The 99,836-nt window shown below is 66.5% G+C and carries 81 protein-coding genes and 1 tRNA gene (1 of these 82 only partly in view); 38 read left to right on the forward strand and 44 right to left on the reverse strand.

Translation table 11 applies throughout. The features are described from left to right. Positions 1–1,151, reverse strand: partial view of a M20/M25/M40 family metallo-hydrolase gene (locus ACUJB0_RS27150; protein WP_444847960.1) — the 5' portion only. It extends 250 nt beyond the left edge of the window; only the first 1,151 of its 1,401 coding nucleotides appear in the window; its start codon is at positions 1,149–1,151; the stop codon falls past the left edge of the window. Positions 1,152–1,272: 121 nt separating this feature from the next. Between ACUJB0_RS27150 and ACUJB0_RS27155 the strand changes: the two genes are divergently transcribed. Both ACUJB0_RS27155 and ACUJB0_RS27160 read left to right on the forward strand, forming a co-directional pair. Continuing rightward, positions 1,273–1,348, forward strand: a tRNA-Phe gene (locus ACUJB0_RS27155). A 114-nt stretch (positions 1,349–1,462) separates the two neighbouring features. Beyond that, the gene (locus tag ACUJB0_RS27160) at positions 1,463–3,202 is read left to right on the forward strand and encodes a ClcB-like voltage-gated chloride channel protein (RefSeq protein WP_444847961.1); all 1,740 of its coding nucleotides are present in this window, start codon (positions 1,463–1,465) and stop codon (positions 3,200–3,202) included. Positions 3,203–3,285: 83 nt separating this feature from the next. Here ACUJB0_RS27160 and ACUJB0_RS27165 read toward each other — a convergent pair whose 3' ends face one another. Further along, positions 3,286–4,173, reverse strand: a complete 888-nt coding sequence (locus tag ACUJB0_RS27165; RefSeq protein WP_444847962.1) for an AraC family transcriptional regulator — start codon at positions 4,171–4,173, stop codon at positions 3,286–3,288. A gap of 102 nt (positions 4,174–4,275) precedes the next feature. Here ACUJB0_RS27165 and ACUJB0_RS27170 point away from each other — a divergent pair, with 102 nt between their 5' ends. The 3 genes from ACUJB0_RS27170 (at position 4,276) to ACUJB0_RS27180 (ending at position 6,361) form a co-directional block, all read left to right on the forward strand. Further along, on the forward strand, positions 4,276–5,010 hold the full coding sequence (locus ACUJB0_RS27170; RefSeq protein WP_444847963.1) for an SDR family oxidoreductase: 735 nt from the start codon (positions 4,276–4,278) through the stop codon (positions 5,008–5,010). A gap of 98 nt (positions 5,011–5,108) precedes the next feature. Continuing rightward, on the forward strand, positions 5,109–5,462 hold the full coding sequence (locus tag ACUJB0_RS27175) for a nuclear transport factor 2 family protein (RefSeq protein WP_444847964.1): 354 nt from the start codon (positions 5,109–5,111) through the stop codon (positions 5,460–5,462). Between the two features lie 29 nt (positions 5,463–5,491). Then, complete coding sequence (locus ACUJB0_RS27180) at positions 5,492–6,361, forward strand: helix-turn-helix domain-containing protein (RefSeq protein WP_444847965.1); 870 nt, start codon at positions 5,492–5,494, stop codon at positions 6,359–6,361. Here the strand turns inward: ACUJB0_RS27180 and ACUJB0_RS27185 are convergent. Beyond that, positions 6,358–7,314, reverse strand: coding sequence for an MYG1 family protein (locus tag ACUJB0_RS27185; RefSeq protein ID WP_444847966.1), 957 nt, complete (start codon positions 7,312–7,314; stop codon positions 6,358–6,360). The two genes, ACUJB0_RS27180 and ACUJB0_RS27185, sit on opposite strands and share 4 nt — an antisense overlap. Before the next feature lie 115 nt (positions 7,315–7,429). Here ACUJB0_RS27185 and ACUJB0_RS27190 point away from each other — a divergent pair, with 115 nt between their 5' ends. Together ACUJB0_RS27190 and ACUJB0_RS27195 are read left to right on the forward strand one after the other, a co-directional pair. Next, on the forward strand, positions 7,430–8,527 hold the full coding sequence (locus ACUJB0_RS27190) for a serine hydrolase domain-containing protein (RefSeq protein WP_444847967.1): 1,098 nt from the start codon (positions 7,430–7,432) through the stop codon (positions 8,525–8,527). 11 nt (positions 8,528–8,538) lie between these two features. Further along, a complete protein-coding gene (locus ACUJB0_RS27195) occupies positions 8,539–9,633 on the forward strand; it encodes an endo-1,4-beta-xylanase (RefSeq protein WP_444847968.1) in 1,095 nt (364 codons plus the stop codon). 28 nt (positions 9,634–9,661) lie between these two features. Here the strand turns inward: ACUJB0_RS27195 and ACUJB0_RS27200 are convergent, their stop codons facing one another. Beyond that, positions 9,662–10,414 (reverse strand): carbonic anhydrase, encoded by a 753-nt coding sequence (locus ACUJB0_RS27200; protein ID WP_444847969.1) that lies wholly within the window; start codon positions 10,412–10,414, stop codon positions 9,662–9,664. Between the two features lie 86 nt (positions 10,415–10,500). Then, a complete protein-coding gene (locus ACUJB0_RS27205; protein WP_444847970.1) occupies positions 10,501–11,430 on the reverse strand; it encodes a LysR family transcriptional regulator in 930 nt (309 codons plus the stop codon). Between the two features lie 113 nt (positions 11,431–11,543). Between ACUJB0_RS27205 and ACUJB0_RS27210 the strand changes: the two genes are divergently transcribed. After that, on the forward strand, positions 11,544–12,149 hold the full coding sequence (locus ACUJB0_RS27210; protein WP_444847971.1) for a LysE family translocator: 606 nt from the start codon (positions 11,544–11,546) through the stop codon (positions 12,147–12,149). On the opposite strand, the gene ACUJB0_RS27215 is transcribed toward ACUJB0_RS27210, so the two are convergent. Continuing rightward, positions 12,124–13,740: a sensor domain-containing diguanylate cyclase gene (locus ACUJB0_RS27215; RefSeq protein ID WP_444847972.1), complete on the reverse strand. Its 1,617-nt coding sequence runs from the start codon at positions 13,738–13,740 to the stop codon at positions 12,124–12,126. The two genes, ACUJB0_RS27210 and ACUJB0_RS27215, sit on opposite strands and share 26 nt — an antisense overlap. Before the next feature lie 170 nt (positions 13,741–13,910). Between ACUJB0_RS27215 and ACUJB0_RS27220 the strand changes: the two genes are divergently transcribed. Beyond that, complete coding sequence (locus ACUJB0_RS27220) at positions 13,911–14,534, forward strand: LysE family translocator (protein WP_444847973.1); 624 nt, start codon at positions 13,911–13,913, stop codon at positions 14,532–14,534. Here the strand turns inward: ACUJB0_RS27220 and ACUJB0_RS27225 are convergent. Beyond that, on the reverse strand, positions 14,491–15,306 hold the full coding sequence (locus tag ACUJB0_RS27225; RefSeq protein WP_444847974.1) for an AraC family transcriptional regulator: 816 nt from the start codon (positions 15,304–15,306) through the stop codon (positions 14,491–14,493). The genes ACUJB0_RS27220 and ACUJB0_RS27225 overlap by 44 nt on opposite strands. A gap of 102 nt (positions 15,307–15,408) precedes the next feature. Between ACUJB0_RS27225 and ACUJB0_RS27230 the strand changes: the two genes are divergently transcribed. The 4 genes from ACUJB0_RS27230 (at position 15,409) to ACUJB0_RS27245 (ending at position 19,721) form a co-directional block, all read left to right on the forward strand. Next, positions 15,409–17,046, forward strand: coding sequence for a serine hydrolase domain-containing protein (locus ACUJB0_RS27230; RefSeq protein ID WP_444847975.1), 1,638 nt, complete (start codon positions 15,409–15,411; stop codon positions 17,044–17,046). Positions 17,047–17,154: 108 nt separating this feature from the next. Next, entirely contained in the window at positions 17,155–17,751 is a 597-nt protein-coding gene (locus ACUJB0_RS27235; protein ID WP_444847976.1) for a TetR/AcrR family transcriptional regulator, read from the forward strand. 107 nt (positions 17,752–17,858) lie between these two features. Then, the gene (locus ACUJB0_RS27240; protein ID WP_444847977.1) at positions 17,859–19,016 is read left to right on the forward strand and encodes an iron-containing alcohol dehydrogenase; all 1,158 of its coding nucleotides are present in this window, start codon (positions 17,859–17,861) and stop codon (positions 19,014–19,016) included. Positions 19,017–19,043: 27 nt separating this feature from the next. After that, positions 19,044–19,721 carry a type 1 glutamine amidotransferase domain-containing protein gene (locus ACUJB0_RS27245; RefSeq protein WP_444847978.1) on the forward strand — a complete coding sequence of 226 codons (678 nt, stop codon included), beginning with the start codon at positions 19,044–19,046 and terminating at the stop codon, positions 19,719–19,721. On the opposite strand, the gene ACUJB0_RS27250 is transcribed toward ACUJB0_RS27245, so the two are convergent. The 3 genes from ACUJB0_RS27250 to ACUJB0_RS27260 all read right to left on the reverse strand — a co-directional run bounded on the left by ACUJB0_RS27250 (position 19,722) and on the right by ACUJB0_RS27260 (position 24,208). Further along, positions 19,722–20,261, reverse strand: coding sequence for a DUF2058 domain-containing protein (locus tag ACUJB0_RS27250; RefSeq protein WP_117014280.1), 540 nt, complete (start codon positions 20,259–20,261; stop codon positions 19,722–19,724). 74 nt (positions 20,262–20,335) lie between these two features. Next, positions 20,336–22,921 carry a TonB-dependent receptor plug domain-containing protein gene (locus ACUJB0_RS27255; RefSeq protein WP_444847979.1) on the reverse strand — a complete coding sequence of 862 codons (2,586 nt, stop codon included), beginning with the start codon at positions 22,919–22,921 and terminating at the stop codon, positions 20,336–20,338. Positions 22,922–23,164: 243 nt separating this feature from the next. After that, entirely contained in the window at positions 23,165–24,208 is a 1,044-nt protein-coding gene (locus ACUJB0_RS27260; RefSeq protein ID WP_444847980.1) for a LacI family DNA-binding transcriptional regulator, read from the reverse strand. Between the two features lie 237 nt (positions 24,209–24,445). Between ACUJB0_RS27260 and ACUJB0_RS27265 the strand changes: the two genes are divergently transcribed. From ACUJB0_RS27265 to ACUJB0_RS27285, 5 genes are all read left to right on the forward strand, one after another. Next, entirely contained in the window at positions 24,446–27,394 is a 2,949-nt protein-coding gene (locus ACUJB0_RS27265; RefSeq protein ID WP_444847981.1) for a TonB-dependent receptor, read from the forward strand. A 90-nt stretch (positions 27,395–27,484) separates the two neighbouring features. Next, entirely contained in the window at positions 27,485–29,008 is a 1,524-nt protein-coding gene (locus tag ACUJB0_RS27270) for a tryptophan halogenase family protein (protein WP_444847982.1), read from the forward strand. Positions 29,009–29,023: 15 nt separating this feature from the next. After that, on the forward strand, positions 29,024–29,725 hold the full coding sequence (locus ACUJB0_RS27275; protein ID WP_444847983.1) for a SapC family protein: 702 nt from the start codon (positions 29,024–29,026) through the stop codon (positions 29,723–29,725). Continuing rightward, complete coding sequence (locus tag ACUJB0_RS27280) at positions 29,718–30,722, forward strand: cupin-like domain-containing protein (RefSeq protein WP_444847984.1); 1,005 nt, start codon at positions 29,718–29,720, stop codon at positions 30,720–30,722. The genes ACUJB0_RS27275 and ACUJB0_RS27280 overlap by 8 nt, the downstream gene beginning before the upstream one ends. A 22-nt stretch (positions 30,723–30,744) precedes the next feature. Beyond that, the gene (locus tag ACUJB0_RS27285; RefSeq protein WP_444847985.1) at positions 30,745–32,271 is read left to right on the forward strand and encodes a tryptophan halogenase family protein; all 1,527 of its coding nucleotides are present in this window, start codon (positions 30,745–30,747) and stop codon (positions 32,269–32,271) included. Here ACUJB0_RS27285 and ACUJB0_RS27290 read toward each other — a convergent pair. Then, a complete protein-coding gene (locus ACUJB0_RS27290; protein ID WP_444847986.1) occupies positions 32,235–33,044 on the reverse strand; it encodes a glycine betaine ABC transporter substrate-binding protein in 810 nt (269 codons plus the stop codon). The genes ACUJB0_RS27285 and ACUJB0_RS27290 overlap by 37 nt on opposite strands. A gap of 223 nt (positions 33,045–33,267) precedes the next feature. Here ACUJB0_RS27290 and ACUJB0_RS27295 point away from each other — a divergent pair, with 223 nt between their 5' ends. Both ACUJB0_RS27295 and ACUJB0_RS27300 read left to right on the forward strand, forming a co-directional pair. Next, on the forward strand, positions 33,268–36,378 hold the full coding sequence (locus ACUJB0_RS27295; RefSeq protein WP_444847987.1) for an alpha-1,6-glucosidase domain-containing protein: 3,111 nt from the start codon (positions 33,268–33,270) through the stop codon (positions 36,376–36,378). Between the two features lie 484 nt (positions 36,379–36,862). After that, on the forward strand, positions 36,863–37,150 hold the full coding sequence (locus tag ACUJB0_RS27300) for a PsiF family protein (protein WP_161087694.1): 288 nt from the start codon (positions 36,863–36,865) through the stop codon (positions 37,148–37,150). Positions 37,151–37,194: 44 nt separating this feature from the next. Here the strand turns inward: ACUJB0_RS27300 and ACUJB0_RS27305 are convergent, their stop codons facing one another. Continuing rightward, positions 37,195–38,499, reverse strand: a complete 1,305-nt coding sequence (locus ACUJB0_RS27305; protein WP_444847988.1) for an MFS transporter — start codon at positions 38,497–38,499, stop codon at positions 37,195–37,197. 232 nt (positions 38,500–38,731) lie between these two features. Between ACUJB0_RS27305 and ACUJB0_RS27310 the strand changes: the two genes are divergently transcribed. From ACUJB0_RS27310 to ACUJB0_RS27320, 3 genes are all read left to right on the forward strand, one after another. Beyond that, a complete protein-coding gene (locus ACUJB0_RS27310; RefSeq protein WP_444847989.1) occupies positions 38,732–39,367 on the forward strand; it encodes a GIN domain-containing protein in 636 nt (211 codons plus the stop codon). A gap of 79 nt (positions 39,368–39,446) precedes the next feature. Then, the gene (locus ACUJB0_RS27315) at positions 39,447–41,729 is read left to right on the forward strand and encodes a putative bifunctional diguanylate cyclase/phosphodiesterase (RefSeq protein ID WP_444847990.1); all 2,283 of its coding nucleotides are present in this window, start codon (positions 39,447–39,449) and stop codon (positions 41,727–41,729) included. A gap of 27 nt (positions 41,730–41,756) precedes the next feature. Next, the gene (locus ACUJB0_RS27320; RefSeq protein WP_444847991.1) at positions 41,757–43,256 is read left to right on the forward strand and encodes a methyl-accepting chemotaxis protein; all 1,500 of its coding nucleotides are present in this window, start codon (positions 41,757–41,759) and stop codon (positions 43,254–43,256) included. Positions 43,257–43,295: 39 nt separating this feature from the next. On the opposite strand, the gene ACUJB0_RS27325 is transcribed toward ACUJB0_RS27320, so the two are convergent. Further along, complete coding sequence (locus tag ACUJB0_RS27325) at positions 43,296–44,177, reverse strand: head GIN domain-containing protein (RefSeq protein ID WP_444847992.1); 882 nt, start codon at positions 44,175–44,177, stop codon at positions 43,296–43,298. Between the two features lie 146 nt (positions 44,178–44,323). Continuing rightward, positions 44,324–46,189, reverse strand: a complete 1,866-nt coding sequence (locus ACUJB0_RS27330) for a hypothetical protein (RefSeq protein ID WP_444847993.1) — start codon at positions 46,187–46,189, stop codon at positions 44,324–44,326. Positions 46,190–46,281: 92 nt separating this feature from the next. Between ACUJB0_RS27330 and ACUJB0_RS27335 the strand changes: the two genes are divergently transcribed. Next, positions 46,282–46,656, forward strand: a complete 375-nt coding sequence (locus ACUJB0_RS27335; RefSeq protein ID WP_444847994.1) for a nucleotide pyrophosphohydrolase — start codon at positions 46,282–46,284, stop codon at positions 46,654–46,656. Here the strand turns inward: ACUJB0_RS27335 and ACUJB0_RS27340 are convergent. The 15 genes from ACUJB0_RS27340 to ACUJB0_RS27410 all read right to left on the reverse strand — a co-directional run bounded on the left by ACUJB0_RS27340 (position 46,653) and on the right by ACUJB0_RS27410 (position 62,940). After that, a complete protein-coding gene (locus ACUJB0_RS27340) occupies positions 46,653–47,333 on the reverse strand; it encodes a Vgb family protein (protein WP_444847995.1) in 681 nt (226 codons plus the stop codon). The genes ACUJB0_RS27335 and ACUJB0_RS27340 overlap by 4 nt on opposite strands. A gap of 49 nt (positions 47,334–47,382) precedes the next feature. Further along, on the reverse strand, positions 47,383–48,603 hold the full coding sequence (locus ACUJB0_RS27345; protein ID WP_444847996.1) for a helix-turn-helix domain-containing protein: 1,221 nt from the start codon (positions 48,601–48,603) through the stop codon (positions 47,383–47,385). Between the two features lie 43 nt (positions 48,604–48,646). After that, complete coding sequence (locus tag ACUJB0_RS27350) at positions 48,647–49,480, reverse strand: alpha/beta hydrolase (protein WP_444847997.1); 834 nt, start codon at positions 49,478–49,480, stop codon at positions 48,647–48,649. A 145-nt stretch (positions 49,481–49,625) separates the two neighbouring features. Then, on the reverse strand, positions 49,626–52,094 hold the full coding sequence (locus tag ACUJB0_RS27355; RefSeq protein ID WP_444847998.1) for a TonB-dependent receptor plug domain-containing protein: 2,469 nt from the start codon (positions 52,092–52,094) through the stop codon (positions 49,626–49,628). A 46-nt stretch (positions 52,095–52,140) separates the two neighbouring features. After that, the gene (locus ACUJB0_RS27360; RefSeq protein ID WP_444847999.1) at positions 52,141–52,656 is read right to left on the reverse strand and encodes a RidA family protein; all 516 of its coding nucleotides are present in this window, start codon (positions 52,654–52,656) and stop codon (positions 52,141–52,143) included. A gap of 11 nt (positions 52,657–52,667) precedes the next feature. Further along, positions 52,668–53,081 carry a c-type cytochrome gene (locus ACUJB0_RS27365; RefSeq protein WP_444848000.1) on the reverse strand — a complete coding sequence of 138 codons (414 nt, stop codon included), beginning with the start codon at positions 53,079–53,081 and terminating at the stop codon, positions 52,668–52,670. Further along, entirely contained in the window at positions 53,078–54,685 is a 1,608-nt protein-coding gene (locus ACUJB0_RS27370; protein WP_444848001.1) for a flavin monoamine oxidase family protein, read from the reverse strand. The genes ACUJB0_RS27365 and ACUJB0_RS27370 overlap by 4 nt, the downstream gene beginning before the upstream one ends. Before the next feature lie 313 nt (positions 54,686–54,998). Then, entirely contained in the window at positions 54,999–56,945 is a 1,947-nt protein-coding gene (locus ACUJB0_RS27375; RefSeq protein ID WP_444848002.1) for a TnsB C-terminal domain-containing protein, read from the reverse strand. Positions 56,946–57,190: 245 nt separating this feature from the next. Next, a complete protein-coding gene (locus ACUJB0_RS27380) occupies positions 57,191–59,440 on the reverse strand; it encodes a DEAD/DEAH box helicase (RefSeq protein WP_444848003.1) in 2,250 nt (749 codons plus the stop codon). 229 nt (positions 59,441–59,669) lie between these two features. Next, positions 59,670–59,933: a hypothetical protein gene (locus tag ACUJB0_RS27385; RefSeq protein WP_444848004.1), complete on the reverse strand. Its 264-nt coding sequence runs from the start codon at positions 59,931–59,933 to the stop codon at positions 59,670–59,672. A 39-nt stretch (positions 59,934–59,972) separates the two neighbouring features. After that, positions 59,973–60,269 (reverse strand): hypothetical protein, encoded by a 297-nt coding sequence (locus ACUJB0_RS27390; protein WP_444848005.1) that lies wholly within the window; start codon positions 60,267–60,269, stop codon positions 59,973–59,975. Positions 60,270–60,390: 121 nt separating this feature from the next. Then, on the reverse strand, positions 60,391–61,032 hold the full coding sequence (locus tag ACUJB0_RS27395) for a hypothetical protein (RefSeq protein ID WP_444848006.1): 642 nt from the start codon (positions 61,030–61,032) through the stop codon (positions 60,391–60,393). A 356-nt stretch (positions 61,033–61,388) separates the two neighbouring features. Continuing rightward, positions 61,389–61,652, reverse strand: a complete 264-nt coding sequence (locus ACUJB0_RS27400) for a hypothetical protein (RefSeq protein ID WP_444848007.1) — start codon at positions 61,650–61,652, stop codon at positions 61,389–61,391. Positions 61,653–61,693: 41 nt separating this feature from the next. After that, on the reverse strand, positions 61,694–61,990 hold the full coding sequence (locus ACUJB0_RS27405; protein WP_444848008.1) for a hypothetical protein: 297 nt from the start codon (positions 61,988–61,990) through the stop codon (positions 61,694–61,696). Between the two features lie 143 nt (positions 61,991–62,133). Next, positions 62,134–62,940 carry an SDR family oxidoreductase gene (locus ACUJB0_RS27410; protein WP_444848009.1) on the reverse strand — a complete coding sequence of 269 codons (807 nt, stop codon included), beginning with the start codon at positions 62,938–62,940 and terminating at the stop codon, positions 62,134–62,136. A gap of 73 nt (positions 62,941–63,013) precedes the next feature. Between ACUJB0_RS27410 and ACUJB0_RS27415 the strand changes: the two genes are divergently transcribed. From ACUJB0_RS27415 to ACUJB0_RS27425, 3 genes are all read left to right on the forward strand, one after another. Next, on the forward strand, positions 63,014–64,642 hold the full coding sequence (locus ACUJB0_RS27415) for a M28 family peptidase (RefSeq protein ID WP_444848010.1): 1,629 nt from the start codon (positions 63,014–63,016) through the stop codon (positions 64,640–64,642). An 82-nt stretch (positions 64,643–64,724) separates the two neighbouring features. Next, positions 64,725–65,423, forward strand: coding sequence for a dienelactone hydrolase family protein (locus ACUJB0_RS27420; protein WP_444848011.1), 699 nt, complete (start codon positions 64,725–64,727; stop codon positions 65,421–65,423). Then, positions 65,423–65,866: a thioesterase family protein gene (locus ACUJB0_RS27425; RefSeq protein ID WP_444848012.1), complete on the forward strand. Its 444-nt coding sequence runs from the start codon at positions 65,423–65,425 to the stop codon at positions 65,864–65,866. Before ACUJB0_RS27420 ends, ACUJB0_RS27425 begins: the two co-directional genes overlap by 1 nt. A 9-nt stretch (positions 65,867–65,875) precedes the next feature. Here ACUJB0_RS27425 and ACUJB0_RS27430 read toward each other — a convergent pair whose 3' ends face one another. Beyond that, positions 65,876–66,367 carry a DUF3016 domain-containing protein gene (locus tag ACUJB0_RS27430; RefSeq protein WP_444848013.1) on the reverse strand — a complete coding sequence of 164 codons (492 nt, stop codon included), beginning with the start codon at positions 66,365–66,367 and terminating at the stop codon, positions 65,876–65,878. A gap of 217 nt (positions 66,368–66,584) precedes the next feature. Here ACUJB0_RS27430 and ACUJB0_RS27435 point away from each other — a divergent pair, with 217 nt between their 5' ends. Continuing rightward, positions 66,585–68,507, forward strand: coding sequence for a PhoX family protein (locus ACUJB0_RS27435; RefSeq protein WP_444848014.1), 1,923 nt, complete (start codon positions 66,585–66,587; stop codon positions 68,505–68,507). Positions 68,508–68,539: 32 nt separating this feature from the next. On the opposite strand, the gene ACUJB0_RS27440 is transcribed toward ACUJB0_RS27435, so the two are convergent. After that, positions 68,540–69,226 (reverse strand): DUF1016 N-terminal domain-containing protein, encoded by a 687-nt coding sequence (locus ACUJB0_RS27440; RefSeq protein WP_444848015.1) that lies wholly within the window; start codon positions 69,224–69,226, stop codon positions 68,540–68,542. 360 nt (positions 69,227–69,586) lie between these two features. Here ACUJB0_RS27440 and ACUJB0_RS27445 point away from each other — a divergent pair, with 360 nt between their 5' ends. Continuing rightward, entirely contained in the window at positions 69,587–71,092 is a 1,506-nt protein-coding gene (locus ACUJB0_RS27445; protein ID WP_117014315.1) for a response regulator, read from the forward strand. A gap of 142 nt (positions 71,093–71,234) precedes the next feature. Here ACUJB0_RS27445 and ACUJB0_RS27450 read toward each other — a convergent pair whose 3' ends face one another. The 3 genes from ACUJB0_RS27450 to ACUJB0_RS27460 all read right to left on the reverse strand — a co-directional run bounded on the left by ACUJB0_RS27450 (position 71,235) and on the right by ACUJB0_RS27460 (position 74,486). Continuing rightward, positions 71,235–73,178, reverse strand: a complete 1,944-nt coding sequence (locus tag ACUJB0_RS27450) for a GAF domain-containing sensor histidine kinase (protein WP_444848016.1) — start codon at positions 73,176–73,178, stop codon at positions 71,235–71,237. 126 nt (positions 73,179–73,304) lie between these two features. Then, positions 73,305–73,847 carry an FxDxF family PEP-CTERM protein gene (locus ACUJB0_RS27455; protein ID WP_444848017.1) on the reverse strand — a complete coding sequence of 181 codons (543 nt, stop codon included), beginning with the start codon at positions 73,845–73,847 and terminating at the stop codon, positions 73,305–73,307. Between the two features lie 138 nt (positions 73,848–73,985). Further along, the gene (locus ACUJB0_RS27460) at positions 73,986–74,486 is read right to left on the reverse strand and encodes a hypothetical protein (protein WP_444848018.1); all 501 of its coding nucleotides are present in this window, start codon (positions 74,484–74,486) and stop codon (positions 73,986–73,988) included. Positions 74,487–74,715: 229 nt separating this feature from the next. Between ACUJB0_RS27460 and ACUJB0_RS27465 the strand changes: the two genes are divergently transcribed. Both ACUJB0_RS27465 and ACUJB0_RS27470 read left to right on the forward strand, forming a co-directional pair. Then, positions 74,716–75,366: an Npun_F0296 family exosortase-dependent surface protein gene (locus ACUJB0_RS27465; protein WP_444848019.1), complete on the forward strand. Its 651-nt coding sequence runs from the start codon at positions 74,716–74,718 to the stop codon at positions 75,364–75,366. 9 nt (positions 75,367–75,375) lie between these two features. Then, positions 75,376–75,927, forward strand: coding sequence for a PEPxxWA-CTERM sorting domain-containing protein (locus ACUJB0_RS27470; protein ID WP_444848020.1), 552 nt, complete (start codon positions 75,376–75,378; stop codon positions 75,925–75,927). A 77-nt stretch (positions 75,928–76,004) separates the two neighbouring features. Here the strand turns inward: ACUJB0_RS27470 and ACUJB0_RS27475 are convergent, their stop codons facing one another. After that, a complete protein-coding gene (locus ACUJB0_RS27475) occupies positions 76,005–76,250 on the reverse strand; it encodes a hypothetical protein (protein ID WP_161092562.1) in 246 nt (81 codons plus the stop codon). 214 nt (positions 76,251–76,464) lie between these two features. On the opposite strand from ACUJB0_RS27475, the gene ACUJB0_RS27480 reads away from it, so the two are divergent. Next, entirely contained in the window at positions 76,465–76,857 is a 393-nt protein-coding gene (locus ACUJB0_RS27480; RefSeq protein ID WP_444848021.1) for a hypothetical protein, read from the forward strand. Positions 76,858–76,872: 15 nt separating this feature from the next. On the opposite strand, the gene ACUJB0_RS27485 is transcribed toward ACUJB0_RS27480, so the two are convergent. Together ACUJB0_RS27485 and queC are read right to left on the reverse strand one after the other, a co-directional pair. Then, positions 76,873–79,920, reverse strand: coding sequence for a sensor domain-containing diguanylate cyclase (locus ACUJB0_RS27485; protein ID WP_444848022.1), 3,048 nt, complete (start codon positions 79,918–79,920; stop codon positions 76,873–76,875). Continuing rightward, positions 79,921–80,628 (reverse strand): 7-cyano-7-deazaguanine synthase QueC, encoded by a 708-nt coding sequence (gene queC / locus ACUJB0_RS27490; RefSeq protein WP_444848023.1) that lies wholly within the window; start codon positions 80,626–80,628, stop codon positions 79,921–79,923. A 133-nt stretch (positions 80,629–80,761) separates the two neighbouring features. Between queC and ACUJB0_RS27495 the strand changes: the two genes are divergently transcribed. Next, complete coding sequence (locus tag ACUJB0_RS27495; RefSeq protein WP_444848024.1) at positions 80,762–82,597, forward strand: autotransporter assembly complex protein TamA; 1,836 nt, start codon at positions 80,762–80,764, stop codon at positions 82,595–82,597. Further along, positions 82,597–87,327: a translocation/assembly module TamB domain-containing protein gene (locus tag ACUJB0_RS27500; RefSeq protein WP_444848025.1), complete on the forward strand. Its 4,731-nt coding sequence runs from the start codon at positions 82,597–82,599 to the stop codon at positions 87,325–87,327. The genes ACUJB0_RS27495 and ACUJB0_RS27500 overlap by 1 nt, the downstream gene beginning before the upstream one ends. 155 nt (positions 87,328–87,482) lie before the next feature. On the opposite strand, the gene ACUJB0_RS27505 is transcribed toward ACUJB0_RS27500, so the two are convergent. Further along, entirely contained in the window at positions 87,483–89,942 is a 2,460-nt protein-coding gene (locus ACUJB0_RS27505) for an alpha/beta hydrolase family protein (protein WP_444848026.1), read from the reverse strand. Positions 89,943–90,107: 165 nt separating this feature from the next. On the opposite strand from ACUJB0_RS27505, the gene ACUJB0_RS27510 reads away from it, so the two are divergent. Next, the gene (locus ACUJB0_RS27510; RefSeq protein ID WP_444848027.1) at positions 90,108–90,641 is read left to right on the forward strand and encodes a CcdC protein domain-containing protein; all 534 of its coding nucleotides are present in this window, start codon (positions 90,108–90,110) and stop codon (positions 90,639–90,641) included. Between the two features lies 1 nt (position 90,642). On the opposite strand, the gene ACUJB0_RS27515 is transcribed toward ACUJB0_RS27510, so the two are convergent. Next, entirely contained in the window at positions 90,643–91,482 is an 840-nt protein-coding gene (locus ACUJB0_RS27515) for an alpha/beta hydrolase (RefSeq protein ID WP_444848028.1), read from the reverse strand. Between the two features lie 80 nt (positions 91,483–91,562). Here ACUJB0_RS27515 and ACUJB0_RS27520 point away from each other — a divergent pair, with 80 nt between their 5' ends. The 3 genes from ACUJB0_RS27520 (at position 91,563) to ACUJB0_RS27530 (ending at position 93,175) form a co-directional block, all read left to right on the forward strand. After that, positions 91,563–92,084, forward strand: coding sequence for a DUF2975 domain-containing protein (locus ACUJB0_RS27520; protein ID WP_444848029.1), 522 nt, complete (start codon positions 91,563–91,565; stop codon positions 92,082–92,084). Then, on the forward strand, positions 92,084–92,326 hold the full coding sequence (locus ACUJB0_RS27525; protein WP_444848030.1) for a helix-turn-helix domain-containing protein: 243 nt from the start codon (positions 92,084–92,086) through the stop codon (positions 92,324–92,326). Before ACUJB0_RS27520 ends, ACUJB0_RS27525 begins: the two co-directional genes overlap by 1 nt. Positions 92,327–92,632: 306 nt before the next feature. Next, the gene (locus tag ACUJB0_RS27530) at positions 92,633–93,175 is read left to right on the forward strand and encodes a hypothetical protein (protein WP_444848031.1); all 543 of its coding nucleotides are present in this window, start codon (positions 92,633–92,635) and stop codon (positions 93,173–93,175) included. Positions 93,176–93,189: 14 nt separating this feature from the next. Here the strand turns inward: ACUJB0_RS27530 and ACUJB0_RS27535 are convergent, their stop codons facing one another. From ACUJB0_RS27535 to ACUJB0_RS27555, 5 genes are all read right to left on the reverse strand, one after another. Further along, positions 93,190–96,021: an ATP-binding protein gene (locus ACUJB0_RS27535; RefSeq protein ID WP_444848032.1), complete on the reverse strand. Its 2,832-nt coding sequence runs from the start codon at positions 96,019–96,021 to the stop codon at positions 93,190–93,192. Between the two features lie 3 nt (positions 96,022–96,024). Continuing rightward, positions 96,025–96,834: a hypothetical protein gene (locus ACUJB0_RS27540; RefSeq protein ID WP_444848033.1), complete on the reverse strand. Its 810-nt coding sequence runs from the start codon at positions 96,832–96,834 to the stop codon at positions 96,025–96,027. Further along, positions 96,827–98,182 carry a hypothetical protein gene (locus ACUJB0_RS27545; RefSeq protein WP_444848034.1) on the reverse strand — a complete coding sequence of 452 codons (1,356 nt, stop codon included), beginning with the start codon at positions 98,180–98,182 and terminating at the stop codon, positions 96,827–96,829. The genes ACUJB0_RS27540 and ACUJB0_RS27545 overlap by 8 nt, the downstream gene beginning before the upstream one ends. A gap of 61 nt (positions 98,183–98,243) precedes the next feature. Then, positions 98,244–99,008 (reverse strand): DUF3108 domain-containing protein, encoded by a 765-nt coding sequence (locus ACUJB0_RS27550; protein WP_444848035.1) that lies wholly within the window; start codon positions 99,006–99,008, stop codon positions 98,244–98,246. Position 99,009: 1 nt separating this feature from the next. Next, on the reverse strand, positions 99,010–99,836 hold an 827-nt coding region (locus ACUJB0_RS27555), incomplete at its 5' end, for a DUF3108 domain-containing protein (protein WP_444848036.1).

The following is a 99,836-nucleotide window of genomic DNA, read 5'->3' on the forward strand; positions in this document are numbered from 1 at the left end:
AGCGTCGGCGTCAATGGCGGCATCGGCGCGCTCAGGCCCTCGCCGATGCGGGTGATCTTGATCTGGTCATCGGCCAGCACGCGCTGCAGCGTGGCCTGCACGTCGTCCACCTTCTCGTCCGGCAGGATGCGGCAGTTGACGGTGGCGCGGGCGCGCTGCGGCAGCGCGTTGTCGGCATGGCCGGCATCGACCCTGGTCGCCACGCAGGTGGTGCGCACGGTTGAGTTGTGCACCGGGCTCACCGCGTACAGGCGCTCCAGCGCGGCGGGGTCGGGCGTATCGCTGAGGATGGCCTTCATGTCGGCGGCCACCTGGCCCTGCTCCACGTTGGACATGCGCTCGTAGTAGGAGCGCGTCACGTCCGACAGCTTGAACGGGAAAGCGAAGCGGCCCAGGCGCGACAAGCCTTCCGCCAGATGGTAGATGGCGTTGTCGCGGTACGGGGCGGAGCTGTGGCCGCCGGGATTGGTCACCTCCAGCTGGAAGCTCTGGTAGATTTTTTCGCCGGCCTGGATGCCGTGGCGTACCGGCTTGCCCTGCTTGTCCAGCAGTCCGCCGCCACCTTCGTTGAGCGCGATCTCGGCGTCGATCAGCGAGCGGTGGTGGTTGAACAGGTACTCGGCGCCGTCGAATTTACTGGGCACCATCTCCTCGTCGCAGGTCAACGCCATGACGATATCGCGCTTGGGCGCCAGCTTTTCCTTCTTGTAGCGGATCATATTGGCGACAAAGGACGCGGCCATGGCCTTGTCGTCGGAGGCGCCGCGCGCGTAGAACATGCCGTCCTCCTCGACCAGCTTGAACGGATCGCGCACCCAGTCGGCGCGGTTGGCTTCGACCACGTCGATGTGGGCCAACAGCAGCAGCGGCTTCTTGCTGCCGTCGCCCTTGATGCGCGCCACCAGGTTGCCCTTGGTGGGGCCGCCGGGCGGCACGATCAGGTGCAGGTCGGCGTCCTTGTAGCCGGCCGTCTTCAGGCGCTTGGCCATCTTGTTGGCCGCGACCGTGCAGGAACCGGTGGAATTGGTGGTATTGGTTTCCACCAGTTCCTGGTAAATCTCGCGCATCTGCTTCTGCACCGGCGACAGATCGGCGCCATGCGCCGCACCCGCCACCACCAATCCCGCCGCCAACCAGGTCGCCCGCTTCATAGTGCTCCTTATCGATGTCATGCAAAGTAACTAACTTATACCCCGAAATTATTACTGTCAATAAAAGTGCGGAGAGGCCCTTGCCAAACCCCTGGGGGCGTCTGCTATAATTGCGGCCCTTGGCCTGGTAGCTCAGTTGGTAGAGCAGAGGATTGAAAATCCTTGTGTCGGTGGTTCGATTCCGCCCCGGGCCACCAAGAACATGCCTCAAGAAGCGCCCGCCCATGCAGCGGGCGTTGTCGTTTCCGGACTTCGCACCATGGACCGCAGCGCATCTTGGTCCCATAGTCCAAATATGGGATGATGCATTCATGACCTTCCAGCTGACAGGCTTTTCCACGCTCGTGAAGCGGCTGCCCCGCTTTGCCGGCGCCCCGGCAATGATGCTGTGGGCCGGCTTGGTCGGCATGGCGGGTGCGCTGGCGACAATCGCCTTTCGCGAAGGCCTGGCCGGCATGCAGTGGCTGCTCGTCGGGCACAGCGGATCGTTCGTCGAAATGGCCGCAGCCCTGCCCTGGCAGATGCGCGTGCTGCTTCCCGCCGCCGGTGGCGTTGTCGCCGGTTTCTTCCTCGTCTTTGCAAAACGATATGCCGCCAACGCGCCGGCCGATTATATGGAAGCCGTCGCACTGGGCGACGGGCGCATTTCCGTACGCCAGACTTTGCTCAACAGCGCATCCTCGCTCTGCACAATCGCCTCCGGCGGCTCGATCGGCCGCGAGGGTTCGATGGTGCAATTGGCGGCCATGTGCGCCTCTTCGATCGGCCGCTTGAGACGCTTCGATGCGCCGCGACTGCGTTTGCTGGTTGCCTGCGGCGCGGCGGCCGGCATCACGGCCGCCTACAATGCACCGATTGCCAGCGCCTTCTTTGTCACGGAAATCGTATTGGGCACCATGGTCATGGACAGCCTCGGGCCGATCATGATTGCCTCGGTGATGGCAAATATTACGATGCGCCGCTTCCCCAACTACCGGCCGACCTATGAAATGCCGGCACTGACGGATGTGCCCAACGGTGCGGTGCCGCTTTTTATAGCACTGGGCATCATCGCGGGCCTGATCGCGCCGCAATTCCTGCGCTTGCTGGCGCTGTCCAAGCGTACATTCGAAACCGCGGTGCTCCCCTTGCCAGCACGATTGGGCGTTGGGGGACTGCTGGTCGGCATCGTCTCGGTCTGGGTGCCACAAGTGTGGGGCAACGGCTACAGCGTCGTCAATTCGATGCTTCATTCTCCATGGCTGTGGTCGTCCGTGCTGACTGTCTTGATTTGCAAGGTCATCGCAACGATGTTTACCACCGGCTCAGGCGCCATCGGCGGTATCTTCACGCCTACCCTGTTTCTTGGCGCCGCCATAGGCCAGTTGTTCGGGCAGGCCGTGATCGCGCTGTGGCCGGCGGTGGCGCCGACGCCGGCGATCTTCGTCATCGTTGGCATGGGGGCGGTCTTGGCCGCCGCCACCGGTGCGCCGCTGATGGCCATCCTGATGATCTTCGAAATGACGCTCAGCTATCACATCATGCTGCCGCTGATGCTGGCCTGCGTGCTCGCCTATTTCCTGGCCCGTGGCATCGGTAGTCCGTCGATGTACGCCATCACAAGCATACGCAGCCGCGATGAGCGCGAGCGACTGCGTTTGCTGAGCACGCAAATGCGCGAACTCATCCGCCCCGCCGAAACCGTCATCACGTTGGGGGCAACCCTGGACGACATCACGGCGATGTTTCGTGTCCATCCGGTGAAATATGTCTATGTTGTGGACGATGCCCAGCTCTTCCAGGGCGTGGTGGCCCTGAGCGAAGTTGCAGCGGCCGTCGCCGACGGCACATTCCACCGCAGCCTGCTGGCCGCAGACCTCTTGCGCCGCGATTTCCTGGCCATCATCACGCCAGAAATGTCGCTCGATGAGGCGTTCGAACAGTTCAATCGCCATCATGGCGAACGCTTGCCGGCCGTGGAGAGCAGGGCCAAGCCTGTGCTACTTGGCGCAGTCTACAAGACGGACCTGCTCGACGCCTATGTGCGCCTGAATCGCAGCGCCGCGCCCTGACTCGCATGACCTTCCCATCCGGCGCCCCATGCTGACCGGCGTTTTTGTCCCAGCGCTGGAAATCCTCGCCCTGTCCTGCTCATTCATTCCCGTGCATAGTGGACCGGCGCCATTCCGACATGGCGTGAGAACGCGACGCTGAAGGCGCTTGCCGAGCTGTAGCCGACGCGTTCGGCTACGTCCGCGATCCGGCAGTCGTTTCGTAACAGGTTCTTTGCAAGCGCCATGCGCCAGGTGAGCAGGTATTTCATCGGCGCGATTCCCATGGCATCGGTGAACCGCGCAAAGAATGCCGACCGGGAAAGGGCCGCCTCCTGCGCCAACAGTGCGACGGTCCAGGACTGATCAGGAGCTCGATGCATTCCTCGTAACGCCGCCGCCAAGCGCTCGTCGGCGAGCCCGCGCAACAAACCCTTCGACTCTGGTTTTACTTCGTGGCTGCGGATGGCTTCGATCAGAAGAACCTCCAGCATTTTCTGCAAAACGATATCGCGCGCAGGTCGCTGCTCGCGGGACTCTTCGCGCACCAGTTCGACAAGCGATGCCAACCTGCGCGCTCCGTGCACGTGAATCAGCTCGGGCAGCAGCGAAACGAGCAAAGCCGCATCCGGCGAACCGAAAACGCAGTGGCCGACGATCAGGCGAACGTCATGCGGACCATGCGCAATCCCCAGCCTGAACTCGCCAGGCCCGAGTTCGAGCGGGGGCGTATCCAGCTCCTGATCGGCCGGCACGATGCTCGACATCGCAAAATCATGCGCGGCAGGGATCAGGATGAAGTCACCTTCCCCGAGTGTGATGGGCGTGCGCCGGTCCAATGTCAAAACACAGCTGCCCTCGAGGACGGCGCAGTAAAAAGGCTGCCCCATTTCCGAGCGCCGCACCCGCCACGCGCCAGCTCCGGCAACGATTTTCGAGAGCGGTGCCCCAGGCTGCAACAACGCTACCACTTCTGCGAATGGATCGATCAATTCAGGACTCTTGCGAATGAAATGTGGACTTTTGATTGTAGCAAATCCTGCGACCTTGAACTATCGTTCTCACCTCGTTCACCCACTCAAAGGATATGCATTATGAAAACCGTTCTGGTTACCGGAGCCTCTTCCGGATTCGGTCTTGAAACCGTCCGCTACTTTCTGGAGCGAGATTGGAAGGTCATCGCCACGATGCGAACACCGCAGCAGATTCTTCCGCATTCGGAACACCTGCACGTGATGGCACTCGACGTGACCGACCCGCACAGCATCAGCCAGGCGATCGAAGCCGCCGGCCCTATCGACGTCCTGGTCAACAATGCGGGTATCGGCGTGATGGGCGTGCTGGAAGGAACTTCGATGGAAACCGCACGTGCAATTTTCGAGACCAACACCATTGGAACGATGGCCGTAACGCAGGCCGTGCTGCCCCAGTTCCGGGCACGGCGCGCGGGCGTCATCGTCAACGTGACGTCGATAGTGACAGCCGCGCCCTTCCCTCTGATTTCTGTCTATTCGGCCAGCAAGGCGGCGGTCGATGCGTTCAGCGTATCGCTGGCGCTGGAACTGGAACAGTTCGATGTCCGCGTACGTCTGGTGCAGCCCGGCCGCGCACCCGGCACACGTTTCGGAGAGCACGCGAAAGCCCTGATGACAAGCGACAGCATCCCGGCGCCCTACGCATCCTTCGCGCAAGGCGTCTTTGAAGGCATGGCGAGTTCGTCTGCCGTCACCAAAGCGGAGGACGTTGCGGAGGCAGTCTGGCGCGCGGCAACCGACCCGTCGTGCCCGATTCGGATTGCCGCGGGCGAGGACGCGCTTGCGCTGCTGTAGCCCTGGCTCCGGTTCCGCGTGGCGGCAGCACAAAATATCAAAACTGATGCGCCGCCCTGCCGCATCATGGCTGCCTTGCCAATCAACCGGGAACCACCATGCAAATCGATCACCAACAGGTCTGGGAAACCTACACGTCCGCCTGGAAGGCAGAAAGTGCCGACGACAAGCGCGCATTGTTCGAAGCCAGCCTGGCCAGGGAGTGCGCGTACCAGGATCCGCTGACCAAGGTCAACGGCTGGGACAACCTGATGGCCTACATGTCGAACTTCCACCAGCAAATCCCCGGCGGCCATTTTGTCACGCGCCGCTTCCGCTACCACCAGGGGCAGAGCGTCGCGCAGTGGGACATGCTGGACCGGCTGGGCAATGTCATTGGTGACGGCGCCAGCGTGGGCCATTACAATGAAGCGGGCCGGCTTGTGGCAATCGCCGGTTTCTTCGACATCTGAACATCTCCCGGCGTTGCAATGGAGTCCGCGTGAATTACCTGAATCAAATCCAGCAAGGCATCGACTTCATTGAAACCTATCTGGACGAGGACATCGCGCTGACCACGGTGGCGCGCGAAGCAGGCTTGAGCCAATGGCACTATCAGCGCATTTTCAAGGCGCTGACCAAGGAAACGCTCAAGACCTATATTCGCTCGCGCCGCCTCGCCCACGCGCTGGATAAATTGCTGGAGACGCGCCTGGGCATCCTCGACATCGCCATCCTGGCGGGCTACAACAGCCAGGAAGCGTTCACGCGGGCCTTCAAGGAACACTACGCGCTCACGCCGAACGAATTCCGCCAACGCGGGCGGCGCAATCTCATCGTGCGCAAGTTGAAAATGGATGAGGACTATCTCCGTCATGTCCACCAGAACGTGGAGCACGTTCCGGAGCTGCACGCGCGCCCGTCGATGCTGCTGGTCGGCATGCACACACGTTTTTACGGCAGCGAATCGGAGAAGAACAATTTAGGCGAGAAGCTGCCTCCCCTTTGGGAGCGCTTCATCGCGCGGCTCAAGGAAGTGGAGCACACGGTACCTGGGTGCTGCTATGGCGTGGTGCTGCCGGTGGCGGGCGACTCCGATGAACTGGAGTACTACGCCGCCATCGAAGTGCGACAAGCCGGCTCACTGCCCGAGGGCATGCACACGATCGAGGTCCCGGCCGCGACGTACGCGACTTTTGTGCACCACGGCGTGGGCAAGCTGGTCGACCGCACGGTGGACTTCATTTATTCGAGCTGGTTATGCCAGTCCGCCTACCGCCACAACGGCGGCCCCGATTTGGAAATCTACGACGCCAGCTTCGATCCGCTTTCCGAGCGATCGCAAATGCGCTACGCCATCCCGATCGCTTAGCCCGCGCCGCATTCGTCGATATCCTGCAACGCCAGCGCCGCCATCGTGCGTATGCCCTCGTACGATTTGGCCGACGCGATAAACCTGCCGTTGTGGCAGAAGCCCGCGTCCGCCACACCGGTCACCGCCGCCAGCTCGGCGTCGCGCAGGCCCGCCCATGCTTCGGGCAGGTCGGCGCGCGCATCGAAGCTCTCGGCGCTGACCGATACGGTGTGCAGCATGTGGCGCTGCTCGGCGACGTTGTGGCTGATGACGAACAGCACCTTCGGCATTTCCTTGCGTACCACCTGGCTCCACGGCAGCGCGCCGTTTTTCAGGAACAGGACTTTGCCGTCTTCGAGCACCTCGCCCTGCCGGACCTGCTCCAGCGCGAGCAATGCGCCAACCCGGTAGCGCACGGCATTGAGCATGACGTCGGTCAGCATGGCCATCGCGCGGCGGAACTGTTCCATGCGGTAGACGTCCACCGCCTCGCCGTAGCCCAGCCTTTGCTCGTCCAGCCAGTTGGTGTTGTAGCCAGAAACCACCGCCGACAATCCATACCCGCCCGGCGCGCTTTTCGCGGCGCCCACATCCGACAAATCGAGATACTGCACCACGTCCGCGTCGATGCCGTAGGCGATTTCCCGCGCCTTGTCGTCCGCCAGTTGATGCCCGCAATCCGCCAGCGACAGCGCCGCGACGCAGCGCGCGCCGTACTCGCGCCAGACCAGGCCAGCGCTGGCATACGGCACGCCGCTCTGCCGCGCGCCGTCGAAGCCTTTTTGATGGTGGTCGAAACGGCCGGTGGCCGGGTCCCAGATGCCGCCGACATCGACGGCGAAGTCGGCCGCGTCAATGGCCGCCGCATCGCGCGTGCGGATAATGTCCGCGTCGGGGAATAATACCTTCAGTACGGCGACCGCCCACGCGTCGTCCGCGTGAAACTTGCCGCTGTGAGTCGCTATGATCATACCTGGTCCTATCGTTGAAACGACCGCCATGATATACCCTCACGGCCGCGGCAACGATTCCCGGCGCGGGGAATCGACTGATACAATTGCCGGCTCTATAACATCGACTGACCACGTGACGACACTCTTGCCTCCCCGCCTGGCGCGCGCCGCCCTCCTGCTCCTGCTGGTGAGCGTCAATGGCGGAAGGCTGGTCGCCGCCGAGCCTTCCCCGGAACTGGCGCGATCGATCGACTCGATGCTGTCACGCTACCTCAAGCCTGGCGCTCCGGGCGCGGCCGTCATCGTGACCGACCACGGCCAGCCATTGTTCCGCAAAGCGTACGGCATGGCCAACGTGGCCGACAACGTCGCCCTCGATCCTTCAATGAGCCTGCGCGTCGGCTCCGTCACCAAGCAATTTACGGCGGCGGCGATCATGCTGCTGGCGGAACAGGGCAAGCTCGCGCTGTCCGACCGGATCGACAAATACCTGCCAGGCTACCCCATGCCGGACACGCCGGTCACCATCGAGCATCTGCTCACGCATACCTCGGGCATCCGGAACTACACGGCCCTGCCCCGCTTTGGCGAGGTGATGACGGCCGACACCAGCGTGGACGACGGCATCGTCTTCTTCAAGGACGCCACGCCGGAATTCAAGCCGGGCGACCGTTTCGCCTACAGCAATTCCAATTACTTCCTGCTGGGCGCGATTATCGAGCGCGTGTCGGGCATGCCGTATGCGGACTTCATGGCCCAGCATATTTTCGCGCCGCTCCAGTTGACGCATACCGTGATCGAAACCCGCCCCGCCGCCGGCCCCGTCATCGGCTATACGCAAGAGCGCCGCAACGTGGTCGCGTCGCCGAACTACAGCATGCGCTGGCCCTACGCCGCCGGTGCCTTGCGCACCAGCGTCGACGACCTCGCGCTGTGGGACCAGGCCATCGCACAAGGCAAGCTGTTGAAGCCCGAGTCCTGGAACCGGATGTCCACCAGCTACCTGTTGCACGGCAAGCGCGCCACGGGCTACGGCTACGGCTTCTTCATCCGCACCATGCGCGGCAAGGCCGCCATCGAACATGGTGGCGACATCGGCGGTTTCAGCGCCGATACCCTGCGCTTTCCGCAAGAGGGCATCTTCATCGCGGTGCTGGGGAACAGCGATTCGGCCAATCCCGCTCCGGACACGCTGGCCGAAAAAATCGCCGCACTCGTCCTGCAACGTTGAACGGATCCTTCATGCATCCTGCCCGCACCATCCTGCGCTGTGCAGCGCTCGCCGCCGCGCTCGCGGCCACGCTGCCAGGCTGCGCCACGACAGACCAGCCGCCAGCGGCCGCAACGCCGTCCCTGGCGCAAGCGTATCAGGGCAAGTTCCGGATCGGCGCGGCGGTCGAGCCATCCCAGCTGGATACGCCCGAGGGACGTTTGCTGGCTACACAATTCAACAGCGTGGTGGCGGAAAATGTGATGAAGCCGTCACGCATCCAGCCCCGCGAGGGTGAGTTCGATTTCGCGCCGGCCGATGCGATCGTGGATTTCGCGCGCCAGCACGGGATGGCGGTCAGGGGCCACACGCTGCTGTGGTACAAGCGCACCCCCGACTGGTTCTGGACCGGCAAGGACGGCAAGCCGGCCTCGCGCGAGCTGGTGCTGTCGCGCCTGCAGCGGCACATCGACGCCGTCATGGGCCGCTACCGGAAAAGCGTGCACGTGTGGGATGTGGTCAACGAAGTGATCGACGCGGCCGAACCCGATTGTCTGCGCCAGGGTCCGTGGTTGCAGATCGTCGGCCCCGACTATATCGACTGGGCCTTCCGCTACGCGCACGCGGCCGATCCCGAGGCGCGCCTGATCATCAACGACTACTCCACCACCCAGCCGGCCAAGCGCGAATGCCTGCGCCGCGTGGTGCAGGGCATGCTCGACCGCGGGGTTCCCGTGCATGGCGTGGGACACCAGATGCATATCTCGATCTTCGAGCCATCGGCGGCGGAGGTGGATGAAACGCTGTCCATGTTCGCGCGCCTGGGTCTGGAAAACCAGATCACCGAAATGGACCTGAGCCTGTATCGGCGCCACGCGTATGTGCTGTCCGAACCCGCCGAGCGACTGCTGGCCATGCAAGGCCAGCGCTACGAATCGCTGATGACCGTTTTCCTGGCCCACCCGGAATTGACCTCCGTCACCTGGTGGGGCATCTCGGATTTCCACACGGCCCGCAACAGCGGCTGGGACTGGTGGCGCAGCGACCAGCCGCTGCTCTTCGATCATCGGCAAGGCGCCAAGCCGGCCTATTGGGGCGCTTTGAAGGCCGCCGGCCAGGCGAAATAATCGCCGGCGCGGCGGCGGCCAACACACGCTATTCGCTGACCTGGACCACGCGGCCGTTCAATGGCTGCACGGGACGCGCATTCATTTTGTAGAACTTGTGGAATTCAGCCAGCTGTCTCTTCGACAGCTCGACCGGTGTGCGCAGCACTTGCCAGCGCACGCCGTCGCTGCACGGCGGCGTCGTCAACGAACCCATGAACTTGAAGTAGGCGTGGTTGGCGGGCAGTACGTCGACCGGATTGAAGCTGGCCAGCTGCACCGGCTTGCCCTCGGCCGGCAACGCGTCGAACAACGGCGCCAGCGTCTTGTTCTCGGCGCCTTCCTTGAACAGCACGGCGACCACCGACAGCTTGCCGTCCGCGCTCTTGTGGACGAAGTGCGCCACCATCGGATAATTGACGCCGTTGATCTTTTCCTCGCTCGGCGTGTGGAAGTGGAACTGCAGCAGGTTGGCACTATCGTCGCCCGCCTTCAGCACGCTGCCGGGCGGCAGGTTGATCTGCACCGTGTGGCCGTTGTTGATCATCTCGGCGGGGCCGGCCGCGTAATTGAAAGCCAGCGGGGCCAACGGCGCCTTCTTGACGTTGCGCTCTTCAATATCGATCGGCGACTGTTCCTTGCTCAGTTTGCAGGCGGTGTTCGCCGCCTCCAGGTCGGCCCAGTGCGCCGGGTCGCCCTTGCCCTCGTAACCCCAGTGCGAATGCTCGGCATGGTCCTGTGCGTAGGCGGCGCATGACAAGGCCAGCATCGCGCCCATGGCGAGGATATTCGTTTTTTTCATGTGTTCTCCCTTTCAGTTCAACAGTTATATGTCACTTCATCCGATCTGTTTCAGCATTCGATACTATGCTGGTCGAAAATTATTGGCTAGGAAAATCCTGCTTGATGCGCCTGAAAAGAGACGCCGCTTTCATTCTCCTGGCGCCCGGCTTCCTTCAGCCACTCGGTGAATATCGCCACGCGCGCGGATGCCTGCCGGCGGCCGATCGCATACGAATAGCTGCCGCTGTCCACCGGCCCTGAAAGACATCGCAGCGCATCGATGCCGAGCGTGGCGCGCACAAACGCCTCGGGCACCACCAGCGCGCCCAGGCCCTGGACGGCGGCCTGGATCGCCAGCACCGTGTTATCCAGCTCCAGCGTCGGCTCCAGCGCGCCGGCATCCAGGCCGTGCGCGCGGCACCAGCCCGGCCACAGGTCGGTCCGGGAGCGGGTGCCGATGCGCGGCGCCTTGCCCAGCCAGCGCAGCAGGTCCGTCTTGCGCGCGGCCACGCCCGGCATGAAGACGGGACTTGCAACCAGCACGGAACGCTCCCGCATGAATGTGTGGAACGGCAGGCCGCGCAATTCCGCCACGTCGCGCCGCAGGAACACGTCGGCCGGCGAGGCGGGGTTGATGTCGCCATCCACGGTGCGGATCTGCACGTTCAGCTGCGGGTGGCGCTCGCGGAAGGCCGGCAACTGCGGGATCAGCCAGTGCATCGCCAGCGTCACGCTGGTGTCGACCAGGATGGACGCCTGGCGCCGCGCGCGCCCGCCGGTATCGAGCACCTCCTTGACCGCGGCCATCTTCGTGCCCACGCTGTCGTGCAGCTTGCGTCCGGCCGGTGTCAGCGTCGCCGGGGCGCCGGCGTTGCGGTCGAACAGCACCTGCCGCAGGTGGGCTTCCAACGACTGGACCTGCCGGCTGACCGCGCCCGGCGTGAGATGCAGCGCCTGCGCGGCCTGGCGGAAGCCGCCCTCCTGCACGACGACGCAAAAGACATGCAGGGCATTGAGTGGCGGTTGTAGTGACATGGCGCTCCGCTAGTGTTGAGAAATACTCAACGCATGATACCAAAAACTCGTTTGCCCGCCGGCGGGCGCCAACGCATCATTGCGGCCACAGCGCACAACAGGGAGGACAGGCGATGGGCGAGGCATATTGGTTGTTTGTGGTCATGGTTGTGTTCACCGTCTCCAGCCCCGGTCCCGGCGTGCTGATGACGCTCGATAACGCGGTCGCCGTCGGCTGGCGCGCGGCGATGCAAGGCGTGCTGGGACTGGCGCTTGGCGCGGCGGTGATGGCGGGCCTGTCGTCGGCCGGCATCGGCTTGCTGATCCGTTCCTCGCCGCCGCTGTTCCAGCTGCTCAAATACGCGGGCGTCGCCTACCTGTTCCACCTGTCGTTCAAGACCTGGCGGCGCGATCCGAAGACGCAAGCGCCCCGCCGCGACACCGCTCCCGCCGCCGGCGCGGCCCGCAAGCGCTTGCTGGAAGGCGCGCTGCTCCAGACCAGCAATCCCAAGTCGCTGTTCTTCTTCCTGTCCGTGCTGCCGCAGGTCGCGCACGGCGCCGCCGGCCCGGCGGTCGCCACCTATTGCATCGTGCTGGTCCTGATCCACGGGCTGTATGCCGGCCTGGCCGCCAGGGCCAGCGTCTGGCTGAGCCGGCCCGGCAGCGCGCGGCTGCTGTCGCGCCTGAGCGCGCTCATGTTTTTCGCGTTCGGCGTCACGATGCTGACGCTGAAGATTTAGCCTCCGTCGATTCCCGTCCCGGCCCGACGATGTTGGAGGCAACGCGGTTGCGGCCCTGCGACTTGGCCCGGTACAGCGCCTGGTCGGCGGCCTCGATCAGGTCGACCGGCTCGGACTCGAAGCGCACCGGCGCGAACGACTCGACCCCGGCGCTGAGCGTCACGTGGCCGGTGGGGTTGCCGGGGTGTTTCAGTTGCAGCGCCTCGATGGCGGCCAGGATTTTCCCGGCCACGGCGACCGCGCCCGCCACATCGGTCCCCGGCAGCAGCACCGCCAGCTCCTCGCCGCCATAGCGCGCGGCCACATCGCCCGGCCGGTGCTTGCCGGCCTCGACCACCTTGCCGATCGCCTTCAGGCACTCGTCGCCGGCGGCGTGGCCGTACAGATCGTTGTACTGCTTGAAGCAGTCGACATCGAGCATGATCAGCGCCAGCGGGCTGCCGCTGCGCATGGCCCGGCTGAATTCGTTTTGCAGCGCGGTGTCGAAATGGCGGCGGTTGCTCAAGCCGGTCAGGCCGTCCTGCATGGCCAGCCGTTCCAGCTCGTGGTTCAGCGCCTCCAGTCCGTTGCGGGCCTGGACCAGTTCGTCCTCCGCCTGGATCCGCCAGCGGATCAGGCGCACCAGCCGCACGCCCAGCAGGCCGACCACCAGCACCAGCAGCACGATGCCGCCGCTGTCCACATACACGTCGCCGCGCCACTGCGCCAGCGCCTCGTCCCTGGACAGCGCCGCCGAGACCACCAGCGGATATTGATCCAGGCGCCGGTAGCTGTTAATCCGCGTCACGCCGTCCTGGGCCGACGGGAAGGTGACGGTGCCGGCGGCGGCCTTCGGCAGGTAGTAGCTAAAGAGCGGCAACTTCGAGATGTCCCGCCCCAGCGATTTTTCGTTGTAGGGCCGGCGCACCAACAGGATGCCGTCCTCCAGCGCCAGCTGGATGGCGCCCTCCTGTCCGATATTGAAGCGCTGGAAGTACTTCTGGAAGTACTCCATGTTGATGGTGGCCAGCACCACTCCGCCGAAGCCGCCGTCCGGCCGGTTGAAGCGGCGCGACACCGTCACGATCCAGTCGCCGGTCGATTTGCTGCGCACCGGCGGGCCGATGTGGATGCCCCGGTCCGCATGCTCGCGGTGGTGGATGAAGTATTCGCGGTCCGAGTTGTTCTGCCCGCGCAGCAGCACCGGTTGCGAGTTGACCAGCCAGCGGCCATCGTCGCCGTAGACGAAGAGCCCGTGCAGCTGCGGCAGTTCCGCGACGCGATGCACCAGCAGGTCGTGGACGCGGCCGTAGTCCGCTCCCGCCGGATCCTGGTGCTCGATGCGCTCCACCAGTCCGACCAGCACGGTGTCGGCTTCCTTGATGGTGTCGTAGGCATGCTGCGCCACCGCCTCTGCCAGGTTGGCGGCCGCCATTTCCGATTCCTTCAACTGGATCGTCCGGGCGCGCACGCTGAGCCAGGCCTGCACGCCGATCAGCGACACGCACACCAGCACCACGAGGGAGATGGCCAGGAACATGATGGGCCGCCGGTTCCGGCCCTGGGCGGCGGGCTGGCCGGGCGGGTGTTCCGGCGTGTTGCTGGACATCATAGGCGGCACCTCGAAGTGTCATCGACCAGGCAAAGAACCAGTATGTGCGATTTACGGGGATAAAAACTCTCAAATTATCACAGCGGACGGGGTCATTTCCTTCAATACGGCGGCGGCCGCGCCGCGTATCGTCCGCCCCGGTACTGTCAATTCTTATCGGAGACCCCCACATGACCATCCTGATTTCCATGGCCGCCTTCGCGCTGGCCTCATCGATCACCCCCGGCCCGGTCAACATCGTCGCCCTGAGCAGCGGCGCGCGGCACGGCCTGCGCGCCAGCCTGCGCCACGTGACCGGGGCCACCGTCGGCTTCGCCGCCCTGCTGCTGCTGACCGGCCTGGGACTGCACGAACTGCTGGCCCGCGCGCCGGCGCTGGCGCGGTCGATCCAGCTGGCCGGCGTGGCCTTCCTGCTGTTCATGGCCTGGAAGCTGGCGCGCGACGACGGCGCGCTCGCGCCCGGCGGCCATGGCAAGCGGCCGTCGCTGGCGATGGGCGCGGCCATGCAGTGGCTCAATCCCAAAGCCTGGGTGGCGGCGGTGGCCGGCATGGGCGCGTTCGTGGCCGACGGCGATCCCGCGCTGGTGTGGCGGTTCGCCGCGCTGTACTTCGTGATCTGCTATGGCTCGATCGCCTGCTGGGCCTACGCCGGCGCCTTCCTGGGCCGGCGCCTGGCCGATCCGGCCGCCATGCGCCGCTTCAACCGCGCCATGGCGCTGCTGCTGGCGGCCAGCGCGCTCTACCTGCTGCTCAGCGCAGGTACTGCCCCGGCGTCGCCGCCAGCAGCAGCTTGAAGGTGCGCTGGAAATGCGCCTGGTCGGCGAAGCCCGTCGCCAGCGCGACCTCGGCGATCGCCGCGCCGCCCTTGAGCAGGCCGCGCGCCAGCTGGATGCGGCGGTTCAGCAGGTAGGCGTGCGGCGTCATGCCGTAGCGCTTGCGGAAGGCGCGGATCAGGTAGGACGGCGACAGCCCGGCCGCGCCGCAGATGTCCTCCAGCTTCAGCGCGGCCGCGCAGTTGTCGCGGATGTAGTCGGCCGCGCGGTCGAGCTTGCGGTTGGCCTCGCGCTCGACGATGGCCGCCGGGCCCAGGCTGGACTGCACCTGGCCGAAGAAGTCCACCGCCGCGCACTGCCGCTGCAGGTGGTCGGCGCCGTCGGCCGTCAGCACGTCGTAGAAGCGGTTGAAGCCCGCGTACAGCGCCGGCGCCGTGCTCATGGCCGCCGCGAACGGGCGGAAATCGTGACAGCCCCATTCGCGCTGCACGCCGGCCAGCCAGGCGCGGTCCACATACAGCATGCGGTAGGACCAGGTCTCGTCGGCGATTGGATTGCAGGCGTGGACGTCGCCGGGATTCATCAGCACCACGGTGCCCGGCCCCACCTGCCGGCGCGCGGACTGGTTCAGGTAATCGGTGTGGCCGCTGCGGATCACGCCGATCGAGAACGTCTCGTGCGCGTGCCTGCCGTAGCAAAGCTTGCGGCCGTCGCCGACCGTGCGCGCCTCGATGAAGGGCAGGCTGGCGTCGCGCCAGAAACGGGATCCGGGTTGGGGGTTCGGCTGTGGCATCCCGCCAGCATACCGCATCCGCCAAAAATAATTGCTTTTCCATGTTGACTCTTTTGACAATACTAGTGTTATACTTCACTACAACACCACAAAGGAGATGCCATGAACAAGCCCAGCCGTCTGACCCTGCTGTTATCCGCCCTGATCCTGAGCCACGCCGCCGGCGCCGCCACGCCGGACGAGCAAGCCGCCGCCCTGTTCGCGCCATACGCCAAGGCCGGCGCGCCCGGTTGCGCGGTCGCCGCCTGGCGCGACGGCAAGCCGCTGTTCGAACAGGGCTACGGCGCCGCCAGCCTCGAACACGAAGTCGCCATCGACGCGCGCCGGACCGTGTTCGACCTCGCCTCGACGTCCAAGCAGTTCACGGCGGCCGCCATTTTGCTGCTGGTGCAGGACGGCAAGCTCAAGCTGGACGACGACATCCGCCGCTACCTGCCGCAACTGCCAGACTACGGCACGCCGATCACGGTCGACCACCTGCTGCACCACACCAGCGGCCTGCGCGACTACATTGCGCTGCTGAACCTGAGCGGCGTCGACGACGGCGATGTCAGCACCAGCGCCGACGCGCTGGCCGCCGTCGCGCGCCAGCGGGGCCTGAACTTCCAGCCCGGCAGCGCCTACACCTACAGCAACACCGGCTACTTCCTGCTGGCCCAGATCGTCGAGAAGGTCAGCGGCAAGAGCCTGGCCGAATTCTCCAAGGCGCGCATTTTCGAGCCGCTGGGCATGGCCGACACCAGCATCCTCGACGATCACGCCAAAGTGGTGCCGCACCGCGCCACCGCCTACCGTCCGAACGGCCCCGCCGGCTTCGCGCTGCTGATGTCGAACTGGGAGCAGACCGGCGACGGCGCGGTCCAGTCCACCGTGGCCGACCTGGCCAAGTGGGACGCCAATTTCTACCAGCCCAAGGTGGGCGGCGCCTGGCTGGTCGAGCAGTTGCAGACGGTGGGCAAGCTCAACGACGGCACCCCGCTGCACTACGCGCGCGGCCTGATGGTGGAGCAGTACCGCGGCCTGGACATCGTCTCCCATGGCGGCGCCTTCGCCGGCTACCGGTCTGAACTGATCCGCCTGCCGAAACTGAAACTGGGCGTGGCCGTGTTGTGCAACCGTCCCGACGTGGCCCCGGCCAGGCTGGCGCGCCAGATGGCCGACATCTACGCGGCCGGCGAATTCCCGGCCGCGGCCGCGGCGGCCGAGCCGGTGGCGGTGGCCCTGCCCGATCCGGCCCGCTACGCCGGCGTGTACTGGAACGCGCGCGAGGGCATGCTGCGCCGGGTGGATGCGCAGGACGGCAAGCTGTGGTACAACGCGCCGGGCATGAAGCAGGAGCTGCTGCCGGTGGCGGAAGGCCGCTTCGTGCGCGATCCCAAGCGCATGGCCCAGCCCGCCGTCTTCACCGAACGCACGCTGGTGGTGGAGCGTCCGGGCGAACCGCCGGCCCGCTTCGAACGGGTGGCCGCCGGCGCCATGACGCCCAAGCAGCTGGCCGGCGTGGCGGGCAGCTACCACAGCGACGAGCTCAACGCGACCTTCACGCTGAGGCTCAAGGACGGCAAGCTGTGGATGACGGTGCCGCGCTTCGGCGAGCAGCCGCTCGACAATGTGTTCACCGACGCCTTCGGTGCCGCCGGCATCGTGCTGCGGCTGGAGCGCGACCGCGCCGGCAAGGTCACCGGCATGGTGGCCTACCTCGGCCGCGCCAACGGCATGAAGCTGGTGCGCCGCGGCTGAGTCCGCCCTCTGCGCGCAACGCCCGGCATGGCCGGGCGTTGCCGTCGGATTTCGCCCGACGGAGAAAACACTAGACGACTGGTCTAATTGTGTTATGATGTGTCCACCATGACGACAGAACACCAAAACGTCCGCCAGCACATCCTGGACACGGGCAAGACCATCATCACCGGCAAAGGCTTTGCCGGCGTGGGCTTGAACGAGATCCTGACGGCGGCCGGCGTGCCCAAGGGCTCCTTCTACCACTACTTCAAGTCCAAGGAGCTGTTTGGCGAGGCGCTGCTGGAAGACTATATCGAGCGCTACCTGGCGCAGATGGACGTCACGCTGAACCAGCCCGGCCAAAGCGCCGCGCGTTCGCTGATGGACTACTGGGCCAGCTGGGACGACCTCGACGCGGACAGTTGCGATTGCCGCTGCCTGGTGGTCAAGCTCAGCGGCGAAGTGGCAGACATGTCGGAAGCCATGCGCACCACCCTGCTGGACGGCACCAACCGCATCGTCGGCCGGCTGGCCGGCAGCATCGAGCGGGCGCTGGCGGACGGCTCGCTGCGCGACGTCAGCGATGCCCAGCACACGGCGCTGGCACTGTACCAACTGTGGCTGGGCGCGGCGCTGCTGACCAAGCTGCGGCGCGAGCCCAGCGCGCTGCGCGCCGCCTGGCAAGCCACGCTGTCCATCCTCAACCTCGGGGGTCAAGTCTGACATTCGGACACGAGCCCTTCAGTAGCAGCTCGTTACTGTAGAGCTCGTGTCCGAATGTCAGACTTGACCCCATTTTCTAGACGACCAGTCTAATATCAGGAGCTAGCATGAAGAATTTTGAATTTCATAACCCTACCAAGATCGTCTTCGGGGCCGAGACTGTCGCTCAACTGTCCCGGCTGGTGCCGGAATCGGCCCGCGTGCTGATCCTGTACGGCGGCGCCAGCGCCGAGAAGACCGGTACCCTGGCCGAGGTGCGCCAGGCGCTCGGCGCCCGCGTCAGCCGCGAGTTCGGCGGCATCGAACCCAATCCCAGCTATGAGACCCTGATGAAAGCCGTCGAACAGGTGCGCCGCGACGAGATCGACTTCCTGCTGGCGGTCGGCGGCGGCTCGGTCATCGACGGCACCAAGTTTGTCGCCGCCGCCGCGCTGTACGACGGCGAGCCGTGGGAGATCGCACAGAGCGGCGGCGCCAAGGTGCGCCGCGCCCTGCCCTTCGGCGCCGTGCTGACCCTGCCCGCCACCGGCTCGGAGATGAACAACGGCGCCGTGGTCACCCACAAGGCCACCCACACCAAGCTGCCGTTCCGCAGCCCGCTGCTGTTCCCGCAGTTCTCGGTGCTCGATCCGGCCAAGACCTTCACGCTGCCAACCAAGCAGGTCGCCAACGGCCTGGTCGACGCCTTCGTCCACACGGTCGAGCAATACCTGACCTATCCGGTGCAGGCGCTGGCGCAGGACCGCTTCGCCGAGGGCCTGCTGCAGACGCTGGTCGAGATCGCGCCGCAAGCGCTGGCCGCGCCGGACGACTACGCCACCCGCGCCAACCTGATGTGGACCGCCGCCCTGGCGCTCAACGGCCTGATCGGCGCCGGCGTGCCGCAGGACTGGGCCACCCACATGATCGGCCACGAGCTCACCGCGCTGTACGACATCGACCACGCGCGCACGCTGGCGCTGGTGCTGCCGTCGCTGCTGGACGTACAGCGCGACAGCAAACACGCGAAGCTGTTGCAATACGGCGAGCGCGTCTGGGGCATCCGCGACGGCAGCGATGAGCAGCGCATCGATGCCGCCATCGCCCGCACCCGCGCGTTCTTCGAAGGCCTGGGCATCCCGACCCGCCTGTCGGCCTACCAGTTGGGCCAGGAAGCGGTGGAAGCCGTGCTGGCGCAACTGCAGGCGCACGGCATGACCAGCCTGGGCGAACACCGCGACATCGACCTGGCCCGCAGCCGCCGCATTCTCGAAGCCGCACTGTAACTCCACCTCACACACAAAGGACACGACATGAACATCCTGATGGTACTCACCTCGCACGACCAACTGGGCAACACCGGCCACAAGACCGGCTTCTGGCTGGAGGAATTCGCCGCACCGTACTACGCGCTGAAGGAAGCCGGCGCCAAGCTGACGCTGGTCTCGCCGCTGGGCGGCCAGCCGCCGCTGGACCCGAAGAGCGACGCGCCCGAATCGCAGACCCCGGCCACCATCCGCTTCAAGGCCGACCCCGAGGCGCAGGCCGCGCTGGCCCATACCGGCAAGCTGGCCGAGGTCTCCGCGGCTGATTTCGACGCTGTGTTTTATCCGGGCGGCCACGGCCCGCTGTGGGACCTGGCCGAGGACCGCGCCTCGATCGCGCTGATCGAAGCCATGCTGGCGGCCGGCAAGCCGGTGGCGGCGGTGTGCCACGCGCCCGGCGTGCTGCGCCACGTGAAGGCGGCCGACGGCAGCCCGCTGGTGCGCGGCAAGCAGGTGACCGGCTTCACCAACACCGAGGAGGAAGCGGTCGGCCTGACCAAGGTCGTGCCCTTCCTGGTCGAGGACATGCTGAAGGAAAACGGCGGCATCTACTCCAAGCTCGGCGACTGGCAAGCCTACGCGGTCACCGACGGCCTGCTGGTGACCGGCCAGAACCCGGCCTCGTCGGAAGCGGCCGCCGCCGCGCTGCTCAAGCTGCTGGCCTGATCACCACATCAGGTCGTCGGGGATCTGGAAGGCGGCGTACGGATCGTCTTCCTCCACCGCGGTGGTGCTCTTGTTGACGCGCACCACCAGCGCCGGATCGCGCTCGGCGATCTTGTCGGCGATCACGCGCGGCACCAGTTCGGCCACGCCGTTCAGCACCACGATCACCAGCCGCCCCGCGACCAGGTGCTCGCGCACCGCCGCCGTCACGAACATGCGCTCGATCTTGCTGCCGTGCGTGTAGTTGTAGGCGATGTCGCCGTTGTGGCCCTTGCTCTGGCGGTTCTGCTGCACCATCTGCGCGATCTGCGCCAGGATGGCTTTCTGCTGCGCGGCGGCGTCGCGCTGCGCGTTCAGTTCGCGGTTGCGCTCGGCCAGCTTGCGCTGCGCCTCCTGCGCGGCCAGCTTGGCTTCGTCGACGCTCTGCGTGCCGGTGCGGCGCTCTTCCTTCTTCTGCTTGCTCTTTTCCTGATTGGCGACCTTGACCTTGTTCTTGGCCACCAGGCCGGCCTTCAGCAATTGATCTTGTAACGAAACCATGTGTACCACTCCATAAAAAAAGGTCCGCCACTCCTTGCGGAGCGGCGGACCCCATTATAGCTGCGGCGTCGCGCTTAGAAGCGATAGTTCAGCGAGGCCGCGAAGGTGCGGCCCAACTGGCTGAACTGCGAACCGTCGTAGGTCACCATAGAGTAGCGGCCGTCGAAGGTGATGGAGTTGTACTGCACCTCGGACGGGGTCATGCCGGTGGCCGGGTCCTTGGTCTTGCTGTCCAACAGCGCCTGGCCCGCCGAGTTGAGCGCCTTCATGTTCCACTTCGGCGTGACGTTCAGGATGTTGTTGACGTTGAACGACAAGGTCACGTTCTTGGCCACGTTGTAGTTGAACGCGAAGTCGGTGACCACCTTGGTCTTGAACTCCACTTCCAGGTTGTTGTCCAGGCCGGCGTTGCGGAAACGGGTCGGGCCAAACAGCGTGTTATTCAGCGAGAAGTTGTAGTCCTTGTAGTCGAGGTCCGCGCCAAAGATGGTCTTGTATTTCGGACGCGACGTGAACATCAGCGCTTCCTGGGTCGGGTCGAGCACGGACTGGTTCGCCGCCGCCACCGTCGATGGATTGTGGACGCTGCCCTCACGCTCGTTTTTCAGCGACAGGTTGCCCGACAGGTTCAGCGTCACCTTGCTTTCGCCCAGCGACAGGTTCTTCCGCGACAGCACATAGTCGAGGCCCGAGGTGCGGCTGGTCAGCGCGTTGGCGAAGAAGCTCACCGACACGATGCCGTTGGCGTTCAACACCTGGTCGAGCGGGCTGGCCGCGACGCAGGCGGCTTGCTTCACAGGATCGGTCTCGGTACAGGCCGGTACAATCTCCTTGCCCAGCACAATGCGGTTCTTCACCTTGATGTTGTAGTAGTCGACCGTGATGCTGGTGTTGTTGTCGGGCTTGAGGCCCAGGCCCAGCGTGATGTTGTTCGACTTCTCGGCCTGCAGCTTCGGCACGCCCAACGCCGCCGCTTCCTTGGACACGTTGTTGACCAGGCCGGACACCTGGATGCCCTTGCCCGGCACGAAGGCGTACTGCGCCTTCTGCGTGTAGATCTGCGCCAGCGACGGCGCGCGGAAGCCGGTCGATGCCGACGCGCGCAGGGTCAGCTGCTCGTTCACTTTCAGGCGCGACGAAAGCTTCCACACGAAGGCGCTGCCGAAGTCGCTGTATTTTTCGTAGCGGCCGGTGCCGTCGACCAGCAGGTTGTCGCTGATGTCCCAGGTGGCGCCGCCGTAGGCGCCGTAGTTCGAGCGCGAAGTCGGGAAGGAATTGCGCGGATCGTTGCCGGCAAACGAGTCGGCGCCGGTGCCGATGTACGACGCTTCCTCGCCGGCGATGGTCTTGAATTTCTCGTGGCGGATTTCAGTGCCGGCATACGCGCTGACGGTCGGCGCGACCTGCTTGGAGAGGTCGCCGTTGAACACGAAGTGTTCGAACTTCACGCCGCCGGCGTTGAAGTGCGTCGGCGATGCGGCGCCCAGGCTGCGGTTGACCGAATTGCCGACCTCGTAGCTTTGCTCGTTGCCGCCGTAGGTCAGGCTCAGGTCCGTGGCCCAGCCGCCCAGCGGGAACTTCACGCCGCCGGTGGCGTTGTAGTCGTCCAGCTTGCCGACAAAGGTCGGCACGTAGCCGAGGTAGGGAGTGCCGGCCGCGTGCAGCAAGCCGTAGTCGGTCGGACGCCAGTACGGCGTGCGGTAGTTGGCGTAGCTGTCGACCTTCTTGTGCACATACGCGGCGTTGCCGTAGACCGAGACGTCGTCGTTCACGTCATAGCGGCTGTTGACCAGCGCCTTTTGCGCGGACGTGGCGGGCGAGCCGTTGATATTGCCCGCATCGGGCTTGATCGCCAGGAAGGCTTGCGCGTCGGCCAGGGTGCCGCCCAGCGTATCGGGCTCGGCCCGGGCATCGACCAGGCCGGGGCGGTTGGACAGGCCCACGTGCGAGACGTCGAGCGTGTAGTTGACAAAGCCCCGGTCGCCCAGCGCCACGCCCTGGTTCAGGCTCAGGCCGCCCATCTTGCCGTCGCTCTCGTGGGTGATGCCGGCGCGCGCGGTGACCGAGCCGCCTTCGGCGTTGTCCTTGAGGATGATGTTGACCACGCCGGCGATGGCGTCGGAACCGTACTGGGCCGAGGCGCCGTCGCGCAGCACTTCGATGCGCTTGATCGCGTCCTGCGGAATGGCGGAAATGTCGGAGCCGCTTTCGCCGCGGCCCGGCGAGGTTTGCGTGTAGACCAGCGAGCTGGCGTTCTTGCGCTTGCCGTTAATCAGGATCAGCACGCGGCTCGGTCCCATGTTACGGATTTCGTACGGATCCAACAGCGACGTCGCATCGTTGACCGGAGTCTGCACGGTGTTGAAGGATGGAACGCGGAACTGCAGCGCCTTGTCGAGCGAGGCCTGGCCGGTCTTGCCGAGCTCGCGCGAGCCGATGATATCGACCGGCACCGGCGTATCGACCATGGTGCGCTGGGCGCCACGGCTGCCGGTGGAAACAATCACCACTTTCTGGATATCGTCCGGGGTGGCATCGGCCGCGGCGGCCGGCTGCACGGCGGCGGTCTGCGCGACGGCGGCTGCTTCAGCCTGGGCCTGGGCCAGGACGTATGGACTGGCGGACAACAACAACGCTGCGAATGGAAAATTCTTTTTCATTGTTCGATCTCTTTATTTTCGTGATGTCAGGTGTCGATTGGTTGCAACATGGATGCCACGTGATGATTGTTGCTAGGCTGAATGTATAGACATCACCGTGGAGCGTCTATTGTTTCCACCAATCTTGGCCGTGAAACCAGATTCATGCGGCAAATTAACAACTACCGGCTGAAGCTAACTTGGCATTGCGACATTGTTGCCGAGGGAGGAGCCGGCGCCGGGCGGCGCTGGCGGAGGGGGATCTCAGGCCGGCTTGCGGCGGCGGGCCGGCTTGGCGGCGTCGGCGTGGGAGGCCAGCGAGGCGCGCAAGGTCATCGTCACCGGATAGCCGCGCGTGACGGGGCGTTGCAGGTCGTAGCAGCTGTTGAGCAAGGCGTTGATGCCGTTCTGCGTCATCTCGCGCCACGGCATGTGCACCGTGGTCAGGCGCGGCGCCGAGAACTCCGCGCTGGGCGTGTCGTCGTAGCCGATCACCGACAGCTCGTGCGGCACGCGGATGCCGGCCTCCTGGAAGTAGGACAGCGCGCCCACCGCCATCTCGTCATTGGCGCAGAACAGCGCGCTGCACGGATGCTTCGAGTCCATCAACTCCTTGGCCGCCGACCAGCCGCCGGCCGGCGAGAAGTCGCGCTCGGTCACCCACAGCCTGGCGGTGTCGACGCCGTTGGCCCGCAGCTCGTCGAGGAAGGCGTTGACCCGCACCACGTTGTCCGGCAGGCTGGACGGCCCGGCCACCACGGCGATCTCGCGGTGCCCGTGGTCGAGCAGGGTGCGCGCCGCCATCCGCCCGCCCAGCATGTGGTCGACCGTGAAGCACTGCCCGGCCAGGCTGTCGAAGCTGTGGTTGAGCACCACCATGCGCTTGTGCTGGAAGCGCAGCGCGGCGATGTCCTCCTCCTGCAGCACGTTGGTCATCAGGATCAGGCCGTCGCAGCCGCGCTCGATCAGGAAGGCGATGCCCTCGATCGCCTGCTGGCGCGCGCCGCCCAGGCCGGCGCCGAAGGCCACCACCATGTGCAGGCCGGCCGCGCGCAGTTCGTTGTCGATGATTTGCAGGATGGGCGTGTAGAAGGTGCCGCTGAGCACGGGGATGTACACGCCGATCATCTGGCTGGAACCGGACAGCAGCGTGCGCGCCGCGTGCGAGGGCCGGAAGTCCAGTTCCTCGATGGCCGCCCTGACCCGCGCCAGCGTTGCCGGCGATACCGAACCCTTGCCGCTGACCACGCGCGAGGCGGTGCCCAGTCCAACACCCGCCAGGCGGGCTACGTCTTTGATGGTGGCCATGGCGACCGCCTTTCCGATGGGGTGTGCATGCAAAGTGTCTCTTTTTGGAAACGTTCCCAGCCATGTTGCACGGCTTGCTTTCCTCTGTCAACGAAAACCCGGCCCCACTTATGCGGCATCGCAAATTGACTTTGAAATTCGTTCGGTGCTATATTTGCCACATGAATTGGAAACCTTTCCAACTCTGAGAAGCGGGCAGTTGGCAGCGGGCAGTTCAAAAAAAACACAGGAGATGACATGCATTATCCAAAGACACGACAAAAATTAATGAGCCTGGCGGTGGCCGGCGCCTGCGCGGCGGCGGCCGCCCAGGTGCTGGCGCAGGAAGCGCCCGCCAAGGCTGCCGAACCGGAAGTCCAGAGCGTGGTGGTGACCGGTATTCGCCAGAGCTTGCTTTCGTCGATGAACCTCAAGCGCAATTCCGACGGTATCGTCGACGGCATCGTGGCCGAGGACATCGGCAAGTTCCCCGATACCAACCTGGCCGAATCGCTGCAGCGCATTTCGGGCGTGTCGATCGACCGTTCGATCGGCGAGGGTTCCAAGATCACCGTGCGCGGCGTCGGCCCCGACTTCAACCTGGTGCTGCTGAACGGCCGCCAGATGCCGACCTCCAACCTGGGCGACCTGAACGGCCGCGCCTTCGACTTCGCCAACCTGGCGTCGGAAGCGATCGCGCAGCTGCAGGTGTACAAGACCAGCCGCGCCGAAACGCCGACCGGCGGCATCGGCGCCACCGTCAACGTGATGACGGCGCGCCCGTTCGACCGTCCCGGCATGCATTCGAGCGTGGGCGTCAAGGGCGTGTACGACAGCACCAACGGCAACCTGCCGGGCGACATCAAGGCCAGCCGCTCGACCACGCCGGAACTGTCCGGCCTGTACTCGAACACCTTCGACAACAACAAGTTCGGCGTGGCGCTGACCGGCAGCTACCAGGAACGCAACCTGGGCTACAACACCGCGGCCGTCTCCAACGGCTGGAAGGGCCCGTTCCGCGGCGACGACAACAGCTGGGGCACCATCCCCAAGGGCAGCGCCACCAATCCTCCCGCCGCGAGCGACCTGTACTCGGTGCCGCAAAACCTGAACTACAACTTCAACGGCGTCAAGCGCCAGCGCACCAACGCCCAGCTGACCTTGCAGTACAAGCCGGTCGACAAGCTGGTCACCACGCTGGACTACACCTACTCCGAAAACAAGATCCAGACCAAGCGCAACGACATCTCGGCCTGGTTCAACTTCGGTGCGTCGAACAGCTCGTGGACCGGCGGCCCGGTCCAGAGCCCGCTGATCTACAAGGAAATCCTCGACGGCACCTCTGACATCGCCATGGGCGGCGCCGACTTCGCCACCAAGACGCAGAACAAATCGCTGGGCTTTAACGCCGTGTGGAAGCCGACCAACGACCTGCGCTTCGAGCTCGACACCCACCACTCGACCGCCGAGTCGCGCGCCGACAGCCCCTTCGGTTCGAGCAACACCCTCGGCACCGCCAGCTTCAGCCGCGGCGACACCACGGCCGACTTCAGCCACGACTTCCCGGTGCTGAGCATCGCCGGCGCCGACTTCACCAAGGCGCCGCAGCAGGTCACCGGCTCGGTGTTCACCAACGGCTACATGAAGGGCGAGGTCGACCAGACCCAGGTCAAGGGCGCGTGGAAAGTGCTGGAAGCGTCCGAGCTGAAGTTCGGCGCCACCGTGTCCGAGGTGAAGAACCGCTCGGCCTTCTCCAACCAGCAGCGCGACACCTGGGGCGGCGCCACCAAGCCGTCCGACTATCCAAGCAGCGTGTGGCATCCGGAGTCGGTGCGCCAGTACTTCGACCACATCGACGGCAGCGGCAGCCCCAGCCTGTTCAACCAGTTCTACACCTTCAACTTCGCCCAGGTGCGCCAGCTGGCCGCGGCCGCCTCCGGCCAGCCGGCGCTGTACCTGCCGAAGACCACCTTCGACCACGACGCCCGCACCACCGAGAAGTCGAACTCGGCCTTCGTCCAGTTCAACACCGACTGGGATACCAAGCTGCCGATCCGCACCTCGGTCGGCCTGCGCTACGAGACCACCGACGTCAACTCGACCGCGCTGGTGCCGGCCGCCACGGGCATCAGCTGGGTGTCGCAGAACGAGTTGCCGATCACCTTCGGCGACCCGACCTTCACCACGCTGTCCGGCAAGTACCACAACCTGCTGCCGAGCTTTGACTCGGACATCGAGCTCACGCCGAACCAGAAGGTGCGCCTGAGCCTGGGCGAGACCATCGGCCGTCCGCGCTACGACCAGATCCAGGGCGGCACCACGCTGGACTCGATCACCCGCGCCAACGGCGGCACCGGCAGCCAAGGCAACCCGGCGCTGAAGCCGGTCAAGTCCAAGAACCTGGACCTGTCCTACGAGTGGTACTACGGCAAGCAGAACTTCTTCTCGCTGGGCTACTTCCGCAAGAACCTGGAAAACTACGCCGGCCAGTCGCAGTTCGACGCCACGCCGTTCAACCTGCACACGCCGGTGGGCGGCAAGTTCTGGAACGAGGCGCTGGCCAGCGGCTGCTCCAATGCCGACACCACCTGCATCCGCGACTACATTTTCCGCAACCACGACGGCGCGCCGGGCGTGACGCGCGGCCCCGATACCGGAACCGGCAACGACAAGCACGCCACCGGCACCATCGTCGGCCAGCCAAGCGATCCGATCGCCAACTTCAAGATCAACTCCTTCTCCAACCAGAAGGCGGCCAGCCTGAACGGCCTGGAGGTGAACTTGCAGCACATGTTCGGCAACAGCGGCTTCGGCGTGTCGACCAACTACACGTATGTGCACTCGGGCCTCAAGTACGACAACGCCAAGATCGGCGAGCAGTTCGCGCTGGTCGGCCTGTCGAACTCGTCGAACGTGGTCGGCATCTACGAGGACAAGAACTTCACCGCCCGCCTGGCCTACAACTGGCGCGGCGAGTTCCTGTCGTCGACCTTCGACGGCTCCGGCCCGAACCCGCAGTACGTGGAAGCCTACGGCCAGGTCGACATCAGCATCGGCTACAACTTCAACGAGAAGCTGAGCTTCCAGTTCGAGGGCATCAACGTGGGCAACTCGATCCAGCGCGTGCATAGCCGCACCAAGCAGCAGCTGGAGTCGGTCACGCAGCAGGGCCCGCGCTACATGATCGGCGCCCGCTACAAGTTCTAACCGGTAGTTGATCGTTCCGGGGCCGCTGACTGTCAGCGGCCCTTTTCGGTTAGACTTCAGCAATCTCATCCTTAAACCAAGGCGAGCAATATGGTCCGACGCATCGTGATTGTGGGAGGCGGTTCCGCCGGCTGGCTGACGGCCGGCCTGATCGCGGCCGACCACCAGGGCTCGTCCCTGCGGATCACCCTGATCGAATCGCCCGACATCGCGCCCATCGGCGTGGGCGAAGGCACCTGGCCCAGCATGCGCGACACGCTGCGCCGCATCGGCGTGTCCGAATCCGATTTCTTCCGCGAATGCGACGCCTCGTTCAAGCAGGGCTCGCGCTTCAACCGCTGGGTGAACGGTGCGGACAACGACTACTATTTCCATCCCTTCGTGCTGCCGCAAGGCCATGGCGAAGTGAACCTGCCGGAGCAATGGCAGGCGCAGCATCCCGGCATCCCGTTCGCCGACCTGGTCAGCTACCAGCCGCACCTGTGCGTCAACGGCCGCGCGCCCAAGCAGGTGGTGACGCCCGAGTTCTCGTCGGTGGCCAACTACGGCTACCATCTCGACGCCGGCAAGTTCGGCGTCTTCCTGCGCAAGCACTGCCTGGAAAAGCTGGGCGTGCATTACGTGCCGGACAATGTGGTCGGCATCGCCAGCCACGACAACGGCGACATCGCCGCGCTGCACACGCAGGCGCACGGCGCGCTGGAAGGCGACCTGTTCATCGACTGCACCGGCATGCAATCGCTGCTGCTGGGCAAACACTACGCCGTGCCCTTCCTGTCGCAGAAACACGTGCTGTACAACGACACGGCGCTGGCGGTGCAGATCCCCTACCCCGACGACGATTACCCGATCGCCTCGCAGACCTCGTCCACCGCGCAAAGCGCCGGCTGGATCTGGGACATCGGCCTGCCGACCCGGCGCGGCGTCGGCCACGTGTACTCCAGCGCCCACATCGGCGACGAGCAGGCCGAGGCCGAGCTGCGCCGCTACATCATCGACACCGGCGGCCCGCGGGACATCCCGCCACCGCGCAAGCTCAGCTTCAACCCCGGCTACCGCGAACGCTTCTGGCACCGCAACTGCGTGGCCATCGGCCTGTCGGCCGGCTTCATCGAGCCGCTGGAAGCGTCGGCCCTGGCGCTGGCGGAAATGTCGGCCGCCATGGTCAGCGACGAACTGCCGGCCACGCGCGCGGCGATGGACATCGTCGCCAACCGTTTCAACGAAGCCTTCACCTACCGCTGGGAACGGGTGATCGACTTCCTCAAGCTGCACTACGTGCTGAGCCAGCGCCGCGACAGCGACTACTGGCGCGACAACACCGCCGCCATCCCCGACCGGCTGAACGATTTGCTGACCCTGTGGCGCCACCGCGCGCCATCGCGCAACGACTTCAACCGCATCGAGGAAGTATTCCCGTGGGCCAGCTACCAGTACGTGTTGTACGGCATGGGCTTCCGCAGCGAATTCATGAATCCCCAGCCGCGCCAGGCCGCGCTGGCCGACGGCTATTTCCGCCAGGCCGCCGAGCTGACCCACAAGATGCTGGGCGGACTGCCGGACAACCGCACCCTGATCAATCACATCAAGCGCCACGGCTTGCAGAAAATCTAAATCACGAGAGACCACATGCCGAACATCGTATTGCTCAACAATGTAGACCACAAGGACCTGCGCGTCATCACCCGCCACGGCGCGCAATTCGGCGACCGCCAGATGTGGGCCACCACCTTCCCGGCCGAGTTCCGCGACGTGCAGGCCTGCTACCCCATCGTGTTCCGCAAGACCACGGACGGCCTGGGCTTCGAACCGGTCGCGCTGTTCGGCTTCCAGGAAGAGGAAAACCTGTTCCTCGACGGCCAGCGCTGGGACGCGCCCTACGTGCCGCTGATGATCGAGCGCCAGCCCTTCCTGATCGGCGTCAACGGCACCGAGCTGATGGTGCACATCGACACCGACAGCCCGCGCGTCAGCCGCGACGAGGGCGAGCCGGTGTTCCTGCCGCTCGGCGGCAACAGCGAATTCCTGGAGCGCGCCAGCTCGATGCTGCTGACCATTCACCAGGGCCTGCAGGCCACGCCGGCCTTGCTGTCGGCGCTGCTGCAGCACGAGCTGCTGGAAAGCTTCGTGCTCGACGTCGAGCTGAACGACGGCTCGCAGAACCGCCTGGTCGGCTTCTACACCATCAACGAGGACAAGCTGGCGGCGCTGGACGCGGACGCGGTGGCCGCGCTGCACCGCGCCGGCCACCTGCACAGCATCTACATGGTGCTGGCCTCGCTGTCGAACTTCCGCATGCTGATCGACCGCAAGAACGCCGCCCATGCCTGAAGCCTTGCGCGAAATCAGCAGCCTGGGCGTTAACGACCTGGGCGACGACATCCTCACCGCCACCGAGCCGCTGGTGCTGCGCGGCCTGGCCGCCAGCTGGCCGATGGTGCGCGCCACGCTGGCGGACGAGCGCGGCGGCGACGCCTACCTGCGCAGCCACTACCGCGACGCCACGGTCGGCGCGATGCTGGGCCCGCCGGAAGCGGGCGGCCGCTTCTTCTACAACGCCGACATGAGCGGCTTCAACTTCTATCCCGTGCACGCCAAGCTGACCGCCGTGCTGGACGAGATCGAAGCCAAGCGCCACCAGGCCAATCCCGCCACCGTCTACGTCGGCTCGACCACGGTGGAAACCTGCCTGCCCGGCTTCCGCGAACACAACGACATCAACCTGGGTGGGCGCGACGCGCTGGCCAGCATCTGGATCGGCAACCGCACGCGCATCGCCGCCCACTACGACGTGCCGGACAACCTGGCCGTGGTGGCGGCGGGCCGCCGCCGCTTCACGCTGTTCCCGCCGTCGCAGCTGAAGAACCTGTACATCGGCCCGCTGGACTTCACGCCGGCCGGCCAGGCCGTCAGCCTGGTGGACCTGCTGAACCCGGACTTCGACAAATATCCGAAATTCGCCGAGGCGCTAGCGCACGCGCGCACCGCCGAGCTGGGACCGGGCGACGCCATCTTCATCCCCAGCATGTGGTGGCACCACATCGAATCGCTGGACCCGTTCAACGTGCTGGTCAACTACTGGTGGCGCCAGTCGCCGGACTACATGGACACGCCGACCAGCGCGCTGATGCTGGCCTTCCTCACCATGCGCGACCTGCCGGCGGCGCAGCGCAAGGCGTGGCAGGAGATCTTCCGCCACTACATTTTCGAGGCCGACGAGACCACGGCCGCACACATACCCGAGCACGCCCGCCATGTGCTGGCGCCGCTCAACGACGAGGCCGCGCGCGTGCTGCGCGCCCAGGCACTGAAAAAAATACACCGATAAATACACCAATCAGGAGACATCGATGAACCCAGGCACCCGAGATCCGAACACCCGCCGGCCAGTGCGCCGCGTCGTCATCGCCGGCGGCGGCACCGCCGGCTGGATGGCGGCCGCCGGCATCGCCAAGGTGCTGGGCAAGCGGCTCGACATCACGCTGGTCGAGTCCGACGAGATCGGCACGGTGGGCGTGGGCGAGGCCACCATTCCAACACTGATCAATTTCCACAACCTGCTGGAGATCAACGAGCAGGAATTCATGGCCGAGACCCAGGCCACGTTCAAGCTGGGCATCAGCTTCGAGAGCTGGCGCAACGTCAAGGAAGACTACATCCACTCCTTCGGCATGACCGGCACCGACCACTGGACCGCAGGCTTCCAGCACTTCTGGCACAAGGGCGTCGAGCGCGGCCTGGCCGGCGACTACGGCGACTACTGCCTGGAGCTGAAGGCTTCGCTGGAAAACCGCTTCGCCCACCTGCCGGACAACGGCATGAACTACGCCTACCACCTGGACGCCAGCCGCTACGCCAAATACCTGCGCCGCCTGAGCGAGCCGCGCGGCGTCAAGCGCGTCGAAGGCAAGATCGTGCGCTACACCCAGCACGCCGACAACGGCGACGTGCGCTCGCTGGTGCTGGAGTCGGGCCAGGAGATCGAAGGCGACCTGTTCATCGACTGCACCGGCTTCCGAGGCCTGCTGATCGGCGAGGCCATGCAGGAGCCGATGGAGGACTGGTCGCAATGGCTGTTCTGCGACCGCGCCATCGCGGTGCAGACCGAGTCGGTGGGCGACGCCGTGCCGCTGACGCGCTCGATGGCGCACCAGGCCGGCTGGCAGTGGCGCATCCCGTTGCAGCACCGCGTCGGCAACGGCATCGTGTATTCGAGCCGCCACCTGGACGACGACGCGGCGATGCGGCAGCTGCTGGGCAATGTCGAAGGCAAGACGCTGGTCACGCCGCGCGTGATCAAGTTCAAGCCTTGCCAGCGCAAGCAGACGTGGAAAGGCAATGTCGTGGCCATGGGCCTGGCCAGCGGCTTCCTGGAGCCGATCGAATCGACCAGCATCCACCTGATCCAGCGCGCCGTGGTGCGCCTGATGCAGACCTTCCCCACCGACGGCATCAGCCAGGCCGACATCGACGAGTACAACCAGCAGTGCAACACCGAGATCGAGCACATCCGCGATTTCATCATCCTGCACTACCACGTCAACAACCGCACCGACTCGCCGTTCTGGACCGAGGCGCGCGAGATGAGCATCCCGGCCTCGCTGCGGCACCGCATCGATTTGTTCCGCGAGACGGGCCGCGTGTTCCGCGTGCCGAACGAGCTGTTCGCGGAGAATTCGTGGATCCAGGTGATGCTGGGCCAGGGCATCATGCCGCGCTCACACCACCAGACCGCCGACCTGATGGGCGACGAGGAACTCAAGCACTTCCTGGGCGGCATCAAGTCGCGGGTGGACCGCATCGTGGTGCAGCTGCCGACGCACCAGGCGTACGTCGAGCGCTACTGCGGCCGCTCGGAGGGAGCCAGGGCCGCCTGAGCGGACTGCCGCGCCAGCCAGGCGTCGGCCGCCGCCAACGGCGACAGGCCTTGGCGGCAAATCATGTAGTCCAATTCGCTGACGGCGCGGTTGCCCAGGCTGAGCTTGTCCAACTGCGCCAACACCTCGGGCGCCATGCGGGCGGCGCATGCCTCGCGCACGATCAGCGTCGCCTCATCGTGCCCGCCCAGCAAGCCCAGCGGTTCGGCCAGCGCGCGGATGCGCAAGCCATGGTGCAAAAACTGCGGATGCCACAGCGGCACGACCAGCCATTCGCCCCGGCGCACGGCATCCTCATAACGGCGGAAGCAATCGTCTTCGCTGCCGTTTTCGAAGCGGTAGCCCAGCTCTTCCAGGCCGTACGCCGCCATCATGCGGCGGGAAAAGCGGCTGATGCCGGCGCCCGGATTGATGCCCTGTAAAAGCTTGCTCATGCGCGCGGCCACCTCCGGCCTGGCGAGATCCTCGACCGAAGCGACCGCCTCCTCCGGCACATAGTCGGGCACACCCCAGATGCAATACGGCTGGTACAGCACGCCAAGCTTGCGCGTCTGCGCCAGGTACGGCGCCAGGTAGGCGCCATGGCTGGACGACAGCCATGCCGAGGCCAGCATGTCGACGTCACCCTCGCCGTAACGGCGGAACATTTCTTCATGCGGCGAAGCCGAACTCAGCACCTCATAGCCGTGGCCTTCAAGGATGCGCTGCACGATGGCCGCGCTGGCGGCGTGAAAGCTCAGGTCGATATGGCCCAGCCGGATGATCTGTTTCATTTGGAATGCCTTTGAAAGTTGAATGCCAGGCGCATGGTAGGCGCGCGGCCGCCTTCCAAACAGACCGGAATCCAGGAATGACTTTCAAACGAAACGCGAAAGTGCCGGGACAACAACACTCCATTGAAATATTTATCCTCTCGTATTTTTAAGTAGTAATATTACAGACCCATCCAGTCCACAGACGATTGGAGGCAAAAAACCATAAAACACGGAGACAAACATGAAACTTCATTGTAGTTTAGTTTCACAACTGAAACGGATCACGGCCACAGGCGTGCTTGCCCTGCTGTCCGCCTGCGGCGGCAGCGACAGCGCCAGCACCGCCGCCCCGGCCAACAAGCTGTTGGCCGGCATGATGGTCGCGGCCGCGCCGCCGGCCCCGGCCAACATCCGCATGCACTTCCACCGCGCGGCAGGCGACGCCAGCCAGTGGGGCGTGTACTCATGGGACGGCCCGGTCAATCCCAGCGCCGGCTGGATCACCGGCCGCTTCATGATGACCCAGGGCGACGACTTCGGCGGCTACGTCGACATCCCCGTCAACACCGCCAAATCCGCGATCTGGTTCCTGGTCACCGACGGCAGCGGCAACAAGAATTGCGGCAGCGACCAGTCCGCCAACTTCACGCCCGACATCGCCAGCAAGGGCCAGGAAGTCTGGATGCTGGAAGGCGACTGCACCGTCTACGGCGCGCCGCCCACCATCAGCTACGGCAACCTCAACAACGCCAGCGCGCACTGGCTGTCTGCCGCCACGCTGGCCTGGCCGGGCGCGCCTGCCGGCGGCAGCTACAAGCTGTACTACGCGGCCAACGGCGGCCTGGGCTCGGACGCCGGCGGCGTCACCGGCGCCGACGGCAGCATCGCGCTGACCACCGGCGCACTGCCGGCCGCCCTGCAGCAAAAATATCCGCACCTGGCCGGCGCCACCGCGCTGACCATGGCCGACGCCGACGCGGCCAGCATCGCGGCCAAGGCCAGCGGCCAGTTCGCCGTGGCCCAGTTCGACGCCGGCGGCAAGCTGCTGCAAGTGACCTCGCTGCAGATGAGCGGCATGCTCGACAGCGTGTTCGCCCCGGCCGCGGCCAACGCCACGCTGGGCCTGAGCTACGATCGCGCCGGGGTGCCGACCTTCCGCGTGTGGGCGCCGACCGCCAAGTCGGTCAGCCTGCAGCTGTACCCGGATGCCACCAGCGCCAGCACGCAGACCCGCGCCATGACTCGCGACGCCGCCAGTGGTATCTGGAGCTACACCGCGCCGGACGCCAGCTGGGTCAACCGCTACTACTACACCTACCAGGTGCGCGTGCTGTCGCGCTGGGCCGCCAACACGGTGGTCGACAACAGCGTGACCGATCCCTACTCCTTCAGCCTGAACGCCAACAGCCAGCGCAGCTTCGTCGCCAACCTGGACAGCGCCGCGCTCAAGCCGGACGGCTGGGACCACCATCCCGTGCCGCGCCTCGACAGCCCGACCGACATCGCCCTGTACGAACTGCACATCCGCGACTTCAGCGCCAGCGACGCCAGCGTGCCGCCCGCGCACCGCGGCAAATACCTGGCCTTCACCGACCACGACTCGGACGGCATGCGCCACCTGCGCCTGATGCAGCAATCCGGCCTGACCCACATCCACCTGCTGCCGTCGTTCGACTACGCCAGCGTCAACGAGGCCGGCTGCACCACGCCTGCGATTCCGAACGCGGCAGCCAATTCCAGCGACCAGCAGGCGGCGGTGGAAGCCACGCGCGGCGGCGACTGCTTCAACTGGGGCTACGATCCGGTGCACTACACGGCGCCGGAAGGCAGCTATTCCACCAACGCCAACGACGGCGCGGTGCGCGTGCGCGAGTTCCGCGCCATGGTGCAGGGCCTGCACAAGCAGGGACTGCGGGTGACGATGGACGTGGTCTACAACCACACCAGCGCTTCGCAGCAGGGACCGTTGTCGGTGCTGGACAAGATCGTGCCGACCTACTACTACCGCCTGAACGCCGGCGGCGGCATCACCAACGACAGCTGCTGCGCCGACACCGCTTCCGAGAACACCATGATGGCCAAGCTGATGATCGATTCGGTCAGCACCTGGGCGCGCGACTACAAGGTCGACAGCTTCCGCTTCGACATCATGGGCTTCACGCCGCTGGCGGTGATGCAGCGGTTGCAGGCCGCCGTCAACAGCGCGGCCGGGCGCGACATCTACCTGTACGGAGAGGCGTGGAACTTCGGCACGGTCGGCAACGACGCCCGCTTCGTGCAGGCGCGCCAGGCCAATATGTACGGCAGCGGCATCGGCTCGTTCAACGACCGTATCCGCGACACCGTGCGCGGCGGCGGCTGCTGCGACAGCGGCTCCAGCCTGATCAGCCAGCAAGGCTTCATCAACGGCGCCTACCTCGATCCGAACGCGCAATCGACGCAGACCAAGGACGACTTGCTGCGCCTGGGCGACCTGGTCAAGGTGAGCCTGTCCGGCACCTTGCGCGACTACAGCTTCACCGACCGCACCGGCGCCGTGCGCAAGAACTCGGAGATCGATTACTTCGGCCAGCAGGCCGGCTTCGCGGCCCAACCTTCGGAGACCATCAACTACGTCGAGGCGCACGACAACCAGACCTTGTACGACCTGAACGTCTACAAGCTGCCGCTGGCCACCAGCATGGCCGAGCGCGTGCGGGTGCAGAGCCTGGGCGCGGCCATCAACATCCTGGCGCAGGGCGTGCCCTTCCTGCACGCCGGCCAGGAGATGCTGCGCTCGAAATCGATGGACCGCGACAGCTACGACGCCGGCGACTGGTTCAACAAGCTCGACTACAGCTACCAGTCGAACAACTTCGGCGTCGGCCTGCCGATGGCCGGCGTGAACAAGGACAACTGGCCGCTGATGTCGCCACTGCTGGCCAATCCGCTGCTCAAGCCGGACAGCACGGCCATCGTCAGCGCGCGCAACGCCGTCAACGCCTTCCTGGCGATCCGCCAGGACAGCAGCCTGTTCCGCCTGCGCACGGCACGGGACGTGTCCGAGCGGCTGCGCTTCTACAACACCGGGCCGCAGCAGGTGCCGGGGCTGATCGTCATGAGCATCGACGGCCAGCAGCCGCGCCGCTACGAGGGCGCCCGCTACAAGATGGTGGTGGCGGTGTTCAATGTGGACAAGGTCGGCAAGAGCATCGCCGTGCCGGAGCTGGCCGGCCGCAAGCTGGCGGTGCACCGCATCCTGCTCAACGCCAACGGCGGCCGCAGCGCGCGGGTGGGCAACTACAGCCCGGTGGACGGCAAGTTCACCGTGGCCGCGCGCAGCGCCGTGGTGTTCGTGGAGGAGGCGCAATAGAAATGGCCGGCACTTGCCGGCCGCGCCGAGCTGCTGGCTCGGTGTGAATTCAGCAGCCAGATGTCGCTGACAAATGGCTGCTGCCTAACTTATTTCGATCTCATCAACGCCGCAACCAATGAAATCACGTTGAAGAACAACAAACAACCGAGTAGCGAGGTAGGACCCGAGCTCTGATATTGCGACATATGCCATGCCACCAACGCCCCGCCCGTCCCGCACACCAACCCTTTGATAACACTCATGGGAAATCTCCAGTCAGTTAAGGTAGCTTCCGGCTGTTTAGATAAACATCCATCCTGAAATCATTGTGGGTATGTTGATAATTTTCACTTTGATAAAAACCAAGACCAAGATACGGCGCCGTGACGCTTGTGGAGCAGCCCCAAGAGAGATGGCCGGCGCTAGCCAACTCGGTTATAGTGACCATGTGGCAAGCAATCACGCCGCGCCCACCGTCATTCGACTTTCGAGGAATTGAAAAATGAAAAAACTGTTCGTTGCCAGTCTGATCCTGTCCCTGAGCGGCGCCGTGTTCGCGGCCGAGCCGACGGCCCAGCAAAGCAAGATGAAAACCTGTAACGCCGATGCGGCCGGCAAGAAAGGCGATGAGCGCAAGGCCTTCATGAAGGAGTGCCTGAGCGCCAAGGCCGAAGCGCCGGCGCCGAAGATGACGCAGCAGGACAAGATGAAGGCCTGTAACGCCGACGCCGCCGGCAAGAAGGGCGACGAGCGCAAGACCTTCATGAAGGGCTGCCTGAGCGCCAAGTAAACCCCGTATGCCCTAAGTGGCTGGCGAGCGCCGCCACTTAGGGGTCAGACCGTTGCACCGACCGCGTGCCGCTGCTGCCGCTCCTGGCGGCGGTACAGGATCAGCGTGGCGCACAGGCCGCACACGGCGGCAAACGTCATCCACCAACCCGGTGCGCTCTTGTCGCCGGTGTATTCGATCAGGCCGGTCGCGATGGCCGGCGTGAAGCCGCCGAACACCGCCGTCGCCAGGCTGTAGGCCAGCGAGAAGCCCACCGTACGCACCTCGACCGGCATCACCTCGGTCAACGCCACCACCATCGCGCCGTTGTAGCTGGCGTACAGGAAGGACAGCCACAACTCCACGCCCAGCATGCGGCCGAAGCTCGGCGCCTGCACCAGCCAGTGCAGCGCCGGATACGCGGTGCAGATCGCCAGCACGGTGAAGCAGATCAGCAGCGGACGGCGGCCGACGCGGTCCGACAGCGAACCCATCACCGGCAGCCAGCAGAAGTTCGACAGGCCGACAAACAAGGTCACCATCAGCGCGTCGGTGGTGGACAGGTGCAGCACGTTCTTGCCGAAGGTCGGCGTGTAGACGGTGATCAGGTAGAACGACACGGTGGTCATGGCCACCAGCATCATGCCGGCGATGACCAGCGCCCAGTTGTTGAGCATGGAGCGGAAGATTTCCTTCAGTTCCGGACGGTGCTTGCGCGCCTTGAATTCCTCGGTCTCCTGCAGCGAGCGGCGGATCACGAACAGCACCGGCACGATCAGGCAGCCGACAAAGAACGGAATGCGCCAGCCCCACTCGCCCACCTCGGCCGGCGTGAGCGCCTGGTTGAGCGCGTAGCCCAGCGCGGCGGCGGCCACCACCGCCACCTGCTGGCTGGCCGACTGCCAGCTCACATAGAAGCCCTTGCGGCCGGGCGTGGCCATTTCCGACAGGTAGACCGACACCCCGCCCAGTTCGACGCCGGCCGAGAAGCCCTGCAGCAGGCGGCCGATCAGCACCAGCGCCGGCGCCAGGTAGCCGATGGTGGCGAAACCCGGCACGCAGGCGATCAGCAAGGTGCCCAGCGCCATCAGCGCCAGCGTGACGATCAGGCCCTGGCGGCGGCCGACGCGGTCGACGTAGGAACCCAGGATGATGGCGCCGAGCGGACGCATCAGGAAGCCGGCGCCGAAGGTCATGAAGGTCATCATCAGCGACGCCACTTCGTCGCCGCTGGGGAAGAAGGCCTTGGCGATGGCGTTGGCGTAAAAGCCGAACAGGAAGAAGTCGAACATTTCCATGAAGTTGCCGCTGACGACGCGGAACACCGTGCTGAAATGCGACTGCCGGGCGGGGGAAGAAGAGGAGGTCATGGATGTCTCGCTGCTGTGTGAATCGGGTCGGACTGGGTCCGCCGGAATTTTCCCGATCATACGCCTGATTTCTTTCATTTTCCCTTCAATGGCCCGCCGCCTTCCGCCATTGAACGTGTCCATAATGCAACACATGCCGGGATTTCTACCGTTTATCGCAAACTTGTCGGCAGCGGCGGCCAGCTTAAGTAAAATTCACTTTGTTCAAATTGACAATCACCGAGGAATTACCATGCGCCGTACCGTTGCCGCCGTCCTGATCCCCGCCCTGTTTGCCGTGAGCGCCGCCGCCACGGCCGCCGAGTCGACCCGCCAGTTGCCATCCTTTGTCGCCATCAACGCCAAGGGCGCCTTCGCCATGACGGTGGAGGTGGGCAAGGCGCAGTCGGTGGTGGTCAGCGGCGGCGAACGGTTCGTCTCCTCGCTCAAGACCGAGGTGGTGGCCAACGAGCTGACCATTACCATGCCGGACAAGAGCTTCAAGTCCGGCAAGGGCGAGGAGGCGCGCATCACCATCACCGTGCCCTCGCTGAGCCGGGTCAAGGTCGAGGGCGCGGGCGAGACCATCCTCAACAAGGTCAGCGGCGATCGCCTCGACATCGGCTACCTGGGCGCCGGCCACGTGGCGGCCAACGGCAAGATCAAATACCTGCGGGTCAACGCCAAGGGCGTGGGCGAGATCGACGCCAAGTCGCTGGTGGCCGAGCGGGTCGACGTCAACTTCGAGGGCGTGGGCCACGTCAGCGTGCACGCCACCGACCTGCTCAACGCGGTCGCCAAGGGCATGGGCGAGCTGGACTACTACGGCCATCCGAAGACCGTCAACAAGTCCATCGCCGGCATCGGCAGCTTTAATGCCAAGGATTAACTTGCCCTACTGACACGCCGGGCGATTGCGGTTACTATCAAAGACACAATAACCGCAACGCACCTCGGAGGTGGACCCGGTGGCTGTGCCGAACGACATCGCGCACTGGCGCGCGCAAATTTTTGCGAAGCTGCTGCTGGTTGTGTTCGTCCTGGGCGCGGCCACGGCCGTGCCCAGCGTGCTGCTGGCCGCCAGCGAGGGCATCTGGTCCATTGTCGTCATCGACCTGGTCGCGCTGGCCTGGCTGGCGCTGATCTGGCGCTGGCGCCGCCTGCCGTACACGCTGCGGGTGCTCAACTTCCTCTGCATCGCCCTGATGGTCGGGATCGGCCTGCTGCTCAAGGTCGGGCCGGTCAGCCAGATCTACCTGATGGCCGTGCCGGTGCTGGCGGCCCTGCTGCTGGGCCTGCGCCCGGCGCTGTGGACGCTGGGCATCGCCGGGCTGGCGGTGCTGGTGGTCGGCTTCGACCAGAACGCCCAGCTGCAGCTGGCCGGCGTGCCCGACTACGGCCTGCTCAAGTCGGCCATCATCACCTTCAACTTCCTATTCATGACGGCGGTGCTGACGCTGTCGTGCGCGGTGCTGCTGCAGCACCTGGCGCGCTCCTTCGACGAGCTGCAGCACCACCAGCAGGAACTGTCCGCGCTCAACGCCGAGCTGCGCCTGACCTCGGCCGCCGTGTCGCGCCTGAACGACATGGTGCTGATCGCCGAGGTCGACCCGGACGGCGAACCCGGCCAGCGCATCATCTTCGTCAACGACGCCTTCGAGCGCCGCACCGGCTACCGGCGCGGCGAGGTGCTGGGGCGCGGCCTGCGCCTGCTGCAGGGGCCGGACACCGAGGCGGCCGTGCTGGAGCACATCGAACGGGCCATGGCGCGCAGCGAGGCGGTGCGCGCCGAGCTGCTGAACTACACCAAGGCCGGCGAGCCGTACTGGGTGGAGACCGAGCTGGTGCCGTTCGCCGACGAGGGCGGCGTCAACACGCACTGGGTGGCGGTCGAGCGCGACATCACCGAGCGCAAGAAATCGCAGGACGACATCCACCAGCTGGCCTTCTTCGACGTGCTCACCGGCCTGCCCAACCGCCGCCTGCTGATGGACCGCATCGACAAGCTGCTGGCCAGCTCCGAGCGCGGCGCCACCTACAGCGCCGTCATGTTCATCGACCTGGACCGCTTCAAGACCATCAACGACGCGCGCGGCCACGCCATCGGCGACGCCCTGCTGCGCAACGCCGCCGAGCGCCTGTCGCAGCTGATGCGCAAGGCCGACACGGTGGCGCGCATTGGCGGCGACGAGTTCGTGGTGCTGCTGGGCCACCTGGCGCACGAGCTGCACGCCGCCACCCATGCCGCCTCGGTGGTGGCCGAGAAGATCCGCGCCGCCATCGGCCAGGACTTCGAGATCGACGGCCAGACCTACAACTCCACCGCCAGCATCGGCGTGACCATGCTGCCGCAGGGCGGCCAGAGCGCGCAGGACCTGCTGCGCGAGGCCGACACCGCGATGTACCGCGCCAAGGCCGAGGGCCGCAACGGCATCGCCTTCTTCGAGACCGCGATGCAGGCCGAGGTCGAGCGGCGCCTGTCGATGGAGCGCGACCTGGCCGCCGCGCTGGCGGCCGGCGCGCTGCGGATGCACGTGCAGCCCCAGGTCGACCGCGATGGCCGGGTGGTGGGCGGCGAGCTGCTGATGCGCTGGCCGCTGGCCGGCGGCGAGATGGTGCCGCCGCAGGTGTTCATCCCGGTGGCCGAGGAGTCGGGACTGATCGTCGAACTGGGCGCGTGGGCGCTGCGCCAGGCCTGCGCGGCGGTGCTGGAGCTGGCGCGCGCCGGGCTGGCCGTGCCGCTGTCGGTCAACGTCAGCCCGACCCAGTTCCGCCAGGCCGATTTCGTCGACGTGGTGCGGCGCACGCTGGCCGACACCGGCGCCCCGGCCGCGCTGCTGGTGCTGGAGGTGACCGAGGGCCTGTTGATCGACAAGATGGAGCAGACCATCGAACGCATGCACGAACTGGCGGCGCTGGGGCTGCGCTTCTCGATCGACGATTTCGGCACCGGCTATTCCAGCCTGGCCTACCTGAAGAAGATGCCGCTGTACGAGCTGAAGATCGACCGCAGCTTCATCATGGACACGCCGGACGACGCCAACAGCCGCGCGCTGGTGCAGTCCATCCTGGCGATGGCCGGCCACCTGGGGCTGCGGGTGGTGGCCGAGGGCGTGGAGACGCAGGCGCAGGCCGACTTCCTGGTGGACCACGGCTGCGATTGCATGCAGGGCTACCTGTACGCGCGGCCGGCGCCGCTGGCCGCGCTGATCGACCGGTTACAAGGGAAAACGGCGGTGGCTGCCGCGTAAGCCACGTACAACTGGGGGGAGCGAGCAATGAAACTTACCGTAGTACAGAAAATGATCGCGCTGGCCGGCGCCGCGCTGGCCGGCATCGCCTTGCTGGCCGGCTTGAGCCAGTACCAGATGAACAGGGTCTACGAATCGGCCAGCTACTCGACCGTCAACACGGTGCCCAGCCTGGTGGTGCTGGACCGGCTGCGCGACAGCCTGCTGCGCCTGCGCATCCGCGTCAACCAGCACGTGCTCAACACCGACGACAAGAAGCTGGCGGAAATCGACGCCCAGATCGTCGAGATGCGCAAGGGCGTCGACGACAACCTCAAGAAATACGAGGCGCTGGTGAGCGACGACAAAGACAAGGGCATCCTGGCGCGCGAGCACGACTCGTGGGCCAAGGTGCAGCCGATGATCGAGGCGGTGCTGGTCGAATCGCGCGCCAACCACAACGACAAGGCGCGCACCCTGCTCGAACTGGCCCGGCCGGAAATCCAGGTGCTGCAGACCGCCATCGACAACCACTTCGACTACAACATCGAACTGGGGCAGAAAGGCGCGGACGAGGCGGTGGCCATGAAGGCGGCGGCGATGCGCAGCTCGGTCCTCATCGCCGCCTGCACGCTGGTGGCGGTGGCGCTGATCAGCGCCCTCATCACGCGCGCGCTGCTGCGCCAGCTGGGCGGCGAACCGGACTACGCGGCCGAAGTGGTCAACCGCGTGGCCGCCGGCGACCTGACGATGCAGGTGCACATCAAGCCGGGCGACACCACCAGCCTGCTGGCGGCGATGCACACCATGGTCGGCAACCTGTCGCGGGTGGTAACCGAGGTTAATAACGGCGCCGAGGCGCTGGCCAGCGCCTCGGAGGAAGTGAGCGCCACCGCGCAGTCGCTGTCGCAGGGCGCCAGCGAGCAGGCCGCGGCGGCCGAGGAATCGAGCGCCGCCATCGAGCAGATGTCGGCCTCGATCGCGCAGAACACCGAGAACGCCAAGGTCACCGACGGTATGGCCGGCAAGGCCGCGCAGGAGGCGGGCGAAGGCGGCGAGGCGGTGCGCTCGACGGTGGTGGCGATGCGCGAGATCGCCAAGAAGATCGGCATCATCGACGACATCGCCTACCAGACCAACCTGCTGGCGCTAAACGCGGCCATCGAGGCGGCGCGCGCGGGCGACCACGGCAAGGGTTTCGCGGTGGTGGCGGCCGAGGTGCGCAAGCTGGCCGAGCGCAGCCAGGTGGCGGCGCAGGAGATCGAGCAGGTCGCCAGCGGCAGCGTCAACCTGGCGGAAAAGGCCGGCGCCCTGCTCGACACCATGCTGCCCAATATCCGCCGCACCTCCAGCCTGGTGCAGGAGATCACGGCGGCGTCGGAGGAGCAGACCACGGGCGCGATCCAGATCAACTCGGCCATGAGCCAGTTGAGCCAGACCACGCAGATGAACGCCTCCAGCTCCGAGGAACTGGCCGCCACCGCCGAGGAGATGAGCGGCCAGGCCGGTCAGCTGCAGAGCTCCATGTCCTTCTTCAAGGTGCGCTGAGCGAAAAGCATCGCGGCGGCGGCAGGGCCGCCGGCCGCCTTACTGCATCACGCTGACGTGCTTGCCGCTGATGCTGCGCTGGGACGGATTGCCGTACACGGTGACGTGGCCGGAGCCGGTGGTGTCGGCCACCAGCGACTGGCTGACGCCGGCCGAGATGCTGCCGGAGCCGTAGGTCGCCAGTTCGGCGCTCTGGCCGCTCAGGCCGGCCAGGTCGGCACTGCCCGAGCCGTACACGCGCACGTTCATGCCGCGCACGTTGCCGGTGGCTCTGGCGCCGCCCGAACCCCGGAGCTCCAGGTTCAGCGTGTCGCCGCTCAGGCGGCCCAGGTTCAGGCGCCCGGAGCCGTTCACGCTGGCGACGGTGGAGCCGCTTTGCAGGCCGTCCGCGTCGACAGTGCCCGAGCCGTTGACGCGCACATCGAAGCGGCTGACATTGCCCGACAGCTGCACCTGGCGCGAGCCGTTCTGGTTCAGGTTGAACGGCGCGCCGTTCAAGCCGCTGACCGACAGGCGCCCGGAGCCGTTGGCGTTGACCTGGCGCAGCTGCGGCGTGGTGTAGATCACACGCAGCGGGTTGGTGCTGCGGACGCTGCCGTCGATCCAGATGCGCAGCATGCCGCCGCTGGCGTCGGTGCGCAGCATCGGCAGCAGGTTGCTGTCGCCTTCGACCTGCAGCGAGGCGGCCTCGCCGACCCGCACCTCGACCTGCATCGGGCCGTTGATGTCGACGCCGTCGCTGGCGGCGGCATCGCGGCGTTCGGTGGTTTGCTGGCCGTTGCCCTGCACCGCCGAACTGCCGAAGGCGGAGCTGTAATGCACGCCGCCGCTGCCGTTGCCGTCGTCCGGCACGACGATGACGGCACAGCCGGCGATGGTGGCGAGGGCGGTGATGACGGCGATGGAGATGGCAGTGCGCATGATGGGGTCGTCCCTGAAGTTATAGTGTCGACACTGTAGCGCCGCCGCCCGCTCCCCGCCCGCGCCGTGCGACGAACGGCAGAAAACGGGGGCCGGGACGCGCAAACGGCGCCCTGGGCGCCGTTTGCTGTATTACTTGCCCACCTTTACTTGTCCACCTCGCACAACTGGTAGGGATAGGGCTCGGTGCCGATCGCCGCGCGGTGGACGCGGCAGCTGTCCGGCCGCAGCCGCAGGCCGTAGCGTTGCAGGTCCCCGGCCGCCTTGCGCTGCAGCTCCAGGTTGCGCGCGGCCAGGTCGATGCGGTACTGCGGCAGCAGCACCAGGCGGCAGCGCGGCCCGTCCGGCGCCGCCAGCGGCTCGACGCCGACGTGGAAGCGGACCTTGGCCATCATCCGCTCCAGCCGCGCGCAGGCGGCCTCGCTGCCGGTCTGGCCCAGCCAGGAGGCCAGCTGGTTCTTTTTCGCCAGCGTCAGCTCCTCGTGGTTGGCGGCGGCGATCAGCATCACGTAATGGGTGCCGTGGCGGCTGGCCGCCAGCGCGCGGATGCGCTCCAGGTAGGCGGGCGATTCCGGGAAGCCGCCGGCCAGCGCCACCACCGGCACCTGCGGCGGCAGCAGCGTGGCCATCCAGCCCATCGGCGGATCGCCGTGCACCGTGTAGACCAGGCTGGAGGACGGATCGGCCACGCCGGGATCGTCGGCGGTGAAGCCGGCCGCGGTCCAGCCGCTATGGCTCCAGGCGGAGAACGGGAACACCACGATGGCGCACAACGTCAGCGCCCAGGCGCCGGCGCGGCGCGCCAGTTGCGGCTTGCAGAGCCGCTGCAGCAGCAGCCAGACCGTCAGCGGCGCGAGCAGTTCCAGCGGCACCAGGTAGCGGTAGATGCCGAACAGCTTGAGCCAGCCCAGGTAGCCCAGCGCAAAAAACACCAGCAGCAAACGCTCGCGGCCAGCCGTCGCCGCGTCGCCGATGGCGGCGCTGGTGCCGGTGCTGGCGCCGCGCAGCCGGCCGGCCAGCAGGCGCACGGCCAGCGCGATGAACAGCACATAGACCACGGGCCAGATCATCTGGCGCATTACCAGCTCGGACACGCGATGGCCGTCGAACGTGAAGATGAAAGGCCACAGCAGCGCCTCGGCCAGGTTGTGCGGCAGGTGGGCGGTGTCGGCCACGCCGACCGGCTGCGCCAGCGGGCTGCGGAACACATCGTTCATCTGCGGGAACAGCGGATTGCCGAACATGAGCCACATGCGCAGGAACCAGTGGCCGGCGGCGGCGGCCAGGCCGGCCAGCACCGCCACGCCGAACACCAGCGACAGGCGCAGGCGCTGCCACCAGCCGCCGCCGACGGTCAGCAACGAAGCGCACAGCGCCAGCGCGAAGGTGGCGTTGGTCAGTTTCAGCCCGGCGCCCAAGCCCATGACCAGCCCGGACAAGGCCAGCCAGCCCGCCGCGCGGCGGTCCAACGCGCGCCAGCGCGGCCAGTGGCGCAGCACCAGGTACAGCGACGCCAGCACGCACAGCGCGCTCATATTGTCGCCCATCGAGTTGCCCAGTTCGGACAGGAAGCCGGCGCCCAGCGTGCCGGCCAGCGCCAGCAGCAGCGGCAGGCGATAGCGGTCGGCGGCGTCCGGCGCCGGCAACAGCAGGCGCGCGATGGCCAGCACCAGCACGAAGTTCAGGCCGTGCAGCACGCCCATGATGAAGCCGGCCACCGGCGGCGGCAGCGCGCGGTTCAAGCCGTAGTACAGCAGGTCTAGCGTGGGATTGAAGTAGCTCTGCCACTGACCCGGCGACAGGTCGAAGCCGATGCGGCCGTTGAGCAGCGCGTAGGCGTTGTACAGGTGGTAGTTGCGCAGGTCCCAGTTGTCGTCCTGGCCAAGCAGCAGCGACAGCAGGCCGAAGCCCAGCGGCACCAGCCAGGCGGCGCGGCGCAAGGTGGCGGGATGATTGAAGCGCGCCGTGCGGCGATCGTACCAGCGCCCGATGGCGCCGAAAATATTCTGCATGAGGTGATCGGTCAAGTGGGCGCGCGCCGGCGGCGGCGCAAAGCGGCGATGGTATCATGGCGGGCCCAGACTTCCCATGCCCCGCGCCCGCCATGACCGCTCCCGCCGCCCCCTCCGCCACCGACAGCCTGCTCGCGTTGCGCGAGCTGACCCGCCGCTTCGCCGCCGAACGCGATTGGCGGCAGTTCCACACGCCGAAGAACCTGGCCATGGCGCTGACCGTGGAGGCGGCCGAACTGGCCGAGCATTTCCAGTGGCTACAAACCGGCGCCGATGAAGAGCTGAACGACGCCGCCCGCACCGGCATCCGCCACGAGCTGGCCGACGTGCTGCTCTACCTCGTGCAGCTGGCGGACAAAGTCGACGTCGACCTGCACGCCGCCGCGCTGGAGAAGATGGCGCTCAACGCCGCCAAGTATCCGGCCGACCTGGTGCGCGGCGACGCCCGCAAGTACGACCAGTATTAAGTGGCCTGCTTCGGCCGGCGCACGGCGCGCACCTTGCCGCTGCCGCCGCCACCGCAGTAAAACAATTCGGCGCCGTCCGATTCCAGTCCGCTGACGCCGGTACCGGCCGGCATCTCCAGCCGCTCCAGCACCTCGCCGCTGCGCGGATCGATGCGGCGGATGTCGCTCTCCTCCCCTTCCCACGTGCCGTGCCACAGCTGGCCGTCGACCCAGGTCACGCCGGTGACGAAGCGGTTCGAATCGATGCTGCGGATGACGGCCCCAGTGGCCGGGTCGACCTGGTGGATCTTGCGGTCGCGGTACTGGCCTACCCACAGGCTGCCCTCGGCCCAGGTCAGGCCGGAATCGTAGCCGTCGCCGGGCGCCGGGATCGAGGCCAGCACCTTGCCGCTGGCCGGGTCGATCTTGTCGATGCGCCGTTCGGCGATCTGGTACAGGTAAGTGCCGTCGAAGGCGGTGCCGGCGTCGGCGGCGATGTCCAGCGTGCGGGTGGTGGCGCCGCTGGCCGGATCGAAGGCGATCAAATGCCCGCCGGTGGCGGCCCAGACGCGCTGGCCGTCATGGGTGACGCCGTGGACCTGGCCGGCGCCGTCGAAGGGGCCGTATTCGCGCACGATGTCGGCCTTGCCGCTCGTGGCCTTGGGCTGGAGCCTGGATGTGCTGGTGTTCGCGTTCATTGCTGCCTCCTGAAGGTAGATGCGCCGGGAACGGCGCCGCAAGAGCACTTTATGCCAACGGCAGCGCCGCCGGGAGTAACAAGATTGTCGTGTATCCGGCCAGCGGCGGCGCCAGCCAGCGGCGCGTGCGCGCCTGGCCGATCGGGCGCGCGCGGCCGGCCTCCTCCAGCTCGGCCAGCGCGCGCTGCACGGTGCGCTGGCTGGCGCCCAGTGCCAGCGCCAGCGCGGAGGTCGACCAGGCCGCGCCGTCCGACAGCAGCGCCACCAGCGCGCCCTGTTCGCCGTCGACGGGTGGCGCCAGCAGCGCCACGCCGCCCGCGCCCAAGGGCCGCAGCACGAAGCCGCGCGGGGTCGCCTCGACGCCGGCCTGCTGCCTGGCCAGCGCGCGCAGGCGGCCGATCTCGACCCGCAGGCGGGCGCGGTGTGTCTCGTCGGGATCGCGGGTGTTGAAGGCGGTGGCGATCAGCGCCTCGCGCGAGACGTCGCCAGGCCAGGCCTCGGCCAACGCGCGCGCCAGCGCGAACAGCACCGGACGGCGCGCCAACGGCTGCCAGGCGTCGCCGCTGGCCAGGCCACGGCGGCAGGCGTCGACCACCAATGTATCGGAGGCCAGCAGCGCGGCCACTTCATCGAGACGCAGCAGCTGCTCGGCGCCGGCGACGAGGCGGCGCGCGGCGGGCCGCCCGAGCGCGGCGCGCGCCTCGGCCACTTCGGCCAGCAACGCCGGGATGCCGGTGCGTTCGGCCGCGGCCTGCGCGCGGATCAACGCCGCCTTTGCCGGCGCCACGCGCAGGGAGCGCAGCGCCAGTTCCGCCGACGCCAGTTCGGCCACCGCCGCCAGCGCGGGCGGCAGGGCCAGTCCATCGAGTTGCGCCAGCGTGTCGGCTGCGTCGCCCAGGCGGCCCAGCAGCAACAGGCGGCGTACCGCGATCAGGCGCGCATGCAGGGCGTTGGCGTGGTCGGCGTGCGCGGACAGCACGGCCTGCGCCGACGTCAGCGCGCGCGGCGAGCCGGCGAAATCGCGCACCGCCAGCGCCACCTCGGCCTCCGCCACCACGCAACGGGCGCGCGACACTTCCTCATGCGCGCCGAAGCCGCGCGCGGCGCGGCGCAGCAGTTCGCGGGCGCGCACATGCTCGCCCAGCTGGGCCATGGCGATGCCGCGCAGGGCCAGCGCCGGCGGATCGTCGCGCAGGGCGACATGTTTGAGGGCGCCGAGCGCGTCGCCGGCGGCGAGCGCGCGCGCGGACGCGGCGATCAGGGAATCCATGGCGACAGCATACACTGGGGCGCCGGCGGCGCGGCCGGCGGCCCTACAAGCCGAGCGCCTTGCGGATCTGCGCCGAGACGATGGTCCACGACGGCGACGTGGCGGCCACCTCGTCGAAATGGCTGCCGCCCGGCAGCACGATCACCTCGGCCTGGTCGCCGGCCGCCTGGGCGCGGCGCGCGTAATCCTGGCCGGCGCGCAGCGGCGAGATGGTATCGAACTCGCCGTGGACCAGCACCGTGCGCACGCCGGACGGCAGCATCTCGACGGGCGACGTATCCGAGAAAATATCCGGCCGCGCGGCGCTGGCGATGCCGGCCAGCTGCACGATATCGCGCTCGCAGCTGGTCTTGATCAACTGCTCCTCATTGCGCAAGTCGGCCAGCCCGCCCAGGCTGATGACGGTGGACACCGGCAGCGGATCCTCCACAAACAGCGGACTACTGCGAGGCAGCCGCGCGCGCGAAGCCGCCCACTGCGCCAGATGCCCGCCGGCCGAATGTCCGACCAGCACCACGCGCGACAAATCCAGCCGCCACTCCGCCGCCAGCGAGCGCAGAAGGTCAACCGCCGTGGCGACATCCAGATACATGCCGGGATAACCGCCGCCCTCCTCATCGAACCGGCGATACTCGATATTCCACACCGCCACGCCCTGCCCTTGCAGATCGCCGGCGATATTGCGCATCTGCGAGATCCCAGCGTATTCCTTGCACCAGCAACCGCCGTGCACGATCAACGCGACCGGAAACGGAGCATCACCGGCCGGCACAAACAATTCCGCGAACTGCGACGGCGCGGCGCCATAGGCCACATGCAGCGTAGGCGCCGGCCCGCCCAGCGCCATATATTCCTGCAAAGTCATAGGGTTGGACATGCGTGTACTCCAAAAGACGATGCCGCCATGCTACACGCAAATTGGGGTCAAGTCTGGCAATCGGACACGAGCTCCACCGTAGCGGCACGCTACGGTGGAGCTCGTGTCCGAATGCCAGACTTGACCCCAAAGTTGTCCGGCGGATTTAGAACTTGTAGTTGGCGCGGGCGTAGTAGTAGCCGCCGTTGATGCCGAACGGCGAGAACGATGGCAGCACCGTCACCGCCGCGTTGTCGCCGGCCGCGCGCTGGTCGGCCAGCAGCGCCGGATTCACGCCGTTCGGATACTTGTTGAACAGGTTGTTCGCGCCCACCGCCACCGACCACGCGGAGTTGATCTTGTAGCCGACCTCCAGATCGGTGATCGCCTTGGCCGAGATTTCGGTCAGGTGGTACACCGAGCCGTCCTCGCTGCCGTACTCCGACGATTTTCCGTAGATCGCTTCACGCAGGTTGATGGTCCAGGCGCCGATCTTCCACAGCGCGCCCAGGTTGATGCGCACCTTCGGCGACGCGGTCTCCAGGTCCGAGATCGCGGCCTTGTCGAGCAGCGTCTGTGGCAGCAGCTGCGCCGGCGCCTGGTTGATCTTGGTGACTTCGACCTTGTTGTAGTTGGCGGCCACCGACCAATCCACCTTGCCCCACGTGCCGTAGCTCTCGTTGAGCGTGGCGACGAATTCCAGCCCGCGGCTGCGGGTATCGACCGCGTTGGAGAAGATGTTGATGCCGGTCTGGCTGACGGTGTCGTCGAGCACATTGCCGTTGGCCAGGATCGCCGCCACCACCGCCGGCGAGTTGTCCGATCCACCCGAGCCGTACAAGGCACCGGAACCGACGATGCGGTCGCGGATCTTGATCTGGTAGACGTCCAGCGTGATGGCCAGGTCGGCGGCCGGGTTCAGCACCAGACCGAGGCTGAAGTTGGTCGATTTTTCAGGCTTCAAACCGTCGACGCCCACCAGCTTGGCGCCGGCCGAATTCGGCGCCAGCTGCACGAAGGCGCTGGTCGGGCTGACGTTGGTGGCCGAGTAGTATTCCTCGGCCAGCGTCGGCGCGCGGAAGCCGTTGCTGAAGGTGCCGCGCACGCCCACCTTCGGCGAGATGTCGTAGCGCGCGGTGAACTTGCCCACCTTGGCGTTGCCGAAGTCGCTGAAGTGTTCGTAGCGGCCGGCCAGGTCTAGCGTCAGGTCGTTGACCGGATTGCCTGCCAGGTCGATGTAGGCCGCTTCGTTGGTGCGGCGATGGCTGCCGGCGTCGGTCAGCGAGAAGCCCGGATACGACTGCGAACCTTCCTTGTAGCGCGAGGCGGCGTCCCCCGCTTCGATCTCGTACTTGTCGATGCGGTGCTCCAGGCCTGCCGCCACGTTCAGCGGCTTGGCCCAGCCGACCGCGAACTCTCGGCTCGCCTCCAGCGACGTGGTCAACTGGCTGGCGATGAAGGAACCGGCGTGGAACACGGTCGGCGTGCTGCCGGTGTCCTTGAACAGCGAGACGTTGCCAGAATCGGCGACGCCGATCTTGCTGTTGTCCTTGCCGTAGGTGGAGCTCAGGTCCATATTCCAGCCGGCCACCACGCCCTTGACGCCGGCGGTCAGCGCGTAGTCGTCCTGCTTCATGGTTTCCTTCGGCGAGAAGCCGGTCGGATAGACCTTCGGCAGGCGGCTCGGCAGACGATAGTTCTCGTAGGCGCGCGCTTCCTTGTGGCCCCAGGTGGCGATGGCGTACAACTGGCTGTCCGGTGCGAAGTCGTAGCCGAAGTTGGCCGCCAATACGTTCAGGTGGTATTGCGCGTCGCCCGAGATGTGGTTGACGTGCGGGTAGCCGGCCTGCTGGAACATGCCCGGATAGGCCGCCATGTTGGCGGCGGTGATCACGCGCGGGTCGATGCCGCCACGGTCGCTGTAGCCGTGGTACTTGGATTCGGCGGTCAGGCTCAGATAGGCGTCCTTGAACGGTTCGACGCCGATGTTGGCGGCGCCGTCGCCGGTGCGCCCGCCGCCGTCCGAGTAACCGCCGCCGGTGGCGCTGGCGGTGCCGCCATGGTTGTTCGACTTGAGGATGATGTTGATCACGCCGGCGATGGCGTCGGAGCCGTATTGGGCGGCCGCGCCGTCCTGCAGCACTTCGATGTGGTCGATCGCGGCGACCGGGATGTAGTTCAGGTCAGCCGCTGCGCCGCCCTGGTATGGCCCGCCCAGCACGGCCAGGTTGGCGGTGCCGTGGCGGCGTTTGCCGTTGATCAGCACCAGCGTGTTGTTGGGGCTCAGGCCGCGCAGGCGGGCCGACAGCGTCAGGTTGGCGGTGTCGCCGCCGAAGGCTTGCGCGGTGAACGACGGCAGGTTCTGCGCCAGCGCCTGGATCAGGTCCGGCTGGCCGGTGCGCTGCAGGGAGGCCGAGTCCAGCACTTGGATCGGCGAGGCGCTGTTCTCCACCTTGATGCCGCTCGAGCGCGTGCCGGTGACGATCACCGCGCTGACCGGGGCTTCGCCCGAAGCGTCGGCGGCCGGCGTGGCGGCGGCGCTATCGTCGGCGCCCGCCGCGGCGGCGTAGGCGGAGCCCAGCGCCAGGGTGGACAGCACGGCGGCGACGCCGGTTTTGAGTATGGCCTTATGCATATTGAATCCCCATTGAATGAAAAAGAAAGTAAGACCTACTGCGTAATTATTTTTTTGCGGCGACGACTTCGATTTCCACCAGCCAGCCCGGATTGCTCAGGGCCGCGACCTGCACCACGGCGCGCGCCGGCAGCTTGGTCTGCGCGCCGCCGAAGTGCTGGGTGTAGGCTTCCATGAAGCCCTTGGTGTCGGCCTTGCCGCCCTTGGCCGGATCGCCGACCAGGTACACGGTCATCTTGACCACGTCGCTCATGTCGAGCTTCATGCCCTCAAGGACTTCCTTGATCTTCTTGAGCACCGACTCGGACTGGGTCCTGGTGTCGCCGAAGGCGGCCACCGTATCCGGCGCGGCGCTGGAATCGGCAATGGCGGGCACCTGGCCGCTGACGAAGTGGATGGTGGCGGTGGACGGCACGGTGACGGCCAGCGCGATCGGGAAGTCCGAGCCGGGGATCTTGTGGCGGACGATGTCCGCGGCTGCCGCTTTCGGCGCGGCGCCTGCGGCGGCGGGCAACAGCGCCAGCGCGGCGGGGATCAACAGGGTGGCGAGCGATTTCTTCATGCGTTCTTCCTTCAATGTTTGTTGGACATCTGGCCGTTGCTAAAATGGTCGACTTGCAGCACGTCGCGCAGCGCCAGCACCTCGGACTCGCTGAGCGGCGCGCCCTGGTTGCCCCAGCTGCTGCGCACGAAACTGAGCACGGTGGCGATTTCCGCGTCGCTCAAGCTGTCGCTGAAGTCCGGCATGCCGCCGCGCCCCTTGAGCAGCACCGTGGCGACGTCGGTACCCTTCCCTTGCACGAATTTGTTCCCCGCCAGCGCCGGGAAGGCACCCGGTATGCCCTTGCCGGTGGCCTGATGGCAGGCCGCGCAGTTCTTCAGGAACAGCGCCTTGCCATCCATCTGCTGCGCGCGCGACGGTGAGCTGGCGCCGGCCGCCAGCAACGCGACCACCACCATCGCCGTCTTGATCAACGCTTCCTTCATGCGCTGGCCCTTTCATGGATCTTGGCGATCTGCTGCCACGCCGATTCGATGGCGCCGGCCTGCCAGCCGGTCAGGTAGCTCAGGTGCTCGCCGGCCAGCAGCACGCGGCCCTCGCCTTCAAGCAGCACCGGATAGGCGGCGGCGCGGGTTTTCTCGGTCCATTCGGCCCAGCCGCCCAAGTTGTACTGCACGCGGTGCCAGGCGACCGAGAACGCGGTCTCGAAGTTCTCCGTGTACTGCGGGAAGATCTTCTGCCCGGCCTCCAGCGCGAACGCGGCGCGCTCCTTCGGCGACAGCGCGCTGGTCTCGATGGCGGCCGTCTGGTACTGGTAATAGCCGAGCAGCACGCCCTTTTTCTTCTGCCAGCCGTAGGACGGCATCGAGATGGTGTTGATGCCTTTCAGGTCGGTGAGGATATGGCCGCCGTACAGGTGCTCGTCCTCCTCCCAGAAACGGCGCTTCATCTGCAGGCCGATCTTGCCGACCGGCGCGTAGGCCACCGTGGCGACGGCCTTCTTGAATTTGTCCGAGAAGTCGGTGTCGATCTGGCGCAGCACCGACAGCGGCATCGCCACCAGGCAGTAGTCGGCGCCGATGCTGGCGACCTTGCCGCTGCCGGTGTCCTTGTAGGTGACGGTGACGCCCTTGTCGTTCTGGCGAATGGTCTGCACTTCGGCGCGGTAGCGGATGTTCTTGCCGACGCGTTTTTCGAACGCCTTGGCGATGGCGTCCATGCCGCCGACCGGCTGGAACATGGTGTTCTGCATCGGGAAGTCCTGCACCGCGCTGTAGACGTTGCCCAGCTTGGAGGCCAGCAGGTCCTTGAAGCCCAGCGGATCGGACGGCGTGCCCGGTCCAGGCGACAAGCCGGCGCCGGGATTGACGGTGAAGCCACGGCCGCTGCGGCCTTTGTATTGCAGGTCGGCGCCGGCCAGCTGGCCTTCATGCGCCAGGTAGTCGAGCAGCAGGCGCTGGTCGTCGGCGGTCAGTTCCTGGTCCAGCTGTTTGTTCTTGACCGACTTGGCCAGCAGTTCGGAGACGTGGCCGCGCATGTCGGCCTTGATCTCGGCCACGCGCATCCGCTTGCCGGCGTAGGGGCCGGCGTTTTCGGAGTAGACGAAGGCGTGGTCGTTATCGTTGACCATGACCTCCAGCGGCACCTCGAACAGCCGCGTGTAGTGCAGCGTCGATTGGTGGTGCAGCGGGATGCGCCATGGGCCGTGGTTGATGTACTGGCCGTCGTCGAAATCGCAGGTCTGCTTTTCGCCTCCGAGCTCGGTCAGGCTGAAGCCTTTGCGCGCGGTCTGGCAGCGCCCGCCGGCGAAGGCGCGCGCCTCCAGGATCTGGCAGTGGTAGCCAAGCTTGCCCAGTTCGTAGGCGGCGGTCATGCCGGCCAGGCCGGCGCCAAGTATCAGCACCTTCTTGCCCTTGCCGCTGCCGCTCAGCGCCGGCGGCTCGGATGCAGTGGAGTTCAGGCCCATGCCCCAGGCGTTCATGGTGTTGAGCAGCAGGCCGGTGCCGCCGACCGCTGCCGCGCGGTACAGGAAATCCCTTCGAGTAAATGAACTAAATGATTTAAACGGTTTTACTGTTTTGCTATTCATCGACGTCCTTTCGTGACTTGCGATTCCATAGCCCCTATCTAGCAATCGTCGTGCCACCGCGAAGGACAAAATAAACATGCTTCGCCGTTAAAGCGATCCTTATGGAATAAGGCGGAACGGGATAAAACAATGTTCTTTCGCGGCCCCATGGCCGGCGCGCCGGAGGCATGAAAAGGCGGCGGTGGCGACAGACTTTATTTGCGCCGCCGACGCTTGCGAAGCGGATGCGGAGACGGCGCTCCGCACCAGCGAGAGGCGCGCACCGGAATGGAAAGAAGTGGTATGCACGGCGCTGGACAGCGCCGTGGGCGTTTCAGTTGGCGAAGCTGACGATGGCGTGCGTAGTGCTACGTAAGGGTGCTGCGGGGATGGCGGGAACCGGGCGAGGCAACGCGGCGATTTCCACCGCGGCCAGGTGGCGCTGCATGCCGCCGCTGTCGGCCATGTGGCAGGCGTGGAATTGCATCGGCGCGTTCGGGTCCAACAAATAAATCACGTCCATGTCGGCCGGATCGTAGGCCACACGCACATGCCATTGTCCGCGCGAACGCGCACGCTCGAACCAGCGCTCGTTGATGGCGCGCGCGCAGGTGTAGGCGACGCCGGACAACTCGATGCCGTCGGCGGTGACGGTGGCTTGCGCCGCCGGCATCAGGCTGCAGCGCAGCAGCTGTTCGGGATAGGTCTTCAGGCTGCCGCCGCGATGGGCCACGCCCCACTCCCACAGCGCGCGCGGCGTGGCGTGGCCGGCGTGCTGCAGCGGCGTGCTGTTGTTGTGGTACAGGACGCAGTCGATGACGATGCGGGTGAACTGGTCCAGATCGAGCACGCCGTCCAGGCGGCACGGGGCGCCGGCGGCGTCCGGCGCCAGCAGCTGGAAGCGCTTTGCCATCACGGCGCGCCAATCGTCCGGGCCGTCGTTGGCGGCGACGCAGCGCAGGTTGAAGTTGTTGAGCAGCGTGTCGCGCTGGGCGCCGCCGCTCAGGGCGGCGTGGGTGGAGAGCGTGTCCGGCAGGTGGCGGCTGGGCCACTGCGCGGCCTCGATGCGGCGGCCGAACTGCTGGCTGTAGCGTTGCTTGTCGGCGCCGCAATGGGCCAGCGCCAGCATGGCGTGCTGCCAGCTGGCGGCGCCCATGCCGATGTAGACGCCGACCACCATGTGGCTGAAGGCGTCGACCGCCACGTACACCAGCGGGCGGCCGATGGTCTGCTGGCGGTCGGCGCGCGAGACCAGCTGCACTTCGGCGCGCACCACGTCCAGGTGGAAGCAGGCGCCGGGACGGCCATCGGCGGGCGGCTGCCAGTCGTCGGCGCCAGGTCCCATGCCGGCGTTGGCGTCCGGGCCGGTGCTGGCGTGGATCGCCGCACCATCGCCGGTGTGGATGGCCGGACCGGCGATGGCGTGGGTCGCCTGGCCCGCGCCGGTCGCGTGCTGTTCCAGCGGCGGCTGCCGGCGCGTGGTGGCGGCGGCGCTGCGGCGGGCCACTTCCGGCGGGCGGTCGTCGTCGTGGTCTAGCCAGTAGTTGAACTGGCCGAAGGTCGGCAGCACGGCAGCCGGCGCGTCCTGCGCGGGCAGCACGCGACCGCTGTCGGGGTCGATGCGGTGCCCGCTGAAGAAATCGGCCAGCATCTGCTGGTAGGCGCCCAGCCGCGAGAACTTGGCGTGGCCCGCCGCGTAGCGCGCGATGGCGACGCGGAAGGTGCGGCGGATCTCCTCGTCGGCGTTCATGCCGGGACCATCGCCGGCGTCGTTCTTGCGCGGGCGGCCGCGCTTGACGCCGGCCGAGGCCTGGCGCACCTTGCCGCGTCCACCGGAGTTGCAGTAGTCGGGCAGCAGCGCGTTGGGCGTCTGGCCGCGCTGCCAGTAGCGGCGCAGGTAGCGGTAGATGGTCGGATGGGAGACGCCATGGTCGACGGTGGCCTGCGCCACCAGCTGGCCGCGCAGGCGCGCTTCGTAGATGCCCGGCTCCTGCGCCACCAGCGCCTCGACGATCCGCCAAGCGCGGGCGCGCAGCTGCAGGTGCTTGGGCGGCAGCAGCTCCTGGCTGACCACCATCAGGTAGGGATCGGCCGCCAGCACGCGCGCGCGGCCGGCGCGCAGGTCGGCCTGCAGCAGCGGCAGCGCGACCAGCTCGACGTCGGCCGAACGCGCCGCCACGTCGAACACGTAGGCGTGGCTTTGCTCGGGTGCGATCCACAGCACCCGCAAGGTACGCGGCGCGGGATGCGTGTACTGCAGCAGGTCATTCCGAAGCAGCATCGGCGCCTCGGGAGTGTAGAAACAATGCGGTCATTCCGTGCTCCTTACTCAACGACTTGTCGGTTTCCCTTGATCCAATGCAATAAACGGGCCAGCCGCCGCTCTCCTATGAAAGCGACGCGGCCGGCGCCCGCGCCAGGCGTGCTTGTGGTGCATGGCGGCGGCCGGGGCGCACCGTGCGCGTGCAGGCGGCCCAAATGAAAACAGGGCCTTGCGGCCCTGTGGTTTGCGTGCTCAGTACTGGATCAGTACTTTTTCTTGAACTTGTCCTTGGCGCCCGGCGCCGGCTTTTTAGGTGGCGTCGATTTGCCGGACTCCGGCGGCATGCGGTCGGCGTGGCTGATCTTCAGCTGCGCGCCGCCGACCCACACTTTGCCCAGGTGCTTGAACAGGTCCGGCGGCATCCCGTCCGGCAGCTCCAGCATGCTGTAGGTGTCGAAGATCTCGATGCGGCCGATATGCTTGGCCTCCAGCCCCGCCTCGTTGGCGATGGCGCCGACGATGTTGGACGGCGTGGCCGCATGGTTGCTGCCCACCTCGATGCGGAAAGCGCTCATCGGCAGCGTGACCTTGCCCGGCTTTTCCTTTTTCTTCTTCGGCGCGGCTTCGGCTTCCACCTCGGCCGATTCCACGCGCGCGGCCTTGGCCAGCGGCGATGCGGCTGGAGCGGCCGAAGGCCCGGCCTTGGCGGCGGCCGGCGCGCGGGCCGGCACAGGACGGGCCGCCGGTGCGGCCGACGGTGCCGACGGCGCGGCATCGCCGTTATCGCGGCTGATGCGCAGCTGCTGGCCGCCCACCTTGATGCCCGCCAGGTGTTCGAGCACGTCGGCGGTCAGGCTGTCCGGCATATCGAGCACGCTGTAGTCGTCGTAGATCTCGATGCGGCCGATGTTCTTGGAGTCGATGCCGCCTTCGTTGGCGATGGCGCCGACGATGTTGCCCGGCTTGACGCCGTGCTGGTAGCCCACTTCGATGCGGAAGGTCTGCATGCCGGGATCGGCGGCGCGCACGATGCGTTCCTTTTTCGGGAAACGCTCGCTGCGTTCGGCGCGGTCGCCGCGCTCAAAGCGGTCGCCCCGGTCGCCACGGTCATTGCGGTCGCCGCGTTCGAAGCCCACTTGACGGCCCGGGCGTTCGTCCCAGGTCGCCGCGGCCACCTGCTGCTTTTTATCCAGCAGCAGCGGCACGTCGCCGCGGGCCATCTTGGCCAGCGCGGCGGCGATCTCGATCGCCGGGATGTTCTGTTCGCGCTCGAAGTCCTCGATCAGCGACTGGAACTGTTCCAGCTCGCCCTGGGCCAGCGTCTCGCTGATCTGCGACTTGAACTTGGCGATGCGGACGTCGTTGACGGCCTGGATGGTCGGCAGCTCCAGCATGCCGATCGGCTGGCGGGTGGCGCGCTCGATCGATTTGAGCAGGTTCTTTTCGCGCGGGGTGATGAACAGGATCGCCTCGCCGCTGCGGCCCGCGCGGCCGGTACGGCCGATACGGTGGGTGTAGCTTTCCGGATCGTGCGGCACGTCGTAGTTGACCACGTGGCTGATGCGCTCCACGTCCAGGCCGCGCGCGGCGACGTCGGTCGCCACCAGGATGTCGATCTTGCCGTCCTTGAGCTGCTGGATGGTGCGCTCGCGCTGCGCCTGCTGGATGTCGCCGTTGATGGCGGCGGCCGAGAAGCCGCGCGCCTGCAGCTTCTGCGCCAGTTCCTCGGTACCGAGCTTGGTGCGCGAGAAGATGATCATGCCGTCGAAGTTCTCGGCTTCCAGGATGCGGGTCAGCGCGTCCAGCTTGTGCATGCCGGACACCAGCCAGTAACGCTGGCGGATGTTTTCATTGGTGCCGGTCTTGGCGGCGACCGTGATTTCCTTCGGGCTGCGCAGATAGGTGTTGGCGATGCGGCGGATGGCAGACGGCATGGTCGCCGAGAACAGCGCGGTCTGGCGCGAGTCCGGGGTCTCCTGCAGGATGCGTTCGACGTCGTCGATAAAGCCCATGCGCAGCATTTCGTCGGCTTCGTCCAGCACCAGCGTTTTCAGTTTGGACAGGTCGAGCGAACCCTTGTCCAGGTGATCGATGACGCGGCCCGGCGTGCCGACGACGACGTGCACGCCGCGGCGCAGCGCCGACAGCTGCGGGCCGTAGCTTTGGCCGCCGTAGATCGGCAGCACGTGGAAGCCGGGAATATGGGCGGCGTAGGTTTGGAAGGCCTCGGCGACCTGGATCGCCAGTTCGCGCGTCGGCGCCAGCACCAGCGCCTGCGGCGTGGTCTGTTTGATATCGATGCGCGACAGGATGGGCAGCGCGAAGGCTGCGGTTTTCCCCGTCCCGGTCTGCGCCTGGCCCAGCACGTCCAGGTTATCGAGCAGCAGAGGGATGGTCGCGGCCTGGATCGGCGACGGCGACTCGTAGCCGACTTCCTTCAGGGCCTTGATCAACGGCGCGCTGAGGTTCAGATCGGAAAAAAGGGTCACGGGGGAGGTTGGGGTTTCAGACATGGCGTCACTCACAAGTATGTTCGAATCGCCTAATTGCGAAAGAAATTTGTGCGTAGTTTACTCTCTATCGACGCTTCGGGCCGGTTTTTGGACAAAAACGGCCATTTATCAGCAAAAGCGCGACGTTCGCGGCCCCCCAAAAAAAGAAGACAGGCCGGAGCCTGTCTTCTTTCTTGCGCCGCCCAGGCCAGAGGTCCGGGGCGGCACGTCCTGCGCTAGCGGATGCGGATTACTTGCTGGCTGCTGGAGCCGATGCTGCCGGCGCCGGGGTCGATGCCGCCGGTGCCGAAGCTGCCGGTGCGCTGGCGGCTTTGGTGGTCTTGTGCTTCTTGTGATGCACTTTCTTGGCCGGTGCGCTCGATGCTGGCGCCGATGCGGCTGGAGCCGGGGTCGATGCGGCAGGTGCGGCGGCTGGTGCCGAAGCGGCTGGAGCCTGGGCGAATGCGGCGCCTGCGAACAGGGTGGCGATCAGGGTGGCGATTACTTTTTTCATGATGTATTTCCTTTAAATTGGTTTATATCGTTTATCGAATTACTTGGCTACTGCTACTTTGGTGTCTGCTTTTGCAGCGGCGACTGGCGCTGCGTCCTTGGATTCTTTGGTTGCCTTGGCTTTGTGATGCGTCTTGGTCTTCGCGGTCTTCACTTCGGCCTTGGCTTCGGTTTTGACATCGGCGGTTTTGACTTCAGGCGCTTTCACATCGGCTTTCGCTTCGGTTTTCACCACGCCTGGCTTGGCGGCTGGAGCGGTGGTGGCGGCGACTGGCGCTTGTGCGAATGCTGCGGTTGCGAACAGGCCGGCGATCAGGGAAGCGATAATTTTGGTCATGATGTATTTCCTTTTTCTGGGTTTCGGCATCGGGACTATCCCGTGTCGCATGAGCAAAAAACGGCGCAGCCCATCGTTCAGTTGACGCCCATTACAACCTCTTACCGACTCTTACACTCGCTTACAACTCGCCGCCACTATCTTGCGCCGCAGATGCACTGCGTTGGCCTGTGGCTGATCGCGGCCATGTTTGACTGGCCGGGAGATGGCGCGCTGCGGACTGGCGTGCTGACAGCGGCGCAGGAGCGCGCTCGCCTTCCGGCGACAGGCTGCCCGCCTGCACGCCGCCTTCGTGCAGACGAGCTATCGCGGCTTTTCGCGCCGAGCGGCAGACCTCGGCCAGCAGCCATTCGTTGCTGCCGGGGAGGCGCAGCCATATGGCTTTCCATGCATTGCGGTTGCCACTGCCGTGCAGGTTCGCGAAGCACGATGGCGATACCGTGTGCCCTTCATATTTGATTTCCGCTCCCACCACTGTGGCGAAATAAGGCTCCCGGCCGAAGCTGGCGCGCAGCCTTGTGCCCTCGGGAAGAAAGACCTGCTTCCATTGGTATCCCGTCTCGGTTGTCGCGGCAGGCTGCTGCGAGGGGGGCGGTGGGGGATTGATGTAGTTGCGGATCGCTTCGATAACGAAGGGCTCCTGCGCCAGCGAATCCGACCAGAAATTGCCGGTGAATTCGCCCAGCTCGACCAGCACGTCATCAGGGACGCGGATCGGGAATTGGAGGTTGTACGTGGACTTGATCTTGGGCGAGGTAGGCATGGGGGGCTCTCTAAAATCGGGTTTTACTAAGCGCTGCTAACCACTACTAACCTTTACTACACAGCGCTATCACATACTAAAAATGCCGTGTCGAACGCTAATCGCTACTAATTTTCGGCCTGTATTCGTTAGAGGCGTTTAGTAGTTTTTAGTTCCGAAAATAGCGCGGATTCGTACGAAATATCGATGGTTATTATTAGGTAGTAGTAGTTAGCAGGTTTTAGTAAAAGCCGAAAAAATAGACCCCGCCCTGCATATACCTGAGGCGTGACTGGGGTGAATCAAAAAAAATGCCGCCCAGTGTGAACTGGGCGGCATTCCGGCCGAAGCCTCGCTGCGCTCCGCGATACGGCGGATTACTTGCTTGCTGCTGGAGCCGATGCTGCTGGCGCCGGGGTCGAAGCTGCTGGTGCCGAAGCTGCCGGTGCGCTGGCGGCCTTGGTGGTCTTGTGCTTCTTGTGATGCATTTTCTTGGCCGGTGCGCTCGATGCTGGCGCCGATGCGGCTGGAGCCGGGGTCGATGCGGCAGGTGCGCTGGCTGGTGCCGAAGCGGCTGGAGCCTGGGCGAATGCGGCGCCTGCGAACAGGGTGGCGATCAGGGTGGCGATTACTTTTTTCATGATGTGATTTCCTTTTAAATTGGTTTATATCGTTTATCGAATTACTTGGCTGCTGCTACTTTGGTGTCTACTTTTGCAGCGGCGACTGGCGCTGCGTCCTTGGATTCTTTGGTTGCCTTGGCTTTGTGATGCGTCTTGGTCTTCGCGGTCTTCACTTCGGCCTTGGCTTCGGTTTTGACATCGGCGGTTTTGACTTCAGGCGCTTTCACATCGGCTTTCGCTTCGGTTTTCACCACGCCTGGCTTGGCGGCTGGAGCGGTGGTGGCGGCGACTGGCGCTTGTGCGAATGCTGCGGTTGCGAACAGGCCGGCGATCAGGGAAGCGATAATTTTGGTCATGATGTATTTCCTTTTTCTGGGTTTCGGCATCGGGACTATCCCGTGTCGCATGAGCAAAAAACGGCGCAGGCCATCGTTCAGTTGACGGCCATTACAACCTCTTACCGACTCTTACATTCGCTTACAACTCGCCGCAAACACGCTCAATGCGGTTTCACCTCGTCCTTCAGCGCCGCCAGCGCCATGCGTTCCACCAGGCCGGGCGCGATCAGCTTCATCCAGCGTCCCAGCTTGCCCTTGGCCGACATCACCACTTCGCGCCGGCGCGCCTGCATGCCGTCGACGATCAGCCGCGCGCACTCCTCCACCGGCATGGCCTTGTCCTCTTTCAGGCTGCTGCTGCCCAGCGCCCCGCCGGCCGCGTTGAAGCCGCGATAGCGTATCTGCGTCGCCACCACGCCTGGATAGGCGATCGTCACGCTCACGCCGGCCGCCTTCAGTTCCACGCGCAGGGCCTCGAAAAAGCCGCTCATGGCGAACTTGGTGGCGCCGTAAGCCGTGCGCCCCGGCACCCCGACCAGCCCCGCCAGCGACGACACCGCGACAATGCTGCCGCGCGACTGCTTCAAATATGGCAGCGCCGCATGCGTGCACCACACGCTGCCCCACAGGTTGATCTTCATGAGTTCCTCGTACCAGGCCAGATCGGCCACCTCCTCGAACAGCGCGTGCGCCGAGCGACCGGCGTTGTTGATCAGCGCATCGATGCGGCCGAAGCGCGCCACGCAGGCCGCCACCAGCGCCATGCACTGCGCCTCCACCGACACGTCGGTCGGCACCACCAGCGTCTGCGCGCCGGCCGCCGCGCAATCGGCGGCCACCCGCTCCAGCGCCGCCGCGTTGCGCGCCGCCAGCACCAGCGCCACGCCGCCGCCATGGCCGCGTGCCAGCTGGCGCGCCATCTCGGCGCCGATGCCGTCCGAACTTCCGGTGATGATGATGACTTTCATAGGCTATCCCTTATTTTGGCAAGTACAGTAAGATAGCCCGCTTCTGCACAGATTCACACATTACGGAGTAAAAATGCGTCTTCCAGCACTCGCCATCGCCGCCGGACTCGGTCTGGCCTCCCTCCACGCCGCCGCCCAGCAGGCGCCGGTGCTGACGGAGGCGCCGCTGCGCGCCCACCTGTCCTTCCTGGCCGACGACCTGTTCGAGGGCCGCGGCACGGGCCAGCGCGGCGGCGACCTGGCGGTGCGTTATCTGGAGACGCAAGCCGCCGTCATCGGCCTCAAGCCGCTGGCCGGCGGCGGCTACCGCATGCCGGTCAAGATCGAGGGCACCAAGCTGCTGGACCGCAGCTTCGTGCGCTTCGACGCCAACGGCAAGAGCATCACGCCCAAGAACGGCAGCGAGATCGTGTTCGGCACCGCCGCCGGCAAGGCCGACCTGACCATCGACGCGCCGCTGGTGTTCGTCGGCTATGGCGCCATCGCGCCTGAGGAAAAGTGGGACGACTACAAGGGCGTTGACATGAAGGGCAAGCTGCTGGTCATGATGGTTAACGATCCGCAGCCCACCGCCGAGGAGCCGAACCGCTTCGCCGGCAAGGCCTACACCTACTACGGCCGCTGGCTGTACAAATACGAGGAAGCGGTGCGCCAGGGCGCGGCCGGCGTGCTGCTGATCCACACCACGCCGTCCGCCTCCTACCCGTGGAGCGTGCCGGCCAACGGCTTCAGTCATGAGCGCTTCCACCTGGCCGGCGCCGGCAACCCGGTCGAGGGCTGGCTGCAGGAAGACACCGCGCGCGCCCTGTTCAAGGCCGCCGGCTTCGACCTCGACGCGCTGCGCGCCCAGGCCGAGACCCGCGCCTTCCGCCCGGTCGACCTGAAGACCAGCGTCCACGCCGAGGTGCACAGCGCGATCCGCCAGATCAAGCAGTTCAATGTAGCCGGCATCGTGCCGGGCAGCGACGCCAAGCTGAAAGCGCAGGCCGTGGTCTACTCGGCCCACTGGGACCACCTGGGCATGGACGAAGGCGTGCGCCGCGACGACCGCGGCGACCACACCTGGAACGGCGCCATCGACAACGCCTCCGGCGCCGCCGCCCTGCTGGCGATGGCGGCCGAAGCGGTCAAGCATCCGGCCAAGCGCACGCAGGTCTTCCTGTGGCCGGCCGCCGAGGAGCAGGGCCTGCTGGGCAGCGCGGCCTATGTGCGCAACCCGGCCTGGCCGCTGGCGCAGACCACGGCCGACCTCAATCTGGACAGCATGAACTTCGTCGGCCTCACGCGCGACATCGGCGTCGCCGGCGCCGAGCGCAGCAGCCTGTACGAGGCCGCCGCCGATGTCGCCCGCAAGATGGGCCTGAAGCTGGCGCCGGCCATCCCCGACCTGTCCGGCGCCTACTTCCGCGCCGATCACTTCAACTTCGCCAAGGCCGGCGTGCCGGCGTTTAATGTCGGCTCGGCGGTGTTCTCCGGCGACGGCCACTTCGAGTTCGTCAAGGATCCGGCGCGGTCGGCCGCGCGCCTGGTCGCGTTCAAGAACGACTACCACCAGGTCACCGACGAATACCACGCCGACTGGGACTTGTCGGGCATGGTGCAGCAGGCGCAGTTCACGCTCAACCTGGGCTACGCGGTCGGCAACGCGCCGGCCATGCAAAGCTGGAAGGCGGGCGACGCCTTCGGCAAGGTCAAGCGCTAGGCTGGATGTAGATGGCCGCGCTGCAGCGCCGCGTAAAACAGGGTAGGATGGCCGCTCCCCGAACCACCGCACAAGGAACATCATGGAAACCAACAGCCACTGGATCGACATCGCCACCGCCGACGGCAGCTTCGGCGCCTACGTCTCGCTACCGCGCGGCGGCAAGGGGCCGGGCATCGTGCTGCTGCAGGAGATCTTCGGCGTCAACCAGCACATCCGCAACGTCGCCGACCAGTACGCGGCCGACGGCTACATGGTGATCGCGCCGGACCTGTTCTGGCGCCACGGCGCGCGCATCGAGCTGGGCTACGACGAAGCCGGCTGGAAGCGCGCCGTCGAACTGATGAACGCCAACGACTTCACGCTGGCGCAGTCCGACATCGCCGCCACCGTCAAGGCGCTGCGCGCGATGGACGGCGTGGGCGACAAGATCGCCTCGATCGGCTTCTGCTACGGCGGCAAGCTGTCCTACCACACGGCCGCCAACGGCCTGGTGGACGCGGCGGTGTGCTACTACGGCGGCGGCATCCAGAACGCGCTGGACCGCGCCAGCGAGATCACGGTGCCGATGCTGATGCACTTCGGCGGCGCCGACAGCCACATCCCGCCGGCCGCGGTGCAAAGCATCGCCGAGCGCTTCGGCGACAACGAGCAGGTCGAGATCCATGTGTACCCGGGCGCCGAGCACGGCTTCAACTGCAACCACCGCTCGTCCTACCACCAGCGCGCGGCCGCGCAGGCGCACGGCAACACGCTGCTGTTCGTCGGCGAGCAGCTGTAATGGCGCGCCTGACGCTGGCCTTCCCGGAGGACCAGTACTATTACTCGACGCAGCTGACGGTGCGCGTGACCGACATCAACGGCGCCAACCACTTGGGCAACGATTCGATGATCTCGATGATCTCCGAGGCGCGCGCCCGCTTCCTGTTCGAGTTCGGCGTGCAGGAAACCGGCAGCGACGGCGTCGGCATCATCGTCACCGACCTGGCCACCACCTACAAGGCCGAGGCCCACGCGCGCGACCAGCTGCTGTTCGAGATCGGCGTGATGGACTTCAACGCCTACGGCGGCGACATCACCTTCCGCGTGACCCGCCCCAAGGACGGCAAGCTGGTGGCGATGGCCAAGTCCGGCTTCGTGTTCTTCAACTACCAGAGCGGCCAGGTGACGCCGATGGCGCCGGAGTTCCTGGCCAAGTTCCCCAAGGTCAACCGCGTCGGCTGAGGCCGCGCGTCAGCGCTTGGCCACCTTTGGCACGATGGTCTTGTTGAACCAGTCGTCCAGCATCTGCTTCTCGTAGCGCAGGGTGTCGCTGTCGCTGTAGCGGCTGAGGGTTTGCATGTAGTTCATGTTCGACAGCTGCTCGTCGCCGCTGCGCAGCACTTGGCCGTCCTGCTCCAGCGTGTAGTGCAGGCGCATGCGCGGCCAGTCGGCGCCGCCGTTGAGGATGCGGATATCCTCGCCGCCATTGCGGCGCGGCCACATGCGGCCGGCCATATCGATGTCCTGCACTTCGATCTTCAGGTTCTGCCCGGCCGGCAGCTTCTTGTTCCAGGTGGCGAAATAGTCGCTGAAATCCTTGAGCACGCGCTCGCGGTCGATGGCGTTGCGCGGCACGTCGGTGAAGTCCTCCGGCTTGACATAGCTGACGCTGACGTCGGCCCAAGCGGCGCCGGCCAGCAGCGCCAACGACGCGGCCAGCAGGGTACGGGTGTATGCTCGCATTTGCTTCTCCTTCACAGTTGATGCTTTCAATATAGCCCGTTTCGCCGGCGCGGGTACTGCCTGAAGCGCTTTGTTACCAAACTTACCTGGGCCGATGTCACGCCCCTGTCATATCAAATCCTTAATATTACGCCCGTCGAGGTGCAGCCACCACCTCGCATGATGCCGCGCCCGGCGCCGGCACATGGAATGGCCACAACTACAACAGGATTTTCCCATGACCGAGTCCCTCGATCTGTCCCGCCGCAGCATCCTCAAGTTCCTGTCCAGCGCGCCGCTGTTGCCGCTGGCAGGCGGCAGCGCGACCGCCGCCCTGCTGTCGGCCTGCGGCGGCGGCGACACCGCCGCGCAAGCACCGCAACTGCTGTCCGTCACCTTCACCGGCATGGCCGCGCCTTCGCTGGCCAACGCCGCCGCCATGGCCACCACCACGGTCGGCTCGACGCTGAACCTGACCTACTCCGACGGCAAGACCCAGCCCTACTCGCTGGCCTACCAGACCTTCTTCATCACCGGCGCCAACGTGCCCAACGGCAGCGGCGGCACCATCCTGGCCGGCGGCTACTACGACATCAACAACCAGCCGATCGTCGACAAGACCGACGCCGGCCGTCGCCAGTTCTTCTCGGACTGCCCGGACGGCACCTCGCTGCTCAAGCTGGCCGCGCCGACCGTGCCCGGCGTCAAGGGCAACACCGTGTTCGCCGTGGTGCAGTTCGAATACACCACCCGCAACGTCAAGGGCGACTCGATGTACGGCATGCTGCCGTCGCCGATCGCCGTGCTGACGCTGGACCAGGACAAGACCACCGGCGCGCTGTCGCTGGTCAAGTACCACAACGTCAACACCGCCGGCGTCAACGGCCTGTGGATCACCTGCGGCGCCAGCCGCTCGCCGTGGAACACCCACCTGTCGAGCGAGGAGTACGAGCCGGACGCGACCAGCATCGCCAGCAACACCCAGTTCGCCAACTTCAGCACCAACCTGTTCGGCGACGCCACCAAGGCCAACCCCTACCACTACGGCCACATGCCGGAGATCACCGTCAACCCGGACGGCACCGGCAGCATCAAGAAGCACTACTGCATGGGCCGCATCTCGCATGAGCTGGTGCAGGTGATGCCGGACGAGCGCACCGCGCTGATGGGCGACGACGCCACCAACGGCGGCCTGTTCATGTTCGTGGCCGACAAGGCGCAGGACCTGTCGAGCGGCACCCTGTACGTCGCCAAGTGGACGCAGAAGACCGCAGAAAACGGCGGCTCGGCCACGCTGTCGTGGATCAAGCTGGGCAGCGCCACCAGCGCCGAGATCAAAGCCCTGGCCGACTCGCTGAAGGCGGCCGACATCCTCAGCGTCAAGACCACCGATCCGGCCGACGCCACCTACACCAAGATCCCGTTCAGCGGCAAGACCAACTGGATCAAGATCGTGCCGGGCAAGGAAAAGGCCGCGGCCTTCCTGGAGACCCACCGCTACGCCGCGTTCAAGGGCGGCAGCATGGGCTTCACCAAGATGGAAGGCACGACCGTCAACGCCAAGGACAAGATCGCGTACTCGGCGATGAGCTACATCAACGGCGCCATGAAGGACGGTTCGGGCGGCATCAAGATCCAGGGCCCGAGCGCCGGCATCGTGTACGCGCTGAACCTGAAGGCCGGCCAGGTGGACGACACCGGCGCCGCCATCAACAGCGAATGGGTGCCGGTCGACATGGCCGCCGTGCCGGCGCTGGTGGGCGAGGACCTGGCCACGCCGGACGCGCTGGGCAACCTGGCCAATCCGGACAAGATCGCCAATCCGGACAACATCAAGTTCTCGGAAAAGCTGCGCACCCTGTTCATCGGCGAGGACAGCGGCCTGCACGTCAACAACTTCCTGTGGGCCTACAACGTCGACACCAAGACGCTGACGCGCGTGCTGTCGACGCCGGCCGGCGCCGAGTCGACCGGCCTGCACGCGGTCGATGACATGAACGGCTTCGCCTACATCATGAGCAACTTCCAGCATCCTGGCGACTGGGAATCGGCGCTGCACGGCAAGGTGCAGCCGACGCTGGACCCGCTGATCCGCGCCAACTACCGCGACCGCTTCGGCGCCGCGGTCGGCTACCTGACCGGCTTCCCGACGCTGAACTAAGTCACCCCAGCTGTCCCGGCCCGCAACGCGCCTCAAGCGCCTTGCGGGCTTTTTTGCGTCCAGTGTTCCAGCCGGGCGGCCAGCAGGCGCTCGGCTGGCAGCAGCATCTGGTATTCGGCGGCGATGATCTTGTTAGGCAGGGCGTCGAGCGCGTAACGCGCCTCGGCCGCGCCGCGGGCGGCGCACAGTATCAAGCCCGGCGTGATGAAATCCTCCGGCTGCGGCTGCGCGCCCTGCACCAGCATCTTGGCCTGGTTCCTGGACAGCGCGGTGCGCTCGTAGAACTGGCTGTTGACCTGACGGTCCAGCTGGCGGACTGACCAGCCCCCGCGCAGCGCCTCCGTTTCGTAGAACAGCCTGGCGGTGGCGTTCTTCACCGACATCAGGCGCACGTAGGCCGACCAGGGTAAGAGCAATTCTCCAGACGCTGTCTGGAGAATTTCCGGCCAGAACAAATAGAATTTACGCATCTGCAGCAAGTTCTGTTTGCTGAAGCCGCGGCCGAAGCGTTTGGTAAGGTCCGTACCCAAGCGCTCAATCAATTCCTCCCCGTAGGCCGCACGTTCGCCTCCCGCCTGTTCGCACTCGACAATCCGCCGGCCAATCTCCCAATAGGCGGCGGTCATCACCGCGTTTACGCTGCGCGCGGCGGCCCGGCGCGAGGATTCCAGTAGCTCGACGATCTGCATATGGATGTCAGCGTAGTTGGCGATTAGCATGTTTTCGCGCTCCGGCCATGAGGATACTTAAATCGTAGTCCCTATTACTTGCACGCCCTTAGACCCGCGTCAAAGTAACCGCGCCGCGTCCGCCGCAAGTTTGTTGCACAACCCACCAAAATATTTCTCACAGAGATAGCAATATTGCCAAAAACGAAGTATTGTTCCGGTTGCACAGGGCGTTACGGCAGACTAACGCTGCGCCGTCGTGGAACAACGCGCCGTACAATCAGACTGCCCGGACAGCTCCGGAGTGTTGTGCAAGGCAGCAGGAATTTTTGTTGCCTGTTGTTAATATCAGTGGGTAAGACTACAATCGAAAAACTCATTCAGTAGTGCCATTTTGCGGAACTCGTCCCTATGTCTTTTTTGTCTGCTGCCTCGCCTAAGCTAGCGCCCTGGAAAGTCCTGTTGGTCGACGACGAACCGGACATCCACGACATCACGAAGCTGACCCTGAGCCGCTTCCGTCTCGACGGCCGCGCCCTCAGTTTCGTGCACGCCTACAGCGGCGCCGAGGCCAAGGAAGTGCTGGCGCGCGAGGCCGACGTGGCGCTGGTGTTCCTCGACGTCGTGATGGAGAAGGAAGACAGCGGCCTGGAGGTCGCGCGCTGGATGCGCGAGGACCTCGACAACCAGTTCACCCGCATCGTGCTGCGCACCGGCCAGCCCGGCCAGGCGCCCGAGGAACGCGTGATCGTCAACTACGACATCAACGACTACAAGGAAAAGACCGAGCTCGACCGCACCAAGCTGTTCACCACCACCTTCGCCGCGCTGCGCGCCTACCGCGACATCATGAAGGTCGAGGAGGCCCGCCGCCAGCAGCTCAACTACCGCGAGGGCCTGGAGCGCGTGATCGCCGCCTCGGCCCACATTTTCCAGCAGCGTAACCTGAAGGACTTCGCCAACGGCCTGCTGCAGCAGGTGGTCGCGCTGCTGCGCCTGGAACACAGCATGCTGCTGCGCCTGCGCGGCGCCACCGCCATCACCGGCGAGAACGACTACGAAATCCTGGCCCAGATCGGCGACGAGGACGGCACCCTGCTCAGCCCCGACGTGCTGGCCCAGCTCGACGCAGCCAAGAGCAACAAGATCTCGCGCGTCGAGGGCGACACCTACATCGGCTACTTCCCCAACAGCAGCGGCAAGGCCTCGCTGCTGGTGCTCAAGGGCGTCGACGAAATCTCCGAGATCGACACCAAGCTGCTGGAAGTGTTCTGCTCCGGTGTCGCCATCGCCTTCGATAATATTTTGCTGACGCAGGAAATCACCGACACCCAGGCCGAACTGATTCTGCGCCTGGGCGACGTGGTCGAGTCGCGCTCCAACGAGGCCGGCAACCACGTGCGCCGCATGTCCGAGGTGTGCCACCTGCTGGCCCAGGCTTCCGGCATGCCGGAGGACGAGACCGCCGTGCTGCGCCACGCCGCGCCGATGCACGACATCGGCAAGATCGCCACGCCGGACGCGGTGTTGCTCAAACCGGGCAAGCTGGACGCGGCCGAATGGGAAATCATGAAGCAGCACCCGACCGTCGGCCTGTCCATCCTGGACGGCTCGCAGCGCCCGATCCTGAAGGCGGCCGCCGTGATCGCCCACCAGCACCACGAGAAGTTCGACGGCAGCGGCTATCCGCAAGGCCTCAAGGGCCACGACATCCACCTGTACGCGCGCATCGTCGCCGTGGCCGACGTGTTCGACGCGCTGATGCACAAGCGCTGCTACAAGGAAGCCTGGCCGATCGACCAGGTGGTGGCGCATCTGCGCGAAGTGGCCGGCCATCATCTCGACCCGCTGTACGTCGACCTGCTGTGCCAGAACATCGACAAGGCGGTCGCCATCAACGAGCGCTTCCCGGACTGAGCGAAGTTCACCGCCGCACACAGGGCTTGCCGCCTGCGCGGCAACGGCGGCGGCGATTCCAGCTGGGGCGACCACGCGCCGCGGGCCGTAGACGGCCAAGCCATGGCGCGCCTGACGACAGCCCCGCGCCAGGCCGTCGCGTCTACTTGCGCTTGACCTTGGGGAAGCGCAGCTTGTAGTGCAGTCCCATGCCCGGCGCGCTGACCACCTTGACGGTGCCGCCCAGCGCGCCCGTCACCAGGTTGTACAGGATGTGCGCGCCCAACCCGCTGCCGCCCGAGCCGCGCTTGGTGGTGAAGAAGGGATCGAACAGCTGCGCCAGCGTGGCGCTGTCCATGCCGACGCCGTCGTCGCTGAACTGGAAGTCGACGAAGTCGCCGTCGACCTTGCCGCTGATCCTGATCTTGCCGGACTGCCCCTCCTCGAAACCGTGCACCAGCGAGTTCACCACCATGTTGGTGACGATCTGCGACACCGCGCCGGGGAAGCTGGCCATGTTGATGTGCTCGTCGCAATCGATCTCGACGGCGATGGGCTTGCCCTTGAGCTTGGGCTGCAGCGACAGCAGCACCTCGTCCAGGTACTTGCGCAGGTTGAAGCTGCGGATATCGTCGGACGACTGGTCCACCGCCACCTGCTTGAAGCTGCGCACCAGCGCCGCAGCGCGCTGGGTGTTGGTGGTCATGATGCGCAGCGATTGCGCGATGATGTCGAAGAACTGGTTCAGGCCGTCCTCGTCCAGCGTGCCGTTGGCCATGTCCTCGCGCGTGAGCTTGAGCTCCTCCACCAGATGGCTGGTGGCGGTCACGCAGATGCCCAGCGGCGTGTTGATCTCGTGCGCCACGCCGGCCACCAGCCGGCCCAGCGAGGCCAGCTTCTCCTGCCGCACCAGCTCGCCCTGCGCGTCCTTGAGCGAGGTCAGCGCGTTCTCCAGCGCGGCGTTCTGCTCCTCCAGCGCCTCCTTGGCGCGGCGGATTTCGCGGTCGGCCTGCATGCGCGCGATCGCCACCGCCACGTGGCTGGCCATGAAGGCCAGGATGTCGAGGTCGGCCTGGGTGTAGGTCACCGTCTCGTCGTAGCTTTGCACGATGATCACGCCGTACGCCACGTCGCCCAGCAGCATCGGCGCGCCCATCCAGCTGGCGATGTCGGTGTTGCCCAGCGGGTGCTCCATCTCGCCGCTGTCGACCAGCGCCTGGAAGCCGGCGCGGTCCAGCAGCATGGCCTGCTTGCGCTGCAAAATGTACGAGGACATGCCGACCCCGTAGTCGAAGCGCTTGACCGGCGCGTGCTCGTCCTTCTGGTCGACAAAATACGGGATGCTGATTTCCTTGGTGTCGGCGTGGTACAGCGCCATCAGGAAGTTCTGCGCCGGCACCAGCTCGCTGATGATCTGGTGCAGCCGCATGTTCAGGCGGCTGCCGCCGGTGGCCGTGGCCGACAGGTTGGCCAGCTCGTACAGCGCGCGCTGGATGGCCTCGGCGCGGCGGCGCTCGGCCACCTCGTGCGACAGCTGGGCGGTGCGCTCCTGCACCGCGCGCTCGAGCCGGTCCATGCTCTGCAGGCCCTGCAGCGCGCTCGACACGTGGTTGGCGATCAGCGCGAACAGCGCCTGGTCCTCCTCGCTGAAGGTGTGCTGCTTGTCGTAGCTCTGGATCACGATCGCGCCCAGCGCCTGGTGGTTCTGGTCCAGCAGCGGGCAGCCCATCCAGTGCTCGGCGATGGTGCCGATGCCGAAGCCGGCGTTGGCCTCGCGCCGCGACAGGTGCTCGGCCGCCGTCATCACCATGCGCTCGCGGGTGGCGATCACGGTGGCGGTCGGCGACTCGCCCTCGACCAGCTCGAACAATTCGTCGCGGCTGGGCGGGTCGTCCACCTCGTCGACAAAATACACGAAGCGCACCTGGTTGACCGGCCCGTCGCGGTCGCTCAACGCCACGAAGAAGTTGGCCGCGTACATGATGCGTCCCAGCGCCGCGTGCACGGCCTGCAGGAACTCGCTGATATCGGTGCAGCTGCTCGACTTCTGCCCGATTTCAAGCAACATGGTCTGGACGGCTTCCAGGCGGGTGAGGCGACTTTCCATCGATTTTCCTAGTGTGAGCTAATGCGCATAGGAAATACTAGCAGGTCCGGCCCAAGCCGGCCACCGAAACAAAAACAGCCAGGCCGTCTTGCGACGGCCTGGCTGTTCGCTTGCGCGGTAAAAAGCTTAGGCGTTGGCGGACTGCTTGCGGCGGCGTGCCACCAGGCCAACCAGGCCCAGGCCGCCGAGCAGCATGCCATAGGTTTCAGGTTCCGGCACCGGCGTCACGGTCACGCCCAACGAATACGAACCGGCCGACTTCGACACGGCGCTGCCGCTCACCGCCAGGTAGTAGTTGCCGGCGCCCAGGGCGGCCGAACTCAGCTGCCATACATCGGTGGCGCCGGTCGACAGCTGGTTACCGGTCATCAGCAAGCCGCTGCTGTTGTACAGCGCCAGGTTGGTGATGTCCAGGCCGTTCTTGGCATTGCCGGTGTACGACAGCAGGTCGCCCGCGATGGTCGAGGCGCCGGTCAGGGTGAAGGTGTATTTGTCGGTGAAGGTGTCACCCGCGTGATTACCGGTGACCAGGTGGCCGACAAAGTCCGCACCGCTGCTCAGGTTGAGCGCGGTGTCGGGATTGCTGATGTCGGCTGCCATCGCGCCTTGCGACAGGAAGGCGGCGCCGGTCATGACCAAAACGCCGGTCAGTGTTTTGATTTTAATCATATCGAACTCCTAAAAAAAGGGAGTCCAAAATGTAGCAGCCTCGTCCTTGCCGACCGGCCCCGCACAATTGAATGTTACATCCTCTTACACGTTTATTTAACGAAATCTTAATTCTAGTAAAGAACTAATGCTGAGTGACTACGGTTTACGATAGCCACTGTCGATCCAGGCCGAGGCGCTGGTCACGCTCAGCTTGAAAGTGGGCGCCACCCGCACCCGCGCCAGCTCCTCGCCGTAGGGGTCGAAGGCGCACAGCGTGGCATAGGCGTCGTCCTCGTCGGGCACGATGTCGAGGTTGACCCGGACCTGGCCGGCCTCGCCGTTGACGAACACATGCTTGTGCAGCTGGGCGTGCAGCTGCTGCTCGTGGCGGCGGATCACCTCGTTGGCGGTCTTGACCAGCGTGTTGAAGGCGTTGACGTCCAGCGGCTTGGGGTTTTTCTTGTCGCGCCCCATGGTCCACGGGCCGACCAGCGCCGGTTCCGGCTCGCCGTCCTTGATCATCGCCACCGCCCAGCCCTCGTCATCGTCGTTCTTGATGACGCGCGCGGTCCAGCCGTTCCCCTGCCATACGCGCGCCTCCTGGACCGGGGCGTCGTCGTCCTGCTGCTGTTCGGTGTCGGGGTAGTCTGCGCTCATGCTGTGGGCTCGCCTGGAAAGTTGGATGGGGGTGAAATGATAAGCGCCCGGCCGCAAGATGTGTGGGTTTTTGACACGAAATTGTCACGCCGCCACTGGGACGCCCGCCAAAAACCGAAGAAACATTCTAAATTTCAACAGACATTGTCACCAGAATATGATTATTATCAATATTGAATCATCAGTTTCCAGTTGTTAATAAAATTAAAAAGCACAAGGAACGTCCAAAATGATCGCCCAAACCCTGCTGGCCCTCGGCCTGGCCGGCGCCGCCCTGAACGCCGGCGCCGCCGTCAATTACACAGCGACCGGCGGCACCACCTCCGCGGTGGCCGGCGTGACCACCAACACCTTCGACGACGGCTTGCTGCCGGCCGGCTTCGCCACCTACGACCAGGCCGGCGCCCTGATCCCGTCGCCGGGCAATCCAGGCTACGCAGCGCAGCCGCCGGGCGACGCCACCGCCTTCTTCTCGGTCGGCGTGAGCAACGGCCAGCCATCGTCGTCCAGCGTCACGTTCGGCGGCCTCGGCGTGAGCTACTTCGGCTACTACATGGGCTCGCCGGACAACTACAACATCGTCACCCTGTACAGCGGCGCCACGCAGGTGTTGCAGATCAACGGCGACGCCATGGCGTCGGCCGCCAGCCTGCTGGCCAACGGCAACCAGCAGACCGGCTTCTACATGAACTTCTTCGCCGACCACGGCACGACCATCACCCGGGTCACGTTCTCGTCCAACCAGAACGCCTTCGAGTCGGACAACCATTCGTACATCGCGGCGGTTCCCGAACCCCGCACCTACGCGATGCTATTGACCGGCCTCGGCCTGCTGGGTCTCTCCAGCCGCCGCCGCCAATCCAATCCGCGTTTTTATTAAGATAGGTCCATGATGAAAAATTTACTTCCAAAAATCGCCGCGGCAGCCCTGCTGTCCGCATCCGGGCTGGCCTCGGCGGGCGACTGCCCCACGACCGACCTCACCTTCGACGTGCCCGGCGTGACGGTCTCGAAATGCTACAGCGTCGCCGGCAACGTGGTCGACAGCTCGCCAGCCGACAAGCTGACGGTCTCCAGCCTGCTGGCCACGCAGTTCGCCTTCAGCGGCCAGAGCGGCGTGCCGATCACCTCGTTCAACGTCAGCGCCAACGGCCTGACCCACGTGACCACCTATGACTTCCCGCAGCTGTTGACCGGCAACGTCATCGTCGGCCTGCACTTCGGCAATGGCCAGGGCGGACCGGGCAACGTCACCAACTTCTACGCGTTCAACGCCGGCAGCGGCGTGGACAAGTTCTACACCGCGCTCCAGGCCACCTCCAACGCCGGCCTGTACCGGATCAGCGCGCCGGTGCCGGAACCGGAAACCTACGCCATGATGCTGGCCGGCCTGGGCCTGGTGGGCGTCATCGCGCGCCGCCGCCGCAGGGCGCGGGCATAAACCGCCCGCCCAGCGCCAAAGCCCGCATGTAGCGGGCTTTTTTTACGTCCGGCGGCGGTGCGTTCAGCCGGCGGCGCTCAGCACGAGATGCACGGCCGCGGCGGCGGCATGATGGGCGGACGCAGCGGCGTCACGCGCGGGTCGATGGCCGGGTCCGGCGTGTGGTAGCTGAACGGCGTGATGATGATGGGCGGTATCGTCGGCGGCGCCGATGGCGGGCCCTTGGGGCCTCCGCCGGAGAGGTGCTGTGCGCTGCGCTGGCGCCAGGTCCGCTTGCAAATCGAGGATAGCGATTGACCCTCGCTCAATTCTAGCCAAGCCATGTTAGAGCCCTCCCTGCAATGGTCAGAGTATCAGTATAGGCAGGCATAACTTTAAATCAAGGACGATTCCGGCTCGTCGCGCCGGACAAGCATTCCATCCCGCCAATTTGCCGGTCTGTCGCAATCCGCTGGCCGCCGCCGGGGGCGATCGGTACAGTTCAACCATGCCAAACGGCACAGGAAAAACAGAACCACCCAACCACCGAGGTCCGCCATGAAAATCACTGCTAAAAAACTGGTATTTGCCGCCTTCGTCACCCTGCTGGCTGTCGCCGCGTGGCAGTCGATCTTCGGTGACGGCATGCACGTCAACATCGACGGCGACGAGATCGACGGCCCGCTGGGCTTCCTGCTCGGCACCGTGTTTGCCGGCGGCGGTCTGCTGATCGCCGCCGTGGCCATCACCTGCGGCGCGGTGTTTGTCGGCCTGCTGTTCGCCGGCCTGGGCATCCTGATGATCAGCGGCCTGGTGCTGCTGGCCGTGGTGGTGGCGGCGGCGGTCTCGCCCCTGCTGCTGCCGCTGCTGATCCCGGTCGGCCTGTACATGGTGTTCCGCTCGCGCTCCCGCAAACAGCAGCTGCGCGCCACCATGGAACACGCCGTCTAAGCCGTCCCCACAGTTTCAACCGGAAGCGGCCGGGACCTGAACTCCCGGCCGATCCGCCTCTTTCCCCGTCCCGTCCCCAGTCTCCTCCCCCGCCAGCGCCACCCGGTTGCGGCCGTCGCGCTTGGCGCGGTACAGCGCCTGGTCGGCGCGCCGCAGCGCCGCCTCGCCGCCGCCCTCGGCGCCGTCCAGCGCGGCGATCCCGATGCTCACCGTCACCGTCACCGCCGCGCCGTCGTCGGGCCCCATCGGCGTCCGCGCCACGCGCTGGCGCAGGCGCTCGGCCAGCACCGCCGCCTCCTCCGGCGCCGTGCCCGGCAACAGCAGCGCGAACTCCTCGCCGCCGATGCGGCCGACCACGTCGATCTGGCGCTGGCCCTCGCGCAGCGCCGCCCCCAGCTGGCGCAGCACGGCGTCGCCGGCCGCGTGGCCGTGCGCGTCGTTGATGCGCTTGAAGTGGTCGACATCCAGCAACAGCACGGCGGCGCGGCCGCCGGCGGCGCGCCGCAGCCGGGCGTGCTCGTCCTCCAGCCGGCGCATGAACTCGCGCCGGTTCGGCAGGCCGGTCAGGAAGTCGGTGGTGGCCAGCACCCGCAGCTCGTCGTGCAGGCGGCGCCGCTCGGTCACGTCCAGCGTCGAGACGATGACGAAGTCCAGGCTGTGCGCGTGGCCCGGCATCACCAGCAGGGTCAGCTCGTTGAGCCGCACCGTGCCGTCGAGCCGCTCGAAGCTGCCCTCGCAGGCGAAGAAGTGCTGGCCCTGCGCCAGCGCGGTCAGCGCCAGCGCGAAGCTGGGCATGGCGGCCTCATCGAAGTTCTGCGCCAGCGTCAGCCGCGGCGCCTCGTGCCGGCCCGGCGCCGCGCCCACCTGCGCCAGCGCGGCGGCGTTGACGTCGACAATGCGCACCAGCCCGGCCAGGCGCCGCAGCTGGCTGGCGTTGGCCTGCAGGTAGCGGCCCAGGTCGTCGACGCCGGACAGCTCCAGCTCGGCCAGCGCGGCGCGCACCGCCGACCAGTCCTGCTCCCACAGCGCCACCGGCGCGTGGTCGTACAGGCTGCGGAAGCGGGCCTCGCCGGCGCGCAGCGCGGCCGCCGCCTGGGCCTGCTCGATGGCGATGCCGGCCAGCCGCGCGGCCTGCTCGATCAGCGCGAGGTTGGCCGCGCTGGGCGAGTGCGGCTCGCGGTGGTAGATGGCGAAGGTGCCCAGCACGTTGCCGCCGGCGCCGTAGATCGGGTCGGACCAGCACGCGCCCAGCCGGGCGCGCAGCGCCAGGTCGCGGTACTCGGTCCAGGCCGAGGCGCGGCGGATGTCCTCGACGATCACCCGGCTGCGGGTGAGCACCGCCTGCGCGCAGGCGCCCTGGCTGCCGTGGATCGGGCGGCCGTGCACGGCGGCGTTGAAGAAGGCCGGCAGGCTGGGCGCCGCGCCCACCAGCAGGCGCTCGCCGGCCTCGTCAAGCAGCAGGATGCTGCACAACATCTCTTCGTTGCCGGCCTCGACGCCCAGCACCACGCTCTCCAGGATGGCCGGCAGCGGCGCGCCGGTGGCCAGCAGTTCCAGTACGTGGCGGCGGTTGTGTTCGCGCTGCTCGCCCTGGGTGCGCTCGGTGATGTCGCGGAACGACCACAGCCGCGCGGGCTCGCTGCCCAGCAGCAGGCCGCGCGTGTGCCGCTCGATCACGCGGCCGTCCTTCAGGTGCAGCAGTTCCAGCTGGCTGGCCGGCGGCCCGCCAGCCGCCGGCGCCGGCGGCGCGGCCTGGCCCGGATGGCGCAGCTGCCGCGCCATGTGCGCCATCAGCGCGGCGCTGTCGGCCTGCCAGTCCAGCTGCTCGGGCACGCTCCACAGCTCGCGGAAGCGGCGGTTGGCGGTCAGCACGCCGCCCTTGAGGTTGTCGACCAGGATGCCGTCGACGGTGGAATCTAGAATGCTGCGCAACATCGCCTGGCTGCGCTGGGCGCCGTCGGCCAGCACGCGCAGCGTGGCCTGGCCCTCGCGCAGCTCGCCGGCCAGCTGTTCGGCGCGCGCCTGCGCGGCGCGGGCCCGCACGCGGCCGCGCGCCAGCAGCCAGGTCAGGCCGGCCAGCAAGGCGCTCAGCAACACACCGCCTAACGCGACCTCGCGCGCCTGGTCGCGCGCCGGCGCGGCGCCCGGCCGGGCGGCGATCAGCAGCGTCCACGGATGGCCGCCGGCGCTGACCCGGCGCACACTGCTGCGCTGGCCGCCGGCGCCGCCCGGATGGCTCTCGTACATCAGCGCGGCCGGCGCCACGGCGTCGCCGTCGTAGATCTGGACCGCCAGCGCGGCGGCGCGCGCCCCGCCCAGCCCGGCCATCAGGTCGCCCATGCGGAACGGCGCGTACACCCAGCCGTCGATGGCGGCGCGGCGCGCGGCCGCGGTGCCGGTGGCCTGGCCGTGCCGGTACACCGGCAGCACCATCAAAAAGCCCGACTGGGCCGGCTCGACCTCCTCCTGCACCAGCCGTATGCGGCCGCTGACGGCGGGCAGGCCGGAGTCGCGCGCCTGCTCCAGCACGCCGCGCCGCACCGGCTCGGACGCGGCGTCGTAGCCGAAGGCGTGGCGGTTGCTGCCGCCGGACGGCTCCAGATACACCACCGGCGCGTACCAGGCGCGCGCGCCGTCCGGGCGGATGCGGTAATCGGGGTCGCCGTCCAGCCGGACCAGGCGTTGGTGTTCGGCGCGCCGCTCCGGCGTCACCATCGCCATGTAGCCGACGCCGTGGATGCCGGGGAAGTGCGCGTCCAGGTTCTGCCCGGCCAGGTAGGCGCGGAATTCGGCGCGGTCCACCACGACCGAGCTGGCGAACAGGCCCTGCACGCCGTACAGCACCTGCTCATAGGTCTGCATGCGGCGGTCGAGATTGTTGACCAGCTCGCGCACGCGGCTGTTGAAGTCGGCCTCGAGCTCCTGCCCGGCCTGCGCGCGGGCGCCCAGCCACAGCGCGCCGGTCGCCCCCAGGCAGCCGGCCAGCACCAGCGCCGCCAGCACGCCCGGCGAGAGCGATGCCTGCAGCAGCCGGCGCAGCCGCGCCCGGGGGGCGGAGGGCATCTACACCTCGGTGCCCGCGAACTGGCGGTAGCCGCGCGCGCGCAGGGCGCAGGCCGGGCAGGTGCCGCAGCCATAGCCCCAGTCGTGCAGCGCGCCGCGCTCGCCCAGGTAGCAGGTGTGGGTGCCGTCGCGGATCAGATCGACCAGCGCTTGGCCGCCCAGCTCCTGCGCCAGCTCCCAGGTCTGGCGCTTGTCGCGCCACATCAGCGGGGTCTCCAGCTTGAGGCGGGTGTCCATGCCCAGGTTGAGCGCCACCTGCAGCGCCTTCATGGTGTCGTCGCGGCAGTCCGGGTAGCCGGAGAAGTCGGTCTCGCACATGCCGCCCACCAGCACCGTCAGGCCGCGCCGGTAGGCCACGGTGGCGGCCACCGTCATGAACAGCAGGTTGCGGCCCGGGACGAAGGTGTTGGGCAGGCCGTTGGCCTGGGTCTCGATGGCGATATCGTGCGTCATCGCGGTCTGCGAGATCTCGGAGATCAGCGACAGGTCGATCATGTGGTCCTCGCCCAGCTTGGCGTTCCACTCGGGCGAGTGGGCGCGCAGGCGCGCGATCACGGACGGGCGCACGGTCAGCTCGACGGCGTGGCGCTGGCCGTAGTCGAAGCCAATGGTTTCCACGCGCGCGTAGTGCTTCAGCGCCCAGGCCAGGCAGGTGGTGGAGTCTTGGCCACCGCTAAACAGGACCAGGGCGGAATCGGTAGGCAGCATTGCTTTGTTCTTTCAAGGACTTGCAGGGTCTTGCAACGTTATAAGTACGCCATCTTTTAGGGCAATCCGGTAACATGTCAGCCAGCGTACACCCTGATGGAGTCTCATGTTACCGGCATCGCCAGCAAAAAAAATGGCAGGATCACGAATTTTGGCACAAGTTGTGGCAAAAGTATCCGGCCGCCTCGCCGTGGCCGGCGTCCTCGCAGCCGTGGCGCTGCCCGCCGCCGCGCAGGGATTGAAGTACGACGTCCACATCGACGCCCCGGCCCCGCTGCGGGAACTGCTGGAACAGAACCTTGACCTGCTGCGCTTTCGCGGCAACGCGCGCATGAACCGCGAGCAGCTGGTGCGCCTGGTGCGCGCCGCGCCCGAGCAGGTCAAGACGCTGGCGGCCACCGACGGCTACTACTCGCCGGTGGTCGAGGCCCGGCTTGACCGCGACGGCGACACGCCCCGGGTCGAAGTCAGCGTGCAGCCGGGCGAGCCGGTGCGGGTCGGCGACGTCGACCTGGTGCTGCAGGGCTTCGCGCCGGTGCCGGACCTGCCGCCCGAAAAACAGTTCGACACCACCGCGCTGAAAGCCGGGTGGACGCTCAAGAAAGGCCAGATCTTCCGCCAGACCGACTGGGAGCAGGCCAAGCGCGGCCTGCTGCGCCAGGTGGTGCAGACGCGCTACCCGCGCGCGCAGCTGACCGACACCCAGGCCACGGTGGACCCGGACAACCACGTGGCCACGCTGCGGGTGGTGCTCGACAGCGGCCCGGAGCTGCGCTTCGGCGAGCTGCGGATCGAGGGCCTGAAGCGCTACCCGGCCGCCATCGTGCGCAACCTGAATCCCATCCATCCGGGCGACTACTACAGCGAGGCCGCGCTGCAGTCCTACCAGGCGCGCCTGCAGGACACGGGCTACTTCAGCGGCGTGGAGGTCAGCGCCGACATGGGCGCGGTGCTCAACGAACAGCTGGATGCCGGCGCCGCCACGCCGAAGCAGAACGCCGAAGCCGCGATGGCGCCGCTGCCGCTGCTGGTGCGCGTGACCGAGAACAAGCGCCGCAACGTCAGCGCCGGCCTGGGTTTCAGCACCAACACCGGCAACCGCGCCTCGCTGGCGTATGACGACCTGTCGGTGTTCGGCCTGCGCATGAAAAGCGCGCTGACGCTGGAGACCAAGAAGCAGACCGCGCGCAGCGACTTCTACTTCCCCACCACGGCCGACGGCTACAACGACAGCTTCGGCGCCTCGTTCGAGCGCAGCGACATTTCGGGCGAGGTCACCAGCGTGGCCAGCGTGGCCGGCAAGCGCGCCTGGGGCACGCCGCTGCTCGAGCGCAGCCTGTCGCTGGAGCTGCTGACCGAGACCAAGACCATCGACGGCATCCCGTCCAGCACCAGCAAAAGCCTGCCGCTGACCTACGCCGTCACCTGGCGCAAGCTGGACAACCTGCTGTTCCCGACCAAGGGCTACGCGCTCAACGCGCAGCTGGGCGGCGCGCTGCTGCCCATCCTGACCGACGAGGCCTTCGTGCGCGGCTACGCGCGCGCCGTCTGGTACCGGCCGCTGACCGCCAGCACCAACCTGATACTGCGCGGGGAAATGGGCGCGCTGGCTTCGCGCGACAAGAACGGCGTGCCGGCCGTGTACCTGTTCCGCGCGGGCGGCGACCAGTCGGTGCGCGGCTACGCCTTCCAGGAGCTGGGCGTGCACGAAGGCGACGCCATCACGGGCGGCCGCTACCTGGCCACCGGCAGCGCCGAGTTCCAGTACTGGTTCAAGCCCACCTACGGCATGGCCGTGTTCTACGACGCCGGCAACGCGGGCGACACCTTCAGCGCGCTGCATCCGAAATCCGGCTACGGCGCCGGCGGCCGCTGGAAAAGCCCCGTCGGGCCGATCAACGTGGACGTCGCGTACGGCCACGCGGTCCATAAATACCGATTGCACTTCTCGCTGGGATTCACCTTCTGATGGCCGACAACCAAGACACTCCAACCCCGCCGTCGCCGGACGCGCCGAACACCGCCGCCGCGACGCCGCGCCGCCGCTGGCCGCGCCGCGTGCTGGTTTCGCTCGGCGTGCTGGTGGCGCTGCTGGCCGGCGCCTTCTGGCTGCTGGGCCGCGAATCGACCTTGCAGCAGCTGGTGCAGCGCATCGCCAACGCCAGCGGCGGGCAGATCGCCGTCAGCGGCGTCTCCGGATCGCTGTACCACCGCATGCACATCGGGCATCTGGTCTATCGCAGCAAGGACAGCGTCATCACGGCGGACGACATCGACATCAACTGGTCGCCGCTGCAGTATTTTTCCGAAGGCCTGGCCATCAGCGAGCTGCATGTGGCCGCGCTGACGGTGCAGAGCATCGGCCCGTCGGAGCCGGCCAAGATGCCCGAGTCGCTGGCCGCGCCCTTCCGTCTCAGCCTGTCCGACGTGCGGCTCGACAAGCTGACGCTGACCAGCGCCACCGGCAGCAACGTGATCGAGCGCCTGCGCTTCCAGCTGTACGGCGACCGCACCAGCTGGCACCTGCAGCAGGCCAGCGCCCACACCGCGTTCGGCGACGCCACCGCCGACCTGACCATCGGCGCCAGCAAGCCGTTCGCGCTGCAAGGCAAGGCCGCGCTGGTGCAAACCGGCGCCGCCACGCAATCATCGCAGACCGGCGCTGCCACGCGGCCGGCACCGACAGGCGCCACCGCGCGGTTGGCGCAGAGCGGAGGCAGCGCGCAGCCGGCGAAGACCGGCGGCGCGCGGCTGTCGCTGGAGGCCGGCGGTAACCTGGCGCTGTTGACGCTCAAGGCGCAGGGCAGCGCCAATGGCGCCAGCGGCAAGGCCAATGTGGCGCTGGCGCCGTTCGACCCCGTCATCCTGCGCGCGCTGGACCTGAACGCCCGCGACCTCGATCCGGCCGGCTTCGACCCAAGCTGGCCGCAGGCGAAATTCAGCCTGCAGGTCAGCGCCGCCATCGCGGCCGATCAAAAGCTGTCCGGCCAGTTCGCCCTGCTCAACCAGGGCAAGGCCGCTCCGCTCGACCAGCAAGGCTTGCCGCTGCAGGCGTTCAGCGGCAAGCTGGCCGGCACGCTGACCGCCTCCCAGCTGGAGAACGTGCTGCTCGACCTGGGCGCGGCGGGACGCTTCACCGGCGGTGGCCACGTCAAGCGCAGCGCGCCCGACGCGGGCGTCGACGCCGCGCAGTTCGCGCTGCACACCGATCGCCTCGACCTGAAAAACATCCACAGCAGCATCAACAAGACCAGTGTGGCCGGCGACATCACGCTGGGCAGCACGCCAAGCAAGCAGACGCTGAGCGCCAGGCTGGCGCAGGATGGCCTGCGCCTCGACCTGCAAGCCTCGCTGGCCGACGCGCTGCTCCAGCTGCAGGAAGCGCGCCTGCTGGCCAAGAAAGGCAGCATCAGCGCCACCGGCCAGGCCAGCCTCAAAGACAAGCGCGAATTCAGCGCCAAGCTGCGCGCCGACCATTTCGATCCGTCCGCGCTGGGCGCCGGCTATCCGGTGGCCGACCTCAATGCCGACATCAACGCCAGCGGCCACGTCGCGCCGGCATGGCAGGTCGCGGCCAGCTTCGACCTGAAGGCCAGCAAGCTCGCGGGCCAGACGCTGTCCGGCAACGGCAAGCTGAATGCGGACGCGCAGCACATCAGCGGCGTGGACGCCCACCTGGCGATGGCGCAGAACACCGCCGACATCAGCGGCGGCTTCGGCGCGCCGGGCGAACAGCTGCGCTGGAAAGTCGACGCGCGCCAGTTGTCGGCACTGGCCTCGGACCTGATCGGCGCCGTCAGCGCCAGCGGCATCGTCACCGGCAGCATGGCCGAGCCGCGCACCAGCTTCGAAGCCGACGCCAAGGGACTGGGCCTGGCCTCCGCCAAGCGCCCCGTGGCCGATAGCCTGATCCACGCCGCCGGCGACGTCGCGCTGGCCGGGCCGAAGAAAACGCCCGAGCTGAAAATGAGCGGCGCCATACAGCGCCTGAATCCCGCCGCTTTCGGCGCGGCGCAGGCGGGCGCCGTCAACGCCACGTTCACGGCCGACGCGCGGCTGGCCGCCGACTGGCGCGCCGGCGTGAACCTGACCTTGCAGCCTTCGACCTTCGCCAACGCGCCGCTGAGCGGCTACGCGCGATTGAGCGCCGACAAGGACAGCATCGACAACGCCGACATCGACCTGCGGCTGGCGTCCAACAATCTGCAGGCCAAGGGCAGTTTCGGCAGCCCGCGCGACAAGCTCGATTGGAAGCTCAGCGCGCCGCAGCTGGCCGCGCTGGGTCCGCAGTTCGCGGGCACGCTGCAGGCCAGCGGCAGCCTGTCCGGCACCCGCGCCAAGCCGGCGCTGACGCTCGCACTGGACGGCGCCAACCTGCGCGCACCCGGCCAGCAGCAAATCGGCACGATACGCGGCAGCGCCACGCTGGGCAACACCGCCGCGCTGGCGGCCGGCACGCCGCCAACCATCGCGTCGGCCATCTCGGCGGTCACGTCGGCGGCCAAATCGGCCGTGGCATCGGCGGCCACCTCGGCGAACGCGCCAGCCACCGCCACGGCGCAGGACCGCCGCGCGGCCACCGGCGCCAACGCCCGCGCCACGGCACGCACCAACGCGGCACGCGGCGCCGACGCCGACACCTACGCTGACGTCCCGCTAGTGAGCGACATCGAAATCACCCGCTACGTCTCGCCTTCCCTGACGCTGGACAAGGCGCGCCTGCAAACCAGCGGCACGCGCAGCAGCCACACATTGCAGCTCAGCGCCAGCAACGCCGATTTCGACGCCGCCGTGCGCGTCAAGGGCGGCTGGGCCAACGACACCTGGACCGGCGCCATCGACACCCTGCAAAACCGCGGCCGCTACGCCTTCACCCTGGCCGCGCCGGCGCCGCTCAAACTGGCCGCGCCGGCCGGCAGCGGCGTCGCCGGCCTGCTGCACCCCGAGCAGATCGCCCTGGGCGCCACCGCCATCAAGCTCCCCGACGGCAGCATCCGCATCGACAGCCTGGAAAAAACCGGCCCCGCCTGGCGCAGCAAGGGCATGGCCGCCGGCGTGCCGGTCAACTACCTGGCCCAGTTCTCCGACGCCTGGCGCGACAACGTCCGCAGCACCATGACCGTCGGCGCCGAATGGGGCCTGCACCTGCAGGCGGCCAGCAAGGACAGCCCGCCGGTGCTGGGCGGCCTGCTGCACGTCTACCGCGAACAGGGCGACCTGACCATCACCGGCGCCGACCTGCCGCAGCCGCTCGGCCTGCGCACGCTGGACGGCCGCGTCGACGTCAACGACGGCACGCTGCGCCTGCAACTGAAGGTGGACGGCACCCGCGCCGGCCAGGCCCGCATCGACGCCACCGCGCAGCTGCACGACGGCCGCTTGGCCGACAGCAGCGCCATCACGCTGAGCGGCAACGCCAATATGGGATCGCTGGCCTGGCTGGCGCCGCTGGCCGGCCAGCCGGGACTGGAAATCGACGGCGCGCTCAAGCTGGCCGTCACCGGCGCCGGCACCATCGCCGCGCCGCTGCTGGACGGCGATATCAGCGGCGACAAGCTGGTGCTGAGCTGGGTCGACCAGGGCATCAAGCTGCGCAACGGCCAGTTGCAGGCGCGCCTGAGCGGCGACCAGCTGCAGCTGCAAAAGCTGGCCTTCGACGGCAACGAGGGCCACGCCCAGGCCGACGGCTGGATACGCTACGCGGCCAACGAGGCCACCATGAACCTCAAGCTCAGCGCCGACAAGCTGGAAGTGCTGTCGCGCCCCGACCGCATCCTGGTGGTCAGCGGCCAGAGCACCTTGGTGCGCGACGCCAAACGCTTCCAGCTGGACGGCAAATTCCGCGCCGACCGCGCCAACATCGAACTGGCCGGCGAGAACACGCCCACGCTCAGCGACGACGTGGTCATCATCGGCAAGGGCGCGCCGCCGGCCAAGGCGCAGGCGCAACAAGGCCAGCCGCTCAACATCGACCTGGAGGCCGACCTGGGCGACGCCTTCAACCTCAAAGGCAAGGGCCTGGACGCCCAGCTGGCCGGCGCGGTGCGCATCCACGTGGCCGACCGCCGGCCGCCGCGCGTCAACGGCAGCATCCGCGTGGTCAACGGCACCTACGCGGCGTATGGACAGAAGCTGGCGATCGACCGCGGCGTGATCAACTTCACCGGCGCCTACGACAACCCGGGCCTGAGCATCCTGGCGGTGCGCCGCCGGCCCGAGGGCGAGGCGCTCAGCGAGACCAATGTGGAGGCGGGCGTGGAGGTGCGCGGCACGGCGCTGGCGCCGGTGGCCAAGCTGGTGTCCACGCCGGCCGTGTCGGACAGCGACAAGCTGGCCTGGCTGGTGCTGGGCCACGGCATCGACAACACCGCCGGCAACGACATGGCGCTGCTCAGCGCGGCGGCGGGCGCGCTGTTCGGCGGCGGCCAGGGCAAGCTGGCCAACGCGCTGGGCGTGGATGAACTGGGCGTGAGCCAGGCGGCCGGCAACTCGGCCGGCGCGGCCACGGGCCTGCAGACCACGGTGGTCACGGTGGGCAAGCGGCTGTCGTCGCGCGCCTACCTGAGCTTCGAGCAGGGCGCGGGCACGGCGACCAGCCTGGTCAAGCTGAAGTACAAGCTGAACCCGCGTATCGCGCTGCAGTTCCAGACCGGCACCAACAACGCGCTGGACGTGCTCTACACCTGGGCCTTCGACTAACTCGGATTGTGGTCCGGCACCGGGTCGTCCTGCGGCACGGGATGGGGGATGGCCGGCGGCGCCGGGTCATCCACCGGGATAGGGTCGGGGGCGCGGTGGGTGAGGTGCATGGTCGGTACTCCTTGAGCTGAGTCGTACCGCCATTCTACGCCGCTCTACCCCGGTTTCGCGTGCCGCACGTATTTATCCAGCCACGCGTTGGTCTCGTACAGCATGTGCAGGATGGACTCGCGCGCGCGGTAGGCGTGCGACTCGTTCGGCAGCATCACCAGCCGCGCCGTGCCGCCCAGCCCCTTGATGGCCTGGAACATGCGCTCGCTCTGCAAGGGGAAGGTGCCGGAGTTGCTGTCCTCGGCGCCGTGGATCAGCAGCATCGCATCCTTGATCTTGTCGGCGTTATTGAACGGCGACATGGCCTGGTACACCTCCTGCGCCTGCCAGAACGCCCGCTCCTCGGACTGGAAGCCGAACGGCGTCAGCGTGCGGTTGTAGGCGCCGCTGCGCGCTATCCCCGCGCGGAACAGCCGCGTGTGCGCCAGCAGGTTGCCGGTCATGAAGGCGCCGTACGAATGGCCGCCGATGGCGATGCGGTGGCGGTCGGCCACGCCGCGCCGCACCACCTCGTCCACCGCAGCCTGCGCGTCCGCCACCAGCTGCGGCAGATAGCTGTCGTTCGGCTCCGCGTCGCCGGCGCCGATGATGGGAAAGGAGGGATTGTCCAGCACCGCGTAGCCCATCGCCAGGAAGGCCGCCGGCCCCCAGTAGCTGACCGCGTTGAAGCGGTACGGCGAACCGGTGGTCTGGCTGGCCGCGCCGGCCGATTTGAATTCCTGCGGATAGGCCCACATCAGCAGCGGCAGCGGGCCGTCGCGCACCGCGTCGTACCCGGACGGCAGCATCAGCGTGGCGGTCAGCTCGACGCCGTCGTTGCGCGGGTAGCGGATCTGCTCCTTGTGCACGTCCTTGAGCTGCGGCGTCGGATGCGGATAGTTGGTCAGCGCCTTGAGCTGCAGGCCCTCGGGCCGCGTCAGATCGCGCAGGTAGTAGTTGGGCCGCTCGGTCGGTGACTCGCGCGTCGTCAGCAGCAGCGTGCCGTCGTCGTTCAGCACCGCCGCCACGTTCTCGAAGTACGGCGCCTCGCTCTGGAACAGGCGCACCTTCTGCCGCGTGGTCAGGCTCAAACGGTCGATGAAGGGACGGTCGCCCTCCGGCGTGGCGCCGGCGCCGTCCAGCAGGATGGTGGTGCCGGGGCCGATCAGCAGGCGCGGGAAGCCGCTGGCGTCGGCCCGCATCACCGGCGAGCCGGGGCTGTTGTAGCGGTCCTCGTACGAGCCGGCGTAGATCAGCTCCGGCGGCGTCGACAAGTGTTCGGGCTCGATCATCCACTGCTTGTAGTCGCGCGTCTTGTGCCAGCGCTCGTTGATCAGGGCGACGTCGCCGCGCCCCCAGGCCACGCCGGCGTAGCGCATCGTCAGCCGCGCCAGCACCAGCGGCGGCTCGCGGAACGGCGCCGCGTGCAGGTAGACCACGTCGCGGACATTGTCGACCACCGGGCGCGCCGGATCGCCGCCGTCCTGCGCCTCGGTCCACACCAGCGTGGCCGGCACGTCGGCCCGCCACGACACATGGCGCACGCCCTCGGACACCGCGTCGTTCCCCGGCGGCAGTCCCTCCTCCAGCGGCAGCGTGGCCACCGTGTGCAGCACCTCGCCCTCCAGGTCGCGCACCTCGATGCGCTCGCCGAAGCTGGACGCCGGCACGATGTAGGAATACGGCCGCGTCACGCTTTGCGTCAGCAGGTACTGGCCGCCCGGCGCGATCGAGGTGCGCGAGAACTGCCCCGGCGCGCCGATCGGGCGCGGCTTGCCGTGCAGGTCCAGCAGCACCATCTGCACCGTGACGTAGTACTCGAACAGGCGCGCGTCGTCCTCGTTCTTCAGCAGGTCCTGATAGGTGCGCAGCTGGCGCGGCGCGCCTCCCGGTTCGCTATCCTGCAGCATCGGGCCGGCCGGCACGCCGTCCGACTGCGGCGCCTTGCCGATGCCGGCGGGACGCCAGTGCACCAGCAGGCCGCTGCTGTCTGGCAGCCAGTTGAAGCCGCGCGTGAGCACCGCCGACAACGGCTGCGCCGACAAGCGCCTGGCCTTGCGCGCCTCGATGTCGACCAGCCACAATTCCACCGCGCCGCGCTCGCCCTTGTAGGCCACGTGCGAGAACGCCAGGTGGCGCTGGTCGGGCGACCAGGCCAGGTCCGCCAGGCGCAGCGCGCGCGGCAGGCCCTTGATGCGGCTTTCCTTTTGCGTGGCGATGTCCAGCAGACCGAGGTCGGTGCCGAACGAGAAGCGCGACGAGGAACAGGTGCGCGGATTGATGCGCAGGCCGGCCAGCTTGAGCTCCGGCTGCGCCACCTCGGCGATGCCGGGCAGCGGCGGCGTCTGCACCACGGCGGCCAGGTTGCGTTGCGGGCTCAGACTGAGGCCCGGCGCGCGCGGCGCGTCAACGATGTCCATCAGCGCGGCGGGCGGCAGGCGGTAGCCGCCCTCCTGCGCGCCGGCCTGCGGCGAGGCGGCCATCAATCCCAGATTCAGGGGCAGCATGGTTAACGGTTTGTTCATGGATGTCCTTTCGGTCCAGAAGCGAGGCTGCTGCGGACCAGTTTGCTTATGCTATCCGTGAATGTCAACCAATGCCGGATATTCCGCGACAATCTGTAACGCTGGGGCGCGCAGGCGGAGTGGCGTACAATCGCGGTTCTTCGAATCACGCCGTTGGAATCGTCTATGGATATGCCTACTATCGTCCTGCTGCTGCTGGTGCCCCTGGCCATCTGGCGCATCTACTCGCGCCTGAAACGCCTGATGGGCCGCACCAGGTCCGAACTGTGGCGCCACTACACCGCCGCCGTGGTGATGGCCGGCGTATTGGGCGTGCTGGCCGCGACGCTGCTGGGCAAGTGGGACGCCTTCGCCGCGCTGGCGGTGGGTGCGGCGTTCGGCGCCGCGCTGGGCTACCGCAACATGCAACTGACCCGGTTGGAGAACACGCAGGAGGGCTTCTTCTACACGCCCAACCGCCGTTTGGGTTTGCTGGTGGCGATGCTGTTCATCAGCCGCCTGATCTACCGCCTGTTCGAAGCCTACCTGCACATGCACGACCGCCTGCCGCTGGACCCGGACTTCATCGGCAATCCGCTGACGGCCGTGCTGTTTGGCTTGCTGGCCGGGTTCTACTGCTGCTACAGCGTGCTGCTGATCCGCTGGCGCCGCACCCAGGTGCCGGTGCCGCGCCCGATCGACATCTTCGATATCAAATAAACTAGCGGGCCGCCAGCTGCCGCACGAACTCGCAGTAGGCCGGCCGCACCGCCGCGCTGGACAACACGCCATTGTGTCCGGCGCCCGGCACCATCACCATGCGCTTCTCGGCTGACGGCAAGGCGTCGTAGACCCGCCGCGCCAGGCGTGGCGGCGTGACCTCGTCCTCGCTCCCCTCCAGCACCAGCGCCGGCCCGGCGTAGCCCGACGCCGCCGCCACGTTGTCTATCCCCCGCAGCGGCTCGCTCAACTCCACCCGCACGAACGGCCACGCATACCAGGGCAGCATGTTGTTGGCCCAGTCGCGCGCGTTGGTGGTGGTCGATTCCAGCACCAGCCCGCGCACGGCCGGCCGCTGCTGCGCCACGTAGGCGGCGATGAAGCTGCCCAGCGACTGTCCATGCACGATCACCCTGCCCGGCGCCTGCGCGTTGACCAGGTCGAACTCGCGCAGCGCGTCGGCCTTCAGCGCGGCGATGGTCGGCACGCCGGTGCTGCGGCCGTAGCCGCGATAATCGACCATCACCACGTCCGCGCGGCACGGGCCGATGGCGGCCAGCACATGGTCGCCATGTTCATCCAGATGGAAGCCGTTGCCGCCGAAGTAAAGCACCGTCAGCGCGTTGCTGGCGCCGGCGGCGGTGGCTTTGACGCCATTCAGTTGCACATCGTCCGCCGCCAGCGACACCGGCGCCAGCTCGTAGTCCGCCGCGCCGCCGTCGCCGATGCGCCCCGCGGGCCGCGCCTCGCCCGCGCGATCGGGATGCACCACGCTGCCCTCGCCGATCCGCACCGCGCAACCGGACAACATCGCCATCATCAGTACCAATATGAATTTCATCGTCGCCTCCAATAAAGGTACAATATATAACAACAAAAATTTAATGTAAAACGATAATTTTTTACTATATTACGATAAATATGAAAATCACCCTGATCCGCGCGCTGCTGTGGCTGTGCGTGGCCGCGCAAGCGGCCTTCTTCGTGCTGGCGTGGACCACCTACGCGCCCAGCATCGGCTCCATGACCATCGACATGACCGCCATCGGCATGCCCTTCGGCGCCCGCCTTGCGCTGACGCCGTCCGTGCGCGTGCTGGGCGCCGCGCTGGCGCTGCCGACCACGCTGGTGCTGGTGTATGGACTGTGGCGGCTGGACCGGCTACTGCTCAACTTCCACCGCCGGGAGTTATTCAGCGCGCAGTCGATCGGCCACCTGCGCGCCTTCGCCGGCGCCACGCTGCTTTCCACCGCGCTGTCGATCGCCGAGCCGCCGGTGCGCACGCTGGCGCTGCGCCTGGCCGGCGACGGCGGCCGGCACTTCGCGGTCGGCGTCAATTCCGAGCAGTTGATGCTGATCCTGGTGTGCGGGATGTTCTACCTAATCACGCGGCTGATGCACGAAGGCCGCCGCCTGCGCGAAGAGAACGAGGGCTTTGTCTGATGGCGATCCTGATCAACCTCGATCTGATGCTGGCCAAGCGCAAGCTGAAATCGCGCGAACTGGCGGCCTACGTCGGCATCACCGAGCAAAATCTGTCGCTGCTCAAATCCGGCAAGGTCAAAGGCATCCGCTTCTCCACGCTGGAGAAGATCTGCGAACGCCTGGCCTGCCAGCCGGGCGACATCCTGACTTGGGTGCCGGACGAAGGCGAAACGAACGGCGACGCCGGCGAGCTGCTGTAAGTCGAACCACCGCAATCCTTGCGCCCGGGCCCGCCGCCCCGTGGGAGTATGCACACGGGGTGCTCCTCCGCGCTCCTTGTAGCAAAGCTTCGATTTCTATGTCGATTTTCTTCGATTTTTTCAAGCATTGAACTATTCCCGGAGCCTATTAGCCCATACCCCAGAGCGCAGCCCCCTGTCCTTGTTCAGCACAGACGAGCGACGTCGTTTTCGCGACAGTGCTATCGTATTTCGTATGGGCGGAGCGCATTTGGTGGTATGCTGAATGTATCCACAGTGCAATTTTCTTGTGCTGAAATCACAATTATGAATACGTCCATCTACGACAAAACCGCCAAGGGCCGGGAAGAAATCGCGACACGCAAGCATCAGCTGGCGCCGCGCCTGCGCACCTTGCTGGTACTGATCGACGGCCGCAAGACCGAAGAGGAACTGCTGCGCAACGTGGCGGGATTGGGCTTGACCGCCGGCGCGCTGACCGAGCTGCTGGCGGGGGAATTCATCGTGCTGTCGACCAGCTACGTGTCGCTGGCGGAAGCGCCGGTGGCGGCACCGCCCGAGCCGGAACCCGAACAGGTGAAACAGCCGGTGGCCGCACAGGTCCAGCAATTCCAGTCGCTTTACAATTTCTTCAACAAGACCATCAAGAGCACGATAGGCCTGCGCGGCTTCACCTTGCAGCTGAAGGTGGAAAAAGCCAGCTCGGTCGACGACTTCCGCGAGCTGCGCATGCCCTATCTGGAGGCGGTGCAAAAAGCCAAGGGCAACGACACCGCCGCCGCCCTCGCCCTGCAGCTGGACCGGCTACTGGGCATAGCCCCGGCAGCCGACAGCCTGACCTTCGACTGACCTTCGACTGACCGTCAGGCCACCTTGGCCGCTTCGGCCGGACGGCGCTGCAGCACGAAGATCGGCTGCGCCCACTCGGTATCCTTCTTCTTCTTGCTCGTGATGAGCGTCAGCTCCGAAGGATCGTAGACGTCGGTGTTGTGCGTCAGCGGCGTCGTCATCAGGTACTGCGCCTCGGTGTTCTTCAGGAACTCGCCGACCAGCTGGATGTTACGGATATCCAGGTGAGCAAACGGTTCGTCGATGAACACAAAGCCGCCGGAACCATCCTCCGACTTCAGCAAGCCAATCAGCAGCACCAGCGATTTCATCACCTGCTGGCCGCCGGACGCTTCGCCGTCGTTCATACCGATGATGCCCTTGCCGTCGAACTTGAAGCGCACGTGCAGGCCCGCCTGCGACAGCAGCGTATCGTCGTTCTCCAGCCGCACCGGATCGGAGTGCACCTCGATGCCCGCCAGCTCGCCCAGCTCCTTGATGTTCTTGGAGTAGGTCTTGATGGTGTAGCGCAGCCGCTCCATGTAGGCGCCGCGCGCGTTGCCGGTGGCCTCGATGGCGCGGTTGTTCTGGTAGCGGCGCTCCTCGGTTTCAGACTGGCGGCCATGCAGCTGCTCGTTCAGGCGCTGATACTGGTCGATCACGGTGGCGTCCAGTTCCCAGTCGCTGCGGGCCAGGCTGGCCTCCAGCGAATGGATACGCAGCACCACCTGGTGCGAGTTCTGGTGCTCGCTGACCAGCGCCGCGCGGCGCGCCGGACGGCGCCAGCTCTTCGGCAGATGGCGCCAGCTCTTGCGCAGCGCCAGCAAGGCGCGCGCATGGTCGGCGCGCTGCTCGATCTGGCGCTTGTTGTTCAGGCGCAGACCGGCCTCCGACTCGGACAGCGCGAAACGCGCGTTCTGCCACGTGGTATCGGCGCGGGTGCGCGTGACCACGGCGTTCTTGATCAGCGTTTGCAGCTCGCCCAGGCGGGTGCCGACTTCGGTGCGCTCTTCCTTCAGCGGCACGGCGTTGCGCGCCGCCTCGTCGAACTCCTCCTGGCGCGCAGCCAGTTCCTTGGCCGCGTCCACACCGGCCAGGCGCGATTTCAGCGAACTGATTTCCGTCGCCAGCTTGGAGACGATCAGCGTCAGCGCATCCTCCTGCGCCTCCAGCGCCGGCAACGATTTCTGGATCGCTTCCATACGCTGTGTGCGGCCGGCGGAACCGAAGCGGTAGCGCGAAGCTTCCACGAACAGCGAGCGGCCGCCGCGGCGTTCGCGGTGGTAGGCGTCCGGCGTGATCCACTCGTCGTGGCTACCTAGCTTGGCGCCGGCGTCCACCGTGTCCACGCGGGTGATGCGCGACAGCTGCTCCACCAGCCACGCCGGCACCTTGGCCGAGAACTTCACCACCGACATCAACGAATCGTCCTTGACCGTCGGCGCATGCACCAGGTCCGGCACGATGAAGTGGCGATAGCGCTCCTTCTCCGCCAGGCGGTACGCGGCCGAAGCGTCGGACGATTTATCCAGCAGCACCACGGAGGCATAACCACCCAGCACGCCCTCGATCGCGCCCTGCCAGCGCGCATCCGTCACCTCGACGATGTCGGACAGCATGGCGTGGCCGATGCCGGCGTCGTTCAGCGCGCGGCGCATGGTGCGCTGCGCTTCCGGCTCCGGCATCGCGGTCTTGCCCTGCAGTGCCGCGATGGTCGACAGCTCGCCGGCGATCTTGGTGGCGACGGCGTCGCGCGCCATGCGCTGGCGCGCCAGCTCGATTTCCTTTTCCTGCAGCTGCTGCGCCACTTCGGCCAGGTCGGCGCCGGCGTCGGCGGCCAGCTTCTGCAGGCGCGCCTTCTGCTCCAGCAGGCTGTCGAGCGGCTTCAGTTTGCCGTTGATCTGATTCAGGCGGCTTTGCAACGCGGTCGATTCCTGCTCCAGCACCGTCTCGTGCTGTTGCGCGTCGCTCAACGCCTTGGCCTGCGCGGCCAGCGCGTTGCGCTTGTCGGTCAACTGCTGGTCGGCCTGCATCAGTGGCTTGCGGGCGTCGCGCAACTGGCGGCTGATGTTGGCGTGCTTCTCGCGCGCCTCGTGATACTCCAGCGTCGGCAGCACTTCTTCCTGCAGGTTGCGGCGTTCCTTGTTCAGGTCTTCCCACTGGTGGTAGTTGGCCACGCGCAGGCGCAGGCCCTCCAGGTTGGTCTTGGAGGCTTCCAGTTCGCTCTCGAAGCGTTTCAGCTCGATCTCGGTGTCGCGCTGATGGCGCTTGGCTTCGTCGTAGGCGTCCAGCACCTCCTTGTCGCCGAAGACCTGGAACACCAGGTCCAGCAACTGGCGCGGCGCGTATTCGCACAGCTTGTCGGTCTCGCCCTGCTCCAGCGCCAGCACCTTCGCCATCGCCGGCGACAGGCCGGCGTTGGCCAAGCGCTTGCGGTAGTTCTCGACGCCGAGCCAGTCGTTGCCGGCTTCGCCGATGTCCTCGATCTGCACGTTACCGGGACGCATAAGGTACTGGCGCTTCCAGTCGCCGCCGTTCTTCTGGATCTGGCAGAACAGCGTGACCTCGTCGTCGCTGAAGAAGCCGGAGCTGCGGAACGGACGGTTGGACAGCTGCTTGCCGACGTTCTTGTTGTCGACCACGGCGCGCAGCCAGGCGGTCTGCTGGCCGCTGTGGCGGGCGTAGTGCTTGTAGGTGCGGCCCATCGAGCAATCGAGGCCGAACAGCGTGCGCAGCGCGTCCAGCAAGGTGGTCTTGCCGGAGCCGTTCTGGCCCGCGATGGTGATGATCTTGGCGTCCAGCGGGATGTTCTTGATGCGCTGCCAGTAATCCCAGTGGACCAGTTCTAACGATTTAATGTGAAACATGGCTTAGTCCTTGGCTGGAAGTTCGGGGTCGGGCGATTCGACCGGCTCGGTCAACGGCAGCGGCGCCGGCGGCGGCGCTTCGAAGGCCGGGATGATCTCTTCCTCCACAGCTTCCGCCTCTTCTTCCGGCAAAGCCTCGTCGTTGGCGGCGACCGGCGGCGCGCTGCGCGGCACCGGGATGATCTGCGCCGGCGAGCGTTTGAACACGTCGGCCAGTGCGCCGTTGATGATGCGCTCTTTCAGCAGGTCGGTATCCATCATCAGGTCCAGCAGCGGGCCTTCGACGATCACGTCGCCGCGCCGCTCGATGAAGCCCAGCTTGGCCAGGATGCCAAGGTTCATGTCCAGGCGGGTCTTCTTGCCCAACTTGTCGCCGAAGTCGGCCAGCAGCGCCTTGTAGGCGATGCCGATCGAGGTGTCTTCCGCGCGCGGCAGCGGCTTCTCCACGCCGAACATGTCGTTCTGGTCGTCGTCCGCGTGCTGGTGGGTCTCCTGGCGTTCGCGCTTGGGCAGGATGATCTGCGCCCACAGCACCACCAGCAGCGCCACGCCATCGCGCGACAAACCGAAGTTATTGTTTTGCCAGACGTCGCGCGCGCCGAAGATCTTCGGCTCGATGGCGCGGTGCAGCGCGATCGTCACGTGGTCGGCGTAGACGTTGTCCAGCAGTTTGAGGCCGGTGGCCAGCAGGCGCGCGTCCACTTCGGCGCGGAACAACTCGTCCGACAGCACGCGCTTGACCAGTTTATCGTCGCGGCGCAGGGTTTGATGCGTCAGCAGGCGCGCGATCAGGATTTGGGAATCGTCATTCATCTGACTTGTCGCCTTCCGTATTCAAAGACAGTGAGAGGGAGGCCAGGGACATCGCCGCCACGTGCAAATCGGGCAGCTGTATCATTTCGTCGGTTGGGGTGAACTTGACCGGCAGGCGCGCCAGTTCGGCGGTGGCGCCTTGCAGGCGGGCCTCGTCGGCGTCGCCCAGCAGCGGCAGCATCGAGGCGCGGTACGACGCCACGGCGAACGACGCCGGCAGCAGCGAATCCTGCACCGGGATCGATTTCGGCCCCTCGTCGGCGATGCTGGGGAAATTGCCCAGCGCCGCGAAGTCGGACAGGCGCGCCAGCCAGTCATCGAGCTCGCGCTGCATCTGCGGGCCGTCGCTGATGGTGGTCGGGGCGTCGGTGCCGGTCGGCAGGCCGTTGGAGACGGCGCTGACGGCGCGGTCCTGCAGCAGCTCGGTCTCGGCCACGTCGATCATCTCGGCCGGCGTGATAAACAGCGGCACCACCGGCTGGTCGATGGCATCGGTCGCCAGCGAGGCCAGGTCCTCGTGCAGCAGCAGCCAGCGCTTGATGTCGGTGGTGGACAGGCCGGACTGGCCCAGGTGCACGCGCTGGCGTTCGATCTGGTTCAGCGCGCGCGAGAACATACCCTGCATGTTGAGCAGCGCCGATTGCGCGCGGCCGATGGCCTGCGCCGCCTTGTGCGTGGCGCCGTCGGCGTTTTCGTCGGACAGGATGGCGCGCAGGATCTCGGAGCCCTTCTCCACCCAGTCGCAGGCGGTGTGCCACTTGGCCTGCGAGGCGCGCAGGCGGAACTCGGAACCGGAGGCGATGGCGTCCGAGAATTCCTCGGTCAGGTCGACCAGGCGGCCCAGCAGATGGTTCAGCTGTTCGACGGTGACGCCGCCCATCACCTGGGCGCCGGCCACCTGCGACAGCAGGAAGCCCATGTCGGCGTTGTCCTCTTCCTTGCCCAGCGCGAGCAGGCCGTCGATGGCCGACAGCACGTTGCGCGCCATCGGCGTGACGCGGTAGACGGCTTGCTGCGCGTCCCAGGCCAGCAGCTGGTTGGTGCGAAGGCGCATCAGCACCGTCTCCAGCGACTCGGGCAGCAGGTAGGCCAGGCGGGTGTTGATGTCGGCGCGCGAGAAGGTCGACGAAGCGGCGTCGGACGCCAGCTCGCGCAGCACCAGCAGTCGCACCAGGACGCCGTCGAAGCCACCGTGGAACAGCGCCGTGAACACCTGCAGCAGCGGCTGCGCGCGTTTCAGGTGGTAGACCTGCTCGATCTCGTCGGCCGAAAAATTCGGCTGGAAGTGGGCTTGCAGGCTGTCCTGCTGCTGTTGCTGATCCAGCTCACTTGTTGTAATTTCTATCATTCTTTGCCATTCTGTACGCAACGCAACGACTAGATTGCGGGGGCGTCAGTATAGCAGGAGCTCACTTTTTCACGGCCTTTTCCAGCGTCTGGTCGACGTAATCGCCGTCGGCGTCGTTGAAGCGCACACGCACCGGGTACCAGTCCATCGACGGCGCCAGCCACAGGTCGACCTGCTGGCCCTGGGCGTCCGGCGGCGGCGCCTTGACCAGGTGGACCGCATTGACCTCGTTCGCGCCGACCTGCACCGCCTCATTCTTCAGCACCTTGAAGCTCCACACCTCGGCGTCGCGGCGGCCGGCCACGAAGTACTTCCACTCGCTGCCCGGCTTGAACTTGTCCGCCGCGGCGTGTGCCTGCGCCGCCAGCTGCCACTGGATGCTGGTGCGATCCTGCTCGCCGCCCTTGATCGGATAGGTCTCGTCGCCTTCGCTGAAGGTGATGGTCCTGGCGTCGCGCTGGAAGGTGGTGGTGGTCGGATCCTTGCGGAAGCGCTTCTCGACGAAGGCGGCCGGCGCCAGGCCGTAGTCGTCGACCGCGCCCTCGCTGCGGTTGTCGAGGATTTTACCGAGCAGCGAGACGCGGCTTTCGGTGGCCACCGAGTACTTGCCGTCGCCGGCGCGCCACTGCACGGTGGCGGTGCCGCCCAGGCTCAAGCCGTGCTGCTTGGCCTTGATGACGTAGGTGAGGTCGGCCGACGGCGGCAGGCTGTATGGGCGCTTGACGCTCGGGTGCTCGCCGGCCGGGGCGTCGGCGGCGCGGGCCGCGCAGCTCAACAAGATGGCGGCGCTCATGCCCAGCAGGCGCGTGGTGTAAGAAGTATGCATATTATTTCCCTGATTCTGACATCGTGATTTTGGAGACGGTTTGCGTGGTCAGCGCGCCGCTTGCTTCGGTATTGCGCAGCTGGACCGGGTACCAGTTCAGGCCCGGCGCCAGCCAGATGTCCAGCCGTGACGAGTAGCTGCCGGGGCGCGGCGGCCGGCTCAGATGCCAGGTCACCACCTTGCCCATCTTGGTGTCCAGCTCCTCCTCGCCCACCAGCTGGAAGCGGAACATGTTCGCTTCCTTGTCCTCGCCGACCTGCATGTCGATATCGCTGCCGAACTGATTGACGTCGGCGCGGCCGATGCCGCCCAGCTGGAACGGCACCGTCGTCATGTCCTGCGCGCCGGCCATCAGCGGGTAGCTGCGCTCGGACGCCGAGAACGTGATGGTGCCGGCGTCGCGGTTGAAATGGGTCGCCGTCTCGGCCCTGCGCGCGCGCTTCTGCGTGCTGGTGTTCGGGGCGATGCCGTAATCGTCGATGGTGCCGGCGCTGCGCATCACCAGCAGGTTCAAACGCGTCACCAGCAGGCTGATGCCCGCTTCCGCCGAGGCCTGGTAGGTGCTGCCGTCGGTCTGCCAGCTCATGTTCGCGGAGCCGGTCCATTTGGTGCCGTCGGCGTCGACCCGGGCCACATCCATGTCAAGTTTCGCCGACGGCGGCAGGTTGACCTTGTAGCGGCGCGCGCCCTGCGCCGGCGGCGCCTCCACCGGCAAGGCAGCGGCCGGAGTCGGGCCGGTGGTGTCCGGCGGCGACGGCGTGCCGGTCTGCGCCTGCGCGGCGCCGGCCTGCGCGCCGGCGGCACTGGCGTCGGCGGCCGGCGCTGGCG

It is taken from the genome of Duganella caerulea (assembly GCF_040362985.1).
GTDB lineage: Bacteria > Pseudomonadota > Gammaproteobacteria > Burkholderiales > Burkholderiaceae_D > Rugamonas > Rugamonas vulcania.

Coding starts and splice junctions, on each gene's coding strand:
- ACUJB0_RS27160 (WP_444847961.1), top strand. CDS start 1,463: ATGACCTTCCAGCTGACAGGCTTTTCCACGCTCGTGAAGCGGCTGCCC.
- ACUJB0_RS27170 (WP_444847963.1), top strand. CDS start 4,276: ATGAAAACCGTTCTGGTTACCGGAGCCTCTTCCGGATTCGGTCTTGAA.
- ACUJB0_RS27175 (WP_444847964.1), top strand. CDS start 5,109: ATGCAAATCGATCACCAACAGGTCTGGGAAACCTACACGTCCGCCTGG.
- ACUJB0_RS27185 (WP_444847966.1), bottom strand. CDS start 7,314: ATGATCATAGCGACTCACAGCGGCAAGTTTCACGCGGACGACGCGTGG.
- ACUJB0_RS27195 (WP_444847968.1), top strand. CDS start 8,539: ATGCATCCTGCCCGCACCATCCTGCGCTGTGCAGCGCTCGCCGCCGCG.
- ACUJB0_RS27200 (WP_444847969.1), bottom strand. CDS start 10,414: ATGAAAAAAACGAATATCCTCGCCATGGGCGCGATGCTGGCCTTGTCA.
- ACUJB0_RS27205 (WP_444847970.1), bottom strand. CDS start 11,430: ATGTCACTACAACCGCCACTCAATGCCCTGCATGTCTTTTGCGTCGTC.
- ACUJB0_RS27210 (WP_444847971.1), top strand. CDS start 11,544: ATGGGCGAGGCATATTGGTTGTTTGTGGTCATGGTTGTGTTCACCGTC.
- ACUJB0_RS27215 (WP_444847972.1), bottom strand. CDS start 13,740: ATGATGTCCAGCAACACGCCGGAACACCCGCCCGGCCAGCCCGCCGCC.
- ACUJB0_RS27220 (WP_444847973.1), top strand. CDS start 13,911: ATGACCATCCTGATTTCCATGGCCGCCTTCGCGCTGGCCTCATCGATC.
- ACUJB0_RS27225 (WP_444847974.1), bottom strand. CDS start 15,306: ATGCCACAGCCGAACCCCCAACCCGGATCCCGTTTCTGGCGCGACGCC.
- ACUJB0_RS27230 (WP_444847975.1), top strand. CDS start 15,409: ATGAACAAGCCCAGCCGTCTGACCCTGCTGTTATCCGCCCTGATCCTG.
- ACUJB0_RS27235 (WP_444847976.1), top strand. CDS start 17,155: ATGACGACAGAACACCAAAACGTCCGCCAGCACATCCTGGACACGGGC.
- ACUJB0_RS27240 (WP_444847977.1), top strand. CDS start 17,859: ATGAAGAATTTTGAATTTCATAACCCTACCAAGATCGTCTTCGGGGCC.
- ACUJB0_RS27245 (WP_444847978.1), top strand. CDS start 19,044: ATGAACATCCTGATGGTACTCACCTCGCACGACCAACTGGGCAACACC.
- ACUJB0_RS27250 (WP_117014280.1), bottom strand. CDS start 20,261: ATGGTTTCGTTACAAGATCAATTGCTGAAGGCCGGCCTGGTGGCCAAG.
- ACUJB0_RS27255 (WP_444847979.1), bottom strand. CDS start 22,921: ATGAAAAAGAATTTTCCATTCGCAGCGTTGTTGTTGTCCGCCAGTCCA.
- ACUJB0_RS27260 (WP_444847980.1), bottom strand. CDS start 24,208: ATGGCCACCATCAAAGACGTAGCCCGCCTGGCGGGTGTTGGACTGGGC.
- ACUJB0_RS27265 (WP_444847981.1), top strand. CDS start 24,446: ATGCATTATCCAAAGACACGACAAAAATTAATGAGCCTGGCGGTGGCC.
- ACUJB0_RS27270 (WP_444847982.1), top strand. CDS start 27,485: ATGGTCCGACGCATCGTGATTGTGGGAGGCGGTTCCGCCGGCTGGCTG.
- ACUJB0_RS27275 (WP_444847983.1), top strand. CDS start 29,024: ATGCCGAACATCGTATTGCTCAACAATGTAGACCACAAGGACCTGCGC.
- ACUJB0_RS27280 (WP_444847984.1), top strand. CDS start 29,718: ATGCCTGAAGCCTTGCGCGAAATCAGCAGCCTGGGCGTTAACGACCTG.
- ACUJB0_RS27285 (WP_444847985.1), top strand. CDS start 30,745: ATGAACCCAGGCACCCGAGATCCGAACACCCGCCGGCCAGTGCGCCGC.
- ACUJB0_RS27290 (WP_444847986.1), bottom strand. CDS start 33,044: ATGAAACAGATCATCCGGCTGGGCCATATCGACCTGAGCTTTCACGCC.
- ACUJB0_RS27295 (WP_444847987.1), top strand. CDS start 33,268: ATGAAACTTCATTGTAGTTTAGTTTCACAACTGAAACGGATCACGGCC.
- ACUJB0_RS27300 (WP_161087694.1), top strand. CDS start 36,863: ATGAAAAAACTGTTCGTTGCCAGTCTGATCCTGTCCCTGAGCGGCGCC.
- ACUJB0_RS27305 (WP_444847988.1), bottom strand. CDS start 38,499: ATGACCTCCTCTTCTTCCCCCGCCCGGCAGTCGCATTTCAGCACGGTG.
- ACUJB0_RS27310 (WP_444847989.1), top strand. CDS start 38,732: ATGCGCCGTACCGTTGCCGCCGTCCTGATCCCCGCCCTGTTTGCCGTG.
- ACUJB0_RS27320 (WP_444847991.1), top strand. CDS start 41,757: ATGAAACTTACCGTAGTACAGAAAATGATCGCGCTGGCCGGCGCCGCG.
- ACUJB0_RS27325 (WP_444847992.1), bottom strand. CDS start 44,177: ATGCGCACTGCCATCTCCATCGCCGTCATCACCGCCCTCGCCACCATC.
- ACUJB0_RS27330 (WP_444847993.1), bottom strand. CDS start 46,189: ATGCAGAATATTTTCGGCGCCATCGGGCGCTGGTACGATCGCCGCACG.
- ACUJB0_RS27335 (WP_444847994.1), top strand. CDS start 46,282: ATGACCGCTCCCGCCGCCCCCTCCGCCACCGACAGCCTGCTCGCGTTG.
- ACUJB0_RS27340 (WP_444847995.1), bottom strand. CDS start 47,333: ATGAACGCGAACACCAGCACATCCAGGCTCCAGCCCAAGGCCACGAGC.
- ACUJB0_RS27345 (WP_444847996.1), bottom strand. CDS start 48,603: ATGGATTCCCTGATCGCCGCGTCCGCGCGCGCGCTCGCCGCCGGCGAC.
- ACUJB0_RS27350 (WP_444847997.1), bottom strand. CDS start 49,480: ATGTCCAACCCTATGACTTTGCAGGAATATATGGCGCTGGGCGGGCCG.
- ACUJB0_RS27355 (WP_444847998.1), bottom strand. CDS start 52,094: ATGCATAAGGCCATACTCAAAACCGGCGTCGCCGCCGTGCTGTCCACC.
- ACUJB0_RS27360 (WP_444847999.1), bottom strand. CDS start 52,656: ATGAAGAAATCGCTCGCCACCCTGTTGATCCCCGCCGCGCTGGCGCTG.
- ACUJB0_RS27365 (WP_444848000.1), bottom strand. CDS start 53,081: ATGAAGGAAGCGTTGATCAAGACGGCGATGGTGGTGGTCGCGTTGCTG.
- ACUJB0_RS27370 (WP_444848001.1), bottom strand. CDS start 54,685: ATGAATAGCAAAACAGTAAAACCGTTTAAATCATTTAGTTCATTTACT.
- ACUJB0_RS27375 (WP_444848002.1), bottom strand. CDS start 56,945: ATGCTGCTTCGGAATGACCTGCTGCAGTACACGCATCCCGCGCCGCGT.
- ACUJB0_RS27380 (WP_444848003.1), bottom strand. CDS start 59,440: ATGTCTGAAACCCCAACCTCCCCCGTGACCCTTTTTTCCGATCTGAAC.
- ACUJB0_RS27385 (WP_444848004.1), bottom strand. CDS start 59,933: ATGAAAAAAGTAATCGCCACCCTGATCGCCACCCTGTTCGCAGGCGCC.
- ACUJB0_RS27390 (WP_444848005.1), bottom strand. CDS start 60,269: ATGACCAAAATTATCGCTTCCCTGATCGCCGGCCTGTTCGCAACCGCA.
- ACUJB0_RS27395 (WP_444848006.1), bottom strand. CDS start 61,032: ATGCCTACCTCGCCCAAGATCAAGTCCACGTACAACCTCCAATTCCCG.
- ACUJB0_RS27400 (WP_444848007.1), bottom strand. CDS start 61,652: ATGAAAAAAGTAATCGCCACCCTGATCGCCACCCTGTTCGCAGGCGCC.
- ACUJB0_RS27405 (WP_444848008.1), bottom strand. CDS start 61,990: ATGACCAAAATTATCGCTTCCCTGATCGCCGGCCTGTTCGCAACCGCA.
- ACUJB0_RS27410 (WP_444848009.1), bottom strand. CDS start 62,940: ATGAAAGTCATCATCATCACCGGAAGTTCGGACGGCATCGGCGCCGAG.
- ACUJB0_RS27415 (WP_444848010.1), top strand. CDS start 63,014: ATGCGTCTTCCAGCACTCGCCATCGCCGCCGGACTCGGTCTGGCCTCC.
- ACUJB0_RS27420 (WP_444848011.1), top strand. CDS start 64,725: ATGGAAACCAACAGCCACTGGATCGACATCGCCACCGCCGACGGCAGC.
- ACUJB0_RS27425 (WP_444848012.1), top strand. CDS start 65,423: ATGGCGCGCCTGACGCTGGCCTTCCCGGAGGACCAGTACTATTACTCG.
- ACUJB0_RS27430 (WP_444848013.1), bottom strand. CDS start 66,367: ATGCGAGCATACACCCGTACCCTGCTGGCCGCGTCGTTGGCGCTGCTG.
- ACUJB0_RS27435 (WP_444848014.1), top strand. CDS start 66,585: ATGACCGAGTCCCTCGATCTGTCCCGCCGCAGCATCCTCAAGTTCCTG.
- ACUJB0_RS27440 (WP_444848015.1), bottom strand. CDS start 69,226: ATGCTAATCGCCAACTACGCTGACATCCATATGCAGATCGTCGAGCTA.
- ACUJB0_RS27445 (WP_117014315.1), top strand. CDS start 69,587: ATGTCTTTTTTGTCTGCTGCCTCGCCTAAGCTAGCGCCCTGGAAAGTC.
- ACUJB0_RS27450 (WP_444848016.1), bottom strand. CDS start 73,178: ATGGAAAGTCGCCTCACCCGCCTGGAAGCCGTCCAGACCATGTTGCTT.
- ACUJB0_RS27455 (WP_444848017.1), bottom strand. CDS start 73,847: ATGATTAAAATCAAAACACTGACCGGCGTTTTGGTCATGACCGGCGCC.
- ACUJB0_RS27460 (WP_444848018.1), bottom strand. CDS start 74,486: ATGAGCGCAGACTACCCCGACACCGAACAGCAGCAGGACGACGACGCC.
- ACUJB0_RS27465 (WP_444848019.1), top strand. CDS start 74,716: ATGATCGCCCAAACCCTGCTGGCCCTCGGCCTGGCCGGCGCCGCCCTG.
- ACUJB0_RS27470 (WP_444848020.1), top strand. CDS start 75,376: ATGATGAAAAATTTACTTCCAAAAATCGCCGCGGCAGCCCTGCTGTCC.
- ACUJB0_RS27475 (WP_161092562.1), bottom strand. CDS start 76,250: ATGGCTTGGCTAGAATTGAGCGAGGGTCAATCGCTATCCTCGATTTGC.
- ACUJB0_RS27480 (WP_444848021.1), top strand. CDS start 76,465: ATGAAAATCACTGCTAAAAAACTGGTATTTGCCGCCTTCGTCACCCTG.
- ACUJB0_RS27485 (WP_444848022.1), bottom strand. CDS start 79,920: ATGCCCTCCGCCCCCCGGGCGCGGCTGCGCCGGCTGCTGCAGGCATCG.
- queC (WP_444848023.1), bottom strand. CDS start 80,628: ATGCTGCCTACCGATTCCGCCCTGGTCCTGTTTAGCGGTGGCCAAGAC.
- ACUJB0_RS27495 (WP_444848024.1), top strand. CDS start 80,762: ATGGCAGGATCACGAATTTTGGCACAAGTTGTGGCAAAAGTATCCGGC.
- ACUJB0_RS27500 (WP_444848025.1), top strand. CDS start 82,597: ATGGCCGACAACCAAGACACTCCAACCCCGCCGTCGCCGGACGCGCCG.
- ACUJB0_RS27505 (WP_444848026.1), bottom strand. CDS start 89,942: ATGAACAAACCGTTAACCATGCTGCCCCTGAATCTGGGATTGATGGCC.
- ACUJB0_RS27510 (WP_444848027.1), top strand. CDS start 90,108: ATGGATATGCCTACTATCGTCCTGCTGCTGCTGGTGCCCCTGGCCATC.
- ACUJB0_RS27515 (WP_444848028.1), bottom strand. CDS start 91,482: ATGAAATTCATATTGGTACTGATGATGGCGATGTTGTCCGGTTGCGCG.
- ACUJB0_RS27520 (WP_444848029.1), top strand. CDS start 91,563: ATGAAAATCACCCTGATCCGCGCGCTGCTGTGGCTGTGCGTGGCCGCG.
- ACUJB0_RS27525 (WP_444848030.1), top strand. CDS start 92,084: ATGGCGATCCTGATCAACCTCGATCTGATGCTGGCCAAGCGCAAGCTG.
- ACUJB0_RS27530 (WP_444848031.1), top strand. CDS start 92,633: ATGAATACGTCCATCTACGACAAAACCGCCAAGGGCCGGGAAGAAATC.
- ACUJB0_RS27535 (WP_444848032.1), bottom strand. CDS start 96,021: ATGTTTCACATTAAATCGTTAGAACTGGTCCACTGGGATTACTGGCAG.
- ACUJB0_RS27540 (WP_444848033.1), bottom strand. CDS start 96,834: ATGAATGACGATTCCCAAATCCTGATCGCGCGCCTGCTGACGCATCAA.
- ACUJB0_RS27545 (WP_444848034.1), bottom strand. CDS start 98,182: ATGATAGAAATTACAACAAGTGAGCTGGATCAGCAACAGCAGCAGGAC.
- ACUJB0_RS27550 (WP_444848035.1), bottom strand. CDS start 99,008: ATGCATACTTCTTACACCACGCGCCTGCTGGGCATGAGCGCCGCCATC.